General features: G+C 72.6%; 76 protein-coding genes and 2 riboswitches. Of the genes, 45 read left to right on the forward strand and 31 right to left on the reverse strand.

Going from position 1 to position 82,551, the window contains the following annotated elements; genetic code table 11:
- Positions 1-134: 134 nt before the first annotated feature.
- The 4 genes from ACIGO8_RS31490 to ACIGO8_RS31505 all read right to left on the reverse strand — a co-directional run bounded on the left by ACIGO8_RS31490 (position 135) and on the right by ACIGO8_RS31505 (position 4,665).
- Complete coding sequence (locus ACIGO8_RS31490; RefSeq protein WP_399737767.1) at positions 135-1,181, reverse strand: S1C family serine protease; 1,047 nt, start codon at positions 1,179-1,181, stop codon at positions 135-137.
- 114 nt (positions 1,182-1,295) lie between these two features.
- A complete protein-coding gene (locus tag ACIGO8_RS31495) occupies positions 1,296-3,095 on the reverse strand; it encodes an ABC transporter ATP-binding protein (RefSeq protein WP_399737769.1) in 1,800 nt (599 codons plus the stop codon).
- Between the two features lie 164 nt (positions 3,096-3,259).
- Entirely contained in the window at positions 3,260-4,033 is a 774-nt protein-coding gene (locus ACIGO8_RS31500; protein WP_399737901.1) for a class I SAM-dependent methyltransferase, read from the reverse strand.
- Between the two features lie 29 nt (positions 4,034-4,062).
- Positions 4,063-4,665: a DUF3043 domain-containing protein gene (locus tag ACIGO8_RS31505; RefSeq protein ID WP_399737771.1), complete on the reverse strand. Its 603-nt coding sequence runs from the start codon at positions 4,663-4,665 to the stop codon at positions 4,063-4,065.
- A gap of 304 nt (positions 4,666-4,969) precedes the next feature.
- On the opposite strand from ACIGO8_RS31505, the gene ACIGO8_RS31510 reads away from it, so the two are divergent.
- The 5 genes from ACIGO8_RS31510 to ACIGO8_RS31530 all read left to right on the forward strand — a co-directional run bounded on the left by ACIGO8_RS31510 (position 4,970) and on the right by ACIGO8_RS31530 (position 11,510).
- On the forward strand, positions 4,970-5,764 hold the full coding sequence (locus ACIGO8_RS31510; RefSeq protein ID WP_399737773.1) for a PspA/IM30 family protein: 795 nt from the start codon (positions 4,970-4,972) through the stop codon (positions 5,762-5,764).
- A 27-nt stretch (positions 5,765-5,791) separates the two neighbouring features.
- A complete protein-coding gene (locus tag ACIGO8_RS31515; protein WP_399737775.1) occupies positions 5,792-6,070 on the forward strand; it encodes a hypothetical protein in 279 nt (92 codons plus the stop codon).
- 242 nt (positions 6,071-6,312) lie between these two features.
- A complete protein-coding gene (locus ACIGO8_RS31520; protein WP_399737777.1) occupies positions 6,313-7,536 on the forward strand; it encodes a sensor histidine kinase in 1,224 nt (407 codons plus the stop codon).
- Positions 7,533-8,237: a response regulator gene (locus tag ACIGO8_RS31525; protein ID WP_399737779.1), complete on the forward strand. Its 705-nt coding sequence runs from the start codon at positions 7,533-7,535 to the stop codon at positions 8,235-8,237. The genes ACIGO8_RS31520 and ACIGO8_RS31525 overlap by 4 nt, the downstream gene beginning before the upstream one ends.
- A 153-nt stretch (positions 8,238-8,390) precedes the next feature.
- Positions 8,391-11,510 (forward strand): efflux RND transporter permease subunit, encoded by a 3,120-nt coding sequence (locus tag ACIGO8_RS31530; protein WP_399737781.1) that lies wholly within the window; start codon positions 8,391-8,393, stop codon positions 11,508-11,510.
- Positions 11,511-11,585: 75 nt separating this feature from the next.
- Here the strand turns inward: ACIGO8_RS31530 and nadA are convergent, their stop codons facing one another.
- On the reverse strand, positions 11,586-12,773 hold the full coding sequence (nadA, locus tag ACIGO8_RS31535; RefSeq protein ID WP_399737783.1) for a quinolinate synthase NadA: 1,188 nt from the start codon (positions 12,771-12,773) through the stop codon (positions 11,586-11,588).
- A 237-nt stretch (positions 12,774-13,010) separates the two neighbouring features.
- Between nadA and ACIGO8_RS31540 the strand changes: the two genes are divergently transcribed.
- Complete coding sequence (locus tag ACIGO8_RS31540) at positions 13,011-13,367, forward strand: iron-sulfur cluster assembly accessory protein (protein WP_019885637.1); 357 nt, start codon at positions 13,011-13,013, stop codon at positions 13,365-13,367.
- A 74-nt stretch (positions 13,368-13,441) separates the two neighbouring features.
- Here the strand turns inward: ACIGO8_RS31540 and ACIGO8_RS31545 are convergent, their stop codons facing one another.
- On the reverse strand, positions 13,442-14,950 hold the full coding sequence (locus ACIGO8_RS31545; RefSeq protein WP_399737786.1) for a hypothetical protein: 1,509 nt from the start codon (positions 14,948-14,950) through the stop codon (positions 13,442-13,444).
- A 78-nt stretch (positions 14,951-15,028) separates the two neighbouring features.
- The gene (locus ACIGO8_RS31550) at positions 15,029-15,235 is read right to left on the reverse strand and encodes a hypothetical protein (RefSeq protein ID WP_399737788.1); all 207 of its coding nucleotides are present in this window, start codon (positions 15,233-15,235) and stop codon (positions 15,029-15,031) included.
- A gap of 131 nt (positions 15,236-15,366) precedes the next feature.
- On the opposite strand from ACIGO8_RS31550, the gene ACIGO8_RS31555 reads away from it, so the two are divergent.
- Positions 15,367-16,341: a carbohydrate kinase family protein gene (locus ACIGO8_RS31555; protein ID WP_399737790.1), complete on the forward strand. Its 975-nt coding sequence runs from the start codon at positions 15,367-15,369 to the stop codon at positions 16,339-16,341.
- A 90-nt stretch (positions 16,342-16,431) separates the two neighbouring features.
- Here ACIGO8_RS31555 and ACIGO8_RS31560 read toward each other — a convergent pair whose 3' ends face one another.
- Positions 16,432-17,817 carry a cysteine desulfurase/sulfurtransferase TusA family protein gene (locus ACIGO8_RS31560; RefSeq protein WP_399737792.1) on the reverse strand — a complete coding sequence of 462 codons (1,386 nt, stop codon included), beginning with the start codon at positions 17,815-17,817 and terminating at the stop codon, positions 16,432-16,434.
- Positions 17,818-18,107: 290 nt separating this feature from the next.
- Between ACIGO8_RS31560 and coxB the strand changes: the two genes are divergently transcribed.
- The 4 genes from coxB (at position 18,108) to ACIGO8_RS31580 (ending at position 22,575) form a co-directional block, all read left to right on the forward strand.
- A complete protein-coding gene (coxB, locus tag ACIGO8_RS31565; RefSeq protein ID WP_399737794.1) occupies positions 18,108-19,073 on the forward strand; it encodes a cytochrome c oxidase subunit II in 966 nt (321 codons plus the stop codon).
- Positions 19,070-20,806 (forward strand): cytochrome c oxidase subunit I, encoded by a 1,737-nt coding sequence (gene ctaD / locus ACIGO8_RS31570; protein ID WP_399737795.1) that lies wholly within the window; start codon positions 19,070-19,072, stop codon positions 20,804-20,806. Before coxB ends, ctaD begins: the two co-directional genes overlap by 4 nt.
- Complete coding sequence (locus ACIGO8_RS31575; RefSeq protein WP_376629253.1) at positions 20,803-21,201, forward strand: cytochrome c oxidase subunit 4; 399 nt, start codon at positions 20,803-20,805, stop codon at positions 21,199-21,201. The genes ctaD and ACIGO8_RS31575 overlap by 4 nt, the downstream gene beginning before the upstream one ends.
- A gap of 120 nt (positions 21,202-21,321) precedes the next feature.
- On the forward strand, positions 21,322-22,575 hold the full coding sequence (locus ACIGO8_RS31580; protein ID WP_399737798.1) for an Ig-like domain-containing protein: 1,254 nt from the start codon (positions 21,322-21,324) through the stop codon (positions 22,573-22,575).
- 177 nt (positions 22,576-22,752) lie between these two features.
- Here the strand turns inward: ACIGO8_RS31580 and ACIGO8_RS31585 are convergent, their stop codons facing one another.
- Entirely contained in the window at positions 22,753-23,154 is a 402-nt protein-coding gene (locus tag ACIGO8_RS31585; protein WP_399737800.1) for a hypothetical protein, read from the reverse strand.
- A 188-nt stretch (positions 23,155-23,342) separates the two neighbouring features.
- On the opposite strand from ACIGO8_RS31585, the gene ACIGO8_RS31590 reads away from it, so the two are divergent.
- The 6 genes from ACIGO8_RS31590 (at position 23,343) to ACIGO8_RS31615 (ending at position 30,541) form a co-directional block, all read left to right on the forward strand.
- A complete protein-coding gene (locus ACIGO8_RS31590) occupies positions 23,343-23,963 on the forward strand; it encodes a heme-copper oxidase subunit III (RefSeq protein WP_399737802.1) in 621 nt (206 codons plus the stop codon).
- A 74-nt stretch (positions 23,964-24,037) separates the two neighbouring features.
- On the forward strand, positions 24,038-24,847 hold the full coding sequence (locus ACIGO8_RS31595; RefSeq protein ID WP_399737804.1) for a c-type cytochrome: 810 nt from the start codon (positions 24,038-24,040) through the stop codon (positions 24,845-24,847).
- On the forward strand, positions 24,844-25,896 hold the full coding sequence (locus ACIGO8_RS31600; protein ID WP_399737806.1) for a Rieske 2Fe-2S domain-containing protein: 1,053 nt from the start codon (positions 24,844-24,846) through the stop codon (positions 25,894-25,896). The genes ACIGO8_RS31595 and ACIGO8_RS31600 overlap by 4 nt, the downstream gene beginning before the upstream one ends.
- On the forward strand, positions 25,893-27,518 hold the full coding sequence (locus ACIGO8_RS31605) for a cytochrome bc complex cytochrome b subunit (protein ID WP_399737808.1): 1,626 nt from the start codon (positions 25,893-25,895) through the stop codon (positions 27,516-27,518). Before ACIGO8_RS31600 ends, ACIGO8_RS31605 begins: the two co-directional genes overlap by 4 nt.
- Positions 27,519-27,648: 130 nt before the next feature.
- Positions 27,649-28,713 (forward strand): anthranilate phosphoribosyltransferase, encoded by a 1,065-nt coding sequence (gene trpD, locus ACIGO8_RS31610; RefSeq protein ID WP_399737810.1) that lies wholly within the window; start codon positions 27,649-27,651, stop codon positions 28,711-28,713.
- Between the two features lie 109 nt (positions 28,714-28,822).
- A riboswitch (SAM riboswitch) is annotated at positions 28,823-28,939 on the forward strand.
- A 180-nt stretch (positions 28,940-29,119) separates the two neighbouring features.
- The gene (locus tag ACIGO8_RS31615; RefSeq protein WP_399737812.1) at positions 29,120-30,541 is read left to right on the forward strand and encodes an aminotransferase class V-fold PLP-dependent enzyme; all 1,422 of its coding nucleotides are present in this window, start codon (positions 29,120-29,122) and stop codon (positions 30,539-30,541) included.
- A 74-nt stretch (positions 30,542-30,615) separates the two neighbouring features.
- On the opposite strand, the gene ACIGO8_RS31620 is transcribed toward ACIGO8_RS31615, so the two are convergent.
- Both ACIGO8_RS31620 and ACIGO8_RS31625 read right to left on the reverse strand, forming a co-directional pair.
- Positions 30,616-30,897, reverse strand: a complete 282-nt coding sequence (locus ACIGO8_RS31620; protein WP_128976777.1) for an Lrp/AsnC family transcriptional regulator — start codon at positions 30,895-30,897, stop codon at positions 30,616-30,618.
- Positions 30,894-31,628, reverse strand: a complete 735-nt coding sequence (locus tag ACIGO8_RS31625; RefSeq protein WP_399737815.1) for a rhomboid family intramembrane serine protease — start codon at positions 31,626-31,628, stop codon at positions 30,894-30,896. Before ACIGO8_RS31625 ends, ACIGO8_RS31620 begins: the two co-directional genes overlap by 4 nt.
- A gap of 150 nt (positions 31,629-31,778) precedes the next feature.
- On the opposite strand from ACIGO8_RS31625, the gene ACIGO8_RS31630 reads away from it, so the two are divergent.
- The 5 genes from ACIGO8_RS31630 (at position 31,779) to ACIGO8_RS31650 (ending at position 37,226) form a co-directional block, all read left to right on the forward strand.
- A complete protein-coding gene (locus ACIGO8_RS31630) occupies positions 31,779-32,021 on the forward strand; it encodes a hypothetical protein (protein WP_399737817.1) in 243 nt (80 codons plus the stop codon).
- A gap of 45 nt (positions 32,022-32,066) precedes the next feature.
- On the forward strand, positions 32,067-33,428 hold the full coding sequence (locus ACIGO8_RS31635) for an NYN domain-containing protein (RefSeq protein WP_399737819.1): 1,362 nt from the start codon (positions 32,067-32,069) through the stop codon (positions 33,426-33,428).
- 257 nt (positions 33,429-33,685) lie between these two features.
- Complete coding sequence (locus ACIGO8_RS31640) at positions 33,686-34,714, forward strand: NlpC/P60 family protein (protein ID WP_399737821.1); 1,029 nt, start codon at positions 33,686-33,688, stop codon at positions 34,712-34,714.
- A 186-nt stretch (positions 34,715-34,900) separates the two neighbouring features.
- Complete coding sequence (locus ACIGO8_RS31645; protein ID WP_399737823.1) at positions 34,901-35,923, forward strand: NlpC/P60 family protein; 1,023 nt, start codon at positions 34,901-34,903, stop codon at positions 35,921-35,923.
- 82 nt (positions 35,924-36,005) lie between these two features.
- Positions 36,006-37,226, forward strand: a complete 1,221-nt coding sequence (locus tag ACIGO8_RS31650) for a hypothetical protein (RefSeq protein ID WP_399737824.1) — start codon at positions 36,006-36,008, stop codon at positions 37,224-37,226.
- On the opposite strand, the gene ACIGO8_RS31655 is transcribed toward ACIGO8_RS31650, so the two are convergent.
- Complete coding sequence (locus ACIGO8_RS31655) at positions 37,223-37,762, reverse strand: PadR family transcriptional regulator (protein ID WP_399737826.1); 540 nt, start codon at positions 37,760-37,762, stop codon at positions 37,223-37,225. The genes ACIGO8_RS31650 and ACIGO8_RS31655 overlap by 4 nt on opposite strands.
- Before the next feature lie 98 nt (positions 37,763-37,860).
- Between ACIGO8_RS31655 and ACIGO8_RS31660 the strand changes: the two genes are divergently transcribed.
- Entirely contained in the window at positions 37,861-39,222 is a 1,362-nt protein-coding gene (locus ACIGO8_RS31660) for an MATE family efflux transporter (RefSeq protein ID WP_399737828.1), read from the forward strand.
- On the opposite strand, the gene ACIGO8_RS31665 is transcribed toward ACIGO8_RS31660, so the two are convergent.
- The gene (locus tag ACIGO8_RS31665; RefSeq protein WP_399737830.1) at positions 39,131-40,438 is read right to left on the reverse strand and encodes a glycosyltransferase 87 family protein; all 1,308 of its coding nucleotides are present in this window, start codon (positions 40,436-40,438) and stop codon (positions 39,131-39,133) included. The two genes, ACIGO8_RS31660 and ACIGO8_RS31665, sit on opposite strands and share 92 nt — an antisense overlap.
- A gap of 87 nt (positions 40,439-40,525) precedes the next feature.
- Here ACIGO8_RS31665 and ACIGO8_RS31670 point away from each other — a divergent pair, with 87 nt between their 5' ends.
- Complete coding sequence (locus tag ACIGO8_RS31670) at positions 40,526-41,668, forward strand: glycosyltransferase family 4 protein (RefSeq protein ID WP_399737832.1); 1,143 nt, start codon at positions 40,526-40,528, stop codon at positions 41,666-41,668.
- 121 nt (positions 41,669-41,789) lie between these two features.
- On the opposite strand, the gene ACIGO8_RS31675 is transcribed toward ACIGO8_RS31670, so the two are convergent.
- Complete coding sequence (locus ACIGO8_RS31675) at positions 41,790-42,317, reverse strand: hypothetical protein (RefSeq protein WP_399737834.1); 528 nt, start codon at positions 42,315-42,317, stop codon at positions 41,790-41,792.
- Positions 42,318-42,436: 119 nt separating this feature from the next.
- The gene (locus tag ACIGO8_RS31680) at positions 42,437-44,233 is read right to left on the reverse strand and encodes an AMP-dependent synthetase/ligase (protein ID WP_399737836.1); all 1,797 of its coding nucleotides are present in this window, start codon (positions 44,231-44,233) and stop codon (positions 42,437-42,439) included.
- A 268-nt stretch (positions 44,234-44,501) separates the two neighbouring features.
- Between ACIGO8_RS31680 and ACIGO8_RS31685 the strand changes: the two genes are divergently transcribed.
- From ACIGO8_RS31685 to ACIGO8_RS31710, 6 genes are all read left to right on the forward strand, one after another.
- A complete protein-coding gene (locus tag ACIGO8_RS31685; protein ID WP_399737903.1) occupies positions 44,502-45,257 on the forward strand; it encodes a metallophosphoesterase in 756 nt (251 codons plus the stop codon).
- Positions 45,258-45,326: 69 nt separating this feature from the next.
- Entirely contained in the window at positions 45,327-45,770 is a 444-nt protein-coding gene (locus ACIGO8_RS31690; protein ID WP_399737838.1) for an SRPBCC family protein, read from the forward strand.
- A 90-nt stretch (positions 45,771-45,860) separates the two neighbouring features.
- Positions 45,861-46,997 carry an ArsA family ATPase gene (locus tag ACIGO8_RS31695; RefSeq protein WP_399737840.1) on the forward strand — a complete coding sequence of 379 codons (1,137 nt, stop codon included), beginning with the start codon at positions 45,861-45,863 and terminating at the stop codon, positions 46,995-46,997.
- A gap of 19 nt (positions 46,998-47,016) precedes the next feature.
- Positions 47,017-47,541, forward strand: coding sequence for a DUF5304 domain-containing protein (locus ACIGO8_RS31700; RefSeq protein ID WP_399737842.1), 525 nt, complete (start codon positions 47,017-47,019; stop codon positions 47,539-47,541).
- A gap of 65 nt (positions 47,542-47,606) precedes the next feature.
- Positions 47,607-48,548 (forward strand): ROK family glucokinase, encoded by a 942-nt coding sequence (locus ACIGO8_RS31705; RefSeq protein ID WP_399737844.1) that lies wholly within the window; start codon positions 47,607-47,609, stop codon positions 48,546-48,548.
- Positions 48,549-48,620: 72 nt separating this feature from the next.
- Complete coding sequence (locus tag ACIGO8_RS31710) at positions 48,621-49,376, forward strand: endonuclease/exonuclease/phosphatase family protein (protein WP_399737846.1); 756 nt, start codon at positions 48,621-48,623, stop codon at positions 49,374-49,376.
- Between the two features lie 9 nt (positions 49,377-49,385).
- On the opposite strand, the gene ACIGO8_RS31715 is transcribed toward ACIGO8_RS31710, so the two are convergent.
- Positions 49,386-50,027, reverse strand: coding sequence for a hypothetical protein (locus ACIGO8_RS31715; protein ID WP_399737848.1), 642 nt, complete (start codon positions 50,025-50,027; stop codon positions 49,386-49,388).
- Complete coding sequence (locus ACIGO8_RS31720; protein WP_399737850.1) at positions 50,020-50,802, reverse strand: alpha/beta hydrolase; 783 nt, start codon at positions 50,800-50,802, stop codon at positions 50,020-50,022. The genes ACIGO8_RS31715 and ACIGO8_RS31720 overlap by 8 nt, the downstream gene beginning before the upstream one ends.
- 219 nt (positions 50,803-51,021) lie before the next feature.
- Between ACIGO8_RS31720 and ACIGO8_RS31725 the strand changes: the two genes are divergently transcribed.
- From ACIGO8_RS31725 to ACIGO8_RS31740, 4 genes are all read left to right on the forward strand, one after another.
- Positions 51,022-51,768, forward strand: a complete 747-nt coding sequence (locus ACIGO8_RS31725) for a lysophospholipid acyltransferase family protein (RefSeq protein WP_399737905.1) — start codon at positions 51,022-51,024, stop codon at positions 51,766-51,768.
- Positions 51,769-51,799: 31 nt separating this feature from the next.
- The gene (gene macS / locus ACIGO8_RS31730) at positions 51,800-53,032 is read left to right on the forward strand and encodes a MacS family sensor histidine kinase (protein WP_399737852.1); all 1,233 of its coding nucleotides are present in this window, start codon (positions 51,800-51,802) and stop codon (positions 53,030-53,032) included.
- A gap of 50 nt (positions 53,033-53,082) precedes the next feature.
- The gene (locus tag ACIGO8_RS31735) at positions 53,083-53,730 is read left to right on the forward strand and encodes a response regulator (protein ID WP_399737908.1); all 648 of its coding nucleotides are present in this window, start codon (positions 53,083-53,085) and stop codon (positions 53,728-53,730) included.
- A gap of 82 nt (positions 53,731-53,812) precedes the next feature.
- The gene (locus tag ACIGO8_RS31740) at positions 53,813-54,802 is read left to right on the forward strand and encodes an ATP-dependent 6-phosphofructokinase (RefSeq protein WP_399737854.1); all 990 of its coding nucleotides are present in this window, start codon (positions 53,813-53,815) and stop codon (positions 54,800-54,802) included.
- A 129-nt stretch (positions 54,803-54,931) separates the two neighbouring features.
- Here ACIGO8_RS31740 and ACIGO8_RS31745 read toward each other — a convergent pair whose 3' ends face one another.
- On the reverse strand, positions 54,932-56,860 hold the full coding sequence (locus tag ACIGO8_RS31745; RefSeq protein WP_399737856.1) for an anthranilate synthase family protein: 1,929 nt from the start codon (positions 56,858-56,860) through the stop codon (positions 54,932-54,934).
- Positions 56,861-57,133: 273 nt separating this feature from the next.
- Positions 57,134-59,932: an N-acetylmuramoyl-L-alanine amidase gene (locus ACIGO8_RS31750; RefSeq protein WP_399737858.1), complete on the reverse strand. Its 2,799-nt coding sequence runs from the start codon at positions 59,930-59,932 to the stop codon at positions 57,134-57,136.
- Positions 59,933-60,112: 180 nt separating this feature from the next.
- Here ACIGO8_RS31750 and ACIGO8_RS31755 point away from each other — a divergent pair, with 180 nt between their 5' ends.
- Both ACIGO8_RS31755 and ACIGO8_RS31760 read left to right on the forward strand, forming a co-directional pair.
- On the forward strand, positions 60,113-61,459 hold the full coding sequence (locus tag ACIGO8_RS31755) for a class II 3-deoxy-7-phosphoheptulonate synthase (RefSeq protein WP_399737910.1): 1,347 nt from the start codon (positions 60,113-60,115) through the stop codon (positions 61,457-61,459).
- Between the two features lie 122 nt (positions 61,460-61,581).
- Positions 61,582-61,932: a bacterioferritin-associated ferredoxin gene (locus tag ACIGO8_RS31760; protein WP_399737860.1), complete on the forward strand. Its 351-nt coding sequence runs from the start codon at positions 61,582-61,584 to the stop codon at positions 61,930-61,932.
- Between the two features lie 31 nt (positions 61,933-61,963).
- Here the strand turns inward: ACIGO8_RS31760 and bfr are convergent, their stop codons facing one another.
- On the reverse strand, positions 61,964-62,440 hold the full coding sequence (gene bfr / locus ACIGO8_RS31765; RefSeq protein ID WP_309549481.1) for a bacterioferritin: 477 nt from the start codon (positions 62,438-62,440) through the stop codon (positions 61,964-61,966).
- 179 nt (positions 62,441-62,619) lie between these two features.
- Here bfr and ACIGO8_RS31770 point away from each other — a divergent pair, with 179 nt between their 5' ends.
- The gene (locus tag ACIGO8_RS31770) at positions 62,620-63,270 is read left to right on the forward strand and encodes a sulfite oxidase-like oxidoreductase (protein ID WP_399737862.1); all 651 of its coding nucleotides are present in this window, start codon (positions 62,620-62,622) and stop codon (positions 63,268-63,270) included.
- A 41-nt stretch (positions 63,271-63,311) separates the two neighbouring features.
- On the opposite strand, the gene ACIGO8_RS31775 is transcribed toward ACIGO8_RS31770, so the two are convergent.
- From ACIGO8_RS31775 to thiO, 6 genes are all read right to left on the reverse strand, one after another.
- Positions 63,312-63,887: a DUF4396 domain-containing protein gene (locus ACIGO8_RS31775; protein ID WP_399737864.1), complete on the reverse strand. Its 576-nt coding sequence runs from the start codon at positions 63,885-63,887 to the stop codon at positions 63,312-63,314.
- Between the two features lie 67 nt (positions 63,888-63,954).
- Positions 63,955-64,863, reverse strand: coding sequence for a deoxyribonuclease IV (locus ACIGO8_RS31780; protein ID WP_399737866.1), 909 nt, complete (start codon positions 64,861-64,863; stop codon positions 63,955-63,957).
- A 6-nt stretch (positions 64,864-64,869) separates the two neighbouring features.
- Positions 64,870-66,774 carry a Stk1 family PASTA domain-containing Ser/Thr kinase gene (pknB, locus tag ACIGO8_RS31785; protein WP_399737868.1) on the reverse strand — a complete coding sequence of 635 codons (1,905 nt, stop codon included), beginning with the start codon at positions 66,772-66,774 and terminating at the stop codon, positions 64,870-64,872.
- A 159-nt stretch (positions 66,775-66,933) separates the two neighbouring features.
- Positions 66,934-67,728: a thiazole synthase gene (locus ACIGO8_RS31790; RefSeq protein ID WP_399737870.1), complete on the reverse strand. Its 795-nt coding sequence runs from the start codon at positions 67,726-67,728 to the stop codon at positions 66,934-66,936.
- Between the two features lie 5 nt (positions 67,729-67,733).
- Entirely contained in the window at positions 67,734-67,946 is a 213-nt protein-coding gene (gene thiS / locus ACIGO8_RS31795; protein WP_399737872.1) for a sulfur carrier protein ThiS, read from the reverse strand.
- Entirely contained in the window at positions 67,943-69,103 is a 1,161-nt protein-coding gene (thiO, locus tag ACIGO8_RS31800; RefSeq protein WP_399737874.1) for a glycine oxidase ThiO, read from the reverse strand. The genes thiS and thiO overlap by 4 nt, the downstream gene beginning before the upstream one ends.
- Positions 69,101-69,213: riboswitch (TPP riboswitch) on the reverse strand. Its footprint overlaps the gene before it by 3 nt.
- Before the next feature lie 245 nt (positions 69,214-69,458).
- Between thiO and ACIGO8_RS31805 the strand changes: the two genes are divergently transcribed.
- The 5 genes from ACIGO8_RS31805 (at position 69,459) to ACIGO8_RS31825 (ending at position 73,762) form a co-directional block, all read left to right on the forward strand.
- Positions 69,459-70,679, forward strand: a complete 1,221-nt coding sequence (locus ACIGO8_RS31805) for an NAD(P)/FAD-dependent oxidoreductase (protein WP_399737876.1) — start codon at positions 69,459-69,461, stop codon at positions 70,677-70,679.
- A gap of 43 nt (positions 70,680-70,722) precedes the next feature.
- A complete protein-coding gene (locus ACIGO8_RS31810) occupies positions 70,723-71,088 on the forward strand; it encodes an Rv2175c family DNA-binding protein (RefSeq protein WP_399737878.1) in 366 nt (121 codons plus the stop codon).
- Positions 71,089-71,182: 94 nt separating this feature from the next.
- Positions 71,183-71,833, forward strand: coding sequence for a thiamine phosphate synthase (gene thiE, locus ACIGO8_RS31815; RefSeq protein WP_399737880.1), 651 nt, complete (start codon positions 71,183-71,185; stop codon positions 71,831-71,833).
- A gap of 159 nt (positions 71,834-71,992) precedes the next feature.
- Complete coding sequence (metF, locus tag ACIGO8_RS31820) at positions 71,993-72,910, forward strand: methylenetetrahydrofolate reductase [NAD(P)H] (RefSeq protein WP_399737881.1); 918 nt, start codon at positions 71,993-71,995, stop codon at positions 72,908-72,910.
- A gap of 51 nt (positions 72,911-72,961) precedes the next feature.
- Entirely contained in the window at positions 72,962-73,762 is an 801-nt protein-coding gene (locus ACIGO8_RS31825) for a hypothetical protein (protein WP_399737883.1), read from the forward strand.
- Between the two features lie 58 nt (positions 73,763-73,820).
- On the opposite strand, the gene ACIGO8_RS31830 is transcribed toward ACIGO8_RS31825, so the two are convergent.
- From ACIGO8_RS31830 to ACIGO8_RS31850, 5 genes are all read right to left on the reverse strand, one after another.
- A complete protein-coding gene (locus ACIGO8_RS31830) occupies positions 73,821-75,254 on the reverse strand; it encodes a phytoene desaturase family protein (RefSeq protein ID WP_399737885.1) in 1,434 nt (477 codons plus the stop codon).
- Between the two features lie 31 nt (positions 75,255-75,285).
- Positions 75,286-75,900 (reverse strand): DUF4126 domain-containing protein, encoded by a 615-nt coding sequence (locus tag ACIGO8_RS31835; RefSeq protein WP_399737887.1) that lies wholly within the window; start codon positions 75,898-75,900, stop codon positions 75,286-75,288.
- A 403-nt stretch (positions 75,901-76,303) separates the two neighbouring features.
- Positions 76,304-76,912: a TetR/AcrR family transcriptional regulator gene (locus ACIGO8_RS31840; RefSeq protein ID WP_399737889.1), complete on the reverse strand. Its 609-nt coding sequence runs from the start codon at positions 76,910-76,912 to the stop codon at positions 76,304-76,306.
- Positions 76,913-76,949: 37 nt separating this feature from the next.
- Positions 76,950-79,037: a YhgE/Pip family protein gene (locus ACIGO8_RS31845; protein WP_399737891.1), complete on the reverse strand. Its 2,088-nt coding sequence runs from the start codon at positions 79,035-79,037 to the stop codon at positions 76,950-76,952.
- Positions 79,009-79,920 (reverse strand): ATP-binding cassette domain-containing protein, encoded by a 912-nt coding sequence (locus ACIGO8_RS31850; RefSeq protein ID WP_399737893.1) that lies wholly within the window; start codon positions 79,918-79,920, stop codon positions 79,009-79,011. The genes ACIGO8_RS31845 and ACIGO8_RS31850 overlap by 29 nt, the downstream gene beginning before the upstream one ends.
- 158 nt (positions 79,921-80,078) lie before the next feature.
- Between ACIGO8_RS31850 and ACIGO8_RS31855 the strand changes: the two genes are divergently transcribed.
- The 3 genes from ACIGO8_RS31855 to ACIGO8_RS31865 all read left to right on the forward strand — a co-directional run bounded on the left by ACIGO8_RS31855 (position 80,079) and on the right by ACIGO8_RS31865 (position 82,178).
- Entirely contained in the window at positions 80,079-80,609 is a 531-nt protein-coding gene (locus tag ACIGO8_RS31855; protein WP_399737895.1) for an SAV_6107 family HEPN domain-containing protein, read from the forward strand.
- 66 nt (positions 80,610-80,675) lie between these two features.
- Complete coding sequence (locus tag ACIGO8_RS31860) at positions 80,676-81,464, forward strand: methyltransferase (RefSeq protein ID WP_399737897.1); 789 nt, start codon at positions 80,676-80,678, stop codon at positions 81,462-81,464.
- 312 nt (positions 81,465-81,776) lie between these two features.
- Positions 81,777-82,178 carry a DUF3040 domain-containing protein gene (locus ACIGO8_RS31865; protein WP_399737899.1) on the forward strand — a complete coding sequence of 134 codons (402 nt, stop codon included), beginning with the start codon at positions 81,777-81,779 and terminating at the stop codon, positions 82,176-82,178.
- Positions 82,179-82,551: the final 373 nt, after the last annotated feature.

Consider the following 82,551-nt stretch of genomic DNA (forward strand, 5'->3'; position numbering starts at 1 on the left):
GGCGCAGGTGCGGAACGCGCCCGCAAGGGCGCCGTCCCGTGTGCCCACCCGTCCCGCCCCAGCGGGACGAATGCCCACACGGAGGTGGACCGGGGACAGCCGCGCAAGCAGGCGCAGCCCGCACGGGGCGAGGGTTACATTTCGCCGAGGGTGACCGTCGTCTCTTGGGCGCGGGTCGCGCGGGTGAAGCGCACCACCACCCGCTCGCCCGGCTTCCGCGACGCCAGCGACTCCGCCAGCGACGTGATCGTCGTGATCGGGTCGTCGCCGAGGCGGGTGATGATGTCGCCCGCCTTCAGGCCCGCCTTGCCCGCCGCACCGTCCGGCGGCGCCGAGACCACCGCCACGCCCGCCGGCTCGTACGCGTCGTCGACGACCGTGCGGCCCGTGATGTTGAGCGCGGCCCGCCCCGAGTCCGTCACCTTGCCGGTCCGGATGATCTGGTCGGCGATCGTCCGCACCATCGACGCGGGGATCGCGAAGCCGATCCCCGGCGCCGAGCCGCCGCCCAGCTCCGGGTCCGACGCCGCCAGCGTCGGGATGCCGATGACCTCGCCGTCGAGGTTCACCAGCGCGCCCCCGCTGTTGCCGGGATTGATCGCGGCGGAGGTCTGCACCATGTTGCCGATGGTCGCGCCCGTCCCGCCGCCCTGCCGGCCCTCGCTGACCGTGCGGCCGGTGGCCGAGACGATGCCCTGGGTGACGCTGCCGGACAGGCCGAGCGGTGAGCCCATGGCGAGGACGATCTGCCCCATGTCGACCTTCGAGGAGTCGCCGAACCGCGCCGCCCGCAGGCCCTGCGGCGCGTTGTCCAGGCGGATCACCGCGAGGTCCTGCTCGGGATAGGTGGAGACGAGTCGCGCCGTGACGGGCTGGCCGCCCGTGGCCGAGGTGACCTTGAAGGTCTTCTCCTGGCCGACGACGTGTGCGTTGGTGACGATGTGACCCTTGCTGTCGTAGACCACGCCGGAGCCGAGGCTCTGCGACGCGTCGATCTGGACGACCGACGGCAGGACGTTCCTGATCACGGTCCGGTAGTCGTCCTGCAGCTCGTTCGCGCGGGCGAGCGGCGCCGCCGCCTGGGTGGAGCGTTCGGGCGGCGGCGCGGAGCTCGAGGCGCAGCCGCCGGCCAGGGCGACGGCGCAGAGTCCGGCGGTGAGGGGCAGCAGCAGACGTCTCATGTCCGCAGTCTCCGTGCCGCCCGCCCGCCACGCCCTGGTGGAGGCGCCCGATCAGGGGGTGGACGCAAACCGGCGGAGGCGGGCGGAGCCGGCGGAGGCCGGGCGCGGGTCGCCTCAGGCCGTCGCCAGGAACTGCGTCGCCGCCAGCTCCCCGTACAGCTCGTCCTTCGCCACCAGCTCCGCGTGCGTCCCCACCGCCCGGACCCGGCCCGCCTCCATGACGACGATCCGGTCGGCGAGCGTGACCGTCGACAGCCGGTGCGCGACGACGAGCACGGTCGTCTCCCGGGCGACCTCCGCCACCACGTCCCGCAGTGCCAGCTCGTTCACCGCGTCGAGCTGCGAGGTCGCCTCGTCGAGCAGCAGCAGCCGCGGGGAGCGGAGCAGGGCGCGGGCGATGGCGACGCGCTGCCGTTCACCGCCCGAAAGCTTCGAGCCACGGTGGCCGACGACGGTCTCCAGGCCGTCCGGGAGGCGTGCGACGAGGGCGTCGAGCCGGGCCCGTACGAGCACCCGCCGGATCTCCTCGTCGGTGGCGTCGGGCGCGGCGAAGGTCAGGTTCTCGCGCAGGGTGCCGGACAGGACGGGCGCGTCCTGCTCCACGTAACCGATGGAGGCCCGCAGTTCGGCCAGCGGCCAGTCCCGTACGTCACGGCCGTCGACCAGGACCCGGCCGCCGGTCGTCTCGTAGAAGCGCTCGATCAGCCCGAAGACGGTGGTCTTGCCCGCGCCGGACGGGCCCACGAAGGCCGTCATGCCCCGGCCCGGGACCTCGAAGGAGACACCGCGGTGGACGGGCGGCAGGTCGTCGCGGTAGCGGAAGGAGACGTCGTCGAAGACGACCGTGGCGGGGCCGCCGGCCGCGGCCGCCTCGGTCTCCCGCTGGGCCCCCGCCTCCAGCGACTCCACCTCCAGCGCCTCCGCCTCCAGCGCCTCCACCTCCAGCGCCTCCGCCTCCAGGATCCGCGACACCGCCGCCGAGCCCACCTGGAACTGCGTCGCCGCCTCCACCAGCTTCGACACCGGCTCGATCAGATAGAACAGGAACAGCAGGAACGCGATCAGCGAGGAGATCGTGGTCGCCCCGGACGCCACCCGCGCGCCGCCGATGCCCAGCACCGCCAGGAACGACACCTGCACCGCGAGGCCGATCGAGGAGCCGGCGAGCGACTGCCACTTCGCCGACTTCACGCCGTGCCGCCACGCCTGCCGCGCCGCCTCGTCCACCACGGCCGTCTCCCGCGCCTCGGCGCCCGACGCCTTGATCGTCCGGAACGCCCCGAAGGCCCGCTCCAGGACCGTGGACATCTCGCCGACCGCCTCCTGCGAACGCCGGGTCGCCGCCGCGATCCGCGGCATGAGCAGCGCCACCGCGCCGCCGATCAGCACGATCACGCCGAGCGTCACGCCGAGGAGGACCGGGTCCATGAAGCCCATCAGGACGAGCGTCGCCACGAAGGAGAGCCCGCCGGTCGCGGCCGACACCACGGACTGGGTCGTGACCGCGCGCAGGAGTGTGGTGTCGGAGGTGATCCGGGACATCAGGTCGCCCGGCTGGGTCTTCTCGACCTCGGGCAGGCGCAGTCGCAGCAACCGTCCGATCAGCGAGCGCCGCGCGGCCAGCACCACCGACTCGGCGGTGCGTTCCAGGACGTACGAGCCGAGCGCCTCGACCGCCGTCCCGAAGACGACCAGGGCGGTCAGGGCCAGCAGGACGGCGGCGATCGGCTCGTCATGGCCGAGCCGGTCCACCAGCGCCTTCGCGGCGAGCGGCTGGGCGAGCCCGCTCGCCGCGCCGATCAGCGCGAGCAGCGCGCCGAGCGCGACGGCGGCGCGGTGCGGGCGGAAGTGGGAGTAGAGGGACCGCCAGACCTGGCGGGCCGGTATCGAAGGAGTGGATTCGCTCGTGGTCACACCCATCAGGACGCGAAACGCCCGCGATCACCTGCCGGGCGGGCGCACACGTGCCGCGGGGCATTGCCGGCCCGTTGGCCCGGCCCCGCGCGGCGCCGTCGGCCCGGCCCCGCGCGGCGCCGTCGGCCCGCAGGCCCGGCCCCGCGCGGCCGCAGGCGGGTGCGTCAGCCCCGTACGCCGCACAGGTGCAGCAGGCCCGCGATCCGGCGGTACGGGTCGGTGCGGCCCGCCCGGTCCTCCGCGGCCAGCAGGCGCTCCAGCTCGTCCGCGGCCGGCAGGCCCTGCTCGGGCGGGAGGCCGTCGGTGAAGACCCGCACGCCGTACCAGGCGTGCAGCGGCGCCGCGATGCCGGCGAGGGTCGAGGTCAGCGCGTCCAGCCGGTCGGCGCGCACCTTCGTGCCGGCGCCGTCCGCGTAGACGTCCGAGTCGAAGGCGGCCAGCGCGCCCGCCCAGTCCCCGTCGAGGCCGGGCCGCATGGCGAGGGCCTCCGCGTTCCGTACCACCAGGGAGAGCAGGCCACCGGGCGCCAGCATCCGGGCCAGACCCGCGAGCAGCGCGTCGGGCTCGTCGGCGTACATGAGCACGCCGTGGCACAGGACGACGTCGAAGCTGCCGGGCAGGAAGTGCACCCCGGTCTCACGTCCGTCGCCGTGGATCAGCCGGACCCGCTCGCGGATGCCGGCCGGTTCGGTCGCCAGCGAGTCGCGGGCGGCCTTGAGCAGGTCGGGATCGGCCTCCAGGCCGGTCACGGTGTGCCCGGCCCGGGCCAGTCGCAGGGCCTGGGTGCCCTGACCCATGCCCGCGTCGAGGATGCGAAGGCGCTGCCCCACGGGGTAGCGCGCGGCTATCTGCTCGTCGAGCTGCCGCGCGGTCAGCTCCTGGCGGACGGTGTCACGCAGCCCGCCGGGAACGACGGGCCAGTGGCCGACGACGGGCAGTGCCCCACCCGTACCGGAGGCGTCCGCGCTCAGGGCCGCTCTCCGCGCTTGACCTGCGGCTTGGGCAGCCGCAGCCGGCGCATCTGGAGCGTGCGCATCAGGCCGTACGCGATGGCGCCGCGCTTCGACTCGTTCGGGAAGCGCGTGGCCAGCTGCTTGCGCAGCCGGATCCAGATGCCGATCGAGTCGACGACGATCATGGCGATGACGCCGGCCCACAGCAGCAGCGAGATGTTCTGCAGCTGGCGGTTGGTGTTGCCGAAGAGCGACAGCACCAGGATGACCACGGCCATCGGCAGGAAGAACTCGGCGACCGCGAACCGCGAGTCGACGAAGTCGCGGACGAAGCGCCGCACCGGGCCCTTGTCACGGGCCGGCAGATAGCGGTCGTCCCCGCTGTTCAGCGCCTCGCGCTGGCGGGCCAGGTCCGCCCGCCGGGCTTCGCGCTGGCGCTTCATCGCCTCCTTGCGGTCCACCGGAGCGGTCTGGGCGCGCCGACGCTGCGACTGCGCCTCGCTCCGCTTCGGAGTCGGGCGGCCCTTGGGGGCCTCGGGGTCGCGGGTCTGCTTGGAGAGGTCCGCCGTCACCTGCTCGGTGGGGGCCTTCTCATCCTTCGAACGGCTACGGAACACAACGCCAAGGGTACGTGCTGCCGGGTGTGGACATCAGCGCGGGCGGGAACGATCCGATAGCGATCCTTCGAAAAGATCTTGAAAAATCTCCGGGATCGGTGGAGCCCCGGCGGAGCGGTGCGCGTCTCCGCCGGTACGGCCCGGGGGTTCCCTACTCCCTGGGCCTGAGGGTCCGTGCTCCCCACTCGTCCTTGGGGAGGAGCACATCGGGTCCCGAACAGTGCGGTAATGGAGTCATGAACCGTACTGTGGTTCATGTTGGAGTGCTGCAGCCGAGTCCGTCAGAAGGGGGCGCGCGAAGCCCATGAGCGGTGTCATGAAGCGTATGGGGATGATCTTCCGCGCGAAGGCAAACAAGGCCCTCGACCGGGCCGAGGATCCGCGCGAGACCCTCGATTACTCCTACCAGAAGCAGTTGGAGCTGCTGCAGAAGGTGCGCCGCGGTGTCGCCGACGTGGCGACCTCCCGCAAGCGCCTGGAGCTGCAGCTGAACCAGCTCCAGGGCCAGTCCGCCAAGCTGGAGGACCAGGGCCGCAAGGCGCTGGCGCTCGGCCGTGAGGACCTGGCCCGCGAGGCGCTGTCCCGGCGGGCCGCGCTCCAGCAGCAGGTGAGCGACCTGGAGGTGCAGCACCAGACGCTGCAGGGCGAGGAGGAGAAGCTCACCCTCGCGGCGCAGCGGCTCCAGGCCAAGGTCGACGCCTTCCGCACCAAGAAGGAGACGATCAAGGCGACCTACACGGCGGCCCAGGCGCAGACCCGGATCGCCGAGTCGTTCTCCGGCATCTCGGAGGAGATGAGCGACGTCGGTCTGGCGATCCAGCGGGCCGAGGACAAGACCGCCCAGCTCCAGGCGCGGGCCGGCGCGATCGACGAGCTGCTCGCCTCGGGCGCGCTCGACGACCAGTCGGGTCTGGCGAAGGACGACATCCAGGCCGAGCTCGACCGGCTGTCCGGCGGCACGGACGTGGAGCTGGAGCTCCAGCGGATGAAGGCGGAGCTGGCCGGTGGCCCGTCCGCGCAGCAGCAGGCCCTCGAGGGCGGCTCCGGCACGGCCCAGGACCAGTCCCAGCAGCAGTCCCACCCGCGTTTTGAGAAGTAGCACTTCGGCCAAGAACAGGCGGACGTCATGATCGTACGGATCATGGGGGAGGGCCAGCTGGTGCTGGCCGACAGTCACTTCGCCGAGCTGAACAAGCTCGACGACGAGCTCCTTGAGGAGATGGAGGGCGGCGACGAGTCCGGCTTCCGCCGCACTCTGCACGCCCTGCTCGACAAGGTCCGGGAGCTCGGCGAGCCGTTGCCCGACGACGCGCTCGAGCCCTCCGAGCTGATCCTGCCCGCTCCTGACGCCACCCTCGACGAGGTCCGCGCCATGCTCTCCGACGACGGTCTCATCCCCGGCTGACCCGTCCGCCGCCCTCCTTCGACCGCGCCCCGCCTCCGCCCGGAGCCGGGGCGCGGCCGTGTCCCGGGCCCGGAGCCGCGCCCGCGCACTCCCGCCGGGCCCGCGGCGCCCCACGCGCCCGCCCGGGCCCGCGGCATCTGACCCGCGTCCGAGAAGCCCCCGGCGCCCGCCCTCCGGCGCCCGGCCGTGCGGCTGCCGCCGCACCTGCCCACCGCGCGCGGCCCAGCCCGTACCGTTGCCCCGTGACGACCAACGGCACCCTGTTCGCGCGGACCCGGGACCGGCTGCGGGCGCATCCGCTCGCCTTCGACGCCGGGCTCGCGCTCGTCGTGCTGGTGTGCATGGTCACCGGGTCCTTCACCGACCCGCACGGCAGCCCCGACGGACCCACCTTCGGCGACCGGGTGCCCAGCACCTCCGGCGTGGTGCTCATGCTGTGCGGGGCGGCGGCCCTGGTGTTCCGGCGCCTGCGTCCCGTCCCGGTGCTCGCCGTGACCACCGGCGTCTCGCTGATCGAGCTGATCGGCGACGACCGGCCGGCCCCGGTCACGATGAGCGCCGTCGTGGCCCTGTTCACCGTCGCCTCCCGCACCGACCGGCCCACCACCTGGCGCCTCGGACTCGCCACCATCGCCGCCCTGACCTGCGCCGCGATGGTCTTCGGGCCAACGCCCTGGTACGCGCAGGAGAACCTGGGCGTCTTCGCCTGGACCGGGATGGCCGCGGCCGCCGGGGACGCGGTGCGCAGCCGCCGGGCGTTCGTGGACGCCATCCGGGAGCGGGCCGAGCGCGCCGAACGCACCCGCGAGGAGGAGGCCGGACGCCGGGTCGCCGAGGAGCGGCTGCGGATCGCCCGCGACCTGCACGACGTCGTCGCCCACCACATCGCGCTGGTCAACGTGCAGGCCGGCGTCGCCGCCCACGTCATGGACAAGCGCCCCGACCAGGCCAAGGAGGCCCTCGCCCACGTCCGCACCGCCTCCCGCTCCGCCCTGGAGGAGCTGCGCGCCACGGTCGGGCTGCTCCGGCAGTCGGGCGACCCGGAGGCGCCGACCGAGCCGGTCTCGGGCCTCGCCGTCCTGGAGGACCTGCTCGTCACCTTCCGCAACGCCGGACTGCCCGTCGAACTGACCCGCACCGACGGCGGCACCGCCCTGCCGGCCGCCGTCGACCTCGCCGCGTACCGGATCGTCCAGGAGGCGCTGACCAACGTGCGCAAGCACGCCGGGCCGGACGCCAAGGCGGAGGTGAGCGTGCTGCGGGTGGGCCGCACGGTCGAGGTCACCGTCCTCGACGACGGCCCGCCGTCCCAGGCGCCCGCCGGCTCCGGCGGCCACGGCCTGGTCGGGATGCGCGAACGGGTCACCGCCCTCGGCGGCACGCTCACCGCCGCACCCCGCTACGGCGGCGGCTTCCGCGTGCAGGCGATACTGCCCGTGACCGGCCGCACGGGGGAGGACGCATGACCGAGGACAACCGGCCCATCAGGGTGCTGCTCGCCGACGACCAGGCCCTGCTGCGCAGCGCCTTCAAGGTCCTGGTGAACTCCGAGCCCGACATGGAGGTCGTCGCCGAGGCCGCCGACGGGGCCGAGGCGGTGGCGCAGGCCCGCGCCACCCGGGCCGACGTGGTCCTCATGGACATCCGCATGCCCGGCACGGACGGCCTCGCCGCGACCCGCATGATCACCGCCGATCCCGAACTGTCCGCCGTACGGATCGTCATGCTCACCACGTTCGAGGTCGACGAGTACGTGGTGCAGTCGCTGCGCGCCGGGGCGTCCGGCTTCCTCGGCAAGGGCGCCGAGCCGGAGGAGCTGCTCGGCGCCATCCGGATCGCGAACGCCGGCGAGGCGCTGCTGTCGCCGGTGGCCACCAAGGGCCTGATCGCGACGTTCCTCGCCCAGGGCGGCGGCGCCGACCCGGCGCGGGAGGCGGCACCCGCGTACACGGAACGGCTCTCGGCGCTGACCGCCCGCGAGCGCGAGGTCCTGGTCCTGGTGGCCGGCGGCCACTCCAACGACGAGATCGCCGAGCGGCTCGACGTCAGCCCGCTCACCGTCAAGACCCATGTCAACCGGACCATGGCCAAGCTGGGCGCCCGCGACCGGGCCCAACTGGTCGTCACGGCGTACGAGTCGGGGCTGGTCCGTCCAAGGGTGGACTGACCCGGGACGCGGCTACTCCAGACGCGGTATGCGCGGCGTAGGGATTTGGGCCCGGGGGCCGAGGATCCGGCCGTTCCCATGGCTGATCGTGTAGTTGGGGCACCTCTCGCGGTGCCCGGACGCCTGCCGAGTACGCCACAGAAGAGAGTCCCCATGTCCTGGCTGTCCCGATTCAGCCTCGCGCAACGGGCCCTGATAGGGCTGATGTCCCTGGTCGCGCTCCTCTTCGGAGCGATCGCCGTCCCGCAGTTGAAGCAGCAGCTGTTCCCCTCGATCGAGCTCCCGATGGTCTCGATCATCGCCCCGTACCAGGGCGCCTCGCCCGACGTGGTCGAGAAGCAGGTCGTCCAGCCGCTGGAGAACAACCTCAAGGCCGTCGACGGCATCAAGGGCATCACGTCCACCGCCTCCGAGGGCAGCGCCGTCGTCATGGCGTCCTTCGACTACGGGGACGAGGGGACCAAGCAGCTCGTCGCCGACGTCCAGCAGGCCGTCAACCGCGCCCGGGCCACGCTGCCCGACACGGTCGACCCGCAGGTGGTGGCCGGCTCCACCGACGACATCCCGACCGTCGTGCTCGCCGTCACCTCCGACAAGGACCAGCAGGCCCTCGCCGACCAGCTGGAGCGGACCGTCGTCCCGGTCCTGGAGGACATCGACGGCGTCGCCCAGGTGACCGTCGACGGCGTCCAGGACCTCCAGGTCTCCGTCACTCCCGACGACCGCAAGCTGGCCGCGGCCGGCCTGACGGGCATGAAGCTCGCCGAGGCGATCAGGAACGGCGGCGGCACCATGCCCGCCGGTTCCTTCTCCGAGGCCGGCAAGAGCCGCACCGTCCAGGTCGGCGGCGGCTACACCTCCCTGAAGCAGATCCAGGACCTGCGGATCAAGCCCGAGCAGGGCAAGGCGGTCCGCCTCGGCGACGTCGCCGAGGTGAAGCAGGAGGAGTCCCGGCGGGTGTCCATCACCCGCACCGACGGCAGGCCCAGCCTCGCCGTCATGGCCACCATGGACAAGGACGGCAGCGCCGTCGCCATCTCCGACGCCGTCAAGGAGAAGCTGCCCGGGCTGCGCGAGGACCTCGGCGCGGGCGCCCGGCTGACCGTGGTCTCCGACCAGGGCCCGGCCGTCGCCAAGTCGATCTCCGGCCTCACCACCGAAGGCGCGCTCGGCCTCGTCATGGCCGTCCTCGTCATCCTGGTCTTCCTCGCCTCGCTGCGCTCCACCCTCGTCACCGCGGTCTCCATCCCGCTGTCGGTGGTCCTCGCGCTGATCGTGCTGTGGACCCGTGACCTCTCGCTCAACGTGCTGACCCTCGGCGCGCTCACCATCGCCATCGGCCGGGTCGTCGACGACTCGATCGTGGTCCTGGAGAACATCAAGCGGCACCTCGGCTACGGCGAGGAGCGCCAGGCCGCGATCATCACCGCGGTGAAGGAGGTGGCCGGCGCGGTCACCTCCTCCACGCTCACCACGGTCGCCGTCTTCCTGCCGATCGGCCTGGTCGGCGGCATGATCGGCGAGCTGTTCGGCTCCTTCAGCCTGACCGTCACGGCCGCGCTGCTCGCCTCGCTGCTGGTGTCGCTCACGGTCGTCCCGGTCCTGTCGTACTGGTTCCTGCGCGCCCCGAAGGGCACCTCGCAGGACCCGGAGGAGGCCCGCAGGGCGGCCGAGGAGAAGGAGAACAGGAGCCGGCTGCAGCGCGCGTACGTGCCGGTGCTCCGGTTCGCGACCCGTCGCCGTCTCACCAGCCTGGCCATCGCGCTCGTCGTCCTGGTCGTCACCTTCGGCATGGCGCCGCTGCTCAAGACCAACTTCTTCGACCAGGGCGAGCAGCAGGTCCTGACGGTGAAGCAGAAGCTGGCGCCCGGCACCAGCCTGGCCGCGACCGACGAGGCCGCGAAGAAGGTCGAGAAGGTCCTCGCCGACGCCGAGGGCGTCAAGGACTACCAGGTCACCGTCGGCTCCTCCGGCTTCATGGCGGCCTTCGGCGGCGGCACCGGCTCCAACCAGGCCAGCTTCCAGGTGACCCTGGAGGACTCCGCCTCGTACGAGAAGACCCGCGACGCGATCGACGCGGCGCTCGGCAGGCTGGACGGCATCGGCGACACCACGATCGCGGCCGGCGACGGCTTCGGGAACCAGGACCTCAGCGTGGTCGTCAAGGCCGGCGATCCGGCGGTCCTCAAGCAGGCGTCCGAGCAGGTCAAGAACGCGGTCGCCGAGCTGAAGGACGTCACGGACGTCCAGAGCGACCTGTCGCAGTCGGTGCCGCGGATCTCGGTGAAGGCGAACGGGAAGGCCGCCGACGCGGGCTTCGACGACACGACGCTCGGCATGATCGTCTCCCAGGCCGTACGCGGCACCCCGGCCGGCAAGGCGACGCTCGACGACACCGAGCGGGACGTCCTGATCACCTCGGCGAAGCCGGCCACCACGCTGGCCGAGCTGAAGGCGCTGCCGCTCGGCCCGGTGAAGCTGGGTGACGTCGCGGACGTCGAGCTCGTGCCCGGCCCGGTCTCCATGACCCGGATCGACGGCGCCCGCGCGGCGACGATCACGGCGAAGCCGACCACGGACAACACCGGCGCGGTCAGCGCGGCGCTGCAGACCAAGCTGAACGGGCTCGACCTGCCGGCCGGCGCCACCGCGTCCGTCGGCGGCGTCTCCGAGGACCAGGCCGAGGCCGCGAGCAGCATGGCGCTCGCGATGCTCGCCGCCGTGGCGATCGTCTTCATGCTCCTGGTGGCGACCTTCCGGTCGCTGGTCCAGCCGCTGATCCTGCTGGTGTCCATCCCGTTCGCGGCGACCGGCGCGATCGGTCTGCTGGTCGCGACGGGTACGGCGATGGGCGTCCCGGCGATGATCGGCATGCTGATGCTGATCGGCATCGTCGTCACCAACGCGATCGTGCTGATCGACCTGATCAACCAGTACCGGGCCCAGGGCCTGGGTGTCGTGGAGGCCGTGATCGAGGGCGGCCGGCACCGCCTGCGCCCGATCCTGATGACGGCCCTGGCGACGATCTTCGCCCTGCTCCCGATGGCGCTCGGCGTCACCGGCGAGGGCGGCTTCATCGCCAAGCCGCTGGCCGTGGTCGTGATCGGCGGTCTGATCACCTCGACGCTGCTGACCCTGCTGCTCGTCCCGACGCTCTACGCGATGGTCGAGCTCCGCAAGGAGCGTCGCGCCGCGAAGAAGGCGGCCCGGCGCGCGGCGAAGTCCGGCGACACGCCGGTCCCTCCGCAGCCGAAGGAAACGGCCACGGTCTGAGCCGCCGGCCGGTATGACCGAGGGGCGCCCCGCGAACGAGCGGGGCGCCCCTCGGGCGTACGTACGTCTCAAGCGTTACGGCAGGGCCAGCATCCGCTCCAGCGCGAGCTTCGCGAAGGACTCGGTCTCCTTGTCGACCTGGATCTGGTTGACCAGGTTGCCCTCGGCGAGGGATTCCAGGGTCCACACCAGGTGCGGCAGGTCGATGCGGTTCATGGTGGAGCAGAAGCAGACCGTCTTGTCGAGGAAGACGATCTCCTTGTCCTCGGCGGCGAATCGGTTCGCCAGGCGGCGGACCAGGTTCAGCTCGGTGCCGATCGCCCACTTCGAGCCGGCCGGGGCCGCCTCCAGGGCCTTGATGATGTACTCCGTCGAGCCCACGTAGTCCGCCGCGGCCACGACCTCGTGCTTGCACTCGGGGTGCACCAGCACGTTCACGCCCGGGATCCGCTCGCGCACGTCGTTGACCGAGTCCAGCGAGAAGCGGCCGTGCACCGAGCAGTGGCCCCGCCACAGGATCATCTTCGCGGCGCGCAGCTCCTCGGCGGTCAGACCGCCGTTCGGCTTGTGCGGGTTGTAGACCACGCAGTCGTCCAGGGACATGCCCATGTCGCGGACGGCGGTGTTGCGGCCCAGGTGCTGGTCGGGCAGGAACAGCACCTTCTCGCCCTGCTCGAAGGCCCAGTCCAGGGCCCGCTTGGCGTTCGACGAGGTGCAGATCGTGCCGCCGTGCTTGCCGGTGAAGGCCTTGATGTCGGCCGAGGAGTTCATGTACGAGACGGGCACGACCTGCTCGGCTATGCCGGCCTCGGTCAGCACGTCCCAGCACTCCGCGACCTGCTCGGCGGTGGCCATGTCGGCCATCGAGCAGCCGGCGGCGAGGTCGGGCAGGACCACCTTCTGGTCGTCGCCGGTCAGGATGTCCGCCGACTCGGCCATGAAGTGCACACCGCAGAAGACGATGTACTCGGCCTCCGGCCTGGCCGCGGCGTCCCGCGCGAGCTTGAAGGAGTCGCCGGTGACATCCGCGAACTGGATGACCTCGTCGCGCTGGTAGTGGTGCCCGAGGACGAAGACCTTGTCCCCGAGCTTCTCCTTGGCGGCGCGGGCACGCGCCACCAGGTCCGGGTCGGAGGGCGACGGAAGGTCGCCGGGGCACTCCACGCCGCGCTCGCTCTTGGGGTCGGCCTCGCGGCCGAGCAGGAGAAGGGCGAGCGGCGTCGGCTGGACGTCCAGGGGCTGGGCGGTGGTCACGTCACGCACCCTTTCTACAGTGAGCCTCGTAAAACCTTTTCGTCTAAATGACGCTATCTATCATAACCGGTTCACGTCACTTTGACGATGGCCATAGTGTCGATGTGACGAATTCGCTCTCCGCGTCGCTGGACAGGGTGTGCGAGCATGAAAGGGAAAGACACGCCTCGGCCCGGAATGAATCCGCGGCCCCGCCGGTTGCAACCGTCGGCAAGCAGTCTCCGTACCAACCCGGGAGAGAAGCAGATGTCCGTATCGGACGAGAAGACCACTGTCAGCGACGGCATCCTCCTGTCCGACGCCGCCGCGGCGAAGGTCAAGGCCCTCCTCGACCAGGAAGGCCGTGACGACCTGGCGCTGCGCGTCGCCGTTCAGCCCGGTGGCTGCTCCGGCCTGCGCTACCAGCTGTTCTTCGACGAGCGCTCGCTCGACGGCGACGTCGTCAAGGACTTCGGTGGCGTCAAGGTCGTGACCGACCGCATGAGCGCTCCCTACCTGGGCGGCGCCTCGATCGACTTCGTCGACACCATCGAGAAGCAGGGCTTCACGATCGACAACCCGAACGCCACCGGCTCCTGCGCCTGCGGCGACAGCTTCAGCTAAGCCTCGTCACGTGTGAGGGCGGCACCCGGTGGCCCGGGTGCCGCCCTCACACGCGTCCGCTCACTTCCCGCGTGTCACTTCCCGCGTGCCGGCACCGCCTGCCCGCTCGCCGCGTCCACGACCTGGCGCCCGTCCAGCGGCTGCTGCAGCGTCACCGTCTTCGTGACCTCCACGGCGATCGCGATGCACGCCTTGCCCGGGTCGGTCGGCTTCTCCGCGATCCGCACCACCACCTGCCGCGCGCTCTCCTGGGCCGTGACCGTGTACGTGCTGCACACGCCGCCCCAGAAGGTCACCGACAGCTTCCGGCCGCTCGCGTCCGCCGCGTAACCGGAGATCTGCCGCGCGGGCCCCGCCTCGCCCGGCGACGGCGCCGGCGACGGCCGGTCCGAGGCCAGCGCCGAGCGCACCACCGTGTACGGCCGGGCGCCGGGCTTCTCCTGCGCCTGGAACAGCCACGCCGGTACGAGCACCTGCTCACCGTCCACGTACTGCGCGGCAAGACCGAACACCGCGCCCGTCACCGTCACCACGTGCGGCGACGCCTGGGTCCCGGCGCCGTCGTCGGTGCCGCCGGCCCGGCAGGGCGCCGTGTGGCGGTCCGCCGGGCCGCTCGTGGGCTTCCCGGCCGGCCGGTCCGCCGTGCCCGCCGGCGGGTCCGTCGCGCAGCCGCCGATCGTGCCGGTGCGCCGTGCCGTCTCGTTCAGGTCGGCCAGCGCCTTCTCCGCGCCGATCACCGGCTCCGCGCCGTCCTTCGCCGGCTCCTTCAGGCGGCCGCTCCCGGCCACCAGCGAGCCGTCCGGGCCGACGTGGAGGCCGGTCGACCAGCCGTACGTGGGCAGGCCGTCCACCACCGGGTCGGCGTTGACCACCCGCGTCGAGCCGTTCATCAGCTGGCTCGCGTCCAGCTTCGCGTCGTCCTGGCCGATCGCCTTGAGCACCGGCGCCACCGCCGCCTTCGCCGCGGCCTCGCTCACCGGCGAACCGCCGGCCGTCGGAGGCTTGGCCTCACCCGGCGGCGGGCAGGCCCTGCCCTTCAGACAGCTGTCGCCGACCGGGCCGCCGTCGTGACGGCTGAGCGTCCAATTGCCGGGCGCCTTCGCCGAGACGTCGAGCCGCAGCCCGTCGGTGTCCTTCTCCGGCGTCAGCCGCCACACGTCGCCGACCAGCCGCGGCGTGCCCGTCAGACCCAGCGCCTGTGCCAGCCGGGTCACCTCCGCCGAGGTGACCCGGCCCTCGGGCCGGTGGACCGCGGCCGAGGAGGGCCCTTGGGGGAGGGGGCCCTTGGCTTTGTAGACGGTGCCGTCACCGCCGCCGCCCGGGTCGGGCTCGCCGGGCGCGATGCCGGGACCGCCGCCCGGGTCGGGCTCGCCCGGCGCGATCGCCGGACCTCCGCCGGACTTCTGCGACGCGTCCCGTACCGAGGACGCGTCGGGTGCCGCCGCGCCTCCCTCGCCGGAGGCCGTGGCGGCGTAGTAGACGCCTCCGCCGCCCGCGAGGAGGACTCCCGCCGCCACCGAGGCGACGAGAAGCGGGCCGCGCCTCCTCGGCCGCGGCCGGTTCTCCGTCTCCGTACTGCTCACCACACGCTCCTTCCGAAGGACATCCCTGTGACGGAAGCAACGCGCGGACGGTTCCGGGGTGCCGGGTCCGGTGGGTCCCTAGGCCCCGTACTCCGAGGTGGCGGCGATCAGCCGGGCCGAGGCGGCCGGCACGTCGACCCCGTGGATCAGGGCGGGGGAGACCGGAACGGTCTCGGGAGCGGACGGCGTCACCCAGTGCGGGGCCATCCGCGCACCGTCCCCGCACAGCTCGGCGAGACTGAACTCGGACTCCTGAGGCTCACGAGGAGCGGGGTACTCGGTCATGGCGGCACCGTACGCACGCCCGCCCGCCGGGGAAAAGCCCTACTCTGGGGTAGTTTCCGCTGTTCGGCTTCCCGGCGCCCAGCCGGTAGCGTGAACTGTCATTGCCGTCCCTCCCGCAGGAGAGCCCAGCCGTGCGCATCGCAGTCACCGGCTCCATCGCCACCGACCACCTCATGACCTTCCCGGGCCGGTTCGCCGACCAGCTCGTGGCGGACCAGCTCCACACGGTCTCGCTGTCGTTCCTGGTCGACAACCTCGACATCCGGCGGGGCGGCGTCGGCCCGAACATCTGCTTCGGCATGGGCCAGCTCGGCGGCAACCCGATCCTCGTGGGCGCGGCCGGCTACGACTTCGACGAGTACCGGGCCTGGCTCGACCGGCACGGCGTCGACACCGCCTCCGTGCGCATCTCCGAGGTGCTGCACACCGCCCGCTTCGTGTGCACCACGGACAAGGACCACAACCAGATCGGCTCCTTCTACACCGGCGCCATGAGCGAGGCCCGGCTGATCGAGCTCAAGGCCGTCGCCGACCGCGTGGGCGGCCTCGACCTGGTCCTCATCGGCGCCGACGACCCGGAGGCGATGCTGCGCCACACCGAGGAGTGCCGGGCCCGCGCCATCCCGTTCGCGGCCGACTTCTCGCAGCAGATCGCGCGGATGGACGGCCAGGAGATCCGCACGCTGCTCGACGGCGCCACCTACCTCTTCTCCAACGAGTACGAGAAGGGCCTCATCGAGTCGAAGACCGGCTGGACCGACGAGGAGATCCTCGGCCGGGTCGGCCACCGGGTCACCACGCTCGGCTCGCGCGGCGTCCGCATCGAGCGGGTCGGCGAGGACCCGATCGAGGTCGGCTGCCCGGAGGAGGACGCGAAGGTCGACCCGACGGGCGTCGGCGACGCCTTCCGCGCGGGCTTCCTGACCGGACTGTCCTGGGGCGTGGGCCTGGAGCGCGCGGCGCAGGTCGGCTGCATGCTGGCGACGCTGGTGATCGAGACGCTCGGCACGCAGGAGTACACGCTGCGCCGCACGAACTTCATGGAGCGCTTCACCAAGGCCTACGGCGACACCGCCGCCGCCGAGGTCCAGGCCCACCTGTCCTGACCCCGAGCGACCGCGCCGTGTCCGGCCCGGCCGGACACGGCCCGGCGCCCGCGTCCCGCGACGGCGGGGCGCAGGCGGCCACCGGCGCGGTCAGGTGAGACGGCGGACGGTGTAGGCCGTGCCGCCGTGGGAGGAGGGCTGGGCGCCGACGTACTCCTGGCCCCGCATCTCGCACCACGCCGGGATGTCCAGCCGCGCCGCCTCGTCGTCCGACAGGACGGTGACCGTGCCGCCCACCGGCACGTCGCCGATCACCTTGGCCAGCTCGATCACCGGGATCGGGCAGCGCTTGCCGAGCGCGTCGACCAGCAGGGCGTCCGCGGGGCCGGCGGACACCGTCGCCGGCCGCGGGGCGCCGAGCCGGTCGCGTACGGACGCGACGAGCCCCGGCAGCACCGCCAGGAAGCCGTCCACCTCCTCCTCCGTCGTGCCGGCCGGCAGCGACACCCGGACGTTCCCCTCGCTCAGGACGCCCATCGCGCGCAGCACATGGCTGGGCGTCAGCGTCGAACTCGTACACGACGAACCGGACGAAACGGAGAAACCCTCCCGGTCCAGCTCGTGCAGCAGCGTCTCTCCGTCGACATAGAGACAGGAGAAGGTGACGACATGCGGCAGCCGCCGCACCGGATCGCCCACCACCTCCACGTCCGGCACCAGCTCCGGCACCCGCGCCCGGATCCGGTCCACCAGGTCCCGCAGCCGCGCCGCCTCGGCCGCCGCCTCCGCCCGTACCGCCCGCAGCGAGGCCGCCGCCGCCACGATCGCCGGCAGGTTCTCGAAGCCCGGCGCCCGCCCCGACTCCCGCTCGTCCGCCGGACCTTGCGGGGCGAACCGGACACCCTTGCGCACCGCGAGCAGCCCCACGCCCGCCGGGCCGCCCCACTTGTGCGCGCTCGCCGCGAGCAGCGACCAGCCCGCCGGCACCGGGCCCCAGCCCAGCGACTGCGCCGCGTCCACCAGCAGCGGCACGCCCGCCTCCCGGCAGGCCTCCGCCACCTCGGCGACCGGCTGCTCCGTGCCGACCTCGTGGTTGGCCGACTGCAGACAGGCGAGCGCGGTACGGGAGTCGAGCGCCGCCGCGTAGACCTCCGGGTCCACCGCACCGGACCGGCCCACCGGCACCTCGGCCACCTCGCCGCCCCCGGCCGCGTGCGTCTGGCCGGCGTGCAGCACGGAGGAGTGTTCGACCGCCGACACCACGAGCAGGCCGCCGACCCGCCGGCGCCCCGCGAGCGCCCCGGCCACTCCCGCGTGAACCGCGCGGGTCCCCGAAGGAGTGAACACCAGCTCGTCCGGGCGGCAGCCCACGGCCTCCGCCGCCGCCTCCCGCGCCGCGTCGAGCAGCAGCCGGGCCCGCCGGCCCTCCCGGTACAGCCGGGCCGGGTCGGCCCAGCCCTCGTCCAGGGCGGCGAGCAGCGCCTGACGGGCGACGGGATGCAGCGGGGCCGCGGACGCGGCGTCGAAGTACGGCATCCGCCCACGCTATCCCCGCCCGTCCGGACACCCGGCTAAGGCCTCGTCAGAAGCCCCGCGCGCACCGCCGATCGGCCCTCCGCGCGCCACCCCCGGAAGGAAGGAGTCCACCCCTTCGGGGGCTCGGACGGCGCGTTGGGCACCCTCCCCGCGCGACCCCAAATAGCGTCCAGTAGGGTTTGGTCCGCATAAACATCCAAACCCCTGCCCGCGGCCGGGGCGGCGACCGACCAGCGAGACGGACGGCCGTGGCCGACCACTGCGGGCCGAGACTCTCGGGAAGGCGCTACGTGAGTCCCAACGGCTCCGACCGCTCGTCGCGGCGCCCGATGCGGCGGAAGCTGCCGCAGGTGCTGACTGCGGGCCTGATCCTGGCGACAGCCACCGGCTGCTCGTACAACTGGGAAGACTTCCCCCGCCTTGGCATGCCCACCCCGGTGACGGAAGAGGCTCCGCGGATCCTCTCCCTCTGGCAGGGCTCGTGGGCGGCTGCGCTCGCCACCGGCGTCCTGGTGTGGGGCCTGATCCTGTGGGCCACCATCTTCCACCGGCGTAGCCGCACCAAGGTCGAGGTTCCTCCGCAGACCCGGTACAACATGCCCATCGAGGCGCTGTACACGGTCACTCCGCTCATCATCGTCTCGGTGCTCTTCTACTTCACCGCGCGCGACGAGTCCAAGCTCCTCGAGCTCTCCCCGAAGCCGGCCCACACGGTCAACGTGGTCGGCTACCAGTGGAGCTGGGGCTTCAACTACGTCGAGAACGTGTCCGGTGTGACGGGCGACGCCAAGACGGATGAGAACCTCGCGGCGATTCCGGACAAGTTCAAGAACGACTTCCCGGCGAACGCCGGCGGTGTCTACGACGCCGGTATCCCCGGCACCCGGAACCCGCAGACCGGCAACCCGGGCCCGACGCTCTGGCTGCCCAAGGGCGAGAAGGTCCGGTTCGTCCTGACCTCCCGCGACGTCATCCACTCCTTCTGGGTGGTCCCCTTCCTGATGAAGCAGGACGTCATCCCGGGCAAGACCAACTCCTTCGAGGTCACCCCGACGCAGGAAGGCACGTTCCTCGGCAAGTGCGCCGAGCTGTGCGGTGTCGACCACTCCCGGATGCTCTTCAACGTCAAGGTGGTCTCCCCGGAGCGCTACCAGGCGCACCTGAAGGAGCTGGCGGCGAAGGGGCAGACCGGCTACATCCCGTCGGGCATTGAGCAGACGGACCCGGCCAGGAATGCGGAGAACAACAAGCTGTGAGCATTCTCAACGAACCCCACGGGGCGGCCGCGGCTGAGGACTCGTACGAGAACGAGCTCCCGGTACGCCGCAAGCAGCCCGGCAACGTCGTGGTGAAGTGGCTGACGACCACCGACCACAAGACCATCGGCACGATGTACCTGGTCACGTCGTTCGCCTTCTTCTGCATCGGTGGCCTCATGGCGCTCTTCATGCGCGCCGAGCTGGCCCGTCCGGGTACGCAGATCATGTCGAACGAGCAGTTCAACCAGGCGTTCACGATGCACGGCACGATCATGCTGCTGATGTTCGCGACGCCGCTGTTCGCCGGTTTCGCGAACTGGATCATGCCGCTGCAGATCGGCGCGCCCGACGTGGCGTTCCCGCGGCTGAACATGTTCGCCTACTGGCTGTACCTGTTCGGCTCGATCATCGCGGTGGCCGGCTTCCTCACCCCGCAGGGTGCCGCCGACTTCGGCTGGTTCGCCTACTCCCCGCTGTCGGACGCGGTCCGCTCGCCGGGTGTCGGCGCCGACATGTGGATCATGGGTCTGGCCTTCTCCGGCTTCGGCACGATCCTCGGTTCGGTCAACTTCATCACCACGATCATCTGCATGCGCGCTCCGGGCATGACGATGTTCCGTATGCCGATCTTCACCTGGAACGTGCTGCTGACCGGTGTCCTGGTCCTGCTCGCCTTCCCGGTCCTGGCGGCCGCGCTGTTCGCCCTGGAGGCGGACCGCAAGTTCGGTGCCCACGTCTTCGACGCCGCCAACGGCGGCGCCCTGCTGTGGCAACACCTCTTCTGGTTCTTCGGACACCCAGAGGTGTACATCATCGCCCTGCCGTTCTTCGGCATCATCTCCGAGGTCATCCCGGTCTTCAGCCGCAAGCCGATGTTCGGCTACATCGGTCTGGTGGCCGCGACCATCGCGATCGCCGGTCTGTCCGTGACCGTGTGGGCCCACCACATGTACGTCACCGGTGGTGTGCTCCTGCCGTTCTTCTCCTTCATGACGTTCCTCATCGCCGTACCGACCGGCGTGAAGTTCTTCAACTGGATCGGAACGATGTGGAAGGGCTCGCTGTCCTTCGAGACCCCGATGCTCTGGGCCGTCGGCTTCCTGATCACCTTCACCTTCGGTGGTCTGACCGGCGTCATCCTGGCCTCGCCCCCGATGGACTTCCACGTCTCCGACTCGTACTTCGTGGTCGCGCACTTCCACTACGTCGTCTTCGGCACCGTCGTCTTCGCGATGTTCTCCGGCTTCCACTTCTGGTGGCCGAAGTTCACCGGCAAGATGCTGGACGAGCGCCTCGGCAAGATCACCTTCTGGACGCTGTTCGTGGGCTTCCACGGCACGTTCCTGGTGCAGCACTGGCTGGGCGCCGAGGGCATGCCGCGTCGTTACGCGGACTACCTGGACGCGGACGGCTTCACCACGCTGAACACGATCTCGACGATCTCGTCGTTCCTGCTCGGCATGTCGATCCTGCCGTTCTTCTACAACATCTGGAAGACCGCCAAGTACGGCAAGAAGATCGAGGTCGACGACCCGTGGGGCTACGGCCGTTCGCTCGAGTGGGCGACCTCCTGCCCGCCGCCGCGGCACAACTTCCTCACCCTGCCGCGGATCCGTTCCGAATCCCCGGCGTTCGACCTGCACCACCCTGAGATCGCGGCTCTCGACCAGCTCGAGAACAAGCCTCACGAGGTGGCGGCCCTCAGCGGCGGCAAGGAGGCCGGCAAGTGAAGATCCAGGGCAAGATGTTCATCTGGCTGAGCGTCTTCGTCCTCGCCATGGCAGTGCTCTATGGCGTGTGGTCGAAGGAGCCGGTCGGTACGACGGCGCTGTTCCTGGCGTTCGGTCTCTGCATCATGATCGGCTACTACCTGGCCTTCACGGCCAAGCGGGTCGACGCCATGGCGCAGGACGACAAGGAGGCCGACGTCGCGGACGAGGCCGGCGAGGTGGGCTTCTTCGCCCCCCACAGCTGGCAGCCGCTCTCGCTGGCCATCGGTGGCGCGCTCGCCTTCCTCGCCATCGCGATGGGCTGGTGGCTGCTGTACTTCTCCGCTCCGCTGATCCTGGTCGGTATCTTCGGCTGGGTCTTCGAGTTCTACCGCGGTGAGAACCAGAACCAGTAGCGCCCGCAGTACCCGGTAACACCCCGAGGGGCCCGGTCACTTCGTTCCGACGAAGCGGCCGGGCCCCTCGTTTGCCACACTCGGCGCGCCACGCGCGAGGATGGTTCTTAACGTGAAGTCATGAACGACACGCCGCGCATTCGGACTGTTCTCAGCTGCACTCTTCTGGGCCTCACCGTCACCGCCGGTGTCTCGGCGTGTGCCGGCTCCGGGGACCATCCGCTGTCGGCGAGGCCCTACGACGCGGCGGACGACCTCACCACCAACGCGCCGGAGGGCGGCAAGGCCGACCCGGAGAAGCCGCTGGAGATCACGGCCAAGAACGACGACGCGCGCATCGCCGACGTCACCGCGACGGACGAGTCAGGCCACCACCTGGCCGGCGAGCTCACCGCGGACGGCCGTAAATGGCGCTCCACGGCCGCGCTGGCGGCCGGCGCCCGCTACACCGTCCGGGTGTCCACCGAGGACGAGGACGGGGCCCCAGGGGCCCGTACGTTCACGTTCGAGACGGCACCGGCCAAACGGGCCCTCACGGCGACCTTCGGCCCGGAGGCGGGCAAGTACGGCGTCGGGCAGCCGATCACCGCGGAGCTGAGCCTCCCGGTCAAGGACAAGGCGGCCCGCGCGGTCGTCGAGCGGGCCCTGAAGGTCCGCTCCGTGCCCGCGGTGCAGGGCTCCTGGTACTGGGTGGACGACAAGAAACTGCACTTCCGCCCGAAGGAGTACTGGCCCGCCGGCGCCGCGATCACCGTCACCGGCAACCTGGACGGCATCAAGGTCGGCGACAAGCTCTACGGCGGCGCGTCCAAGCCGCTCAAGCTGACCATCGGCGACCGCATCGAGGCCGTCGCGGACGCCGGCTCCCACTACATGACGGTGCGCCGCAACGGAGAAGTGATCAACACCATTCCGGTGACCACCGGAAAACCGGGCTTCTCCACCCGAAACGGCATCAAGGTGGTCCTCGGCAAGGAGTACTTCGTCCGGATGCGCAGCACCACCGTCGGCATCGCGGAGGGCAGCTCCGAGTCGTACGACCTGCCCGTCTACTACGCCACCCGGGTCACCTGGAGCGGCGAGTACGTCCACGCCGCCCCGTGGTCCGTCGGCTCCCAGGGCGTCGACAACGTCAGCCACGGCTGCGTCGGCATGTCGACCGACAACGCGGCCTGGTTCTTCAAGACGGTCAGCCCGGGCGACATCGTCAGCGTCGTCAACAGCTACGGCGACACGATGGACACCTTCGGCAACGGCTTCGGCGACTGGAACCTGTCCTGGGACAAGTGGCGCCACGGCAGCGCCCTGGTGACGGACGGCACCAACCCGACCGCCACCGAGGACGCCAAGGCCCGCCTCAGGCCGTCTCTCTAGAGGCTCGGTTCGCCTCCGGGCGCCTCAGACGTGCGCCGACGGTCGACCAGGGGCGAGTGAGCCGAAGGGCGCCGCGGGCGTCGAAAGGGAGAGCGCGCGCAGGCCCGAGGTACGAGGGCCGAGCACGGTCGACCGTCGACGCCCGCCGAAGGCGCCCGGAGGCGAACCGAGCCCCGTTCAGCAGGGCAGCGAGAGGCGGGAGCGCAGCAAGGAGGCCAGGGACGCCGCGAAGTCCACCGGCTCGATCGGGAGGGTGACCGCGGCGTCCGCGCGGCTCCAGGTGGCCAGCCAGGCGTCCTGCGGGCGGCCGATGAGCAGCAGCACCGGCGGGCAGCGGAAGATCTCGTCCTTGATCTGCCGGCACACGCCCATGCCGCCCGCCGGCACCGCCTCGCCGTCGAGCACGCACACGTCGATGCCGCCCTCGTCCAGCGCCGCGAGCACCGCCGGCAACGTCGCGCACTCCACGAACTCGACCGGGGGAACGTCCGCCGCGGGCCTGCGGCCGGCCGCGAGGCGGACCTGCGCGCGGGTGTTCGCGTCGTCGCTGTAGACCAGGACCGTGGCGCTCGACTGCATCGTTCCTCCGTGAAGGTGGTCGGTCGTTGGCGCGGATGCTACTCCGGTCCACACCCCGTCAACACCCGTTCAACACCTGTTCGAAGGGTGGCGGAACGCCGCTCGGATGGGCCGTTCGGGCTGGACACGGGCCCCGGACACTCCGAACGGCACCCCCCGGAGTGAGGGCGGGATAAGCGACCGACATAATGTCGGTCGTGGCGACAGTAACGACAGTAGATACCGGGCACGCGCACCCGTCGGTCAATCGACCGAACCTCACCAGCGTCGGAACCATCATCTGGCTGAGTTCCGAGCTGATGTTCTTCGCGGCCCTCTTCGCGATGTACTTCACCCTGCGATCCGTGATGGGCGCGGAGTTCTGGGCGGAAAAGGCCGAGGCCTTGAACCTTCCGTTCTCCGCGACGAACACCACGATCCTGGTGCTCTCCTCCCTCACCTGCCAGCTCGGCGTCTTCGCCGCCGAGCGCGGTGACGTGAAGAAGCTCCGGACGTGGTTCGTCATCACGTTCGTGATGGGCGCGATCTTCATCGGCGGCCAGGTCTTCGAGTACACCGAGCTGGTCAAGAAGGACGGCCTCTCGCTGTCCTCCGACCCGTACGGCACGGTGTTCTACCTGACCACCGGCTTCCACGGCCTGCACGTGACGGGCGGTCTCATCGCCTTCCTGCTGGTCCTGGGCCGGACGTACGCCGCCAAGAGGTTCACTCACGAGCAGGCAACCGCCGCCATCGTCGTGTCCTACTACTGGCACTTCGTCGATGTCGTCTGGATCGGCCTCTTCGCCACGATCTACTTGATCAAGTAGTCGGACACCGCTTCCGGGCGGACCGACACATCCAGCAAGCATCGACGCAGAAGATCCTGACACCGGGGTAATCCGTGAAAAAGCTCTCCGCACGACGACGCCATCCGCTGGCGGCGGTCGTCGTCCTACTTCTCGCGCTGGCGGCAACTGGGGGGCTGTACGCCGCGTTCGCGCCCGCGGGCACGGCCAAGGCCGACGAAACCGCCCAGTCCCTGGCCATCGAGGAGGGCAAGAAGCTCTACTCCGTCGGGTGTGCCAGCTGCCACGGAACCGGCGGTCAGGGCACCTCTGACGGCCCGTCCCTGGTCGGCGTGGGCTCGGCGGCCGTGGACTTCCAGGTCGGCACCGGCCGTATGCCGGCCCAGCAGCCCGGCGCCCAGGTCCCGAGGAAGAAGGTCATCTACACGCAGGCGCAGATCGACCAGCTTGCGGCGTACGTCGCCTCCCTCGGTGCCGGCCCGGCCGTGCCGAAGGCCAACCAGTACAGCCCTGAGGGCGCCGACATCGCCAAGGGCGGCGAGCTGTTCCGCTCGAACTGCGCCCAGTGCCACAACTTCACCGGCGAGGGTGGCGCGCTGACCTACGGCAAGTACGCCCCGAGCCTCGAAGGCGTGGACCCGAAGCACCTCTACGAGGCCATGCAGACCGGCCCGCAGAACATGCCCTCCTTCCCCGACACGACGATGCCGGAGAAGCAGAAGAAGGACATCATCGCCTACGTCCAGGCCGTGAACAGCGACAAGGCCGACAACCCGGGTGGTCTCAAGCTGGGTGGCCTCGGCCCCGTCAGCGAGGGTCTGTTCGCGTGGATCTTCGGACTGGGCGCGCTGATCGCAGTTGCCATCTGGGTCGCGGCCCACACCGCTAAGGCCAAGAAGTCATGAGTACCCAAGAGAATCCAGAAGAGAACCTGCCCACCGTGCAGGACACCGCGCACGGCGCGGTGAAGGTCGCCGACGACCCGTTCGCCGACCCGGGCCTCCCGCCCCACAAGCCGCGCATCCAGGACATCGACGAGCGGGCCGCCAAGCGGTCCGAGCGCGCGATCGCCTTCATGTTCACGCTGTCGATGCTGGCCACGATCGGCTTCATCGCCTCGTACGTGATCTTCCCGGTCGACAAGATCGTGTACATCTGGCCGTTCGGCCGGGTGTCCGCGCTCAACTTCGCCCTGGGCTGGACCCTCGGCGCGGCCCTGTTCTTCATCGGCGCGGGCGCGGTCCACTGGGCCCGCACCCTGATGTCCGACGTCGAGGTCGCCGACGAGCGTCACCCGATGGAGGCGTCGCCGGAGGTCAAGGCGAAGGTCATGGCGGACTTCGCGGCCGGTGCCGCCGAGTCCGGCTTCGGCCGCCGCAAGCTGATCCGCAACACGCTGTTCGGCGCGCTGGCCCTGGTGCCGCTCTCCGGCGTCGTGCTGCTGCGTGACATGGGTCCGCTGCCCGAGAAGAAGCTGCGCTCCACGATGTGGGCCAAGGGCAAGCTGCTCATCAACATGAACACGCACGAGCCGCTGCGTCCCGAGGACGTCGCCGTCGGTTCGCTGACCTTCGCGATGCCCGAGGGCCTCTCGGAGCACGACGAGCACTTCCAGACCGAGATCGCCAAGGCCGCCCTGATGATCGTCCGCATTCAGCCGGACGACATCAAGGACAAGCGCGAGCTCGAGTGGTCGCACGAGGGCATCGTCGCCTTCTCGAAGATCTGCACCCACGTCGGCTGCCCGATCTCGCTGTACGAGCAGCAGACGCACCACGTGCTCTGCCCGTGCCACCAGTCCACCTTCGACCTGTCCGACGGCGCCCGCGTCATCTTCGGCCCGGCCGGCCACGCTCTGCCGCAGCTGCGGATCGGCGTGAACGACAAGGGCTTCCTCGAGGCGCACGGCGACTTCGAAGAGCCCGTCGGCCCCGCTTTCTGGGAGCGCGGATGAGCACTGTGACCAACACGCAGAAGAAGGCGCCCGCCGGTGAGCGGATCGCCGACTGGGCCGACGGCCGCCTGGGGATCTACACGCTGGCCAAGGCCAACATGCGGAAGATCTTCCCGGACCACTGGTCCTTCATGCTGGGCGAGGTCTGCCTCTACAGCTTCCTCATCATCATCCTGACGGGCGTCTATCTGACGATGTTCTTCCACCCGTCGATGAACGAGGTGGAGTACGCCGGCTCGTACGTCCCGCTCCAGGGACAGCTGATGTCCGAGGCGTTCAACTCGACCATGCACATCTCCTTCGAGGTGCGCGGTGGTCTGCTCATCCGGCAGATCCACCACTGGGCGGCGCTGATCTTCCTCGCCGGCATGTTCGTGCACATGATGCGCGTGTTCTTCACCGGCGCGTTCCGCAAGCCGCGTGAGATCAACTGGCTGTTCGGCTTCCTGCTGTTCTTCCTGGGCATGTTCACCGGCTTCACCGGTTACTCGCTCCCGGACGACCTGCTCTCCGGCACCGGTGTCCGCTTCATGCAGGGCGCGATCCTGTCCGTGCCGATCGTCGGCACGTACCTGTCGATGTTCCTGTTCGGCGGCGAGTTCCCCGGCGGCGACTTCGTCGCCCGGTTCTACTCGGCGCACGTGCTGCTGCTCCCGGGCATCATGCTCGGCCTGGTGGTCGCGCACCTCATCCTGGTGTTCGTCCACAAGCACACGCACTTCGAGGGCCCCGGCCGTACGAACAAGAACGTCGTCGGCATGCCGCTGCTGCCGGTGTACATGGCGAAGGCCGGAGGCTTCTTCTTCCTGGTCTTCGGTGTCATCGCGGTCATCGCGGCGATCGCCTCGATCAACCCGATCTGGGCCATCGGCCCGTACCGCCCGGACCAGGTGTCCACCGGCGCCCAGCCCGACTGGTACATGGGCTTCGCCGAGGGTCTGATCCGTGTCATGCCGGGCTGGGAGATCAACCTGTGGGGCCACACGCTGGTCCTCGGCGTGATGATCCCGCTGGCGATCTTCCCGGCGGTGCTCGCGGCGATCGCGGTCTACCCCTTCATCGAGTCCTGGATCACGGGCGACAAGCGCGAGCACCACATCGCGCAGCGCCCGCGCAACGCTCCGACGCGCACCGCCTTCGGTGTCGCCTGGATCACCGCGTACATGGTCATGCTCGTCGGTGGTGGCAACGACCTGTGGGCCACGCACTTCCACCTGTCGCTGAACTCGATCACCTGGTTCGTCCGCATCTTCTTCTTCGTCGGACCGGTCATCGCGTTCATCGTCACCAAGCGGATCTGCCTCGGCCTCCAGCGCCGGGACAAGGACAAGGTGCTGCACGGCCGCGAGTCCGGCATCATCAAGCGCCTGCCGCACGGTGAGTTCGTCGAGGTCCACCAGCCGCTCAGCCAGGGTGAGCGCTACAAGCTCACGGCGCACGAGCAGTACGAGCCCGCGGAGCTTCCGCCGGCCGTCGACGAGAACGGCGTGGAGCGCAAGATCGGCCGTATGGAGAAGCTCCGGGTCAAGCTCAACAAGGGCTACTACGGTGCGGACAACCAGATCGCCAAGCCCACCGCCGAGGAGTACAAGGAGATCACGAGCGGCCACGGCCACCACTGATCACCTGACCTCGTAGTTTCGCCACGGCGAGAGCCCCGTCCATTCGATGGACGGGGCTCTTTGCCGTTCACGGAGATCGATAGGGTGGGAGTCGACCCTTGCAGGCCGTACGGACACACCAGGAGCGACCATGAGCGCTGTGAACCCCGCTGGAGGCGACACCGCGGCGGGCCGCTCCTGGCCCGTCCTGTTGAACGGCCTGCTCGAGGGCCGCGACCTCGCCGCCGACGACACCGCCTGGGCGATGGACCTGATCATGCGCGGCGAGGCGACCGACGCGCAGATCGCCGGCTTCATGGTGGCGCTGCGGGCCAAGGGCGAGACGGTCGCCGAGATCACCGGTCTCGTCCGCACGATGTACGAGCACGCGAACGTGATCGAGGTGCCGGGGCCCGCCGTCGACATCGTCGGCACCGGCGGCGACGGCGCCAAGACCGTGAACATCTCCACCATGGCGTCGATCGTGGTCGCCGGCACGGGCGCCAAGGTCGTCAAGCACGGCAACCGCGCCGCGTCCTCCGCCTCCGGCTCCTCCGACGTCCTGGAGAAGCTCGGCATCAATCTGAACCTGACGCCGCGGCGGGTGGCCGAGGTCGCCGACGAGGCCGGCATCACCATCTGCTTCGCGGTGAAGTTCCACCCGTCGCTGCGGCACGTCGCCGCGGCCCGCGGCCAGCTGGGCATCCGGACCACCTTCAACGTGCTCGGTCCGCTGACCAACCCGGCCAAGGTGCGGGCCCAGGCCGTCGGCGTCGCCGACCCGCGCATGGCGCCGATCGTGGCCGGTGTGCTCGCCGAGCGCGGCAACTCGGCCCTGGTCTTCCGCGGTGACGACGGACTGGACGAGCTGACGACCACCGCCACCTCCCGGGTCTGGGTGGTCCGCGACGGTTCGGTCGCCGAGGAGCGCTTCGACCCGCGCGACGTCGGCATCGAGCTCGTGCCGCTGGACGCCCTGCGCGGCGGCGACCCGTCGTTCAACGCCGACGTCGCCCGGCGGCTGCTCGCCGGCGAGACCGGGCCGGTGCGCGACGCCGTGCTGCTCAACGCGGCGGCGGCGCTGACCGCCCTGGAGCCGGGCGAGGGCAGCCTGGCCGAGCGGCTGCGGGCCGGCATGGACAAGGCGGCCGAGGCGATCGACTCGGGCGCCGCCCGCCGGGCCCTCGACCGCTGGATCGCGGCCAGCAACGCCTGAGCCGTCCGCGCGCGGCCGCCCGAGGCCGCCGGCACACCTGACGCAACCCCGTCCCGGATACCGGGACGGGGTTGCGTCGTCGTGATCGTCTGGCATAGGTTCTGTGGCAGGTCATGAGTGACAGCGACAAAGCCCCGGCTGGCTGTCCGGCAACCCTCCGTCCGTGGCGGGGTGCCCCGGGTGAAGACCAGGCCGTACGAGCAGAAGCCTGCGGCAAGCGCGGACCCCTGCGCACACCTTGGGGTCCTTGGTCCTCTAGGGAGCGTTGTCTCGTGAGCAAGCGAATGCGCTAGGGCCCTCCGGCCCCTTTCTCCATCCCACACCCGTACGCGGCGCCCCGTTCCGTGCTGCCGCCCGCGGGCTCCTTCACGCCTTTTCGCGCCCAGTCACGCCGGGAGACACCGTCATGTCCGCACGCCCGAACGCCGCCGCCACCACCGCCGCTTCCGCCACCGCTTCGGCTTCCGCCACCACCGCCGAGTCCGCCGACCCCTGCTGCGACGCCCCGCTGCCGGTCCTCGGCCGTGACGTCACCGTCCCGCTCGTCACCGGCGGCGAGGTCAGCTACGCGGCGCTCGACTACGCCGCCAGCGCCCCGGCCCTCCAGCGCGTGTGGGACGACGTCGCCGCGTACGCCCCCTACTACGGCAGCGTCCACCGCGGCGCCGGATACCTCTCCCAGCTCTCCACCGACCTCTTCGAGAACAGCCGCGCCACCGTCGCCGCCTTCCTCGACTGCCGCCCGGACGACCAGGTCGTCTTCACCCGCTCCACCACCGACTCGCTCAACCTGCTGGCCCAGGTGGTCCCGGCCGACTGCCAGGTCTTCGTCTTCGAGACCGAGCACCACGCCTCGCTGCTGCCGTGGCGGGACGCCCGGGTCACCTACCTCAACGCGCCGCGCACCCCGCAGCAGGCCGTCGCGACCCTGGAGCGCGCGCTCGCCGACCGCGACCCGTACGGGCCCGCCCTGGTCTGCGTGACCGGCGCCTCCAACGTCACCGGCGAACTGTGGCCGGTCGCGGAACTGGCCGCCGCCGCGCACGCGCACGGCGCGCGGATCGTCCTGGACGCCGCCCAGCTGGCGCCCCACCACCCCGTCTCCGTAAAGGAGTTGGACGTGGACTGGGTCGCCTTCTCCGGGCACAAGCTGTACGCGCCGTTCGGCTCCGGCGTCCTCGCCGGCCGCGCCGACTGGCTCCAGGACGCCGAGCCCTACCTCGCGGGCGGCGGCGCCTCCCGCAAGGTGGCCCGCCGGGCCGACGGTGGTGTGGACGTGGAGTGGCACACCACCGCGGCCCGGCACGAGGCCGGCTCGCCCAACGTCATCGGCGTCTACTCCATCGCCTCCGCCTGCAAGGCGCTCACCGAGGCCGGCTTCGACTCCCTCGTCGCCCGCGAGCGGCATCTGATCGCCAAGGTCCGCGAGGGCCTGGCCGAGGTGCCCGAGGTGCGGGTGCTCTCGCTCTTCGGCGACGACGCCCCGCGCGTCGGTGTCATCTCCTTCGTCGTCGACGGCTGGAACAGCTCGCACTTCGCCGCCGCGCTCTCCGCCGAGTACGGCATCGGCGTCCGCGACGGCCTGTTCTGCGCCCACCCGCTGGTGCGCACCCTGCTCGGCAGCGACCCGCAGGACCCGGGCGAGTGCGGCGCCCCGGAGGCCGCTCCCGGCGAGCGGTCGCTCAACGCCATCCGGGTCAGCTTCGGCGCGGGCACGCCCGACGAGCACGTGGAGCGGTTCGTCGGCGCGGTGAAGGAGCTGGTCCGCGACGGCGCCCAGTGGAAGTACCGCACCGAGGACGGCCGCTGCGTCCCGGACCGCGGCTGATCACTCCCTCGTACGGGTGAAGCCGGCCTCCCGCGGGGGAGAGGCCGGCTTCGTCGTTTCGGGTAGGGGGTGCCTCAGGACTCCAGGCCGATCGCGAAGGCCGCGTCCAGCTCGTGCTGGGAGTAGGCGCGGAAGGCGACATGGGTGTCGGTGGCCTCGACGCCGGGGATCTTGGAGATCTGGCCGGGGATGATGTCGGCCAGGTCGTCGTGGCGCCCCACCCGGACCATGGCGATGAGGTCGTAGGTGCCGGTGACCGAGAAGACCTCGCTGACGGAGTCGATCGCGGCGATCGCCTCGGCGATCTCGGGGATCCGGTCCACGCTGGTCTTGATGAGCACGATCGCGGTGATCACGGCTGGCTTTCTCCCTCGGTGGCCGCGGCTGGTGGTTTCACTCTATCGGCACCTCTGTAGCGGGCCCACGCGAAGACGAAGCCCAGCGCGAAGCCCACCACGTGGGCCAGATACGCCACGCCCGGCCCCGAACCCGCCGAGCGCGCCGCCAGCCACTGGAGCACGAACCAGAAGACCAGCACGATCCACGCCGGGAAGCGCAGCGGCAGGAAGAAGAGGAACGGGAACAGGCTGGTCACCCGGGCGCGCGGGAAGAGGAAGAGGAAGGCGCCGAGCACTCCGGAGATCGCTCCCGACGCCCCGACCAGCGTCTGCGCGCTGTCCGCGTGCGCCACCGCGTAGCCGAGCAGCGCCAGCGCCCCGCAGGACAGATAGAACAGGCCGAACGTGACGGCGCCCATCCGCTCCTCGGCCATCGCCCCGAACACGTAAAGGAACAGCATGTTCCCCAGCAGGTGCAGCCAGCTGCCGTGCACGAAGAGGGCGGTCAGCGGGGTGAGCAGGGCCCGCGGCTCGCCCTGGGTGAGGTCGGCCGGGATCACGCCCCAGCGCTGGAAGTACGCGCTCTGCGCCGCGAGCAGGCCGTCGCCCGTGCCGTGTGCCGGGTTCAGGCCCGACACCGGGCTCACGGCGAACAGCAGCACGCAGGCGGCGATGAGTGCGTAGGTCACGGTCGGCCCGTTGCGGGCGCCCCGCCAGGCGCCCAGGGCCGCGCCCCGCCAGTCGATCATGGACAGATCATGGCGTACCAGGGCCCACCTGGACAGAGTGCCTCGCCGTGACACGGCGTGCCCGGGAGGCCGTAGGGTTACGGGCAGTACTCCCGCAGTTCGACGGCGCACCGCGGGCCCGTAAGCCTCGCACGGAAAGAGGACGGCACGATGACATCGGTTCCCCTGCCGACCGCCGAAACCCGCTGGCGCTGCACCCTCTGCGGCAATCTGACCCGCTTCGACGTGACCCGCTCGTCCAAGGTCGTCGAGTACGTCCATCTGGACCTCGCCGGAGAGCCCAAGGTCGAGGAGCGCGAGGTGGTCAGTGAGACCATCGAGTCGGTCCGCTGCCGCTGGTGCAACGCGGTGGACCAGATCGAACTGGTGGACAGGCCGGGCACCGCTTCCTGAGAAGCGGCCCGGCACGGGCGAGACAGGGAAGTGGGGTGACGGATCGTGGAGCAGCCGCACGGTGATCAGCCGGCGGTCCCGGCGGGCGACGCCGCCGAGACGCTCGACCGGCCCCTGCCCGAGGCCGTACGGCGCAAGGTGGTCGCGCTGGTCGCGGACGCCTTCGGCGGTCTGACCGTCGCCGAGCTGCCCGCCCCGCTGCGCCAGTACGCCCGTTTCACCGCCTCCCGGCGGGCGAAGTTCGCCGGGAACGCGATGGCCGCCGCCCTGGAGAGCGATCCGCTGTTCCGGCAGCGCATCGGCGAGCGCTTCAAGGAGTCCCAGCCCGAGCTCGCCGGATCCGTCGAGTCCGGCGCGCCGCCCGCCGCCGCCGACCCGGTCGACGTCGCCGCGGCGGCCTATGTGCTGCGCCCGGCCGGCTGGGGCAAGCTGGTCGCCGCCGCCGGCGAGGAGGCCGAGCGTGCCGACGCCGAGCGGGCCGACGAGGCCGGCCGGCGCGAGCTGGAGCGGCTGCGCGCCGAGGTCGCGGCCGCCAGGGACCGGGCCAGGGCCGAGACCGAGCAGCTCCGGCACGATCTGGAGGCCGCCCGCAAGGAAGCGGAATCGCTTCACCGCAAGCTGCGCAGCGCCCAGAGCGACGTCAAGCGCGGCGAGGCGGCGCTGCGCCGCGTCCAGGCCGAGATCGACGCGGCGCGGGCCGAGGCCGCCGCCCAGGTGTCGGCCGCGGAGAGCGAGAGCCGGCGGCTCAAGGCCCGGCTCGGCGAGGTGGAGGCGGCCCTGGAGGCCAGCCGGCGGGCCGCCCGCGAGGGCCGCTCGGTGGAGGACATGCGGCTGCGGCTGCTCCTGGACACGGTGCTCGACGCGGCGCAGGGCCTGCGCCGCGAACTCGCGCTGCCTCCGGTGTCGATGCACCCGGCGGACACCGTGGACGCGGTGGAGCCGGGCCGGATGTCGCCGAAGGACATCGCGGCGCGCGCCCTGTCCGAGACCGACCCGGCGCTCCTCGACCAGCTGCTCGAACTGCCCCAGGCGCATCTGGTGGTGGACGGCTACAACGTCACCAAGACCGGCTATCCGACGATGCCGCTGGAGAAGCAGCGGCTGCGACTGCTCGGCGGCCTGTCCGCGCTCGCGGCCCGCTCGGGCGCCGAGATCACCTGTGTCTTCGACGGGGCCGAGCTGGCGGCGCCGGTGCTGCTCGCGCCGCCGCGCGGCGTGCGGGTGCTGTTCTCCAAGCCCGGTGTCACGGCGGACGAGTTGATCCGCCAGCTGGTGCGGGCCGAGCCGCCGGGCCGTCCGGTGGTCGTGGTGTCCACCGACCGCGAGGTGGCCGACGGCGTCGCCAAGTCCGGTGCGCGGCCGGTCGCGTCCGCCTTGTTGCTGAAGCGCCTTTCGCGTCTCTCGTGACTGCTTCTCACTTCTGAGGCGTCATGTCCGTTTTCTGATCCGCGCAGGGTCAAGTGGCCACTACTGCCCGTGTGATGTGTGTGAATACTTTGTCGCGCGAGCGAGATTTTGCCTATCGGGATTTGAACTGATCACAAGATGGTCACTAGGGTCGGGGCTCGAACCTTCGCGCGGTTGATCATCCAACGGGGATGACAGCGTGGGTCCCGCCTGCCGCAGCCTGGTTGGGCGGCTCGAGGAAGAAGGAGCTCGCCCCCGTGGCGTCCCACCGTCGTCCCAAGCAGCCGAGCCGCACCCGTGTGACCGTGCTCACCGTGACCGCCGCGGCCGCCGTCGCGCTGACCGCCCAGACCGGTGCCCAGGCGGCGCCCAAGCCCAAGATCGACGACGTCAAGTCGAAGGTCGACAAGCTGCACCACGAGGCCGAGGAGGCCACGGAGCAGTACAACCAGGCCGAGGAGCGCCGGGAGACGCTGCAGAAGGAGATCAGCACCCTCCAGGACAAGGTCGCCCGCGGCCAGGCGGAGCTCAACTCCCTCCGGGAGGACATCGGTTCGGTCGCCAGCGCGCAGTACCGCTCCGGTGGCATCGACCCCGCGCTCCAGCTCTTCCTCTCCTCCGACCCGGACACCTACCTCGACAAGGCGTCCGCGATCGACCAGATCGGCGCCAAGCAGGCCGACGTGCTGCAGTCCATCCAGGCCAAGCAGCGCACCCTCGCCCAGCAGCGGGCCGAGGCGACGACCAAGCTCGCCGACCTCGAGGACGTCCGCAAGACGCTCTCCGAGAAGAAGAAGAAGTTCCAGGGCAAGCTCGCCGAGGCGCAGAAGCTCCTCAACACGCTGACCGCCGCCGAGCGCGCCAAGATGCAGCAGGACGAGCAGCGCGCCAGCCGCGCCGCCGGCGACCGCGTCGACCTCGGCAACGAGGTGCCCGCCTCGCAGCGCGGTGCCGCCGCCCTCAGCGCGGCCGCCACCCAGCTCGGCAAGCCGTACGTCTCCGGCGCCGAGGGCCCCAACTCGTACGACTGCTCCGGTCTGACCCAGTGGTCGTACCGCCAGGCCGGTGTCGGCATCAGCCGCACCACCTACACCCAGCAGAACGACGGCGTGAAGATCGGCCGCAGCCAGCTCCGGCCGGGCGACCTCGTCTTCTTCAACGGCCTGTCGCACGTGGGTCTGTACGCGGGCAACAACACCATCCTGCACGCCCCGAAGCCGGGCGCGGTGGTGCGCTACGAGTCGATGGACTACATGGGCACCTTCCAGTTCGGCGTCCGCATCTGACGCGCGACGACCTGCCCTCCGAACGGGTGGTTCGCCGGAACCCGAACTGACCTGACGCCCCGCCGATGACCTGTGGTCTACGGCGGGGCGTCACTTTGTGTGCCCGGCGCCTTCGTTGGACGCGACCCCGGCAGCGGCTACTGTCTGCCGCGCCAGTCCGTCGAACCACCGAACGGAGCGCGATTCGTGGCGTCCCACCGACGACCCGCCAGGGTCACCGTCCTCACCGCAGCCGCGGCCACCGCGGCCACGGCCCTCGGTGCGGTGCCCGCCCACGCCGACCCGGGCGGCGCCACGCCCGAGGCCGCCCAGGCCACCCGGGCCACCGTCGACCGGCTCTTCGAGGAGGCCGAGCGGGCCACCGAGGGCTACAACCGGGCCGACGAGAAGGCCGACCGGCTGCGCAGGACCGTCTCCCAGGCGCAGGACAGCCTCGCCCGCGGCCAGGACCGGATCAACCGCATGCGCGGCGCGCTCGGTTCGGTCGCCGGTGCCCAGTACCGCTCCGGCGGCATGGACCCGGCCCTCGCGCTGCTGCTCTCCTCCGACCCGGACAGCTACCTCGACCGCGCCGCCGTCCTCGACCGGGTCACCGCGCGCCAGAGCGCCGCGCTCGGCGAACTGCGCCGCGCCCTGCGGAAGGTGGCGCAGGAACGGGCCGAGGCCGGCCGGGCCCTCGCCGAACTCGAGCGCAGCCGCACCGAGGTGGCCCGCCACAAGCGCACCGTCGAACGCAAGCTGGCCGAGGCGCGCCGCGTGCTCGCCTCGCTCTCCGCCGACGAGCGGGCCGGCTTCGAACGGGCCTCCCGCTCCGGCCGCGAGGCCCTCGGCGAGGAACTGCCGCCGCTCGGCGACCTCGGGCCCTCGCGCGCCGCCGCCGCGGTGATCGCCGCGCGCAGCGCGATCGGCAAGCCGTACGTGTGGGGCGCGACCGGGCCGTCCGCCTTCGACTGCTCGGGCCTCATGGTCTGGTCGTACCGCCAGGCGGGCATCGGCCTGCCGCGCACCTCGCAGGCGCAGCGCCACGCGGGCCGGCGGATCCCGCTCTCGCAGGCGCAGCCCGGCGACCTCGTGACCTATCGCAGCGACGCCAGCCATGTGGCGATCTACGCCGGCAACGGGCAGGTCATCCACGCGCCCTACCCGGGCGCGCGGGTCCGCTACGACCCGGTGAACATGATGTCCCACGTGACCGTGACCCGGGTCTGAGCTCCCGCTCCGCCGCCGGCCGCCGGGGCGCTCAGGCCGGTCTCCGGGGCCGCGGCCTCGTCGCCGCCCGTACGATCGGGGCGTGACGGGACAGGGCGGACGGGTGGCGCGCGGCGCGGGAGCATGGCTCCTCGCCGCGCTCCTGGTCCTCGCCGGCTGCACCGCGCCGAAGGCGCAGGGCCCGGCCCGCGCCGAGGTCCAGCGGCTGCTCGACGGGCACGCCGAGGCGCTGCTCGACCGGGACGAGGCCGGCTTCCTCGCGGCCCTCGACCCGTCCCTCGCGCCCGCCGCCCGCACCGAGTTCGGCCGGCTCGCGAAGATCCCGCTGGGCGGCTGGACCTACCGGGTCACCGGCGTCGAGGCGGCCGGTCCGGGCCGCGCCACCGCCCGGGCCGAGTTCGGCTACCGGATCAAGGGCTACGACTCCGGGCCCGCCACCAGCCGGCGGATCCTGGACCTCGCCGAGCGGGGCGGGCGCTGGTACGTGACCGGTGACCGCGCCGCCGACGGCGCCCCGCAGCAGCTGTGGCAGCAGGGCGAGGTCACGGCCGTGACGGGCCGGCGGAGCCTCGTCCTCGGCGTCGGCCAGGGCCCGCGGCGGCTCCGAGAGATCGCCGACGCGGCGGACCGGGCCGTGCCGGCCGTCGGCGACGCCTGGCCCTCGCCGTGGGCCGGCCGGATCGTGGTCCTGGTCCCGGCGTCGCTCGACGCGATGGGAATGCTGCTCGGCGCGCCCGCGGCCTCCTACCGGGGCATCGCGGCGGTCACCACCGGAGAGGCCGGCGGCGGTCCCAAGGCGCCCGCGGACCGGGTGATCGTCAACCCGGAGGCGTACGGGACGCTGGGCTCCTTCGGCCGGCAGTTCGTGCTCACCCACGAGACCACCCATGTCGCCACCCGCACCCAGACCACGTCCTCGACGCCCCTGTGGCTCTCGGAGGGCCTCGCCGACTGGGCCGCCTACCGCGGGACCGGCCGCACTCCCGCCCAGGCGGCGCCCGAACTCGCCCGCGCCGTCCGCGAGGGCCGGGCTCCCGCCACGCTGCCGGACGACCAGGCCTTCGCCTTCGGCGGCGACGGGGACGCCATGGCCCGCGCCTACGAGAGCGGCTGGCTGGCCTGCGCCCTGATCGCCGACCACTGGGGCGAGGACCGCCTGACCGCCTTCTACCGGGCGGTCGGCGCCCACCCGCAGCGCGACGGCGCCCTGGAGAAGGCCCTCCACGACGTCCTGGACACCACACCCGAGGCGTTCACGGCCCGGTGGCGGGCCTCTCTGACCGAGCGGCTGGGCCGCGACTAGCGGCCCTCCGCCTTGCGGTCCAGCTCGGCCAGCGTCTCCGCGAGCCAGGCCTTCTCCTCCGTCCCCGTGGCGCGGGCGATGCGGAGCATGCCGCGGCGGAAGGGATCCGGTTCCTGTTCCGCGCGGACCGGGGCACCGCCCTCGTAGAAGAAGCTGGCCGGGGCGTCGAGGAAGGCCTGGCGGCGGCGGAGGACGGCGGCCTGGTCGGCCGGGTCGGGGAGCTGGCCGAGGAAGGCGAGCAGGGTGAAGAAGCGCTGGCCGTCGGTGATCTCCGCCTCCTTGGGCGTGCGCAGCCGGGACAGCAGCTCCGCGCGGCCCTCGGCGGTCAGCGAGAGGGTGCGGCGCGGGGCCGCGCCCGCGCCCGGCTCCGTACGGCTGTCGACCAGGCCGTTCTTCACCAGGCGGGTGATGGCCGGGTAGAGGGCGCCGTCGCTGACCGGGCGGACGTGGCCGCTCAGGCCCTGGATGCGTTCCTTGAGCTCGTAGCCGTGCAGCGGCTTCTCGTGGAGGAAGCCCAGGATCGACAGCTCCAGCACCGGCGTTCTCCTTCGCGCTTGTCGTGGCACCCGTCAGCATGGTAGCTCTTTTCGACATACCTCGATCCGAGATATGTCGAAAAGAGGGGGCCGCATCGATGAAGGAACACCGCCGTACGCTCGCCCGGCTCGCCGGGCCCGTCTACCTCGAACTCCTCGCCGGCGTCGCCGCCGGCGTCATCAACCTGGTCTGGGTCGCCCGCCTCGGCAAGGACGCCGTCGCCGCCGTCGCCGTCGCCACCAACGTCGAGAACGTGCTCCTCGGCGTCGTCCTCATGGCCGCCTCCGGCACCACCGTCCTCGTCGCCCGCGCCCGCGGCGCCGACGACCCCGCCGCGCTCCGCGCCGCCGTCCGCGGCGGCGCCGCCCTCGGCGCCCTGCTCGTCCCGCCCGTCGCGATCGGCGGCTACCTGCTGCGCGACCCGCTCGCCGCGCTCCTGCTCGGCGGCTCCGGCCATCCCGCGCACGCCCTGGCGACCGCGTACTTCGCCGTCTCACTGCCCGGCACGGCCGTCTTCTTCGCCACCACCGTCCTCGACGGCGTCCTCAAGGGCACCGGCGACACCCGCACGCCCATGCGGCTCGCCTTCCTCGCCAACGGCCTGATCCTGGTCCTCGACCCGCTGCTCGTCCACGCCTACGGAGTCGAGGGCGCCGCCGTCTCCACCGTCGCCGGACGCACCGCCGCCCTCGCCGTCGGACTGCTCGCGCTGCGCCGCAACGCCCACCTCAGGGCCGCCCGCACCGCTGTCCCGGCCGGAGGCACCGCCGCCGCCCTGCGCCGCACCGCCGTCACCGGCCTGCCCATGTCCGTCGACTTCGTCGTCCGCATGGCCGGAGCCCTCGCCCTCGTGTCCGTCGTCGCCCGCCTCGGCGTCACCGAGATCGCCGCCTACGGCATCGCCACCAAGGCCATGTACGTCGCCACCATGGCCTTCTACGCCGTCCGGCAGGCCGCCGCGATCCACACCGCCCACCTGCTGGGCGCCGGCCGCCACGAGCGCCGGGCCGTCGGCCGGCAGGCCCTCCTCCTCGGCGCCCTGCTCGGCACCGGCGCGGCCGTCCTGCTGCTGCTCGCCGCGGACCCGGTGATGCGCGGCTTCGGCGCCGAGCCGGCCGTGGCCGCGGCCGGCGCGCTGTTCCTGCGCTGCCTCGGCCCGTATCTGCTGCTCATGGCCTGCTTCATCGCCGTCGCCGGCGTCCTGGAGGGCAGCGGCGGCTCGCCGCGGCTCGCCCGCGTCACCGTCGCCGGCGTCCTGCTCCAGCTCCCGCTCGCCCACGCGCTCTCGGCGGCCCTCGGCCTCGCCGGGATCTGCCTGGCCATGGCCCTCGCCATGGCGGCCCAGTGCGCGGCCCTCGGCCTCCTGGTCAGGAGGAGACCGACACCCGGGTCCGCTCGCCCTCGGCCTGGCGCGGCATCCGCACCGGCTCCGCCGTCCTCGCGAGCCTCGGCTCGGTGACCGTCTGCCGCCACAGGACCCGGCACGCCGACACCGTGGCCGCGACCAGCAGACCGTTGCGCACCAGCAGCAGTCCGACACCCAGCGGATCGCTGTCGCCGACGTGCGAGAACCACACCGGGAACTCGAACTGCGTCACCGCCGTCGCCCACAGCACCAGATGCGCCGGACGGCGCATCCGGCTCGACCGGTACACCAGGCACACCGCGGCGAGGCCCACCAGCCAGATCATGTACTGCGGGCTGATCACCCGGCTCGTCGTGGTGAACAGCAGCACCGCCACGAAGGCCGCGTCCGCCGTGGTCGTCGTGGTGTGCCGGCGGGCCCGCAGCCGCCACACCAGCAGCCAGCCGAACGCGGCGACCGTCAGCAGCATGGCCGCCGTGGACACCGCCTGCACACCCGGGCCGAGGAACTCGATGGAGCCGTAGTTCATCCGCGCCTCGCCCGGCCAGCCGAAGTGCCTGGCCACATGGAAGACGAGCGCGCCCAGCGACTCGACCTCCGTGCCCCGGTCCCGCTGGAAGCCCAGGAAGGCCAGCGCGCCGGGCGCGGCGAGCACGCACAGCACCAGCACGGCCGCCGCCGCGCCCACCGCCGTGGCCCACGAGCGCAGGGTGGCCCGGCCGCGCGCGGTGCCCGCGAGCACCAGCACCGGCCACACCTTCAGCGTCGCCCCGAAGCCGGCGAGCGCGCCCAGCACCGCCGGGCTGCGGACCGCCGCGAGCAGACCCGCCACGGCCACCGCCGTCACCATCAGGTCGTACCGGGCGTACGCGGTCGGGCCGAGCAGCGGCACGCCCGCCAGCCACAGCCACGCCCCGCGCATCGAGCGGCCCGGACGGCGCCCCGCGTACACGAGCAGACCGAAGACGAACGCGTCGCAGAGCAGGGCGAGCACGAAGAAGGCGGCCGAGTAGCCGAGGAACGGCAGCAGGGCGGGGGAGAGGATCGCGAGGGCCGCGGCCGGCGGGTACTGCCAGGTGACGTCGTCCAGCGGATACGTGCCGGTCCTCAGGACCTCGTACCAGCCCTGGTAGATGTCCTCGATGTCGCTGGTGATGTCCGGGCCGGGAACCACCACGACCTTGAACACGCACAGCAGCAGGATCACCCGGGTCAGGGACCACAGGCCCAGCGGGCGTGCCAGCCCCTCGCGCGCGGCCGCCCGGGCCGATGACGTGCCTGCAGGGACCGTACCCACCGCGCCCGTCATACCTGTCCTGTTCCTGTTCTCTCGGTCCGCCGGGGCGGAGGGTGGTGGTGCCGGGCTACGGGCGCGACCACGGTACTGTCGGCCACGATGCACAAGACCCTGATCGTAACGAACGACTTTCCGCCCCGTCCCGGCGGAATCCAGGCCTTCCTGCACAACATGGCGCTGCGCCTGGACCCGGACCGGATCGTGGTCTACGCCTCCACCTGGAAGCGCGGCCACGAGGGGAGCGAGGCGACCGCCGCGTTCGACGCGGAACAGCCTTTCACGGTCGTCCGCGACCGCACCACCATGCTGCTGCCCACTCCTCGGGTCACCGCCCGGGCGGCGGCGCTGCTGCGCGAGCACGGCTGCACGTCCGTGTGGTTCGGCGCGGCCGCCCCGCTCGGCCTGATGGCCCCGGCGCTGCGGCGCGCGGGCGCCGAGCGGCTCGTCGCCACCACGCACGGCCACGAGGCCGGCTGGGCCCAGCTGCCCGCGGCCCGGCAGCTGCTGCGGCGGATCGGCGACGCCACGGACACGATCACCTACCTCGGCGAGTACACCCGCTCCCGGATCGCGACCGCCCTCACCCCGGCCGCCGCCGCGCGCATGACGCAGCTGCCGCCGGGCGTGGACGAGAAGACCTTCCACCCGGGCTCCGGCGGCGCCGAGGTGCGCGAGCGGCTCGGACTGAGCGACCGGCCGGTGGTCGTGTGCGTCTCCCGGCTGGTGCCGCGCAAGGGCCAGGACACGCTGATCCGCGCCCTGCCGGAGATCCTGCGCCGGGTGCCGGACGCGGTCCTGCTGATCGTCGGCGGCGGCCCGTACGAGCAGGACCTGCGCCGGCTCGCGGCCCGCACGGGCGTGGCCGGTTCCGTACGGTTCACCGGCGCCGTCCCGTGGTCGCAGCTGCCCGCGCACTACGGGGCCGGTGACGTCTTCGCCATGCCCTGCCGCACCCGCCGCGGCGGGCTGGACGTCGAGGGCCTCGGCATCGTCTACCTGGAGGCCTCCGCGACCGGCCTCCCGGTCGTCGCCGGAGACTCGGGCGGCGCGCCCGACGCCGTCCTCGACGGCGAGACCGGCTGGGTGGTCCGCGGCGGCTCGGCCGAGGAGACCGCCGACCGCGTCGCCACCCTCCTCCTCGACCCGGAGCTGCGCGCCCGCATGGGCGAGCGCGGCCGCGCGTGGGTGGAGGAGCGGTGGCGCTGGGACCTGCTGGCCGACCGGCTGCGGGAACTGCTCTGAGCCCTCGCCCGGCCGCGTACGTCGCGTAACGGCCGCGGCCGGGGCGCGTACGCCCGGCGCCCGGGCGCGTACGGCCGCGCACTGCCTCGTCCGGCCGGTCTCCCCGGCCGGTGCGGGCCTGCTAGCCGGGCAGGTAGTCGGTCAGGGCGCAGCCGTCCACGAGGAGCTTCTCGCTGCGGTAGCCGTCCGGGACCTTGAAGTCCTTGGCGCAGGTGAAGAGCAGCACGTCGGTGGCCATCAGGGCCTTGGCCGCGGCCGGGTCGGTGGCGACGACCGCGAAGTCCTGGCCGACCAGGAAGCGGGTGTCGTGACCGGCGGCCGCGGCCTTCTTGTTCGCCTGCTGGAACTTCTCCATGTCGGAGACGGACAGCAGCGTGAGGGTGTCGCGCGCGTCGTTCCCGCACACGCCGCGCTGCTCGATCGCCCACGCCGGGTCCTGGGACTCCGCGCTCAGGACCCCGTTGTCGCCGGTGCCGGTCCGCAGGTCGCTGCACATGGTGTGCCGGCCGACGAGCTTCTCGATCGCCGCCATGTCGCCGGCCGCGGGCAGCCCGGCGTCCTCGCCCCAGGAGCTGCCGCCGCAGCCGGTGAGGGCGACGAGGGTGGTGAGGGCGGCGCCCAGGACGGCCGCGGTGCGCTTGAGCCGCATGACTGCCTTTCGTGTCGGGTCGTCTCGGTTGTGTGGAATGGGCCGTTCCGGTCCTGACGCGCGCGAACGCCCCCGACCGGCCCGTGACACGGGCCCGCCAGGGGCGTTCCGAAGAGCCGTCAGGCCCGGTAGATCGCCTCGATCTCGTCGGCGAAGTCCTTCGCCACGACATTGCGCTTCAGCTTCAGCGACGGGGTGATGTGCCCCGCCTCCTCGGTGAACTGCGCGGACAGGATACGGAACTTCCGCACCGACTCCGCCTTCGAGACCGCCGCGTTGCCGTCGTCCACCGCGCGCTGGACCTCCGCGATCAGGTCCGCGTCGTCGCGCAGCGTGGCCGCCGTCGAGCCGGCCGGCTTGCCGTGCTCGGCCGCCCAGCGGCCCAGGAACTCCTCGTCGACGGTGACCAGCGCGCCCACGAACGGCCGCCCGTCGCCCACCACCATGCACTCGGCGACCAGCGCGTGCGCCCGGATCCGGTCCTCGATGACCGCCGGGGCGACGTTCTTGCCGCCCGCCGTCACCAGGATCTCCTTCTTCCGGCCGGTGATCGCGAGATAGCCGTCCTCGTCGAGGGTGCCGATGTCACCGGTGTGGAACCAGCCGTCCGCCAGCGCCTCCGCCGTCGCGGCCTCGTTGTTCCAGTAGCCCGAGAAGATGTGCTCACCGTGCAGCAGGACCTCGCCGTCGTCCGCGATCCGCACCACCGAACCCGGCAGCGGCTGCCCGACCGTGCCGATCTTCGGGCGGTCCCACGGGTTGAACGCGGTCGCCGCGCAGGACTCGGTCAGGCCGTAGCCCTCCAGGACCGTGAAGCCGATGCCGCGGAAGAAGTGGCCGAGCCGCTCGCCCAGCGGCGCGCCGCCCGAGATCGCGTACTCGCCGCGCCCGCCGAGCACCGCCCGCAGCTTCGAGAAGACCAGCTTGTCGAAGACCTTGTGCTTCAGCCGCAGACCGAAGGACGGGCCCTGCGGGGAGCTGAGCGCCCGGCTGTAGGCGATGGCCGTGTGCGCGGCCTTGTCGAAGATCTTGCCCTTGCCGTCGGCCTGCGCCTTGGCCCGCGCCGAGTTGTAGACCTTCTCGAAGACGCGCGGCACACCGAGGATCAGCGTCGGCCGGAAGGAGGCCAGCTCGTCGGTGAGGTTCTTGATGTCGGGCAGACAGCCCAGCTTGATCGGCGCCATCACGGAGGCCACCTCGACCAGCCGGCCGAAGACGTGCGCGGCCGGCAGGAACAGCAGCACCGAGCACTCGCCGGTACGGAACAGCGGCTTGAGCCGCTCGACCACGTTGCCGCACTCGGCGAAGAAGGCGCGGTGGGTCAGCACACAGCCCTTGGGGCGGCCGGTGGTGCCCGAGGTGTAGACGATCGTCGCCGGGTCGTCCGCGTGCGCCGTCGACATCCGCTGGTCGAGCAGCTCGTCGGAGACGTCCGCGCCCTCCGCGGTCAGCCGCGCGATCGCGTCCGCCTCGATCTGCCGCACGCCCTTCAGACCCGGCAGGTTCGCCCGTACCGACTCCACCGACGCCTCGTGCGCGGCGGTCTCGACCAGGGCGAGGGAGGCGCCCGAGTCGCCGAGGATCCACTGGATCTGCTCCGGCGAGCTGGTCTCGTACACCGGCACGGTCACCGCGCCCGCGCTCCAGATCGCGAAGTCGAGCAGCACCCACTCGTAGCGGGTGCGCGACAGCAGCGCCACCCGGTCGCCCGGCTCGACGCCGGCCGCGATCAGGCCCTTCGCCGCCCCGCGGACCTCGGCGAGAAACTGCTTCGCGGTGACGTCGGCCCACCCGCCCGCGACCTTGCGCCCCATCACGGCGACGTCTGGGTGCTGGGAGGCGTTGCGGCGGATGAGATCCGTCAGGTTGCCGTCCGTGGGGACCTCGTACAGGGCCGGAAGGCTGAACTCGCGCAAGACTGCTGCTCCTCATCGGGCGCCGGCGCCACGGCTCTGTGTGATGCACCGGTGTAGTCCAAGATCGGGCAGGTGCTCAGTGGGGGTGAGCACGACTGGACTGCCCGGACGTTACCCATCAGTACGTCGTTCCCGATAGGGGGTCCTGGCCAGATGTTCCGTGCGTCACACATCTATGGCGTTGCTTGCCGCACAGTAGTCCACCGCTTTCCCGACTCCCAAGTAACCGCAGGTCCGACGCCCTAGGCTGAGCGCCATGCGGATCAACGTGGTGAGCGACGTGCACGGCAACACGGGAGCCCTCGCCCGGGCCGGGGACGGCGCCGACGCCCTCATATGCCTCGGCGACCTGGTGCTGTTCCTCGACTACGCCGACCACAGCCGGGGCATCTTCCCCGACCTCTTCGGCGTCGAGAACGCCGACCTCATCGTCGAACTGCGCACCGCCCGCCGCTTCGAAGAGGCCCGTGACCTCGGCCGACGTCTCTGGGCCGGGCTCGACGTCGACCGCGCCACCGCCATCGAGTCCGCCGTGCGCCGCCAGTACGCCGAGATGTTCGCGGCCCTCCCCACACCCACGTACGCCACCTACGGCAACGTCGACATCCCGGGACTCTGGCCCGAGTACGCCGGTCCCGGCACCACCGTCCTCGACGGCGAGCGCGTCGAACTCGGCGGGCTCGTCTTCGGCTTCGTCGGCGGCGGCCTGCGCACCCCGATGCGCACGCCCTACGAGATCGGCGACGAGGAGTACGCGGCGAAGGTCGAGGCCCTCGGGGACGTCGACGTGCTCTGCTCGCACATCCCGCCGGACGTCCCCGAACTCACCTACGACACCGTCGCCCGCCGCTTCGAACGCGGCAGCCGCGCGCTGCTCGACGCCATCCACCGCGTCCGGCCCCGCTACGCCCTCTTCGGCCACGTCCACCAGCCGCTCGCCCGGCGCATGCGGATCGGCGCGACCGAGTGCGTGAACGTCGGACACTTCGCGGCCACCGGGAAGCCGTGGACCCTGGAGTGGTGACGGCCCCGTGACGACGGCGCGATAGCCTGCACGCAGATACGAGTCGCGCCCATACGAGGAGCCCCCGCGATGGCGGAACACACCAGCTCGAGCATCACCATCGAGGCGGCCCCGGCCGAGGTCATGAACGTGATCGCCGACTTCGCCCGCTACCCCGAGTGGACGGGCGAGGTGAAGGAGGCCGAGGTCCTGGAGTCGGACGCGGCCGGCCGCGCGGAGAAGGTCCGGCTGCTCCTCGACGCCGGCGCCATCAAGGACGACCACACCCTCGCCTACACCTGGACCGGCGACAACGAGGTCAGCTGGACCCTGGTCAAGTCCCAGATGCTCCGCGCCCTCGACGGCTCCTACCGCCTCGCGCCCGCGGCCGGGGGGTCCCGGACCGAGGTGACGTACCAGCTGACCGTGGACGTCAAGATCCCGATGCTGGGCATGATCAAGCGCAAGGCCGAGAAGGTCATCATCGACCGCGCCCTGGCCGGCCTGAAGAAGCGCGTCGAGTCCTCCCGCTAGCCGGACCGTCCCCGTCGCCCCGGCCCGGGCGGGCCTCGCGCCCGACGGCGGGGCGACGGGCCTGTCCGAGGGCAGCGGTACGGTCGGGGAATGCGGATCATCCTTGTCAGCGGGGCCGGCGGAGCCGGCCGCACCTGCGTCGCCCTCGGCACCGCCCTCGCCGAGGCCCGCGCCGACCGCCGCGTCCTCCTCGTCTCCTCCGACGCCACCGCCGAGGACACCGCGGGCGCCGTTGACCTGCTCGTCCCCGCACCCGCCGCCGACTTCCGGCGCGAGTTCCTCGCCCTGCAGGCCCGCTCGAACGCCGCGCTCGACCTCCTCGGCACCACGCCCTTCGAGGACGCCGAGCTGACCGAGCTGCCCGGCAGCACGCACTTCGCGCTGCTCAGGGCCCTCAGGGACGCCGCCGCCGGCGACTGGGACCTGGTGATCGCCGAGCTGCCGCCGGTCCACGAGGCGCTCGCCCTGCTCGCGCTGCCCGAGCAGCTGCGCCGCTACCTGCGCCGCCTCCTGCCGCCCGAACGCCAGGCCGCCCGCGCCCTGCGCCCGATGCTCGCCCAGCTCGCCGGCGTCCCGCTGCCCGCGCAGTGGCTGTACGAGACCACCGCCCGCTGGGAGACGGAACTCGCCGCCGTCCAGGACGTCGTCGACGCCCCGTCCACCTCCCTCCGGCTCGTCGTCGAGCCCGGCCCCGCCGCCGCGGAGGCCGTGCGCACCGCCCGCCTCGGCGCCGCCCTCCTGGGCCTCGCGCTGGACACCGTGGTCGCCAACCGCGTCCTGCCCGCCGACTCGGCCGACCCGTGGTTCGCGGCCCTCGCCGCCGAGCAGCACGGCCACCTCGACACCCTGCGCGAGACGCACGCCCTGCACGAGCTGCCGCACCTCGGCCGCAGCCCGCGCGGCCCCGAGGACCTGGTCCTGCTCGCCGTACCGGAGCCGGCGCGGCCCGCCGCCGCGCCCGCCTGGACCGTCGAGGACCGCCGCGACGAGGACGGCATCCTGGTCTGGCACGTCCCGCTGCCCGGCGCCGTCAAGGACGGCCTCTCCCTCGTCCGCCGCGGCGACGAACTCCTCCTCGCGGTCGGCCCCTTCCGCCGCGCCGTGCCCCTGCCCGCCGTCCTGCGCCGCTGCGCCGTCACCGGCGCCGGACTCGTCGACGGCGACCTGCGCATCCGGTTCACCCCGGACCCCGGACTCTGGCCCGCGGGGCGTGTACCGTCGACGTAGAAGCCTTAAGGAGTACGCCATGAGCGACGCATCGGACGCCTGGGCCCAGGCGTGCGCCGAGGACCTGGAGGCCGAGAAGGCCCGCCGTCGCGCCCGGCGCGGTGAGGAGACCGGCACCCCGGCCGAGGAGTTCCGCAAGCTCTTCGAGGCCGTCGCGGACAAGCTCTCCGGGACGCTCGGCGGCCCGCTCGGCGGGCACCTCGCCGGCGGCCAGGCCGCCGCGGCGGTCCAGCAGGTCGTCCACCAGGCGAAGGCCCTCGTCGAGCCCGTCATCGAACGCAACCCGCAGGTCTTCGACCACCTCGCCGCCGCGGGCAACGAGCTGCTCGCCGCCTACCGCTCCGCCGTCCAGGGCCAGGAGGCCCGCTGGACCCGCGGCGACACCCGCCGGGCGACCGGCGCCGACGCCGCGGACGGGACGCCGGGCACGCCAGGCACCGCGCCGGGCAGCACCGCGCCGGGCGCCGGGGACGAAGGCACCCAGGGCCCCGGCGAGCCGCCCGACGAGGCCCCCGGGACGGGCCAGCACATCGACCTGGACTGATCAGTACGGTCCCTCGCCTCGGGTACGGTTGGCCGTAGCGGGGCTCGACCGAAACTGAGGGACACATGGGACTCACCATCGGCGTCGACATCGGCGGCACGAAGATCGCGGCCGGCGTGGTGGACGAGGAGGGCAACATCCTCGACACGCACACCGTGCCCACGCCGCCGACGCCCGAGGGCATCGTCGACGCGATCAGCGCCGCGGTCTCCGAGGCCGGCAAGGGGTACCAGATCGAGGCCGTCGGCATCGGAGCCGCGGGTTACGTCGACGACAAGCGCGCCACCGTCCTGTTCGCGCCGAACATCGACTGGCGGCACGAGCCGCTGAAGGACAAGGTCGAGCAGCGCGTCGGCCTGCCCGTCGTCGTCGAGAACGACGCCAACGCCGCCGCCTGGGGCGAGTACCGCTTCGGCGCCGGCCAGGGCCACGAGGACGTCATCTGCATCACGCTCGGCACCGGCCTCGGCGGCGGCATCATCATCGGCAACAAGCTGCGCCGCGGCCGCTTCGGCGTGGCCGCCGAGTTCGGCCACATCCGGGTCGTCCCCGACGGCCTGCTGTGCGGCTGCGGCAGCCAGGGCTGCTGGGAGCAGTACGCCTCCGGCCGCGCGCTCGTCCGGTACGCGAAGCAGCGCGCCAACGCCACCCCGGAGCGGGCCGGGATCCTGCTCGGACTCGGCGACGGCACGCCCGACGGCATCGAGGGCAGGCACGTCAGCGAGGCCGCCCGCGCCGGCGACCCGGTCGCGATCGACTCCTTCCGCGAACTCGCCCGCTGGGCCGGCGCCGGCCTCGCCGACCTGGCCTCGCTCTTCGACCCGTCGGCCTTCATCGTCGGCGGCGGCGTCTCCGACGAGGGCGACCTGGTGCTCGAGCCGATCCGCAAGTCCTTCCGGCGCTGGCTGATCGGCGGACAGTGGCGCCCGCACGCCCAGGTCCTCGCCGCGCAGCTCGGCAACAAGGCCGGTCTGGTCGGCGCGGCCGACCTCGCCCGGCAGGGCTGAGCCGGTACGACCGCGGCCGGTGCCCGTCGTGCCCTCTGGGGGCGCGGCGGGCACCGGCCTATCGTGGGCCGCATGGCGATCAGTGAGCTGCCGAACTCCCGCACCGAGCCGGACGGTTCGGCCGTCGTCCGGATCCTCTCCTACAACGTGCGGTCGATGCGCGACGACGAGGACGCGCTCGCCCGGGTGATCCGGGCCTGCGCACCCGATCTGGTGTTCGTCCAGGAGGCCCCGCGCTTCTTCCGCTGGCGCAAGCACGCGGCCCGGCTGGCCGCGAAGAGCGACCTCGTGGTCCTCGGCGGCGGCGCCACGGCCGCCGGTCCGCTGCTGCTGTGCTCGCTGCGGGCCACCGTGGAACGCACCGAGGACGTGCTGCTGCCGCTCACTCCCGGGCTGCACCGGCGCGGGCTCGCCACCGCCGTGGTCCGCCTCGGCGGCGCCAGGGTCGGCCTGGTCAGCTGCCACCTGAGCCTGGCGGCCGACGAGCGCCACGCCCAGGCGGGCCTGGTCCTCGACCGGGTGGCCGCGCTCGGCACGCCGTACGCGATCGTCGCCGGCGACCTCAACGAGCGCGCCGGCGGCCGCTCCTGGACCCGCCTCACGAAGGAGCTCCAGGACGGCTGGGAGGCCGCCCCGTGGGGCGGCGAACACACCTGGCCCGCCCCGGCCCCGGACCGCCGCATCGACGCGATCCTCGCCACCCCGGGCATCGAGTTCCTCACCTGCGGCGTCCCGACGGACCTCGACCCGAAGGACCTCACCACGGCGACGGACCACCTGCCCGTCCTGGCGGTGGTCCGCATCCCGTCCTCGGCACCGGAGTCCTGAGCCTCTTGACTACACCACCGCGCCGCGGCCCGGGTCGTCGAAGCCGTCGTCGTCCTCGTCGTCGTGCTTCATGCGGGCCACGAGCGTCGCGAAGCCGCCCAGGAAGCCGCCCACGCACAGCGTGGTCAGCCACCAGGTCATGTCCCACTGGAGCAGCACGGCGAGCAGCATCAGGACCGGGCCGCCGACGACGCCGAGCCAGGCGAACCTGGTCGTGGTGTCGGCCTCGGGCAGGGGCGGCGGCTCCGGCGGGACGAAGTGGCCCTCGTCGGAGTCGTCCGCGTCGTCGGAGCCCTCGGGCGCCTCGGCCGGCGTGTAGTCGCGCGGGCCGCTGCCCGGACCGACGCCCGGCGCGAAGACGACGGAGGATCCCAGCGCGGGCTTCTCCGGCGGCTCCGGCTTCCGGAACTTGTTCGGCTTCTCCGGCTCGTCCACGGAGGAGGCCGGGCCGCCCTCGCCCGGGCCGTCGTCGGTGGCCGCGCCGTCCTCCTCGTCCGGCGGCTCCGGGAGCTTCAGATCCTCCACCGGCCGGAAGGGGCGCGCGCCCGGAGGATCCGCCGGCTCCTCCCCGTAGCCCGCGACGATCGCGGCCCAGGCCGCCTCCTCGTCGATGGGCTGCGGCTCGCGCTCCCCGTCCTGCTGCTCAGCCACCGCTCGCGATTCCCTTCTCGCCGACGAGTCCCGGAGCCAGCCGGGTCACGAACGCCCAGCTCTCCTCGAAGATCAGCTCCGCGTCGTGGTCCAACGTCGCCACGTGGTAGCTCTGTTCCAGCAGGATCTCCTTGACGTCCGTCGACGACACCCGGCTGAGGATGCGCGCCGAGTCGGCCGGCGGCACCACGTGGTCCTGCGGGCTGTGCAGCAGCACCATCGGCTGCGTGACCTGCGGCAGCTCCGCGTCGACGGTCCGGAAGAGGCGCCGCAGCGAGTGCGCGGCGTGCAGCGGCACCCGGTCGTAGCCGATCTCGGCCGAGCCCGGCTTGGCGATGTCGCTGGCGATGCCCTTGGTGGAGGGCACGAAGTGCCGGACGACCGGCAGCGCGCGGGCCGCGACCCCGTGCATCTTGTTGGCCGGGTTGACCAGGACGATGCCGCTGACCGCGTCGCCGTGCCGCGCCGCGAGCCGCAGGGTCAGCGCGCCGCCCATCGACAGGCCCATCACGAAGACCCGCTCGCAGCGGGCGGTCAGCTCGCGCAGCTCCCGGTCCACCTCGGCGTACCAGTCCTGCCAGCTGGTGAGCTGCATGTCCTGCCAGCGGGTGCCGTGCCCGGGCAGCAGCGGCAGCGACACCGTGAGGCCGCGCTCGGCCAGATACTCCGCCCACGGGCGCAGCGACTGGGGGGAACCGGTGAATCCGTGACAGAGCAGGACGCCGACCTCTCCGCCCTCGTGGCGGTACGGCTCGGCTCCGGGAAGGACCGGCACGGGGTCTCCTGTCGGGTTCGACTCCGGACCTCGTCTCGCGTGGGCCCGAAGCGGCTTCGGTAAGGGGAAGGCTTTCACCGTACGCGACCGGACCGACACCGACCAGGGCCGTTCGCACGAAGGAGAGACGAAGGAGAGGGAAGCCGCGGCGCCCGTGTCGGTGCGGCCGGTCCCGCACGGGATAAGGTCGTCGTGACAGCACACGGAAGGCATGGCGAGTTGATCTACGGCGCGATGAAGTTCTCCCTCGGAGGGTCCCTGAAGCTCGCCTTCAGGCCCTGGGTGGAGGGCCTTGAGAACATCCCCGCCGAAGGGCCGGCGATCCTCGCGAGCAACCACCTGTCCTTCTCGGACTCCTTCTTCCTGCCGGCCGTGCTCGACCGCAAGGTCACCTTCATCGCCAAGGCCGAGTACTTCACCACGCCCGGCGTCAAGGGCAAGCTGACGGCCGCCTTCTTCAAGGGCGTCGGCCAGCTCCCCGTCGACCGCTCCGGCGCGCGCGGCGCGGGCGAGGCGGCGATCAAGGCCGGCATCGAGGTCATCGAGAAGGGCGGCCTGTTCGGGATCTATCCCGAGGGCACCCGCTCGCCCGACGGCCGCCTCTACCGCGGCAAGCCCGGCGGTCTCGCCCGCGTGGCGCTGGCGACCGGCGCGCCGGTGATCCCGGTCGCCATGATCGACACCGAGAAGATCCAGCCGCCGGGCAAGGTGGTGCCCAAGCTGATGCGCCCGGGCATCCGGATCGGCAAGCCGCTCGACTTCAGCCGCTACCAGGGCATGGAGGGCGACCGCTTCATCCTGCGCTCGGTGACCGACGAGGTCATGTACGAGATCATGAAGCTGTCCGGCCAGGAGTACGTCGACATCTACGCGACGGCCGCCAAGCGCCAGATCGCCGATGCCGAGAAGGCCGCCAAGGAGGCCGTGAAGGCCGAGATCGCGGCGCGGGAAGAGTCCGGCGCCTGACCCCTGCGGGGGCCGCCGGGGGGTGGGGAAGATGGCCAGGCGCGAACGTGTCGTGCGCATGTCGGTCGAGCAGCCGCTGTGGCGCGCGCTCACCGCCTATCGCGTGCTCACCATGGTCTACGCCGTGCTGCTCGGCGTGTTCGGACGCGAGCGCTACGAGCGGCCCTGGGTCGCCGTCGCCTACCTCGCCGCCATGTGCCTGTGGACCCTCGCCACCCTCCCCAAGGTGGCGAACGCCGTCAGCTGCACCCGCCGCTTCCTCGTCGCCGATCTCGCCGTCGCCCTCGCCGGCATCCTGCTCACCCCGCTCGCCGACCACCAGGCCCAGTCCGTCGACGGCCCCACCCTGCCGTCGATATGGACCGCCGGCGCCGTCCTCGCGTACGCGATCAAGGGCGGCTGGCGGTGGGCCGGTCTCGCCTCCTCGCTCGTCGCCGTCGCCAACATCATCGAGCGCGGCCACCCCAGCCGGGACACCCTGCACAACGTGCTGCTCGTCTGGGTCGCCTCCATCGCCATCGGCTACGTCGTCGAGGTCGCCCGCGCCTCCGAGCGCACCCTCGCCCGCGCCCTGGAGATCGAGGCCGCCACCCGCGAACGCGAGCGGCTCGCCCGCGACATCCACGACAGCGTGCTCCAGGTCCTCGCCATGGTGCAGCGGCGCGGCACCGCGCTCGGCGGCGAGGCCGCGGAGCTGGGCCGGATGGCCGGCGAGCAGGAGGTCGCGCTGCGCACCCTCGTCGCCGGCGGCCTCACCCGTACCTCGTACGTCTCCGAGGACGAGTCCGAGGGCGCGGTCGTCCGGGTCGTGGAGGAGCCGGACGACGCCGAGGACGCGGGCGCGGACGTCGACCTGCGCACCCTGCTCGCACCGCGCGCCGGAGCCAGGACCACCCTCTCCGACCCGGGCGCCCCGGTCCTCCTGCCACCGCCGGCCGCCCGCGAACTGGCCGCCGCCGTCGGCGCGGCCCTGGACAACGTGCGGGTGCACGCCGGCGACGGCGCGCGGGCCTGGATCCTCCTCGAGGACTGGGGCGACGAGGTGGTCGTGACCGTACGGGACGACGGTCCCGGCATCCCGGAGGGCCGGCTCGCCCAGGCCGAGGGCGAGGGCCGGATGGGCGTCGCCCTGTCCATCCGCGGCAGACTGCGGGACCTCGGCGGCAGCGCCGAGCTGATCTCGGTCCCCGGACAGGGCACCGAAGTGGAACTGAAGGTCCCGCGCGCACCGCGGGAGCGGCGGGGGAAGGCAGGAGCGAAGTGAACGAGCAGCGGACGAACGGGCAGCCGGCGCAGGACCGGCCGATCAGGGTGATGGTGGTCGACGACCACCCGATGTGGCGGGACGCCGTCGCCCGCGACCTCGCCGAGGCCGGCCTCGACGTGGTCGCCACCGCCGGCGACGGCGAGCAGGCCGTGCGCCGCGCCGCCGCGGCCGCCCCGGACGTGCTCGTCCTCGACCTCAACCTGCCGCTCAAGCCGGGCGTCCAGGTCTGCAAGGAACTCGTCGGCGCCGACCCGCGGCTGCGGGTCCTGGTGCTCTCGGCGAGCGGCGAGCACGCCGACGTCCTGGAGGCCGTGAAGTCCGGCGCGACCGGCTATCTGCTGAAGTCCGCCAGCACGGAGGAGCTGCTCGACGCGGTGCGCCGCACGGCCGTCGGCGACCCGGTCTTCACCCCGGGCCTGGCCGGCCTGGTCCTCGGCGAGTACCGGCGGCTCGCCTCCGAGCCCGCCCCGGCGCCCGGCGCCGACGAGCCGAAGGCCCCGCAGCTCACCGAGCGCGAGACCGAGGTGCTGCGCCTGGTCGCCAAGGGCCTGAGCTACAAGCAGATCGCCGAACGGCTCGTCATCTCGCACCGCACGGTGCAGAACCACGTCCAGAACACCCTCGGCAAGCTCCAGCTGCACAACCGCGTCGAGCTCGTGCGCTACGCCATCGAACGCGGCCTCGACGACGCCTGATTCACTCTCTTCGCCGTGTCGGTGTGACCCGCGTCACCACTAGCGTGGGCCGTATCCCCCCACGTACGGCGAAGGAGTGCCCATGCGCGTCGGTGTGCTGACCGGCGGAGGAGACTGCCCCGGCCTGAACGCGGTGATCCGCGCCGTCGTCCGCAAGGGCGTCCAGGAACACGACTGGACGGTCACCGGCTTCCGCGACGGCTGGCGCGGGGCGGTCGAGGGCGACACCGTGCCGCTCGACGTACGGGCCGTGCGCGGCATCCTGCCGCGCGGCGGCACCGTGCTCGGCTCCTCGCGCACCGACCCGTTCGCCGCCCCGGACGGCGTCCGCCGGATCCGGGACAACCTGGCCAAGCACGGCACCGACGCGCTGATCGCCATCGGCGGCCGCGGCACCCTCGGCATCGCCGCCCGGCTGCACGCCGAGCACGGCCTTCCCGTCGTCGGCGTCCCCAAGACCATCGACAACGACCTCTCCGCCACCGACTGGACCTTCGGCTTCGACACCGCCGTCGGCATCGCCACCGAGGCCATCGACCGGCTCCACACCACCGCCGACTCGCACCGCCGGGTCCTCGTCGTCGAGGTCATGGGCCGGCACACCGGCTGGATCGCGCTGCACGCCGGGCTCGCCGGCGGCGCCAACGTCATCCTCGTCCCCGAGCAGCGCTTCGACCTCGACCAGGTCTGCGCCTGGGTCGCCTCCCGCTTCCAGGCCACCTACGCCCCGATCCTCGTCGTCGCCGAAGGCGCCCGGCCGCGCGACGGCGGCCCGGCGCGCGGCTCGGTCGGCGCCTGGCTGGCGGCCGAGATCGAGCGGCGCACCGGCAAGGAGGCCCGCACCACCGTCCTCGGGCATGTGCAGCGCGGCGGCAGCCCGAGCGCCTTCGACCGCTGGCTGGCCACCCGCTTCGGGCTGCACGCCGTCGACGCCGTACGGCAGGAGGCGTACGGCACGATGGTCGCGCTGCGCGGCACCGAGGTGGTTCGGGTCCCGCTGACCGACGCCACCGGCCGGATGAAGACGGTCGACCCGGGGCGGTACGCGGAGGCCGGTGTCTTCTTCGGGTGAACGTGTGGAGAACGTCCTGTTGCCGAGGAGCTCATGGGCCATCCCCGCTGCCGCGGGGAGCATGCACTGCGCGGTCCCGGCTTCGCCGGAGTGCAAGGACCATCCCCGCTGCCGCAGGGAGCCCCCGGACTAACGAACGTCCCCTGGTCCGGTCACGGTCGTCGCCACGGCGCCGGCTGACGCCAGCAACCGCGTGACGACCGTCGCTCCGTCCAGCGTGAGCACCGATTCGGGGTGGAACTGCATCGACGCGAATCCGCGGCCGACCAGCGCGTGCACCTCCGCCGTCGCCAGGTCCCGGCTCACCTCGATGCCGTGCGCGGCCAGCTCGCGCGCCGCCTCGTCGTCGCAGCGGGCCGTGAAGCTGTTGTAGAAGCCGACCGTCTGCTCCTGCCCGAACAGGTCGATCCGCACCTGCGCGCCCTGGAACGGCGTCCGCTTGCGGACGATCTCCAGGCCCAGCTCGGCCGCGATCAGCTCGTGGCCCAGGCACACGCCGAGCAGCCCGTGCCGGTGCTCCCGCAGCAGCTCGGCCGTCAGCCCGCGCAGGAAACGCATCTTCGGGTCGGCCGCGTCCGACGGGTCGCCGGGGCCGGGGCCCAGCACCACCGGGCCCTCGTGCGCGAGCGCCAGCTCCCGCAGCCCCGGCTCGTCGTAGCGCAGCACCGACACCTCCAGACCCGAGGAGCGCAGCAGATGCGCCAGCATCGCCGTGAAGGTGTCCTCGGCGTCGATCACCAGCGCGTGGCCGGACAGCTCCGCCGAACGCACCTGCATCCGCAGCCAGAACGGCGCCAGGTCCGCCCGCCGCGCGTCGAGCGCCGCCCGCACCCGCGGATCGTCGGCGAGCCGGGCCCGGGCCGGCGCCGACTCCTCGCGCGGCCGGCCCTCCCGCACGCCCAGCGCCGTCAGCACGCCCGCCGCCTTGGCGTGGGTCTCGGCGACCTCGCCCGCCGGGTCGGAGTGCCGCACCAGGGTCGCGCCGACCGGGACGCGCAGCCGGCCCTCGGCGGAGATGTCGGCGGTACGGATGAGGATCGGCGAGTCGAGGGTCTGCGCCCCGTTCTCGTCCGTGCCGAGCAGCGCCAGCGCGCCCGCGTAGTAGCCGCGCCCGGAACCGTCCCGCCCGACGGGCTCGTGACGCTCGATCACCCGGCAGGCGTTCTGCAGCGGAGAGCCGGTGACGGTCGCCGCGAACATCGTCTCGCGCAGCACCTCGCGCACGTCGAGCGAGGAACGGCCGCGCAGCTCGTACTCCGTGTGGGCGAGGTGCGCCATCTCCTTCAGCCGCGGCCCGATCACCACGCCGCCCCGGTCGCCGACCGTGCACATCATCTTCAGTTCCTCGTCGACCACCATCGACAGTTCCTCGGTCTCCTTGCGGTCGGCCAGGAACGCGAGCAGGTCCTCGGGAGTCGGCGCGGCGCCCGCCGGGTAGCGGTAGGTGCCGCTGATCGGGTTCATCACGACCGTGCCGCCGGTCATCCGCACGTGCACCTCCGGGCTGGCCCCGACCAGCGTCCGGTCGCCGGTGTGCACCACGAAGGTCCAGTACGCGCCCCGCTCGCCCGCCAGCAGCCGCCGGAACAGGGCCAGCGCGTCGGCCCGCCCGAAGCCCGGGATCTCGCCTTCGTAGGTGCGGCGGATGACGAAGTTGGCGCCCTCGCCGCCGCCGATCTCCTCGTCGATCACCCGCCGCACGATCCGCCCGTACTCCTCGTCGGAGACGTCGAAGGCGCCGCCCTCGACCCGGACGTCATGGTCCGGCAGCAGGTCGAGCGCCTCGGCGAGCGGCAGCTCGTAGGACTCCTCCGCGACCAGGACGGCCAGCGGCGTGCCGTCGTCGCGGACGTCGAAGCCGCGCTCGCGGATCTGCCGGAACGGCACCAGGGCCAGCGTGGGCCGGTCGCCCACCGGCAGATCGGCGAGCCGCTCCGCCTCGTGCACGGGTCCGGTCAGCACCTCGACGGTGTCGTGGTCGCGGCCCGGCGTGCGCCGGCGCAGCAGCGCGAACGGCGGGGCGGAGTCGTCGAGGAGTCGGGAGAGGTCCAGGTCCATGGGGCGTCGTTCCTTCCGTGGGGTCCGGGGGATCCGGGGGAGAGGAACGGCCTCGCGGGTACGAGAAAGGCCGCCCCTCGGGCGGCCTTCGCGTGAGTTCTTCGGGTACGCGCAGTCAGTGGGCCGCCGGATGAGCGGTCCACCACCAGTTCTGGTGCGAGGGCTGGGTCGTGTGCGCGAACATGAGGGCACTGTAGCCCCTCGTGCCCCGTTCGTCGCCCCGGTCCACACCCTGGACGGGCGCGGACCGGGACGACGGGGCCAGGGGCCCGGTCAGACGACCAGGCCGTAGGTCTGCCAGCCGCCGCCGATCCTCGTCCGGGTTGCGTACGGCGCCGTGGCGTTCCCGGTGCCCTTGTAGAGCCACAGCACGCCCGAGCGGTCGCGGGCGACCAGGTCGGCCCGGCCGTCGCCGGTCAGATCGCTGGGGCCGAGCAGCCGGTCGTAGCCCTGCCAGCCGGTGCCGACCCTGGTCCGGGTCGCGTACGGCGTGGCCGCGGCGCCCGTGCCCTTGTACAGCCACAGCGTGCCCGAGGGGTCGCGGGCGAGGAGGTCGGCCCTGCCGTCTCCGGTCGCGTCGCCGGAGCTGATCAGCTGGTCGTAGATCTGCCAGCCGCCGCCGATCCTCGTCCGGGTGGCGAACGGCGTGCCGGCGTTCCCGGTGCCCTTGTAGAGCCACAGCACACCGGTCCGGTCGCGGCCGACCAGGTCGGCCCGGCCGTCGCCGGTGACGTCGCGGGCGCCCAGCAGCCGGTCGTAGAGGTTCCAGCCGGTGCCGACCCGCAGCCGCGTCCTGAACGGCGCGGACGGATCGCCGCTCGCCGCGTAGTACCAGAGCGTGCCCGAGCCGTCGCGGGCGACCAGGTCGCCGACGCCGTCGGCGCGCAGCGCGGTCGTCGGCGACACCGTGTCGTACAGGTTCCAGCCGCCGCCGAGCCGGTAGCGGGTGAAGAACGGCGTGCCCGCGCCGCCCGTGCCCTGGTACTGCCACAGCACACCGGAGCCGTCACGGGCGACGACGTCGTAGCGGCCGGCGCCGGAGACCGGGGCCGCGCCCGCGACCTCCTCCACGTCGGACGCCTTCACCCAGGCCAGGCGGTGGTGGTAGCGGATCGGCAGGTAGAGCGTCTGGCCCCGCACGTTAACCTGGGCGGAGCCGAACCAGTCGTCGCCCCGCACGGCGGGCCCGGCCTTCGCGTAGGCCTGGCCGGCCGGCAGGGAGTACTTCGAGAGGTGATCGGGATCGTCGGTGGGCGCGGTCTGGCCGGCGGCGGCGTAGGCCGCGGTCTCCGGGAAGGCCCGCCCGTAGATCCGTACGGTCGTGCCCGGCCTGGCCCGGACCTGGACCGGGGCCGTGGTGACCGGCGCCGTGTACTGGCCGCCCGGGTTGAGGAACCAGGCCTTCTTCCCGCCGAACCAGATCGCCGTCCAGTCGGTGCGGGCCTCGGCGACCACGTACGCGCCGCCCGCCCGGACCTTGTCGGCCCAGTTCGAGCCCTCGGACCAGAGGCTGGAGAAGTACGGGTCGGTCAGCGGCGCCGCGCCCGTCGACGGCTCCGCGTACAGATAGCCGAAGTTGGCGGGGCGCGGAGCGACGGCCGTGCCGTTCCGGTACGTCAGCTTCGGCTGGTTGGCGGAGGTGAACGGCGGCACCACGCGGACCACCTGGCCGGCCCGGAGCGGGCCGCCCGCGCGTCCGTCGCCGGTCGGCGCGCCCATCAACGCCATGAAGTGGTTCCAGTCCCAGAACGGGCCCGGGTCCCAGTGCGTCTTGCCGATGGAACCGTCCAGCTGCACCGGCACCTCGTCGTGCCCGATGACGTGCTCCCGGTCGAGCGGCACGCCGTACTTCCCGGCGAGGAACTTCACCAGGGCCGCCGTCGACTCGTACTGCGGCTCGGTGTACCAGCTGCTCTCGCTGATCGCGTAGCCCTCGTGCTCGACGCCGATCGCGTGCATGTTGAGCGACCAGTTGCCCGCGTGCCAGGCCAGGTTCTTGTTCTCCACCATCTGGGTGACCAGACCGTCCGAGGCCCGCACCAGGTAGTGGGCGCTGGCCTTCACCGCCGGGTCGGTCAGCGTGGCGAGCGAACCGTCGTAGCCGCCCTCCGTGTCGTGGACGACGATCTGCCGCACGTCGACGCCCGCCGCCGGACGGTCGGCGACCGTGTAGTTCCGCTCGCCGTTCGCGCCCGTACGGGACGGGACGAAGTCGCAGTTCAGGCCGGCCGGGCACTCGGGTACCGGCACGGCCGCGGTGCTCGCGAAGGTCGCCGCGAGCGGCACCCGGGACGGCCTGACCGGCCGGACGTCCGGGTCGGCCGGCAGCACGACCTGCTCGCCGTCCGCCGTCACCTCCCGCTCGCCCGTCCTGACCGACTCGAAGACGCGCCGCGCGAAGAGCTCGGCGCCCTTGCGGTCCGGCGCCTGGCTGTAGCGCGCCACGGCCGGGTACCAGGCGCCCGGGTCGTCCGGCAGCTCGCCGGTGGCCTCGCGCTGGTACGCCGCGAGCAGCGCCGCACCGGCTCGGATGCTCTGGACCGGGTCGTTCTTCAGCGCCTCGGCGGAGCTGCCGGTCAGCTCGGCCGCACGGTCGAGGGTGTGCAGCCGCGGGTCGTCGGTGTCGACGGTCCGCTTCGGCAGCACGCGCAGCACCCGGGCGCGGTCGAAGGTCCGCTCGATCTCCGGCCGGCCGCTCTCGTTGAGATGGGAGAGCCTCTCCTCGTCGTCGGGCCGCTCGAGGTCCGCCGGGTCGACCTTCGTCAGACCCATCACGTTGTAGGCGCCGGTCGTGCTCGGCTCGCCGTCGTGGGACTTCCAGCGGGTCTGGCGGTACGAGACCGCCATGAGGACGCCCGGCGGGACGTCGAACTCGCGCGCCGCGTCGGCGAACGCGGACTGCAGCGAGGCGTCCGCGGTGCCGTTCTCCGGGTCCGCGCCGCCGCCGAGGACGCCCGGGGAGGCGACGGCGAGCGTCACGGTGGCGGCGCCCGCGAGCACGCCGGCCAGCGTGCCGTACAGCAGTCGCTTCCTGGCGCGGTTCTTGCGGTCCTTACGGTGCCTGTGGATCACACCCACCCCTCGGTTCTGTCGGTGAGAAGGGCCGGAACGTAACAGCGGTGTTCAACGCGCGGACGCACGGAAGGTGGCGGGTGGATGTCCGGCCGGCGGGACGGCGGCGAGACCCGCGTCTCAGCCACTGGTCAGAGGGACGAGACGGGGCGAAGACCCCGTACTGTGGTGCACGTGACCGTGAACGCTGATACCCACGCCGTCGCCAAGGCGACCTGGCGAGACCTGCCCGCGGCGCAGCAGCCCGAGTACCCCGATGCCGAGGCTCTGCGCGATGTGATCGCGGACCTCGAGTCGTATCCTCCGCTCGTCTTCGCCGGCGAGTGCGACCAGCTGCGTGCCCGGATGGGAGCCGTCGCCCGTGGCGAGGCGTTCCTCCTTCAGGGCGGCGACTGCGCCGAGGCCTTCGACGCCGTGTCCGCCGACCACATCAGGGCCAAGCTGAAGACCCTGCTCCAGATGAGCGCCGTCCTGACCTACGCGGCCTCCGTGCCCGTCGTCAAGGTCGGCCGCATCGCCGGGCAGTACTCCAAGCCCCGCTCGAAGGGGACCGAGACCCGCGACGGCGTGACCCTGCCGACGTACCGCGGCGACTCGGTCAACGGCTTCGACTTCAACGAGGCCGCCCGCGTCCCGGACCCCGAGCGCCTGAAGCGGATGTACAACGCCTCCGCCTCGACGCTCAACCTGGTCCGTGCCTTCACCACCGGTGGCTACGCCGACCTGCGCCAGGTGCACGCCTGGAACCAGGACTTCGTGAAGTCGTCCCCGTCGGGCCAGCGCTACGAGCAGCTGGCGCGCGAGATCGACAACGCGCTGAACTTCATGAAGGCCTGCGGCACCGACCCGGCCGAGTTCCGCGCGGTGGAGTTCTACGCCTCGCACGAGGCGCTGCTCCTCGACTACGAGGGCGCCCTGACGCGTACCGACTCGCGCACCGGCAAGCTGTACGACACCTCCGGCCACATGGTCTGGATCGGTGAGCGCACCCGTCAGCTCGACCACGCCCACGTCGAGTTCGCCTCGCAGATCGCGAACCCGATCGGCATCAAGCTGGGTCCGACGACCACCGCCGAAGAGGCGCTGACGTACATCGACCGCCTGGACCCGGACCGCGAGCCGGGCCGGCTGACCTTCATCGTCCGCATGGGCGCCGACAAGGTCCGCGACAAGCTCCCCGAGCTGGTCGAGAAGGTCACCGCCTCGGGTGCGACCGTCGCCTGGGTGACCGACCCGATGCACGGCAACACCTTCGAGGCGGCCTCCGGTCACAAGACCCGGCGCTTCGACGACGTGCTCGACGAGGTCAAGGGCTTCTTCGAGGTCCACAAGGAGCTGGGCACCCACCCGGGCGGCATCCACGTGGAGCTGACCGGTGACGACGTCACCGAGTGCGTGGGCGGCGGCGACGAGATCTTCGTCGATGACCTGCACCAGCGCTACGAGACGGCCTGCGACCCGCGGCTCAACCGCAGCCAGTCGCTGGACCTGGCGTTCCTCGTGGCCGAGATGTACCGCGATCAGTAAGTGGCTTCGTACGACAGTGGGGCGCGGATCCTTGTGATCCGCGCCCCATCGTCGTAGAGAAGGCTTTTCCGGCGAGCACCCACCTTGTAAGGTTAGGTTTGCCTAATCGATCTCGGCGGGAGGTGAACCGCGTGTACGTCTGCTCATGTTTCGCCGTCACGGAGAAGCAGGTCAAGGAGCACGCGGAGGCCGGCGCCTGCACGCCCCGTCAGATCGCCTCGGCCTGCAAGGCGGGCACCGACTGCGGTTCGTGTGTACGGCGCATTCAGGCCATTCTCGGCCGTGGCAACTGCCCGCGCCGTGACCTCGTGGACCAGGGCATGCCGGCCCTGGCGGCCGAGGTCGCCCAGGTCGGCGGTGTCGCGGGTATCGCGGGCGTCCCGGGCGTCGTGGAGGCGGAGGTCTCCGGCGTCGCCGAGGTCACCGAAATCGTCGAGATCGCCGGCGCGGCCGGGCTGCGGGAAGCCGCCTAGTCCGTACGGAGCGCGGCGGACCGGCCCGTGGTCAGCTCGGCTGCTCGATGAGCGTGGAGCAGTACAGCGCCTCGCCCAGCTGCTCGATCAGCTCCAGCTGCGTGTCGAGGTAGTCGATGTGGTGCTCCTCGTCCGCCAGGATCTCCTCGAACAGATTGGCCGAGGTGATGTCGCCCTTGGCCCGCATGACCTCGATCCCGCGCTTCAGCCGGTCGATCGCCTCCACCTCGACCTGGCGGTCGGCCTCGAACATCTCCTTGACCGTCTGCCCCACCCGGACGTGGAAGAGCCGCTGGTAGTTGGGCAGGCCGTCCAACATGAGGATGCGCTCGGTCAGCTTGTCCGCGTGCTTCATCTCGTCGATGGACTCTTCGCGGGTGTACTTGGCGAGCTTGGTCCAGCCCTTGTTGTCCTGGATGCGGTAGTGCAGCCAGTACTGGTTGATCGCCGTCAGCTCGCCGGTCAGCTGCTCGTTGAGGAACTCGAGGACCTCGGGGTCGCCCTGCATCGCTTCAGGATCCTTCCTCGCATGTCGGTGCCGCCACTGGGCAGGATGGCCGCATCCTTGCAGCGCGCATGGGTGGCGTCCAGTAAGTGCAGGCTTACTGTGGCTTGCCTTCATTTGTCGGAATATCGCCGGGATGACGGGGCATGGCTGGTCATGACCACCCCTCGCGGTCTGTCACCATGGATGACATGGGTCAGCCGGAGGGCGGAGCACGCCGGGAAGCAGGAGGGGCGGCGGCGCCGGATCTTCCGCCGGGGCAGCGGCTCCAGCGCGGCTGGCCGGTGACCCACTACGGACCCGTTCCCCGCTTCAAGCCCGAGCGCTGGGAGTTCCGCGTCTTCGGAGCCACCGCCGACGGCGACAAGCGCTGCTGGAACCACGAGGAGTTCTCGGCGCTGCCCTTCGAGACCGTCGTGGCCGATCTGCACTGCGTGACGAAGTTCAGCATGCTCGGTGCCGAATGGGGCGGAGTGCCCGCCCGCACGATCCTCGAGCTCGCTCCTCCCGCGCCCCACGTCACCCACGTCATGGTGTGGGCCGAGTACGGCTACAGCGCCAACATGCGCCTCGCCGACTTCGCCGCGGAGCGCACGATCTTCGCCACCCACAAGGATGGCGAGCTGCTGACCGCCGAGCACGGTTTCCCGCTGCGGCTCGTGGTGCCGCACCTGTACGCCTGGAAGGGCCCGAAGTGGGTCCGGGGCGTGGAGTACATGGCCGCCGACCGGCGTGGCTTCTGGGAGGAGCGCGGCTACCACAACATCGGAGACCCGTGGACGGAGCAGCGCTACTCCTACCAGGAGGAGCCGGGCGACGGCCCTGAGCTCTAGAGCCGGGTGACCTGGCTGTCGTCAGTGGTCAGGGTCGCTGGTCAGTGGTACTGGTGGACGACGGCGTGACCCTTGCCGCGGCCGATCATCCACTTGTTGACGGGCGTCGTCAGGACGAAGGCGATCGCGAGCGAGATCGCGAGCACGATCCAGAACAGCGCCTCCGACAGATGGGCGTCCATGGCGCCCGGCCAGAGGGCGATGACGCCGTTGTCGATCAGCTCCATGACCGCGATGGACAGGGTGTCGGCGGCGAGCGCGACCTTGAAGGCCGTCGTGAAGTCGACGCCGGCCTTGAGGATGCCGCGCAGGGTGAGCGCGTAGCCGAAGAAGAAGGCCAGGACGATCGCGAGGACCATCGTCGGCAGGTTGCCCCAGCCGAACGCGGTGCCGATGATCATGCCGAGGACCTCGCCGATGGCGCAGCCGGTGAGGCAGTGCAGCGTGGCCTGGGCGGCCATGGCCCAGGAGACGGGTCCGTGGCCGTGCGGGTGGGCGTGGTGGCCGTGGTGCTCCGCGTGGCCCTCGTGGCTCTGGTGACCCTCGTGGCTCTGGTGGTGGGCGTGCGGGTCGTGGTGCTCGTGATGCTGGTGGTCGGTGTGCGCGTCGTGCTGCATGGTGCCCCCAACGTCGGGTAGCGGTTCCTCCGTCTCTCAGAAACCGTATACCCCCCTAGGGTATTCCTCAACGCAGTTTCTTCAGCAGCTCCACATCCGCCTTGTGTCCCTGCGGCCCGCCCGGCGTCTCGATGACCAGCGGCACGCCCTCGGTGGCCGGGTGGCTCAGCAGGTTCGCGAACGCCTCCTGGCCGATGTGGCCCGCGCCGATGTTGGCGTGCCGGTCCTTGTGCGCGCCCACGACGTCCTTGGAGTCGTTGGCGTGGATCAGTTTCAGCCGCCCCTCACCGATCACCGCCTCCAGCTCGTCGAGCGTACGGGCGGCGCCGCCCGGGCCGGCCAGGTCGTGGCCCGCGGCGAAGATGTGGCAGGTGTCGAGGCAGATGCCCAGCTTCGGGTGGTGGTCGAGGGCGTCGAAGTACGGGCCGAAGTCCTCCGCCCGCGAGCAGAGCGAGAAGCCCTGCCCGGCCGTCGACTCGATCAGCAGGTACGGGTCGTCCTCGTGCGTCAGCTCGTCGAGCAGCGGCAGCATCCGCTCCCGCACCTGCGCGAGCGCCTCCGCGCGCGGCCGGCCGCCCGTCGCCGAGCCGGTGTGCACGACCACGCCGCGGGCGCCGATCTGCCGGCCACGCCGCAGCGAGTGGCGCAGCGAGTCCACCGACTTCTCCACGGTGGCCTCGGTGTGCGAGCCGAAGTTGATCAGATACGGCGCGTGCACCCAGGCGGACAGGCCCTCCGCCTCGCAGCCGGCCCGGAACAGCTCGTCCTGAGCCGGGTTGCCGGGCGGAGTGGCCCATCCGCGCGGGTTCGCGACGAAGACCTGCACGGTCTCGGCGCCGAGCTCACGCGCGTAACCGAGCCCGTTCGTGGCGAGGCCGCCGGCCACGGGGACGTGACCGCCGACGGGATTGCGCACCGGGGCGGGCACGGACGGGCGGGCGGGTTCGCGCACGAGGTCGGGCATGGGGTCGGGCATGCGCTTCTACAGTCCCTTGATCGTGAGGGTGACGGTGGAGCCCTCGGCGGCGGTCGAACCGCCCTCCGCGGACTGGCCGGCGACCGTGTCGCCGAGGAACGGGAAGGACTTCTCCACCTTCACCTCGAAGCCGGCGGCCTCCAGCTCGGCGCGGGCCTCGTCGGTCTTCATCCCGACGACGTCCGGGACCTCGACCATCCGCGGGCCCTTCGAGACGGTCAGGGTGATCGTGTCGCCCTTGGCGGCCCGGCTGCCCTCGGCGAGCGACTGCGCGGCGACGCTGCCGGCGTCCTCCGGCGAGTTGATCCGCTCCTGCGCCACGGTGACCTTCAGACCGGCGTCCTGGAGCGTGGCGGTGGCGTCGGCCACCGTCTCGCCCCGGACGTCCGGGACGTCGACGGGCGCGCCCTTGCTGACGACCAGGGCGACGGCCGAGTCCGGAGCGCGCTCGGTGCCCGGTTCAGGGTCGGAGCCGATCACCGCGCCCTGGGCGACGGACTCGCTGAACGCGTAGGTGACGACTCCGGCCGCGAGTCCCTCCTCGGCCAGGGTCTTCCTCGCCTCGGCGAGCGGGACGCCCTTGAGCTTCGGGACCTTCACGACCCGCGGGCCGCGGGACAGCGTGAGCGTCACCGTGCCGTTGCCGCGGATCCGCTCGCCGGGAGCCGGGTCGACGGCCATGACCGTGCCCCGCTCGTACACGTCGCTGAAGTCGCGCTTCGTCGTGGCGACGTCGAGGCCGGCGTCGGCGAGGCGCCGGGTGGCCTGGGCCTCCGTCTGGCCGAGGACGGCGGGGACGCGGGTGAACTGGCCGGAGTTGATGTACCAGACGCCGGATCCGATGCCGAGGGCGAGCAGGACGGCGGCGACGACGAGCAGCGGGCCGCGGCGGCCGCGCGGACGGCGCCGCCCGGCCTCCTCCGCGAGCGGCGCCTCGGGCACGGGCAGCATGCTGGTGTGCTCCACCGGCAGCGGCTGGACGCGCGGGATGACGCTGGTGCGGTCCTCGGCGCCGGCGGCCTCCGCCTCCGGGCGGGCCCGCGGCGGCACGGCGTCCAGCTGCTCGTCGCCGAGGGCGGCGCGGGCGTCGCGCACCTCGGCGAGCAGCGCGACCGCGTCGTACGGCCGCAGGTCGGGGTTGCGGGCGGTGGCGCCCGCCACCACCCGGTCCAGCTCCGGCGCGAGGCCGGGCACGGCGACGGAAGGAGCGGGCACGTCGGTGTTCAGATGCTGGTAGAGCACCTGGGCCGGCGTGTCACCGGAGTGCGGCTTGGCCCCGGTCAGCATCTCGTAGAGGACCACGCCGCACGCGTACACGTCGGCGCGGGTGTCGGCGGTGCCGTGCTCGATCTGCTCCGGCGCGAGGTAGGAGACGGTGCCGAGGACGGCGCCGGTGGTGTCGGTGGCGGAGCCCACGGCCCGTACGAGACCGAAGTCGGCGACCTTCACCCGGCCGTCGTCCCCTATCAGGACGTTCTCCGGCTTCATGTCCCGGTGCACGAACCCGGCCCGGTGGGCCGCGCCCAGCGCGGCGAGCACCGGCTCCAGGACGTCCAGCGCGGCGCGGGGCCGGAGCGCGCCGCGCTCGCGGAGCACGTCGCGCAGCGTGCAGCCGGCGACGTACTCCATGGCGAGGTAGACGTACGCGCCGTCGGCGCCCTGGTCGAAGACGCCGACCACGTTGGGGTGGGCGAGCCGGGCGACGGACTTCGCCTCACGCATGAACCGCTCGACGAACGCGGCGTCGGTCGCCAGGTCCGGGTGCATCACCTTGAGCGCGAGCTCCCGGTCGAGGCGGGTGTCCACGGCCCGGTAGACCGTGGCCATCCCGCCGACGGCGATGCGCGCCTCGACGCGGTAGCGGCCGTCGAGCAGCCGCCCGACGAGAGGGTCCTGAAGGGTCGTGTCCACGGCCCCGAGTCTACGAGCCGCCCGGCCCCGCTCCCCGCGCGTGCCCCGGACTGCAGCCCAGCTGTGACGCTGGGCCGTGGTCCGCGGGGCGGCGACGGGCCGGGACGGGGACGGGGCCGGCGCGGGACGGGACCGGGGCAGGCGGGTCCGGCGCGGAGGTCAGAAGGCGGGGCGTTCGGGATCCAGGCGGGCGCGGCCCTCGTGCGGCGAGGACGCCTCCGCGAAGTGGCGGCGAGGGATCCGGCCCGCCCGGTGGGCGAGACGGCCCGCGTCGACCGCGTGCCGCATGGCCTCCGCCATGAGGACGGGTTCCTGGGCGCGGGTCACCGCCGAGGCCAGCATCACCGCCGCGCAGCCCAGCTCCATCGCCAGCGCCGCGTCCGACGCCGTCCCGGCGCCCGCGTCCAGGATCACCGGCACGCCCGCCCGCTCCACGATCAGCTGGAAGTTGTGCGGGTTGCGGATCCCGAGGCCGGAGCCGATCGGCGAGCCGAGCGGCATGATCGCGGCGCAGCCCACGTCCTCCAGCTTGCGGGCGAGGACCGGGTCGTCGTTGGTGTACGGAAGGACGACGAAACCGTCGTCCACGAGCGTCTCGGCCGCCGCGAGCAGTTCCTCGCCGTCCGGCAGCAGCGTCCGCTCGTCGGCGATGACCTCCAGCTTGATCCAGTTCGTGCCGAGCGCCTCGCGGGCCAGCCGGGCGGTCAGGACGGCCTCGCCGGCGGTGTAGCAGCCCGCCGTGTTCGGCAGGACCTGGATGCCGAGCCGCTCCAGGACGGACAGCACCGAGCCCCGCACGCCCGGGTCGAGGCGGCGCATGGCGACGGTGGTCAGCTCCGTGCCGGAGGCGACGAGGGAGCGTTCGAGCACGTCGAGGCTGGGCGCCCCGCCGGTGCCCATGATCAGGCGGGACGAGAACTCCGTACCGCCGAGCAGGAACACGTCGTCGGACATCGCGCTCAGCCTCCCTGCACCGCGGTCAGGACCTCGACCCGGTCGCCGTCGCCGAGCAGCGTCGTGGCCCACTCGCCGCGCGGGACGACGGTCTCGTTGAGGGCGGCGGCGACGCCGGCGGAGGCGGCGGTGAGGGTCGCGACGAGGGCGGCGAGCGACAGCGGGTCCTCGAAGACGCGGACCTCTCCGTTCACGGAGACGGACAACGACGCGTTCATGCGTGCTCCAGGGGTGCGGGGGAGAAGCGGCGGGCGGTGAAGGCGCGGGCCTCGTCCGGCAGCGTGCCGGTGGTGAGGGCCTGCGCCATGACGTCGCCGGTGACCGGGGTGAGCAGCACCCCGTTGCGGTAGTGGCCGGTGGCGAGCTGCAGTCCGGGCAGGGCGCTCGGGCCGAGCAGCGGCGCGTTGTCGGGAGAGCCGGGCCGCAGCCCGGCGCGGGTCTCGGTGAGCGGCAGCTCGGTGATGCCCGGCACCAGCTCGTGCGCGTCGCGCAGCAGCTCGTACACGCCGCCGGCGGTGACCGTGGTGTCCCAGCCGAGCTCCTCGCTGGTGGCGCCGACGACCAGTTCGCCGTTCTCGCGCGGCACCAGGTAGACGTGGCTGCCGCGGACGACCGCGCGCACGGTGCGGGACAGGAACGGCGCGTACGCGGGCGGCACCCGCAGCCGCAGCACCTGGCCCTTGACCGGCCGTACGGGCGGCAGCACGTCCGCCGGCACGCCGTCGAGCCGGCCGCTCAGGCTGCCCGCGGCGAGCACCACCTGCTCCGCCTCGTGCGCGGTGCCGTCGGCGAGCAGCGCGCCGCGGGCCCGGTCCCGTACGACCGTGAGCCGCTCGGCCGCCGAGCGGTGGAAGACCACTCCGGCGCGTTCGCAGGCGGTGACGAGCGCGTCGGCGAGCCGGCGCGGGTCGACCTGGTGGTCGCCGTCCACGCGCAGCCCGCCCCGCACGCCCGGCGCCAGCAGGGGCTCCAGGCGGCGGCAGTCGCGGCCGCTGAGCCATTCCGAGGCCAGCCCGCAGCGGGTCTGCAGGGCGTGGAGTTCGCGCAGATGGGCGCGGTCGTCGGCGTCGAGCGCGACGGCCAGGGTGCCGCAGGCCCGGTAGCCGACGTCGTGGCCGGTGGCCTCGGCGAGCTCGGCGACGAAGCCGGGATAGCGCCGGGCGGACTCGAGATTGAGGCCGAGGAGGGTCTCCTCGCCGTAGTGGAGTTCGGTGACGGCGGCGAGCATGCCCGCCGCCACCCGGGCGGCCCCGCCGCCCGGCTCGGGGTCGGCCACGGCGGTGCGCAGTCCGCGCTGCGCGGCCCGCCAGGCCGTGACCAGGCCGATGATGCCGCCCCCGATGACGAGAACGTCGGATGTGCGTGTACGCGACATGGGCGTCCAGCCCCTCCCTTCGCCGGCATGACCCGGATCAGGTTCGTACGGTCGGAGGCCGGCCAGCCTCCCTCTCAGCCCGGTGCGTCCGGGCTCCCGCGAGTGCTCTACGGCGGCCAGACTAGCCGCCGTCGGCGGACCGCCACAGGGGCCCTCCCTTCCTGACGACCCGTCAGCTGAATAGAGTGGGCGGGTGAGCGAGCAGAGTGAGCAGCAGCAGACGCGCCCGCCGGCGGGCGGGCGGACGCAGGAGCCGACGGGCGCACGGACGCCCGAACTGGCAGGCGGGCGCACATCTGAACCGGCACCGGAACCGGCCTCGGAACCCGTAGCGGAGCGGGCCGGGCGGCACGTCGTGATCGTCGGCGCCGGGATGGCGGGCGTCCAGACCGCCGTCGCCCTGCGCGAACAGGGCTTCACCGGCCCCGTCACCCTGATCGGCGCCGAGCCCCACCAGCCCTACGACCGGCCTCCGCTGTCCAAGGCGGTGCTGCTCGGCAAGGCCGAGGACTCCGCCTTCGACGTCGACTTCGAGGCCCTGGACGTCGCGCTCCGCCTCGGCGTCGAGGTCACCGGACTGCGCGCCGCCGACCACGAGATCGACACCGAGGCCGGCCCCGTCCCGTACGACGTCCTCGTCGTCGCCACCGGCGCCCACCCGCTCACCCTGCCCGGCAGCGAGGGCGTCGCCGGCGTCCACCTGCTCCGCACCCTCGACGACGCCGCCCGCCTGGCACCCGTCCTGCGCGACCGCCACACGATCGTGGTCGTCGGCGCCGGCTGGATCGGCGCCGAGTTCGCCACCGCCGCCCGCGAGGCCGGCTGTGCCGTCACCGTCGTCGAGGCCGCCGGCCGGCCCCTCGCCGGCGCGCTGCCCGCCGAGGTGACCGCGCCCATGGCCGCCTGGTACGCCGAGAGCGGCGCCGAACTCAGGCTCCACGCGCGCGTGGAGCACGTCGAACAGGGCCGGGTCGTGCTCACCGCGGACAGCGGCGACGCCGACGGCACCGGCGCGCCCCGCGAACTGCCCGCTGACGCCGTCGTCGTCGGCATCGGCGCCCGGCCCGCCACCGGCTGGCTCGAAGGCTCCGGCGCCGCCCTCGACCCGAGCGGCGCGCTCACCGCCGACGACCGGCTGCGCACCTCGCTGCCCGACGTCTACGCCGTCGGCGACTGCGCCTCCTTCCCCTCCGCCCGCTACGGCGAACGGCTCCTCGTCCACCACTGGGACAACGCCCTCCAGGGCCCGCGCACCGTGGCCGCGGACATCGTCGGCGGGCCCGCCGCGCCGCCCGAGCCCTACGACCCGGTGCCCTACTTCTGGTCCGAGCAGTTCGGCCGCTTCGTCCAGTACGCCGGCCACCATCCGGCCGGCGACACGCTGCTGTGGCGCGGCGACCCGGCCGACCCGGCCTGGAGCGTGCTGTGGCTGCGCGACGAGGTGCCCGTCGCCCTGCTCGCCGTCGGCCGGCCCCGCGACCTTGCCCAGGGCCGCAGGCTGATCGAGCAGGGCACGCCGCTCGACCCGGCCAGGGCCGCCGACCCGTCCGTACCTCTGAAGGCGGCAGTCCGGTAGGGCCCGACTACCGACTGTCAGTCCGGGATGGCACGCTTGTCCCGTGACCGAGATTGACGCAAAGATCGATGCTCTCGTCCCTGCCTGGCTCTACCTCCCCGACATCGCGGAAATGCTCGACGTCGAGGTGACCCGCGTGCGGCAGCTGGTGAAGGAAGGCCAGCTCATCGCCGTCCGCCGTGGGGAGAACAAGGCGCTGCAGGTGCCGGCCGCCTTCATCCAGGGCGGAAAGGTCGTCAAGGGCCTCGTCGGCACCCTGACGCTCCTGCGGGACGACGGCTTCACCGACGAAGAGATGCTGGAGTGGCTCTTCACTCCGGACCCGACCCTGCCCGGCACCCCGGCGCAGGCCCTCGGCGAGAATCGCGGCACGGAGGTGAAGCGCCGCGCCCAGGCGCTCGCCGTCTGACACACGTCAGCCGAGCACCAGACACCACCCGCGGGTGCCGGGCCGGTCCCACCGGCCGGCCCGGCACCCGCACCACCCGACGGGGGGAAACACCATGTCCACGCCTCGCGCGCTGCTCGCCGACGCCCGGCTCTATCTGTGCACCGACGCCCGGAAGCGCCAGGGCGACCTGCCCGCCTTCCTCGACGCCGTGCTGTCCTCCGGCGTCGACGTCGTACAGCTCCGCGACAAGGGCATGGAGGCGGGCGAGGAGCTGGAACACCTCGCCGTCCTCGCCGAGGCCTGCCGCCGCCACGGCAAGCTCCTCGCCGTCAACGACCGGGCCGACGTCGCCCACGCCATCGGCTCCGACGTGCTTCACCTCGGCCAGGGCGACCTGCCGGTGCCCGCCGCCCGCGCCATCCTCGGCGAGGAGGTGCTGATCGGCCGCTCCTGCCACGCCGAGGAGGAGGTGGCCGCGGCCGCCGCCGAGCCGGGCGTGGACTACTTCTGCACCGGGCCCTGCTGGCCCACTCCCACCAAGCCCGGACGGTACGCGCCGGGACTCGGCCTCGTGCGGTACGCCGCGGGCCTGGCCCAGGACCGGCCTTGGTTCGCCATCGGCGGCATCGACGAGACCAACCTGGACGAGGTCCTGGACGCCGGCGCCCGCCGGATCGTCGTCGTCCGCGCGATCACCGAGGCCGACGACCCGGGCGCCGCCGCGGCCTCGCTCGCCAAGCGGATCCGCGAACGCTCCGCCTGAGCCGAACGGGCGAACCTGCCCCGGACCGCGCTCCGGGGCCCGCTGGCGAGCCCCGGCCCGAGCCCCCGGCCCGAGCCTCCCGGTCCGCGGCTGTCTCGAAACGTGTCCACAACGCGGACTCGGCTTCACCCGGACCTGGACCCCGTCTAACCTGCCCGTATGGCCCTTGGTACCGCTTCCGTCCGCTCGGACCGTGCTCGCACGGTCCGCGACATCCTCGCCTCCGGTGGCACCTCGTACTCCTTCGAGTTCTTCGCCCCCCGGACCGAGAAGAGCGAGCAGAGCCTCTGGAACGCCATGCGCCGCATCGAGGCCGTCGCGCCGAGCTTCGTCTCGGTGACCTACGGCGCCGGCGGCACCACCCGCGGCGGCACCGTCAAGGCCACCCAGAAGATCGCCTCCGACACCACCCTCACGCCGGTCGCCCACCTCACCGCCGTCGACCACTCCGTCGCCGAGCTGCGCAACATCCTCGGCCAGTACGCCGACGCCGGCATCCGCAACATGCTCGCCGTCCGCGGCGACCCGCCGGGCGACCCGCTCGGCGAGTGGGTCGCGCACCCCGAGGGCGTCCGCTACGCCGCCGACCTGGTGCGGCTGATCAAGGAGTCCGGCGACTTCTGCGTCGGCGTCGCGGCCTTCCCCGAGATGCACCCGCGGTCCGACGACTGGGACACCGACGTCCGCCACTTCGTGGACAAGTGCCGGGCCGGCGCCGACTACGCCATCACCCAGATGTTCTTCGACCCGGAGGCGTATCTGCGGCTGCGCGACAGCGTCCAGCGGGCCGGCTGCGAGACGCCGATCATCCCCGAGGTCATGCCCGTGGTGAGCGTGCGGACGCTGGAGCGGCTGCCCCAGCTCAGCAACGCCGTCTTCCCCGCGGACGTGAAAGAACGCATCCTCGCCGTCAAGGACGATCCCGCCGCTGTACGCTCCATCGGTATCGAGTTCGCGACGGAGTTCTGCGCGCGGCTGCTCTCCGAGGGTGTCCCCGGACTGCACTTCATCACGCTGAACAACTCCAGGGCGACGCTCGAGATCTACGAGAATCTCGGACTGCACGAGCAGTCGTGACCGGTCGTACCCGCCCCGACCCGCGGCGGTGGCCGTAGGAGAGGGGCGGGCATGGGGTGGACGGTCCTCTACATCGCGTTCGGTGTCGTGGCGCTGTGGCTGCTGGGTGAGGTGCTGCTCCAGTACAAGGCGCGGCTGCGCTGGCGGCTGCTCGCCTTCAGCGGCTTCCTCGGCGTGGTGGTCGGCGTGCTGCTGCCGTCGGTCCTGGTCATCGTCCTGGGCGCGGCCGCCTTCGCCGTCGGTCAGACCTATGTGACCCTCTCCTTCCGGCGCGGTTTCTCCACCGGCTGGGCGCTGGGCGGCAGCCCGGGCGCCAGCCGCCGCCGCAGGTCCGGCGGCCCGGCCGCGGCCAAGGCGGGCCCGACGCTGGAGGTCAGCGACCTCGCCTACGAGCCGGTGGAGGAGGCCGACGAGGCCGTGACCGCCGCCGGGACCACCGCCGTCTACGAGCCGGTGCCGATGCCCGAGGACACCGGCCAGTACGCGGTGTACGGCACGTCCTACGAGCACCAGGACCAGCACCACGAGCAGCATCACGACCAGCAGCAGCCGCAGTACGGCGACCCGTACGCCGGCGGCTACGAGCAGCAGCCCGCGTACGACTACGGCGCGGGCGCCCAGCAGCACGGCTATGCGGCCTACTCCGACCCGTACATCGGCCAGCAGTACGGCGACCCCGGCCAGCAGTACGGCGGCTACCAGCAGCCCTACGCCGACCCGTACGCGCCCTCGTACACCTACGACACGCCGCCCGGCGGCGTCTGGGTGCCGCAGCAGCGGGACACCGACGAGCCGCAGCCCCAGCAACAGCAGCAGTACGGCTACGGCGAGGACCAGCACTACCGCTACTGAGGGCTGCCGCCGCTGAGGCCTGCCGCTCCTGAGGCGCGGCCTCGGCTGAGGCGCCCGCCTACTGCGAGCCGCGGAAGTCCGCGCCCTCCACGATCAGGCCGGCGACCAGGGCGCCCGACATCCCGGCGTGGGCGAGCCCGCCGCCCGGGTGGGCCCAGCCGCCCGCGAAATACAGGCCGGGCAGCCGGGAGACGTTGCCCGCCGGCAGGAACCGCCCGCCCGCGCCCGCGAGGGCGGGGCCGGGCACCTCGGCGACGCCGGTCTCCCGGAGGGTGTCCTCCGGCGTGCGGACCTCCCGCCACAGCAGCCGCTCGCCCAGCTCCGGCACCGCCGCACCGGCCTGACGCAGCATCCGCTCGGCGACGGCGCTCCAGTCCTGGCCGCCGCCGGTGCGGACGGTCGCGGTCACCGTCACCGACTCATGGGCGTCGTCCGGCCGCAGCGCCGGGTCGTCGGGCCGGAGCACCGTCACCGTCGGCAGCGCACCGGAGGCGTGCACGACCGTGCGGTGCACGGCGCCGGACTCCCGTGCTCCGCGCAGCGCCAGACAGACCGTCACCCGGCCGGTCGCGTCCGGCCGGTCCGGGCGCGAGGCGACGCCCTCGGGCGCCAGCCGGCGGTCGCCGTCGTGGTGCGAGGGCGCCGGCGCGCCCGACACGACGTGGTCCGCCTCGACGTTCTCGCCGCCGGCCAGCTCGATCCCGCACGCCCGGCCGTCCTTCTCCAGGACCCGCTCGACGTGCGCGTCGAAGACGAACTCCACCCGCCGCTGCCGGCAGCGCTCGTACACCGCGTCGGCCAGCGCCCGGATGCCGCCGGCCACGTACCAGCTGCCGAAGGTCTGCTCCAGATACGGCAGGACGGCCGCCGCGGCCGGGGCGGTGGCCGGGTCGAAGCCGTAGCCCCACGCGTACGCGTCGAGGAGCGCGGCGAGCCGCGGATCGCGCAGCTCGCGGGCCCCGACCTGGGCGAGCGTGGTCGTCGGGCGGCGCAGCAGACCGGCCTTGGCCGCCGGATAGGGCTCGCGGCCGAGCGGGGCGAGGTCGGCGGGCTGCGGCTCCTCCAGGAGCGGCCTGCGGGTGCGGTCCCAGGCCTCGCGGGCCCGCACCATGAACGCGCCCCAGCGCTCGCCGGCGCCCGCGCCGAGCGCCGCGTCGAGCGCGGCGGCCGTGCCCGCGCGCGAGGCGTTCGGCAGGTCGGCACGGGTGCCGTCGGCGAAGACATGGCGGCTCGCCGGATCGACCTGGCCGAGCGTCACGCACTCCTCCAGGGGCTGCTTGCCGGTCTTGACGAAAAGATCGCGCCAGACGGCGGGCAGGTGCAGCAGACCGGGACCGGTGTCGAAGCCGAAGCCGTCGCGCTCGAAGCGGCGGACGCCACCGCCGTACGTCGAGCCGCTCTCGTACACCGTCACGCGGTGGCCCGCCACGGCCAGCCGCGCGGCGGCCGCCATGGCGCCGAGCCCCGCGCCGATCACCACAATCCGTGCCATGTCAGGGACCTTATCGGCCCCCGCCGACACCTCAGCCGGAAGGTGGCCGCGCCGCCGCGGCCAGCCGCTTCTCCTCGCGGCGCTGGGCCCTGCGGCGCAGGAAACGGCGGATGCGGTGGGCGAGGAAGCCCAGTATCGCCAGCCCGAGGACGAGCAGCACGGCCGCGACGACCGCCGCGGCGACCGGATGGAACAGGGCGAAGGTGATGATTCCGGCGACGCCGAGGTCCTCCGCCGTGGACAGCGCGATGTTGGAGAAGGGCTCCGGCGAGGTGTTGACCGCCATCCGCGTCCCGGCCTTGACGAGATGGCTCATCAGGGCCGTCGAACCGCCCACCGCGCCCGCCGCCAGCTCGGGCAGCGAACCGGACTGACCCGCGAGCAGCGCCGCGACCACCGCCCCGCTGACCGGCCGGACCACCGTGTGCACCGAGTCCCAGACCGAGTCCACGTACGGGATCTTGTCCGCGACCGCCTCGCACAGGAAAAGGACTCCGGCGGCGATCAGGACGTCGGGCCGCTGCAGGGCCTCGGGCACCTCGTCGGTGAGCCCGGTGGCGCCGAAGACGCCGAGCAGCAGGACCACCGCGTACGCGTTGATCCCGCTCGCCCAGCCGCTCGTGAAGACCAGGGGGAGTACGGACACGTCCGCGATCGTAGCCAGCTCTGAGTATCCGTACCTAGGGCGTGAGATGAGTAGGTACGCGGATGGGCCGTGACCTGCGCGGAAGGAAGAGTGGACCGCACGGAAGGGGCGCGGCTCCGGGACCGCCGGCACGGGGCGGCGGAACGGGGCCGCGCGCCTGCCGGTACGGGGGGAACGGGGGTGCCCCGGGGGCGCACCGAAAGGTGCGGTGGGCACGGGAACAAGCGCCGGTCCGGCGAGGCTCGGGGGGATCGAGCCTCGCCGGACCGGCGCCTTTTCGTCGTGTCTTGCGCGGTGTCTTTGGGTGTGCCGTTCGTCGGCCTTTCGGCCTTCTGACGGGCGGCCTTCCGGCGGGCGGCTTTCTGACGGGCGGGCTTTCGACGGGTGCCGTGCGGCGGCGCGGTCAGCGGCCGCCCACGCGGCCGCGCAGGAGCAGGGAGAGCGCCGCGTGCACGTCGTCCAGGGAGCGCTCGCTCTGGAAGGCCTGCCAGTCGAGCGCCGCCACCAGGACCATGCCGACCAGCGCCGCGGCGGTCAACTGGACGTCGATCTCGTCGCTCAGCTCACCCGCCGCCACGCCCTCCCGCAGCACGTCCTCGACCACCGCGACGGCCTCCTGACGGACCACCAGGAGCGTCGAGTTCCACGCCCGTCCGGTGCGCCAGAGCTCGGCCACGTACAGCTGGGTGAAGGCCGGGTAGCGGTCGATGAAGACCAGGCCCGCCCGGATCATCGCGTCCAGCGCCTCGACCCGGGTGCCGCCCCGCTCCGCCGTCTCCTCGGCCGCCGCCTTCAGGGAGGCGGTGAGGAGCGAGACCCCGTGGCGCAGCAGCTCCTCGAAGAGCTCGGTCTTGCTCTTGAAGTTGTAGTAGACCGTGCCCTTCGCCACGCCCGCCCGCTCGGCGATCTCGTCGACCGTCGTCGCCGAGAAACCCTGCTCCGCGATGAGCGTGACGGCCGCCTCGTAGAGCTTGGCGCGGGTCGCCTGCCGTCTGGTGCTGCTGCTGTCCATGGGCTCGATTCTCACAGGTCCGCCGGAGTTCCCGGCCCTAGAGCGACAGTTCGGGGTGGAGGCGGTCCAGCGTCCACACCTGCTTGCGGCGGGCGGAGACGGCGGTCAGCGCGAGCGCGCCCACGGTGAACGCGGTGAGCACGGCGACCGCCTGCCAGACCGGTCCGACGCCGCCGCCCGTGATGAGCCGGCGCAGCGCCCCGACCACGTACGTCATGGGGAGGTAGGGGTGGATCGCGTTGAAGAAGCCCGGGCTGGTCTGGACGGGATAGGTGCCGCCCGCCGAGGTCAGCTGGAGCATCAGGACCGCGAGCACCAGGATGCGTCCGGCCGCGCCGAAGCGGGCGTTCAGCCACTGGATGATGGCGGCGAAGCAGCAGGTCACCAGGGCGAGGAAGCCGACGGTGCCGGCGGCGCTGGCCATCTGCAGGCCGAGGCCCCAGTGCAGGACGGACATCAGCGCGCCGACCTGGAGGACGCCGATCGCGGCGACCGGCAGCCAGCCCGCGAGCGCGATCCGCCAGGCGGAGGCGCCCGCGGCGAGGGCGCGCCGGTTGAGCGGCTGGATGATCATGTACGCGACCATCGCGCCGACCCAGAGGGAGAGCGGGATGAAGTACGGGGCGAAACCGGTGCCGTAGTTGGGCGCCTTGTGCATCGACTGGGCGGCCAGCTTGACCGGGTCGGCCATCACCTCGGTGCGGCGGTCGCGGTCCTGCTTGTCGTAGTCCGGGATCTTGCTCACGCCGTCCTTGAGGCCGGTCGCCAGTTCGCCCGACCCGCCGGCCAGCTTGAACATGCCGCCGTCGAGCTCTCCCGCGCCCTTCTTCAGCTTGCCGACACCGGTGTCCAGGCCGGCCGAGCCCGAACGGGCGCTGGTCAGGCCGGTGTGCAGCCGGTCGGCGCCCTCGGCGACCTTGTGGGCGCCGGCGTTGAGCTCGTTGATCTTCTTGATGGCGCCCTCGACGTCCTCGTCGAGGTGCGGGGCGCGCCGGGCCAGTTCGTCGGCGTCCTTCTTCAGCTTGGCGAGCCGGGCGTCGAGGGTCTTCAGGTCGCCCTTGCTGTCCTTGGTCATCTCGTGCAGGTCGTCGGCGATCGTCGCCACGTCGTGGGCGGAGACGGAGGCCTTCTTGAGCAGCTCGCAGCCCTTGGCGTCCTTGAGGAGGCTGTTGACGCAGTGCTCGCGGTAGTACGCGGACAGGTCCTGGTCGGCCTGGTGGGCGGCGCTGCGGGCGACCGGCGCACGGCGCACCAGGTCGTCCAGGTTGTGCCGGACGGCGGTCGCCGAGTCGGAGACCAGCTTGGCGGTGTCACGGATCGACTTGCCGTTGTTCGCCAGATAGGGACGGACCTTGGCCGCCTCGCGGTTCACCTTGTCGGCGAGCTGCTGGGTGCCGCCCGCGACCTGGCGGGCGCCCGCCTCCAGGTCCTTGGAGCCCTTGTCGAGCTGCGTGATGCCCGAGGCCAGCTTGCCGCTGCCCTTCTTGGCGTCCTTCAGGCCGTCGGCCAGGCTCTTGGAACCGGCCTTCGCCTTGTCCACGCCGTCCTTGAGCTCACCGGCGCCCTTCGCCGCCTCGGCGGTGGCGTCGTGAAGGTCGGAGAAGGAGATGAAGATCTTGTCCAGGAAGCGCCGCGATGACTTGGTGGAGGCGGCGGTGCGCACCTCGGAGAAGACCGTGCGGGAGATCTGGCCGACGATGTAGTTGTTGGCGTCGTTCGTACGGACCTTGAGGGCGCCGGTCTCGGGGGAGTCGCCGGAACTGGAGGCGATCCGCTCGCTGAAGTCGGCGGGCATGGTCAGGGACAGGTAGTACGTGCCGTCCTCGACGCCCTCGCGCGCCTCCGCGTCGCTCACCTCGTGCCATTCGAAGACGGCGCTGTCGCGCAGGCTCCTGGTGATGTCGGCGCCCGCGGTGATCTTCTGGCCGCCGGTGGTGGCGCCCTTGTCCTCGTTGACGAGGGCGACGGGAATCTTGTCGAGCCTGCTGTACGGGTCCCAGAACGACCACAGGTACAGCGCGCCGTACAGCAGCGGCAGCAGCAGGATCGCGACCATCGCGGCGCGCGGGAGCTTCCCCCTGCCGAACCGCTTCAGCTCAAGCGCGGCGAGCTTCGGCGAGCGCATCGGCGTCCCCCTCCTCGGACTTGTCGGTGTTCTTGGTGGTCTCGGTGTTCTCGGTGGTGTCGGGCTTCTCGGTGCTGCCGGCCGGGGCGCCGGCCGGGGTGGCCGTGGCCGAGGTGTCGGCCGAGCTGTCGGCCGGGGCGGTGTCGGCCTGGGGCGCCGGGGCGTCGGCCGTGGCGGTGCCGGCCGTGGAGATCCGCAGGGCGCCCTCCGGGGCCTCGCTGCACACGGCGAGGACGGTGGTGCCGGACGCGGCGACGGACCGCAGCAGGCCCCAGGCCTCGGCGCGGTCGGCGTCCGAGAGCTTGAGGTCGGTGTCGTCCACGGCGAGCAGCCGGGGCCGGCCGATCAGGGCGAGCGCGATCGACAGGCGCAGCGCCTCCAGGCGCTCCAGGTCGCGTACGGCGGTCCGCTCGTCCTTCGGCAGCGTGGCCACGTCCAGACCGGCGGCCGCCAGGGCCTCGTCGATCCGGGCCCGCGCGGCGGCGGAGCGCTCGGCCGGCCGCCGCAGCAGGGCCTTGAGCGAGCCGTCGAAGCGGCGCTGCAGCAGGGCCCGTTCGCGCAGGTGCTCGGCGACGGTGAGGGCCGGGTCGAGGTCGCTGACGCCGGGCACGTGGCCGAGGGCGCTGATCCGGCGCACGGCCGCCATCTTGCGCGGCAGCCGCAGCCCGGCCACCTCGGCGTGGCCCTCGTGGGCCTTCATCCGGCCGGTGAGCGCGAGCAGCAGACAGGTGCGGCCCGAGCCGGACGGACCCTCGATCGCGACGAGGGTCCCGGGCGCGGCGTCGAGGCCGATCCCGCGGAACGCCCAGCCGCGCGGGCCCTTCAGGCCGAAGCCGTCCGCGACGACGGCGGCGCCGTGCGGCTCGTCCGGGTTCGCTTCCACGATCCCCCCTGGGAACTTTTGAACTGACCGGTCAGTGCAAAAAGTTACCCGTTCGTAGGCGAAGAGGCAAAAGACCAGGTCAACCTGATTGTCAGTGGGGCCGTGCACGATGAACACATACGGCCACAGCGCCGTCACCCGACGACAGGAGGCTCGTCATGGCCGGCCACTCCGCCGCAGCCACGCCCCGGCGCCGCTCCACCGGTCGCCCTGCCCCCGCCCAGCCCGGACCCGCGTCCGACATCCACCCGGTCCTGCGCCGCACCTCGGCACCGCCCGCCGCCCTCGACCTGCTCGCCAAGGCCAGGGCCGGACTCGACGAGGCCGCCGCGCTCGACGTGCCGAACGAGCGCTACGCCACCGCCCACCTCGCCGCCCTGCGCACCGCCGCCGCGGTGCTCGCCGCCCGCGGCCGCCCCGAGCGCGATCCCCGCAAGCGGGCCCGCATCCGCAGCGCCTGGGAGGTGCTGCCCGAGATAGCCCCCGAGCTCACCGAATGGAGCGCCCTGTTCGCCGCCGGCGCCGACCGCCGGGCCCGCGCCGAAGCGGGCATCGCGGGAGCCGCCGGCCGGCGGGACGCCGACGACCTGCTCAGGGACGCGGCCGTCTTCCTGCGCCTGGTCGAGCGGCTGCTCGTGCTCCAGCCGGTGCTGCCGCGCCAGCCGGGACCGGAGGAGGCGGCGGGATGATCGGGAGATCCCGCCCGAGGCCATAGGGTGGAGGCGTTCGTACCCGTCACCGAGGAGTCAACAGCCGTGTCGGACCCTTCCCCCGCCTCCGGTCGAGAGGCGACCACGCGCCCGTCGCGCGCCTCCCTGCGCACCGCCGTCGTCTGGGACGTCCTCAAAGACGCCCTCGACCGGCGGGTCAAGGCCACCGGGAAGGACAGCCTCGATGTCCTCGACACGGGCGGCGGCTCCGGCAACTTCGCGGTGCCGGTGGCCCGGCTCGGCCACCGCGTCACCGTCGTCGACCCCAGCCCCAACGCCCTGTTCGCCCTGGAGCGGCGGGCCGCGGAGGCCGGCGTCGCCGACCGCGTGCAGGGTGTCCAGGGCGACATCCGCGGCCTGTTCGACGTGGTCGGGCGCGAGGGCTTCGACATCGTCCTGTGCCACGGCGTCCTGGAGTACGTGGACGACCCGGCCGAGGGCGTGCGCAACGCGGTCGCCGCGCTCCGCTCCGGCGGGAGCCTCAGCCTGCTCGCCGCCGGGCTCGGCGGCGCCGTCCTGGCCCGAGCCCTCGCCGGCCACTTCACCGAGGCCCGGCACGCCCTGACCGACCCGGCCGGCCGCTGGGGCGACGGCGACCCGGTGCCGCGGCGCTTCACCGCCGACCAGCTCACCGAAATCGCCGCCGACGCCGGCCTCGAGGTGGGCGCGGTGCACGGCGTGCGGGTCTTCGCCGACCTCGTCCCCGGCGTCCTCGTCGACACCGAGCCCGGCGCCGCCGAGGCCCTGCTCAAGCTGGAGGCGGCGGCCGCGGAGCTGCCGTCCTTCCACGCCGTCGCGACCCAGCTGCACGTCCTGGGCGAGAAGCGCGACTGAGCCCCGCCACCCGCACGGAGGCGCCCCGGAGCCATGCGCGCCGGGGCGCCGCCGTATGCGCTGAGCAGCGACGCAGTCGCGCATGGAGTACGCCACAGCCCGCCCGGACGGGGACTTGTCCCCGTATGATCGGGGGACACCATCCGGCATGACGGGGAGGGGGCTGGGGAATCAACGCCTCAGCATCCGAACCGCATGGCGGCCCGGATTGGCGATTTGGCATTGAGGGCGGGTTTCACGGGGGCGATTCCCTGCCTATCCTGAAAGGGCCGCAATCCGGTCGCCCCCGCGACCGACGACGAGGAGGACTCCGTGCCGCTCTCGGAGCACGAGCAGCGAATGCTCGAGCAGATGGAGCGAGCGCTGTACGCCGAAGATCCCAAGTTCGCGACAGCGCTCGAGGGAAGCGGACTGCGTACGTACACCCGGCGACGGGTCTACCAGGCAGTCGCCGGCTTCCTGGTGGGTATCGCGCTCCTCATGGCCGGAATGGTCGCCCAGCAGATCTGGATCAGCGTGGTGGGATTCCTCGTCATGCTGGGCTGCGCGGTCCTCGCGGTCACCGGATGGCGCAAGGCGCCGAAGCCGGGAGAGCAGCTGCGGGGGGCCGCCGGTGGTGGTGGCCGTCAGGCCCGACAGCGACGCTCGATGATGACGCGCATCGAAGAACGGTGGCAGCGCCGCCGCGACGAACAACAGGGCGGCCCCCACTAACCCAAGCCCCCATGGGCCCGCACCCCCAGGTGCGGGCCCACACCCATCCCTGCGCCCGCTCGCGCGCCGCCCTCCAGGCCCTGCCCGCGCCTGCTTGCGCGGCGCCCCCTCGCGCCCCCGCCCCGTGGGGCGGCGCCCACGCCCGTACGGACCCGCGCCCGGCCTCGTGCGGGTGGCGCCTGCTTCCCGGCGGGCCGCGCCCTTGCGGGCTTCGCCCTGCGCCGCGGGCCGCGCCTGCTTGCGCGGCGCGCCGATCCACCCCCGTGCGGGCCGCGCCCGCTTGCGCGGCGCGCCGTGTCACCTCCGTGTGGGCATTCGTCCCGCTGGGGCGGGACGGGTGGGCACACGGGACGGCGCCCTTGCGGGCGCGTTC

Source organism: Streptomyces sp. NPDC053493 (assembly GCF_044544825.1).
In the GTDB taxonomy this organism is placed as follows: domain Bacteria; phylum Actinomycetota; class Actinomycetes; order Streptomycetales; family Streptomycetaceae; genus Streptomyces.

Excerpts from the sequence above, each read along its gene's own strand:
- ACIGO8_RS31790 (WP_399737870.1), bottom strand. The coding sequence starts at position 67,728 with ATGTCCGACGACGTGTTCCTGCTCGGCGGTACGGAGTTCTCGTCCCGC.
- metF (WP_399737881.1), top strand. The coding sequence starts at position 71,993 with ATGGCCCTTGGTACCGCTTCCGTCCGCTCGGACCGTGCTCGCACGGTC.
- ACIGO8_RS31660 (WP_399737828.1), top strand. The coding sequence starts at position 37,861 with ATGAAGGAACACCGCCGTACGCTCGCCCGGCTCGCCGGGCCCGTCTAC.
- ACIGO8_RS31780 (WP_399737866.1), bottom strand. The coding sequence starts at position 64,863 with ATGCCCGACCCCATGCCCGACCTCGTGCGCGAACCCGCCCGCCCGTCC.
- ACIGO8_RS31625 (WP_399737815.1), bottom strand. The coding sequence starts at position 31,628 with ATGATCGACTGGCGGGGCGCGGCCCTGGGCGCCTGGCGGGGCGCCCGC.
- ACIGO8_RS31745 (WP_399737856.1), bottom strand. The coding sequence starts at position 56,860 with ATGGACCTGGACCTCTCCCGACTCCTCGACGACTCCGCCCCGCCGTTC.
- ACIGO8_RS31775 (WP_399737864.1), bottom strand. The coding sequence starts at position 63,887 with ATGCAGCACGACGCGCACACCGACCACCAGCATCACGAGCACCACGAC.
- ACIGO8_RS31670 (WP_399737832.1), top strand. The coding sequence starts at position 40,526 with ATGCACAAGACCCTGATCGTAACGAACGACTTTCCGCCCCGTCCCGGC.
- ACIGO8_RS31510 (WP_399737773.1), top strand. The coding sequence starts at position 4,970 with ATGAGCGGTGTCATGAAGCGTATGGGGATGATCTTCCGCGCGAAGGCA.
- ACIGO8_RS31840 (WP_399737889.1), bottom strand. The coding sequence starts at position 76,912 with ATGGACAGCAGCAGCACCAGACGGCAGGCGACCCGCGCCAAGCTCTAC.
- ACIGO8_RS31825 (WP_399737883.1), top strand. The coding sequence starts at position 72,962 with ATGGGGTGGACGGTCCTCTACATCGCGTTCGGTGTCGTGGCGCTGTGG.
- ACIGO8_RS31580 (WP_399737798.1), top strand. The coding sequence starts at position 21,322 with ATGAACGACACGCCGCGCATTCGGACTGTTCTCAGCTGCACTCTTCTG.
- ACIGO8_RS31550 (WP_399737788.1), bottom strand. The coding sequence starts at position 15,235 with ATGACCGAGTACCCCGCTCCTCGTGAGCCTCAGGAGTCCGAGTTCAGT.
- ACIGO8_RS31630 (WP_399737817.1), top strand. The coding sequence starts at position 31,779 with ATGACATCGGTTCCCCTGCCGACCGCCGAAACCCGCTGGCGCTGCACC.
- ACIGO8_RS31830 (WP_399737885.1), bottom strand. The coding sequence starts at position 75,254 with ATGGCACGGATTGTGGTGATCGGCGCGGGGCTCGGCGCCATGGCGGCC.
- ACIGO8_RS31560 (WP_399737792.1), bottom strand. The coding sequence starts at position 17,817 with ATGCCGTACTTCGACGCCGCGTCCGCGGCCCCGCTGCATCCCGTCGCC.
- ACIGO8_RS31735 (WP_399737908.1), top strand. The coding sequence starts at position 53,083 with ATGGTGGTCGACGACCACCCGATGTGGCGGGACGCCGTCGCCCGCGAC.
- ACIGO8_RS31490 (WP_399737767.1), bottom strand. The coding sequence starts at position 1,181 with ATGAGACGTCTGCTGCTGCCCCTCACCGCCGGACTCTGCGCCGTCGCC.
- ACIGO8_RS31515 (WP_399737775.1), top strand. The coding sequence starts at position 5,792 with ATGATCGTACGGATCATGGGGGAGGGCCAGCTGGTGCTGGCCGACAGT.
- ACIGO8_RS31710 (WP_399737846.1), top strand. The coding sequence starts at position 48,621 with ATGGCGATCAGTGAGCTGCCGAACTCCCGCACCGAGCCGGACGGTTCG.
- thiS (WP_399737872.1), bottom strand. The coding sequence starts at position 67,946 with ATGAACGCGTCGTTGTCCGTCTCCGTGAACGGAGAGGTCCGCGTCTTC.
- ACIGO8_RS31600 (WP_399737806.1), top strand. The coding sequence starts at position 24,844 with ATGAGTACCCAAGAGAATCCAGAAGAGAACCTGCCCACCGTGCAGGAC.
- thiO (WP_399737874.1), bottom strand. The coding sequence starts at position 69,103 with ATGTCGCGTACACGCACATCCGACGTTCTCGTCATCGGGGGCGGCATC.
- ACIGO8_RS31530 (WP_399737781.1), top strand. The coding sequence starts at position 8,391 with ATGTCCTGGCTGTCCCGATTCAGCCTCGCGCAACGGGCCCTGATAGGG.
- ACIGO8_RS31695 (WP_399737840.1), top strand. The coding sequence starts at position 45,861 with ATGCGGATCATCCTTGTCAGCGGGGCCGGCGGAGCCGGCCGCACCTGC.
- ACIGO8_RS31665 (WP_399737830.1), bottom strand. The coding sequence starts at position 40,438 with ATGACGGGCGCGGTGGGTACGGTCCCTGCAGGCACGTCATCGGCCCGG.
- ACIGO8_RS31590 (WP_399737802.1), top strand. The coding sequence starts at position 23,343 with ATGTCGGTCGTGGCGACAGTAACGACAGTAGATACCGGGCACGCGCAC.
- macS (WP_399737852.1), top strand. The coding sequence starts at position 51,800 with ATGGCCAGGCGCGAACGTGTCGTGCGCATGTCGGTCGAGCAGCCGCTG.
- ACIGO8_RS31855 (WP_399737895.1), top strand. The coding sequence starts at position 80,079 with ATGGCCGGCCACTCCGCCGCAGCCACGCCCCGGCGCCGCTCCACCGGT.
- ACIGO8_RS31525 (WP_399737779.1), top strand. The coding sequence starts at position 7,533 with ATGACCGAGGACAACCGGCCCATCAGGGTGCTGCTCGCCGACGACCAG.
- ACIGO8_RS31540 (WP_019885637.1), top strand. The coding sequence starts at position 13,011 with ATGTCCGTATCGGACGAGAAGACCACTGTCAGCGACGGCATCCTCCTG.
- ACIGO8_RS31845 (WP_399737891.1), bottom strand. The coding sequence starts at position 79,037 with ATGCGCTCGCCGAAGCTCGCCGCGCTTGAGCTGAAGCGGTTCGGCAGG.
- ACIGO8_RS31605 (WP_399737808.1), top strand. The coding sequence starts at position 25,893 with ATGAGCACTGTGACCAACACGCAGAAGAAGGCGCCCGCCGGTGAGCGG.
- ACIGO8_RS31740 (WP_399737854.1), top strand. The coding sequence starts at position 53,813 with ATGCGCGTCGGTGTGCTGACCGGCGGAGGAGACTGCCCCGGCCTGAAC.
- ACIGO8_RS31615 (WP_399737812.1), top strand. The coding sequence starts at position 29,120 with ATGTCCGCACGCCCGAACGCCGCCGCCACCACCGCCGCTTCCGCCACC.
- trpD (WP_399737810.1), top strand. The coding sequence starts at position 27,649 with ATGAGCGCTGTGAACCCCGCTGGAGGCGACACCGCGGCGGGCCGCTCC.
- ACIGO8_RS31770 (WP_399737862.1), top strand. The coding sequence starts at position 62,620 with ATGGATGACATGGGTCAGCCGGAGGGCGGAGCACGCCGGGAAGCAGGA.
- ACIGO8_RS31690 (WP_399737838.1), top strand. The coding sequence starts at position 45,327 with ATGGCGGAACACACCAGCTCGAGCATCACCATCGAGGCGGCCCCGGCC.
- ACIGO8_RS31700 (WP_399737842.1), top strand. The coding sequence starts at position 47,017 with ATGAGCGACGCATCGGACGCCTGGGCCCAGGCGTGCGCCGAGGACCTG.
- ACIGO8_RS31585 (WP_399737800.1), bottom strand. The coding sequence starts at position 23,154 with ATGCAGTCGAGCGCCACGGTCCTGGTCTACAGCGACGACGCGAACACC.
- bfr (WP_309549481.1), bottom strand. The coding sequence starts at position 62,440 with ATGCAGGGCGACCCCGAGGTCCTCGAGTTCCTCAACGAGCAGCTGACC.
- ACIGO8_RS31675 (WP_399737834.1), bottom strand. The coding sequence starts at position 42,317 with ATGCGGCTCAAGCGCACCGCGGCCGTCCTGGGCGCCGCCCTCACCACC.
- thiE (WP_399737880.1), top strand. The coding sequence starts at position 71,183 with ATGTCCACGCCTCGCGCGCTGCTCGCCGACGCCCGGCTCTATCTGTGC.
- ACIGO8_RS31705 (WP_399737844.1), top strand. The coding sequence starts at position 47,607 with ATGGGACTCACCATCGGCGTCGACATCGGCGGCACGAAGATCGCGGCC.